107 protein-coding genes, 1 tRNA gene, 1 other RNA gene and 3 pseudogenes (1 of these 112 running past the window's edge) are annotated in these 115,343 nt (G+C 45.8%); 96 read left to right on the plus strand and 16 right to left on the minus strand.

Translation table 11 applies throughout. The features are described from left to right. The 3 genes from ACSNJE_RS09690 to ACSNJE_RS09700 all read left to right on the plus strand — a co-directional run. On the plus strand, positions 1–390 hold a 390-nt coding region (locus ACSNJE_RS09690), incomplete at its 5' end, for a hypothetical protein (protein WP_495252566.1). Between the two features lie 159 nt (positions 391–549). After that, positions 550–1,041: a hypothetical protein gene (locus ACSNJE_RS09695; RefSeq protein WP_495252567.1), complete on the plus strand. Its 492-nt coding sequence runs from the start codon at positions 550–552 to the stop codon at positions 1,039–1,041. A 174-nt stretch (positions 1,042–1,215) separates the two neighbouring features. Beyond that, positions 1,216–1,425: an N-acetylmuramoyl-L-alanine amidase gene (locus tag ACSNJE_RS09700; RefSeq protein WP_495252618.1), complete on the plus strand. Its 210-nt coding sequence runs from the start codon at positions 1,216–1,218 to the stop codon at positions 1,423–1,425. Positions 1,426–1,794: 369 nt separating this feature from the next. On the opposite strand, the gene ACSNJE_RS09705 is transcribed toward ACSNJE_RS09700, so the two are convergent. The 9 genes from ACSNJE_RS09705 to ACSNJE_RS09745 all read right to left on the minus strand — a co-directional run bounded on the left by ACSNJE_RS09705 (position 1,795) and on the right by ACSNJE_RS09745 (position 8,149). Further along, positions 1,795–2,169, minus strand: a complete 375-nt coding sequence (locus ACSNJE_RS09705; RefSeq protein ID WP_495252568.1) for a hypothetical protein — start codon at positions 2,167–2,169, stop codon at positions 1,795–1,797. 121 nt (positions 2,170–2,290) lie between these two features. Next, positions 2,291–2,677 (minus strand): hypothetical protein, encoded by a 387-nt coding sequence (locus tag ACSNJE_RS09710; RefSeq protein WP_474773592.1) that lies wholly within the window; start codon positions 2,675–2,677, stop codon positions 2,291–2,293. Between the two features lie 108 nt (positions 2,678–2,785). Next, a complete protein-coding gene (locus ACSNJE_RS09715) occupies positions 2,786–3,247 on the minus strand; it encodes a hypothetical protein (protein ID WP_495252619.1) in 462 nt (153 codons plus the stop codon). 162 nt (positions 3,248–3,409) lie between these two features. Beyond that, positions 3,410–4,057, minus strand: coding sequence for a hypothetical protein (locus ACSNJE_RS09720; protein WP_495252569.1), 648 nt, complete (start codon positions 4,055–4,057; stop codon positions 3,410–3,412). Further along, positions 4,054–4,470, minus strand: a complete 417-nt coding sequence (locus tag ACSNJE_RS09725; protein ID WP_495252570.1) for a winged helix-turn-helix domain-containing protein — start codon at positions 4,468–4,470, stop codon at positions 4,054–4,056. The genes ACSNJE_RS09720 and ACSNJE_RS09725 overlap by 4 nt, the downstream gene beginning before the upstream one ends. A 4-nt stretch (positions 4,471–4,474) precedes the next feature. Continuing rightward, the gene (locus ACSNJE_RS09730) at positions 4,475–4,807 is read right to left on the minus strand and encodes a hypothetical protein (protein ID WP_495252571.1); all 333 of its coding nucleotides are present in this window, start codon (positions 4,805–4,807) and stop codon (positions 4,475–4,477) included. Beyond that, the gene (locus ACSNJE_RS09735; protein ID WP_495252572.1) at positions 4,800–5,159 is read right to left on the minus strand and encodes a hypothetical protein; all 360 of its coding nucleotides are present in this window, start codon (positions 5,157–5,159) and stop codon (positions 4,800–4,802) included. Before ACSNJE_RS09735 ends, ACSNJE_RS09730 begins: the two co-directional genes overlap by 8 nt. A 423-nt stretch (positions 5,160–5,582) precedes the next feature. Further along, the gene (locus ACSNJE_RS09740) at positions 5,583–5,861 is read right to left on the minus strand and encodes a hypothetical protein (RefSeq protein ID WP_495252573.1); all 279 of its coding nucleotides are present in this window, start codon (positions 5,859–5,861) and stop codon (positions 5,583–5,585) included. 260 nt (positions 5,862–6,121) lie between these two features. Beyond that, the gene (locus ACSNJE_RS09745) at positions 6,122–8,149 is read right to left on the minus strand and encodes an AAA family ATPase (RefSeq protein WP_495252574.1); all 2,028 of its coding nucleotides are present in this window, start codon (positions 8,147–8,149) and stop codon (positions 6,122–6,124) included. A gap of 215 nt (positions 8,150–8,364) precedes the next feature. On the opposite strand from ACSNJE_RS09745, the gene ACSNJE_RS09750 reads away from it, so the two are divergent. From ACSNJE_RS09750 to ACSNJE_RS10040, 59 genes and pseudogenes are all read left to right on the plus strand, one after another. After that, positions 8,365–8,631, plus strand: coding sequence for a LuxR family transcriptional regulator (locus ACSNJE_RS09750; protein WP_495252575.1), 267 nt, complete (start codon positions 8,365–8,367; stop codon positions 8,629–8,631). Position 8,632: 1 nt separating this feature from the next. After that, complete coding sequence (locus tag ACSNJE_RS09755) at positions 8,633–9,016, plus strand: hypothetical protein (protein WP_495252576.1); 384 nt, start codon at positions 8,633–8,635, stop codon at positions 9,014–9,016. A gap of 200 nt (positions 9,017–9,216) precedes the next feature. Then, positions 9,217–9,432: a hypothetical protein gene (locus tag ACSNJE_RS09760; RefSeq protein WP_495252577.1), complete on the plus strand. Its 216-nt coding sequence runs from the start codon at positions 9,217–9,219 to the stop codon at positions 9,430–9,432. Between the two features lie 22 nt (positions 9,433–9,454). Then, positions 9,455–10,570 carry a LysM peptidoglycan-binding domain-containing protein gene (locus tag ACSNJE_RS09765; protein ID WP_495252578.1) on the plus strand — a complete coding sequence of 372 codons (1,116 nt, stop codon included), beginning with the start codon at positions 9,455–9,457 and terminating at the stop codon, positions 10,568–10,570. An 8-nt stretch (positions 10,571–10,578) separates the two neighbouring features. Continuing rightward, positions 10,579–12,285 carry a recombinase family protein gene (locus ACSNJE_RS09770; protein ID WP_495252579.1) on the plus strand — a complete coding sequence of 569 codons (1,707 nt, stop codon included), beginning with the start codon at positions 10,579–10,581 and terminating at the stop codon, positions 12,283–12,285. 405 nt (positions 12,286–12,690) lie between these two features. Beyond that, the gene (locus tag ACSNJE_RS09775) at positions 12,691–13,383 is read left to right on the plus strand and encodes a hypothetical protein (RefSeq protein ID WP_495252580.1); all 693 of its coding nucleotides are present in this window, start codon (positions 12,691–12,693) and stop codon (positions 13,381–13,383) included. 505 nt (positions 13,384–13,888) lie between these two features. Beyond that, complete coding sequence (ftsE, locus tag ACSNJE_RS09780) at positions 13,889–14,575, plus strand: cell division ATP-binding protein FtsE (RefSeq protein ID WP_052218960.1); 687 nt, start codon at positions 13,889–13,891, stop codon at positions 14,573–14,575. Next, positions 14,565–15,452, plus strand: coding sequence for a permease-like cell division protein FtsX (gene ftsX, locus ACSNJE_RS09785; RefSeq protein ID WP_474773589.1), 888 nt, complete (start codon positions 14,565–14,567; stop codon positions 15,450–15,452). Before ftsE ends, ftsX begins: the two co-directional genes overlap by 11 nt. 17 nt (positions 15,453–15,469) lie before the next feature. Then, positions 15,470–16,606, plus strand: coding sequence for a murein hydrolase activator EnvC family protein (locus ACSNJE_RS09790; protein ID WP_052218962.1), 1,137 nt, complete (start codon positions 15,470–15,472; stop codon positions 16,604–16,606). A 124-nt stretch (positions 16,607–16,730) separates the two neighbouring features. Next, positions 16,731–17,879, plus strand: a complete 1,149-nt coding sequence (locus tag ACSNJE_RS09795) for a S41 family peptidase (RefSeq protein ID WP_052218963.1) — start codon at positions 16,731–16,733, stop codon at positions 17,877–17,879. Between the two features lie 80 nt (positions 17,880–17,959). Continuing rightward, complete coding sequence (locus tag ACSNJE_RS09800) at positions 17,960–19,204, plus strand: PDZ domain-containing protein (protein ID WP_495252581.1); 1,245 nt, start codon at positions 17,960–17,962, stop codon at positions 19,202–19,204. Positions 19,205–19,310: 106 nt separating this feature from the next. Next, positions 19,311–20,435 (plus strand): PRK06851 family protein, encoded by a 1,125-nt coding sequence (locus ACSNJE_RS09805; RefSeq protein WP_474773587.1) that lies wholly within the window; start codon positions 19,311–19,313, stop codon positions 20,433–20,435. A 259-nt stretch (positions 20,436–20,694) separates the two neighbouring features. After that, complete coding sequence (locus ACSNJE_RS09810; protein WP_474659833.1) at positions 20,695–21,288, plus strand: uracil-DNA glycosylase; 594 nt, start codon at positions 20,695–20,697, stop codon at positions 21,286–21,288. A gap of 141 nt (positions 21,289–21,429) precedes the next feature. Continuing rightward, positions 21,430–21,675: a hypothetical protein gene (locus ACSNJE_RS09815; RefSeq protein WP_013121558.1), complete on the plus strand. Its 246-nt coding sequence runs from the start codon at positions 21,430–21,432 to the stop codon at positions 21,673–21,675. A 119-nt stretch (positions 21,676–21,794) separates the two neighbouring features. Next, the gene (uvrB, locus tag ACSNJE_RS09820; RefSeq protein ID WP_495252582.1) at positions 21,795–23,825 is read left to right on the plus strand and encodes an excinuclease ABC subunit UvrB; all 2,031 of its coding nucleotides are present in this window, start codon (positions 21,795–21,797) and stop codon (positions 23,823–23,825) included. After that, a complete protein-coding gene (uvrA, locus tag ACSNJE_RS09825; RefSeq protein WP_495252583.1) occupies positions 23,818–26,679 on the plus strand; it encodes an excinuclease ABC subunit UvrA in 2,862 nt (953 codons plus the stop codon). Before uvrB ends, uvrA begins: the two co-directional genes overlap by 8 nt. Next, positions 26,642–28,501 (plus strand): excinuclease ABC subunit UvrC, encoded by a 1,860-nt coding sequence (gene uvrC, locus ACSNJE_RS09830; protein WP_052218969.1) that lies wholly within the window; start codon positions 26,642–26,644, stop codon positions 28,499–28,501. The genes uvrA and uvrC overlap by 38 nt, the downstream gene beginning before the upstream one ends. A 16-nt stretch (positions 28,502–28,517) precedes the next feature. Then, positions 28,518–30,155, plus strand: a complete 1,638-nt coding sequence (locus ACSNJE_RS09835; RefSeq protein ID WP_495252584.1) for a putative manganese-dependent inorganic diphosphatase — start codon at positions 28,518–28,520, stop codon at positions 30,153–30,155. A 276-nt stretch (positions 30,156–30,431) separates the two neighbouring features. Continuing rightward, the gene (locus ACSNJE_RS09840) at positions 30,432–31,085 is read left to right on the plus strand and encodes a TMEM165/GDT1 family protein (protein WP_052218971.1); all 654 of its coding nucleotides are present in this window, start codon (positions 30,432–30,434) and stop codon (positions 31,083–31,085) included. A gap of 123 nt (positions 31,086–31,208) precedes the next feature. Beyond that, positions 31,209–31,553 (plus strand): phage holin family protein, encoded by a 345-nt coding sequence (locus tag ACSNJE_RS09845; RefSeq protein ID WP_495252585.1) that lies wholly within the window; start codon positions 31,209–31,211, stop codon positions 31,551–31,553. Positions 31,554–31,574: 21 nt separating this feature from the next. After that, the gene (locus ACSNJE_RS09850) at positions 31,575–32,378 is read left to right on the plus strand and encodes a Cof-type HAD-IIB family hydrolase (RefSeq protein ID WP_474659822.1); all 804 of its coding nucleotides are present in this window, start codon (positions 31,575–31,577) and stop codon (positions 32,376–32,378) included. Positions 32,379–32,454: 76 nt separating this feature from the next. Continuing rightward, positions 32,455–33,357, plus strand: coding sequence for a glucodextranase DOMON-like domain-containing protein (locus ACSNJE_RS09855; protein ID WP_474773581.1), 903 nt, complete (start codon positions 32,455–32,457; stop codon positions 33,355–33,357). A 50-nt stretch (positions 33,358–33,407) separates the two neighbouring features. Further along, a complete protein-coding gene (locus tag ACSNJE_RS09860) occupies positions 33,408–35,354 on the plus strand; it encodes a glycoside hydrolase family 15 protein (RefSeq protein ID WP_013121549.1) in 1,947 nt (648 codons plus the stop codon). Continuing rightward, positions 35,351–37,330 carry an amylo-alpha-1,6-glucosidase gene (locus ACSNJE_RS09865; protein ID WP_474773580.1) on the plus strand — a complete coding sequence of 660 codons (1,980 nt, stop codon included), beginning with the start codon at positions 35,351–35,353 and terminating at the stop codon, positions 37,328–37,330. The genes ACSNJE_RS09860 and ACSNJE_RS09865 overlap by 4 nt, the downstream gene beginning before the upstream one ends. 73 nt (positions 37,331–37,403) lie before the next feature. Then, positions 37,404–38,477: a bifunctional phosphoglucose/phosphomannose isomerase gene (locus ACSNJE_RS09870; RefSeq protein WP_495252586.1), complete on the plus strand. Its 1,074-nt coding sequence runs from the start codon at positions 37,404–37,406 to the stop codon at positions 38,475–38,477. Between the two features lie 64 nt (positions 38,478–38,541). Beyond that, a complete protein-coding gene (locus ACSNJE_RS09875) occupies positions 38,542–39,300 on the plus strand; it encodes a phosphatase (protein WP_495252587.1) in 759 nt (252 codons plus the stop codon). Beyond that, positions 39,290–40,264 carry an ROK family protein gene (locus tag ACSNJE_RS09880; RefSeq protein WP_461569392.1) on the plus strand — a complete coding sequence of 325 codons (975 nt, stop codon included), beginning with the start codon at positions 39,290–39,292 and terminating at the stop codon, positions 40,262–40,264. Before ACSNJE_RS09875 ends, ACSNJE_RS09880 begins: the two co-directional genes overlap by 11 nt. Positions 40,265–40,324: 60 nt before the next feature. Further along, on the plus strand, positions 40,325–41,056 hold the full coding sequence (locus ACSNJE_RS09885) for a PHP domain-containing protein (RefSeq protein WP_052218980.1): 732 nt from the start codon (positions 40,325–40,327) through the stop codon (positions 41,054–41,056). 64 nt (positions 41,057–41,120) lie between these two features. Beyond that, positions 41,121–42,011 (plus strand): RNase adapter RapZ, encoded by an 891-nt coding sequence (rapZ, locus tag ACSNJE_RS09890; RefSeq protein WP_052218981.1) that lies wholly within the window; start codon positions 41,121–41,123, stop codon positions 42,009–42,011. Next, positions 42,004–43,356 (plus strand): gluconeogenesis factor YvcK family protein, encoded by a 1,353-nt coding sequence (locus ACSNJE_RS09895; protein WP_495252588.1) that lies wholly within the window; start codon positions 42,004–42,006, stop codon positions 43,354–43,356. Before rapZ ends, ACSNJE_RS09895 begins: the two co-directional genes overlap by 8 nt. Before the next feature lie 255 nt (positions 43,357–43,611). Further along, the gene (locus ACSNJE_RS09900; RefSeq protein WP_013121541.1) at positions 43,612–44,133 is read left to right on the plus strand and encodes a YhcN/YlaJ family sporulation lipoprotein; all 522 of its coding nucleotides are present in this window, start codon (positions 43,612–43,614) and stop codon (positions 44,131–44,133) included. Between the two features lie 116 nt (positions 44,134–44,249). Continuing rightward, positions 44,250–45,203 carry a DNA-binding protein WhiA gene (gene whiA, locus ACSNJE_RS09905; RefSeq protein WP_013121540.1) on the plus strand — a complete coding sequence of 318 codons (954 nt, stop codon included), beginning with the start codon at positions 44,250–44,252 and terminating at the stop codon, positions 45,201–45,203. Positions 45,204–45,222: 19 nt separating this feature from the next. Then, a complete protein-coding gene (locus tag ACSNJE_RS09910; protein WP_495252589.1) occupies positions 45,223–46,194 on the plus strand; it encodes an MBL fold metallo-hydrolase in 972 nt (323 codons plus the stop codon). 193 nt (positions 46,195–46,387) lie between these two features. Beyond that, complete coding sequence (gene rpoN, locus ACSNJE_RS09915) at positions 46,388–47,764, plus strand: RNA polymerase factor sigma-54 (RefSeq protein WP_495252590.1); 1,377 nt, start codon at positions 46,388–46,390, stop codon at positions 47,762–47,764. A 185-nt stretch (positions 47,765–47,949) separates the two neighbouring features. Further along, entirely contained in the window at positions 47,950–48,978 is a 1,029-nt protein-coding gene (locus tag ACSNJE_RS09920; protein ID WP_052217485.1) for a sugar-binding transcriptional regulator, read from the plus strand. Positions 48,979–49,043: 65 nt separating this feature from the next. Continuing rightward, on the plus strand, positions 49,044–50,051 hold the full coding sequence (gene gap, locus ACSNJE_RS09925) for a type I glyceraldehyde-3-phosphate dehydrogenase (RefSeq protein ID WP_013121536.1): 1,008 nt from the start codon (positions 49,044–49,046) through the stop codon (positions 50,049–50,051). 35 nt (positions 50,052–50,086) lie between these two features. Continuing rightward, positions 50,087–51,286, plus strand: coding sequence for a phosphoglycerate kinase (locus tag ACSNJE_RS09930; protein ID WP_052217479.1), 1,200 nt, complete (start codon positions 50,087–50,089; stop codon positions 51,284–51,286). Between the two features lie 37 nt (positions 51,287–51,323). Continuing rightward, a complete protein-coding gene (gene tpiA / locus ACSNJE_RS09935; protein WP_013121534.1) occupies positions 51,324–52,082 on the plus strand; it encodes a triose-phosphate isomerase in 759 nt (252 codons plus the stop codon). A gap of 5 nt (positions 52,083–52,087) precedes the next feature. Next, positions 52,088–53,653 (plus strand): 2,3-bisphosphoglycerate-independent phosphoglycerate mutase, encoded by a 1,566-nt coding sequence (gpmI, locus tag ACSNJE_RS09940; protein WP_495252591.1) that lies wholly within the window; start codon positions 52,088–52,090, stop codon positions 53,651–53,653. A 22-nt stretch (positions 53,654–53,675) separates the two neighbouring features. Continuing rightward, on the plus strand, positions 53,676–54,962 hold the full coding sequence (gene eno / locus ACSNJE_RS09945) for a phosphopyruvate hydratase (RefSeq protein ID WP_052217475.1): 1,287 nt from the start codon (positions 53,676–53,678) through the stop codon (positions 54,960–54,962). A gap of 291 nt (positions 54,963–55,253) precedes the next feature. After that, entirely contained in the window at positions 55,254–57,341 is a 2,088-nt protein-coding gene (locus ACSNJE_RS09950; RefSeq protein ID WP_198360481.1) for a sodium-translocating pyrophosphatase, read from the plus strand. A 191-nt stretch (positions 57,342–57,532) separates the two neighbouring features. Next, the gene (locus ACSNJE_RS09955; protein WP_495252592.1) at positions 57,533–57,913 is read left to right on the plus strand and encodes a GntR family transcriptional regulator; all 381 of its coding nucleotides are present in this window, start codon (positions 57,533–57,535) and stop codon (positions 57,911–57,913) included. A 45-nt stretch (positions 57,914–57,958) separates the two neighbouring features. Next, a pseudogene (locus ACSNJE_RS09960) lies at positions 57,959–58,120 on the plus strand (ATP-binding cassette domain-containing protein); the annotation flags it as partial. Next, positions 58,119–58,703, plus strand: a complete 585-nt coding sequence (locus ACSNJE_RS09965; RefSeq protein ID WP_495252593.1) for a DUF2705 family protein — start codon at positions 58,119–58,121, stop codon at positions 58,701–58,703. The pseudogene ACSNJE_RS09960 and the gene ACSNJE_RS09965, both read left to right, overlap by 2 nt. Positions 58,704–58,753: 50 nt before the next feature. After that, positions 58,754–59,647 (plus strand): PH domain-containing protein, encoded by an 894-nt coding sequence (locus tag ACSNJE_RS09970; protein ID WP_495252594.1) that lies wholly within the window; start codon positions 58,754–58,756, stop codon positions 59,645–59,647. 57 nt (positions 59,648–59,704) lie between these two features. Continuing rightward, positions 59,705–60,409 carry a YIP1 family protein gene (locus tag ACSNJE_RS09975; protein WP_474773557.1) on the plus strand — a complete coding sequence of 235 codons (705 nt, stop codon included), beginning with the start codon at positions 59,705–59,707 and terminating at the stop codon, positions 60,407–60,409. A gap of 2 nt (positions 60,410–60,411) precedes the next feature. After that, positions 60,412–61,698, plus strand: a complete 1,287-nt coding sequence (locus ACSNJE_RS09980) for an efflux RND transporter periplasmic adaptor subunit (protein ID WP_052217457.1) — start codon at positions 60,412–60,414, stop codon at positions 61,696–61,698. Beyond that, the gene (locus tag ACSNJE_RS09985) at positions 61,691–62,428 is read left to right on the plus strand and encodes an ABC transporter ATP-binding protein (RefSeq protein WP_474660637.1); all 738 of its coding nucleotides are present in this window, start codon (positions 61,691–61,693) and stop codon (positions 62,426–62,428) included. Before ACSNJE_RS09980 ends, ACSNJE_RS09985 begins: the two co-directional genes overlap by 8 nt. Then, positions 62,425–63,612 carry an ABC transporter permease gene (locus tag ACSNJE_RS09990; RefSeq protein ID WP_052217453.1) on the plus strand — a complete coding sequence of 396 codons (1,188 nt, stop codon included), beginning with the start codon at positions 62,425–62,427 and terminating at the stop codon, positions 63,610–63,612. The genes ACSNJE_RS09985 and ACSNJE_RS09990 overlap by 4 nt, the downstream gene beginning before the upstream one ends. A 232-nt stretch (positions 63,613–63,844) precedes the next feature. Further along, positions 63,845–64,327, plus strand: coding sequence for an RNA polymerase sigma factor (locus tag ACSNJE_RS09995; RefSeq protein ID WP_052217451.1), 483 nt, complete (start codon positions 63,845–63,847; stop codon positions 64,325–64,327). 3 nt (positions 64,328–64,330) lie between these two features. Next, a complete protein-coding gene (locus ACSNJE_RS10000) occupies positions 64,331–66,316 on the plus strand; it encodes a hypothetical protein (RefSeq protein ID WP_495252595.1) in 1,986 nt (661 codons plus the stop codon). A 119-nt stretch (positions 66,317–66,435) separates the two neighbouring features. Then, positions 66,436–66,660, plus strand: a complete 225-nt coding sequence (secG, locus tag ACSNJE_RS10005) for a preprotein translocase subunit SecG (RefSeq protein WP_052217448.1) — start codon at positions 66,436–66,438, stop codon at positions 66,658–66,660. A gap of 165 nt (positions 66,661–66,825) precedes the next feature. Continuing rightward, positions 66,826–67,167 (plus strand): annotated as a pseudogene (locus tag ACSNJE_RS10010) (AMP-binding protein); the annotation flags it as partial. A gap of 36 nt (positions 67,168–67,203) precedes the next feature. Next, positions 67,204–67,443 (plus strand): annotated as a pseudogene (locus ACSNJE_RS10015) (AMP-binding enzyme); the annotation flags it as partial. 158 nt (positions 67,444–67,601) lie between these two features. After that, positions 67,602–69,113: a long-chain-fatty-acid--CoA ligase gene (locus tag ACSNJE_RS10020; RefSeq protein ID WP_052217444.1), complete on the plus strand. Its 1,512-nt coding sequence runs from the start codon at positions 67,602–67,604 to the stop codon at positions 69,111–69,113. Positions 69,114–69,144: 31 nt separating this feature from the next. After that, positions 69,145–69,696 carry an HDIG domain-containing metalloprotein gene (locus ACSNJE_RS10025; RefSeq protein WP_474773553.1) on the plus strand — a complete coding sequence of 184 codons (552 nt, stop codon included), beginning with the start codon at positions 69,145–69,147 and terminating at the stop codon, positions 69,694–69,696. A gap of 119 nt (positions 69,697–69,815) precedes the next feature. Beyond that, positions 69,816–71,963, plus strand: coding sequence for a ribonuclease R (rnr, locus tag ACSNJE_RS10030; RefSeq protein WP_495252596.1), 2,148 nt, complete (start codon positions 69,816–69,818; stop codon positions 71,961–71,963). A gap of 33 nt (positions 71,964–71,996) precedes the next feature. Then, positions 71,997–72,545, plus strand: a complete 549-nt coding sequence (locus tag ACSNJE_RS10035; protein ID WP_013121518.1) for a helix-turn-helix domain-containing protein — start codon at positions 71,997–71,999, stop codon at positions 72,543–72,545. A 56-nt stretch (positions 72,546–72,601) separates the two neighbouring features. After that, positions 72,602–74,275 carry an AMP-binding protein gene (locus ACSNJE_RS10040; RefSeq protein WP_474773551.1) on the plus strand — a complete coding sequence of 558 codons (1,674 nt, stop codon included), beginning with the start codon at positions 72,602–72,604 and terminating at the stop codon, positions 74,273–74,275. Between the two features lie 222 nt (positions 74,276–74,497). Here the strand turns inward: ACSNJE_RS10040 and ACSNJE_RS10045 are convergent, their stop codons facing one another. Continuing rightward, on the minus strand, positions 74,498–74,590 hold the full coding sequence (locus tag ACSNJE_RS10045) for a putative holin-like toxin (protein WP_495252597.1): 93 nt from the start codon (positions 74,588–74,590) through the stop codon (positions 74,498–74,500). 188 nt (positions 74,591–74,778) lie between these two features. Between ACSNJE_RS10045 and smpB the strand changes: the two genes are divergently transcribed. From smpB to ACSNJE_RS10100, 11 genes are all read left to right on the plus strand, one after another. Next, positions 74,779–75,240, plus strand: a complete 462-nt coding sequence (gene smpB, locus ACSNJE_RS10050; RefSeq protein WP_495252598.1) for an SsrA-binding protein SmpB — start codon at positions 74,779–74,781, stop codon at positions 75,238–75,240. 78 nt (positions 75,241–75,318) lie between these two features. Further along, positions 75,319–75,696, plus strand: coding sequence for a four helix bundle protein (locus tag ACSNJE_RS10055; protein WP_013121515.1), 378 nt, complete (start codon positions 75,319–75,321; stop codon positions 75,694–75,696). A 147-nt stretch (positions 75,697–75,843) separates the two neighbouring features. After that, positions 75,844–76,191, plus strand: a transfer-messenger RNA (tmRNA) gene (gene ssrA / locus ACSNJE_RS10060). A gap of 307 nt (positions 76,192–76,498) precedes the next feature. After that, entirely contained in the window at positions 76,499–77,494 is a 996-nt protein-coding gene (locus ACSNJE_RS10065; protein ID WP_200901015.1) for an ABC transporter substrate-binding protein, read from the plus strand. Between the two features lie 23 nt (positions 77,495–77,517). After that, a complete protein-coding gene (locus ACSNJE_RS10070; RefSeq protein ID WP_052217431.1) occupies positions 77,518–78,423 on the plus strand; it encodes an ABC transporter permease in 906 nt (301 codons plus the stop codon). Further along, the gene (locus tag ACSNJE_RS10075) at positions 78,393–79,214 is read left to right on the plus strand and encodes an ABC transporter ATP-binding protein (protein WP_495252599.1); all 822 of its coding nucleotides are present in this window, start codon (positions 78,393–78,395) and stop codon (positions 79,212–79,214) included. The genes ACSNJE_RS10070 and ACSNJE_RS10075 overlap by 31 nt, the downstream gene beginning before the upstream one ends. A 125-nt stretch (positions 79,215–79,339) precedes the next feature. Further along, positions 79,340–79,825, plus strand: a complete 486-nt coding sequence (locus ACSNJE_RS10080) for a DUF4342 domain-containing protein (protein ID WP_474773548.1) — start codon at positions 79,340–79,342, stop codon at positions 79,823–79,825. A gap of 186 nt (positions 79,826–80,011) precedes the next feature. Beyond that, on the plus strand, positions 80,012–80,695 hold the full coding sequence (locus ACSNJE_RS10085; RefSeq protein WP_052217428.1) for a response regulator transcription factor: 684 nt from the start codon (positions 80,012–80,014) through the stop codon (positions 80,693–80,695). Continuing rightward, a complete protein-coding gene (locus tag ACSNJE_RS10090; RefSeq protein WP_474773547.1) occupies positions 80,688–82,154 on the plus strand; it encodes a sensor histidine kinase in 1,467 nt (488 codons plus the stop codon). The genes ACSNJE_RS10085 and ACSNJE_RS10090 overlap by 8 nt, the downstream gene beginning before the upstream one ends. 127 nt (positions 82,155–82,281) lie before the next feature. After that, a complete protein-coding gene (locus ACSNJE_RS10095) occupies positions 82,282–82,740 on the plus strand; it encodes a MarR family winged helix-turn-helix transcriptional regulator (protein WP_052217424.1) in 459 nt (152 codons plus the stop codon). Next, positions 82,730–84,343, plus strand: a complete 1,614-nt coding sequence (locus ACSNJE_RS10100; protein WP_052217422.1) for an MDR family MFS transporter — start codon at positions 82,730–82,732, stop codon at positions 84,341–84,343. Before ACSNJE_RS10095 ends, ACSNJE_RS10100 begins: the two co-directional genes overlap by 11 nt. On the opposite strand, the gene cdaS is transcribed toward ACSNJE_RS10100, so the two are convergent. Further along, positions 84,340–85,020 carry a sporulation-specific diadenylate cyclase CdaS gene (gene cdaS / locus ACSNJE_RS10105; protein ID WP_495252600.1) on the minus strand — a complete coding sequence of 227 codons (681 nt, stop codon included), beginning with the start codon at positions 85,018–85,020 and terminating at the stop codon, positions 84,340–84,342. The genes ACSNJE_RS10100 and cdaS overlap by 4 nt on opposite strands. A 281-nt stretch (positions 85,021–85,301) precedes the next feature. Here cdaS and ACSNJE_RS10110 point away from each other — a divergent pair, with 281 nt between their 5' ends. Continuing rightward, positions 85,302–86,324: a sensor domain-containing diguanylate cyclase gene (locus ACSNJE_RS10110; protein ID WP_052217417.1), complete on the plus strand. Its 1,023-nt coding sequence runs from the start codon at positions 85,302–85,304 to the stop codon at positions 86,322–86,324. Positions 86,325–86,403: 79 nt separating this feature from the next. Here ACSNJE_RS10110 and ACSNJE_RS10115 read toward each other — a convergent pair whose 3' ends face one another. Both ACSNJE_RS10115 and ACSNJE_RS10120 read right to left on the minus strand, forming a co-directional pair. Then, positions 86,404–86,598, minus strand: coding sequence for a hypothetical protein (locus ACSNJE_RS10115; protein WP_013121505.1), 195 nt, complete (start codon positions 86,596–86,598; stop codon positions 86,404–86,406). 7 nt (positions 86,599–86,605) lie between these two features. Then, entirely contained in the window at positions 86,606–86,869 is a 264-nt protein-coding gene (locus ACSNJE_RS10120) for a hypothetical protein (RefSeq protein WP_052217415.1), read from the minus strand. Positions 86,870–87,113: 244 nt separating this feature from the next. On the opposite strand from ACSNJE_RS10120, the gene ACSNJE_RS10125 reads away from it, so the two are divergent. From ACSNJE_RS10125 to ACSNJE_RS10180, 12 genes are all read left to right on the plus strand, one after another. Further along, positions 87,114–87,395: a MerR family transcriptional regulator gene (locus ACSNJE_RS10125; protein WP_052217413.1), complete on the plus strand. Its 282-nt coding sequence runs from the start codon at positions 87,114–87,116 to the stop codon at positions 87,393–87,395. Between the two features lie 220 nt (positions 87,396–87,615). Further along, positions 87,616–88,836 (plus strand): glycosyltransferase family 4 protein, encoded by a 1,221-nt coding sequence (locus ACSNJE_RS10130; RefSeq protein ID WP_052217409.1) that lies wholly within the window; start codon positions 87,616–87,618, stop codon positions 88,834–88,836. Positions 88,837–88,851: 15 nt separating this feature from the next. Beyond that, positions 88,852–91,017, plus strand: a complete 2,166-nt coding sequence (locus ACSNJE_RS10135) for an amylo-alpha-1,6-glucosidase (RefSeq protein ID WP_495252601.1) — start codon at positions 88,852–88,854, stop codon at positions 91,015–91,017. Between the two features lie 11 nt (positions 91,018–91,028). Then, positions 91,029–92,588, plus strand: coding sequence for an alpha,alpha-trehalose-phosphate synthase (UDP-forming) (locus ACSNJE_RS10140; RefSeq protein ID WP_495252602.1), 1,560 nt, complete (start codon positions 91,029–91,031; stop codon positions 92,586–92,588). Then, the gene (otsB, locus tag ACSNJE_RS10145; protein WP_474773542.1) at positions 92,518–93,309 is read left to right on the plus strand and encodes a trehalose-phosphatase; all 792 of its coding nucleotides are present in this window, start codon (positions 92,518–92,520) and stop codon (positions 93,307–93,309) included. Before ACSNJE_RS10140 ends, otsB begins: the two co-directional genes overlap by 71 nt. Before the next feature lie 134 nt (positions 93,310–93,443). Continuing rightward, positions 93,444–94,328 (plus strand): UTP--glucose-1-phosphate uridylyltransferase GalU, encoded by an 885-nt coding sequence (gene galU / locus ACSNJE_RS10150; RefSeq protein ID WP_052217400.1) that lies wholly within the window; start codon positions 93,444–93,446, stop codon positions 94,326–94,328. Between the two features lie 245 nt (positions 94,329–94,573). After that, entirely contained in the window at positions 94,574–95,236 is a 663-nt protein-coding gene (gene deoC / locus ACSNJE_RS10155) for a deoxyribose-phosphate aldolase (protein WP_200901014.1), read from the plus strand. Positions 95,237–95,381: 145 nt separating this feature from the next. Further along, positions 95,382–96,554 (plus strand): ABC transporter substrate-binding protein, encoded by a 1,173-nt coding sequence (locus tag ACSNJE_RS10160; RefSeq protein ID WP_052217399.1) that lies wholly within the window; start codon positions 95,382–95,384, stop codon positions 96,552–96,554. A gap of 128 nt (positions 96,555–96,682) precedes the next feature. Next, a complete protein-coding gene (locus tag ACSNJE_RS10165; RefSeq protein WP_474773541.1) occupies positions 96,683–97,576 on the plus strand; it encodes a branched-chain amino acid ABC transporter permease in 894 nt (297 codons plus the stop codon). Between the two features lie 4 nt (positions 97,577–97,580). Further along, positions 97,581–98,633, plus strand: a complete 1,053-nt coding sequence (locus tag ACSNJE_RS10170; protein ID WP_474773540.1) for a branched-chain amino acid ABC transporter permease — start codon at positions 97,581–97,583, stop codon at positions 98,631–98,633. Further along, positions 98,634–99,404, plus strand: a complete 771-nt coding sequence (locus ACSNJE_RS10175; RefSeq protein ID WP_052217397.1) for an ABC transporter ATP-binding protein — start codon at positions 98,634–98,636, stop codon at positions 99,402–99,404. It abuts the gene before it with no gap. Next, positions 99,397–100,113, plus strand: coding sequence for an ABC transporter ATP-binding protein (locus tag ACSNJE_RS10180; RefSeq protein WP_052217396.1), 717 nt, complete (start codon positions 99,397–99,399; stop codon positions 100,111–100,113). The genes ACSNJE_RS10175 and ACSNJE_RS10180 overlap by 8 nt, the downstream gene beginning before the upstream one ends. Before the next feature lie 10 nt (positions 100,114–100,123). Here the strand turns inward: ACSNJE_RS10180 and ACSNJE_RS10185 are convergent, their stop codons facing one another. Together ACSNJE_RS10185 and ACSNJE_RS10190 are read right to left on the minus strand one after the other, a co-directional pair. Further along, complete coding sequence (locus ACSNJE_RS10185; protein ID WP_474773539.1) at positions 100,124–100,606, minus strand: metal-dependent transcriptional regulator; 483 nt, start codon at positions 100,604–100,606, stop codon at positions 100,124–100,126. Positions 100,607–100,710: 104 nt separating this feature from the next. Then, a complete protein-coding gene (locus tag ACSNJE_RS10190) occupies positions 100,711–102,033 on the minus strand; it encodes an Nramp family divalent metal transporter (RefSeq protein WP_495252603.1) in 1,323 nt (440 codons plus the stop codon). 227 nt (positions 102,034–102,260) lie between these two features. Between ACSNJE_RS10190 and ACSNJE_RS10195 the strand changes: the two genes are divergently transcribed. From ACSNJE_RS10195 to ACSNJE_RS10230, 8 genes are all read left to right on the plus strand, one after another. Beyond that, positions 102,261–104,414, plus strand: a complete 2,154-nt coding sequence (locus tag ACSNJE_RS10195; RefSeq protein ID WP_495252604.1) for an S-layer homology domain-containing protein — start codon at positions 102,261–102,263, stop codon at positions 104,412–104,414. Positions 104,415–105,041: 627 nt separating this feature from the next. Beyond that, the gene (locus ACSNJE_RS10200; protein ID WP_052217392.1) at positions 105,042–106,598 is read left to right on the plus strand and encodes a methylenetetrahydrofolate reductase C-terminal domain-containing protein; all 1,557 of its coding nucleotides are present in this window, start codon (positions 105,042–105,044) and stop codon (positions 106,596–106,598) included. A gap of 280 nt (positions 106,599–106,878) precedes the next feature. Continuing rightward, complete coding sequence (locus ACSNJE_RS10205) at positions 106,879–108,957, plus strand: putative bifunctional diguanylate cyclase/phosphodiesterase (RefSeq protein WP_495252605.1); 2,079 nt, start codon at positions 106,879–106,881, stop codon at positions 108,955–108,957. A gap of 146 nt (positions 108,958–109,103) precedes the next feature. Continuing rightward, positions 109,104–110,519, plus strand: a complete 1,416-nt coding sequence (locus tag ACSNJE_RS10210; RefSeq protein WP_495252606.1) for a PIG-L deacetylase family protein — start codon at positions 109,104–109,106, stop codon at positions 110,517–110,519. 86 nt (positions 110,520–110,605) lie between these two features. Beyond that, positions 110,606–110,971 (plus strand): hypothetical protein, encoded by a 366-nt coding sequence (locus ACSNJE_RS10215; RefSeq protein ID WP_495252607.1) that lies wholly within the window; start codon positions 110,606–110,608, stop codon positions 110,969–110,971. A gap of 320 nt (positions 110,972–111,291) precedes the next feature. Beyond that, positions 111,292–111,819, plus strand: coding sequence for a nuclear transport factor 2 family protein (locus tag ACSNJE_RS10220; RefSeq protein WP_052217388.1), 528 nt, complete (start codon positions 111,292–111,294; stop codon positions 111,817–111,819). A gap of 61 nt (positions 111,820–111,880) precedes the next feature. Next, positions 111,881–111,956: transfer RNA gene (locus tag ACSNJE_RS10225), tRNA-Ala, on the plus strand. Between the two features lie 540 nt (positions 111,957–112,496). After that, complete coding sequence (locus ACSNJE_RS10230) at positions 112,497–113,042, plus strand: DUF3794 domain-containing protein (protein ID WP_495252608.1); 546 nt, start codon at positions 112,497–112,499, stop codon at positions 113,040–113,042. A 231-nt stretch (positions 113,043–113,273) separates the two neighbouring features. Here ACSNJE_RS10230 and ACSNJE_RS10235 read toward each other — a convergent pair whose 3' ends face one another. Then, positions 113,274–113,507: a hypothetical protein gene (locus tag ACSNJE_RS10235; RefSeq protein ID WP_495252609.1), complete on the minus strand. Its 234-nt coding sequence runs from the start codon at positions 113,505–113,507 to the stop codon at positions 113,274–113,276. A gap of 347 nt (positions 113,508–113,854) precedes the next feature. Between ACSNJE_RS10235 and yedE the strand changes: the two genes are divergently transcribed. Together yedE and yedF are read left to right on the plus strand one after the other, a co-directional pair. After that, on the plus strand, positions 113,855–115,105 hold the full coding sequence (gene yedE / locus ACSNJE_RS10240) for a selenium metabolism membrane protein YedE/FdhT (protein ID WP_495252610.1): 1,251 nt from the start codon (positions 113,855–113,857) through the stop codon (positions 115,103–115,105). A gap of 14 nt (positions 115,106–115,119) precedes the next feature. Further along, positions 115,120–115,343, plus strand: the 5' portion of a protein-coding gene (gene yedF, locus ACSNJE_RS10245) for a sulfurtransferase-like selenium metabolism protein YedF (protein ID WP_495252611.1). Its footprint extends 31 nt past the window's final position; 224 of the gene's 255 nt are visible here — the first part of the coding sequence; the start codon lies at positions 115,120–115,122; its stop codon lies beyond the right edge, outside the window.

The following is a 115,343-nucleotide window of genomic DNA, read 5'->3' on the forward strand; positions in this document are numbered from 1 at the left end:
TTAAGTACTGACATTATTGGGGCAGGCTGGGCACCTACAATGACTTTACTTACAGCAGAATCTTATAATGTTGTAACGTATAAACCAACAACAACACCGAGTCCACCGGCATATACGAAACAATATAACTTTGCTTTAGCGGGGACTAACACTGCTCAGGCTAAATTTCCTTTATGGGATTCTTATAACAAAATGTGGGCAGCAGAAGGCTGGGGTTTTGTAAAGGTAACTGTAGGATATAAACTTAGGGATATGCAGATGAAAATTGCTTATGGACACACCCAAATGGCAGTTTCTAATCCTTCTGTATCTTATCCATGGGGTATATCTTTTTCTTGGACAACTGGTGTTAATGAAGAAGCAAGTGAAACGTTTCAATATTATTATTAAAATTAGTGATGGGCAGAGATTTTTCTGCCCATTACCAATTGTGCAAGTTTTTAGTAAAAAAGTAGTTCGGTAAAAAAGACAAATATATTATTTAGCTAAAAGCTCTTTGAATTGATATTATAAAATACAAAGATAAATTAAAATTTGCGGGAGGATAGAATGAGTAATAAAGCATTACCAAAATTTACAATATTATTTCTGTGCGTAATTTCATTATTGTTATTAGCACTTGGTTACGGTATGTGGAAAAAACGGGAGCAATCGGCAGTTTATGATTATAAAATGTATATGTCCAGCCAGTGTCAAATACTTAACTTATTGCAGGCTGCTCTTGATATGAAAGACAAACATTCAGATTTTGTAGGTAGGCTGATGTTAGCTAAAGGAGAGTTTACGTATTTGGACCCAATAATCAATCATGTCTCCATGCCCAAATCGATAATAGAATTTCATGAATTGGGTAAAAATTTAGTTGATGAAATCTTGACCAAGGCTTCAAAGGGTAAATTAGTTCAAAACGACATTTCAAAACTTGAAGATTACACAAAAAAACTTCGTCGAATGGTGCGCACTTTGGGCCTATTTACTGCCGAAAATGAATCGGCTTCCGATATATATAAACGTCTTGATGAGTTTGGCAGAAATCTTTAATTACTAAGATATTTTTAGCTATGTTTTCTTTAATTCCAAGCTATTCGGCGTTAACTGCGCAGGATACTTACAGCGGGTCAATCCCAAGCAGATTGAGCTTGATAAAACGTTATCCAGGCTTAATATGAAAAAATGAAGATCCATGATTAAGCGAGCAAGAAAGAGATCTTAAGTATTCACAATAATACCAGTTCTAACACATCTGTCCGTGGGTGTACTGCGATATATCCGCAAAATCACGATACTACTAACAGTTATTGGTTGGGTAAAAGAATAGTATCATCCATTTTCAGCATAACTTCATTGCCCCTCCACAGAGAACCTTATCAGGGTGATTTCCAAGTACTCAGGGATACACAGATGCCGGCAAAGCTTTATGCCTAAGAATTAATCAAAAGCCTCCGCTACTTAAACTCCAACTGTGGCGGAGGTTCATCTTCTTTTCAATACGGAAGGATTAAATGAAGAAAGCTGTTGTCTTACTAATTTTAATGGTCGTATTGGGTATTACTGGGTGCCAGTATGAGGGTACAACTGTAAAAAAGAATGTCTGGGGACGTTCCAGTTTTCTCGCCGTTAGAGATGGCCAACTTGGTTTGTTGACATTGCCCGAAGGGAAATTTACCCTATTTAATATAAAGGTGTGGGTTAAAGAAATAATAGGGGTTGAGTGTCGCTTCCAGAGCTATTTGACAGTGTGATTCCAGCCGTCATGTCAGTTAGAAGTGAACATTCCCCGAATTGCATGACGTTTTAGAAATGTTTAGTTTCAACTGCCATTGGCAGTAGAAAGGGTGAAAAACAGCCCTCTTTGTCAGAGTAAATATTACTGCCGTTCAGCAAAACCCTGGCGATGGTTGTGGTATCAATAGTGTGCTGCTCACGGGTGACGGCGTCAGATAAGCCATTCAAGCGAAACCGGACATTAATGCGCAGGTCAATGGCCCTGAGCGCCCTGAGTTTGAGGCGGTCCCGGAGTTCAGGCTGACCTGTAAGGATTAAGGCCAGGGGAGAACGGGAATCCACATTAAAATTAATGTCAAAGGTTTCCTCTTTATTTATTTCCGTAATTGAGCATATTGAGTAACGGTTTAACGCCGGCAGGGCCAGCGCTTTGCCGGTGCTCAACTGCGGAAACACGACTATATGTTAGGTGATGTTGCCAGTTTTATTCATTCAGTTTCTAAAATGATAGACAACATAAAACGCTAGGTTTCCCCAGCGTTATGATTAACATTTAACTTACTTGTTATTTCATGTTTTCAATTTTGGTTCTTTTCTTTAAAAAAAAGACAATAAGTACTATTTCTAATAATAGATTTACTGCTAAAATAATACCTTTATAGAAAAACGGCTGAGTACTAATGTAAAATAATATTGCCTGAATGAACATTAGTGCTATCAAAAAGATAATGACCCATTTAATTAATGCGATTCTATGGTCGTAGAAACTGTTCCAAGATCTAACCTGAATCAAACCGATTATAATCCAGAAAACTCCAAATGCAACAAGTGGAAAACCAACATCATTGTTAATGGCCTCCGAAGTAGAAGCTAAACCCAACGCAATAAAACCTGCATATTCAATATCTTTTATTTTCTGCCATTGTTTTTTATCATCGGTCTCCTTCCCCACAAAAGAACCTCCACTTTTTCATCTAATAATCTTAGCTGGTCAATAAGACCAGCTAAGATTTGATTCCATTTATACTATATCATATGATAAATTTCTAATAAAGAGTGATTAACTACAAGCACCTATACTCCAGAAATAACCACATGCCCATCTACATGCTAACAATACAGGAGGTAGTTCTATAAAGATTACGCAAGCCATGCTGCAAGCCAAAGCTCCCGCAAACTTACAAACCCAGTACTCCCAATTGGTAGGAATACTTACTAATGCAGTTACTGCATCGGGGTCATTGGTATGATTCATACTTATTTCACCAGAATTATACTTTTCAATAAAATCAAGCAATTCTTGTTTACTTTTCTCTGACTGTTGAATAATCTCATCTTCCGTAGTGGTAACTTCTTCTTTGAAACCGTTATTATCGAATGTTTGAATATTTACTTGACCATCTTCAGCAAATGTTGAAATGGTAATCATTGCTATCTTATTTGCATCTCCATTGATAACCGCATATAAAGTTTTGTTATCATTATTCTTAAATGTGCCAGCAATATAAATGATATTCAGTATTTAGGAATCGCTTAAGTTTAGAATTACTACCTTTCATTATAGTTATTGAACTCGGTTGAGTAAACCAGACAATTGTAAATCGTTAACACAGTAAAGATGACTGGATGAAGCCTTTTTTTCGTATTATTCGGTAACGGTAACCGAAAGCGGGTGTACACCTATTTAATTCTGCGATACTAGACTAAGTAAAAGAGTTATTACAACGCCTGCTCCACTGAGAGAAAATAAGATATTTATATGGGGAAAAGGGATAGGAACAAATTGTTTACAATCATATATTGTCTCCCAACATCTTTTTAATAAGAATTGACCTAAATCAAGCGGGGGTCTATTCATTTCGGAGTATTGTCTAATAAACAAATTTAGCAAGTGTTTTATACCGTAATCGTTCAAAATGTTTTCATGTTCATTAATATAACTTTGCAACTGCTCCCTAACATTTTGTGTGCTAAATATTGAAATTTCTACTAATTGTTGTAGTTTCTCCAAATATTCTATATCACGGTTATTTATTTTTATTAACTGCAATGAAGACACAATAAAAAGAACACCTAAGCAAATGATTAGTCCAGAGATAACTATTAAAATAGTAGTTAAATTCACGCCTATTAACATGTACGTTATATTTTGTTTGTTAGCCATAAATAAAATAAGAATTAATAAAATTGTAACCAGCAAAAAGCAATATTGGGTTTTTCTAACATCTCCTTTCATTTTTGAACGCGCAAAAGTTAACGGATATACTAATAATAGCGCATTACAAATTGCAAAAGATAGCAATGTAATAATTGTAATAATATGCCAGTTCATTGTTCTTGCTCACAGCCTTTAGCCCGCCATTTATCGAGTAATACTTTTATTTCCTCAATGTTGTCATATCCGACTAAATCTACTTTTTCTTCCCGCTTGTAAAAAATTTGTTTTCCTTCTCGATATGGAACTATATAACTTTTATCTCGTAGAGGTTTTATTGTCCTACTCAAGTGTTTTGGGTCTATACCAATTTTTGATGATAGTTCAGCGGCTGTGATTAGTTCTTTTGTTAAATGGAGGGCAGCTGCACGAAGAGGAGAATTGCCAATTGCCTCAAGTATATCTGTAACGATTATATTACGATTATTTAATACCATTATTCTATTCATGCTTTGCGTAGAAGCTCTTACATGTTTTATATCATTAACAACCTGCTCCCATTCTTCACGTGTGATAGAATTTTTACTCATTAAATCACTCCTTTTCAGGGTCATATGAATCCAATCCATATTCCTTTAAATCTACTGTATGCTTGTAGCGCCCTACGCGCTGTGCGGGTGTCATTAACCCTTTTTGTGCCCATTGTTTCCAGTAAACCGTAATTGTACTATAGCTTACGTCACCGACAATTTTAGCAATTTCCCTAGAACTTCTTTCTCCATTAGATAATTCATAGATTTGTTTTCGTTTTGGGTCAGCTAATTCTTCTTCCAAACGTTGTACTATGGTTGGTTTATTGACCAGCTTGTACAAATTTATTAATTCGGATAATAAGTTAACAATTTGTTCATTAGAATTATTACTCACTGATGATACCTCCTTCATTATTTAAGTCCTGTAAAGCATAATAGAGAGCAATTTTGTGTACTGCTCTCATTGGAATTTTTGTCCTGCCTTCACGTCTTATTTCGATTAAATCTTTATCTTCTAATTCTTTAATAAACATTTGAACATTTCGCAAAGAACAATCAGCTATTTTCGCAATCTCTGCAGCATCTCTTTCACCATTAAAAGAATTATAAATTGCTTTCCTTTGGTCTGTAGTTAAAAAATCCTTAAAAAACCTATTCTGGGCTTCTGATTTTAATTGGACAGTTAGTAATGAAATTTCATCTCGGATTTGTTGAAGAATATTAATAATAATCTGATTATCTTCCATATATTACTACACCTCCTAAAGGAATAATATACCATGTAAACAATTTTGTCAAGTATAAAACGTAATTGATATTAATAACGAAATATCAGGATAGAATGCGAATCATCTCAAATGCCGTGTAATATCACATTTTATGGTTATTGTTTAAGCAAAAGTCAAACAAATAATCATCTAGCGTTTTCGTTCGTTATTGCATAATTATTTCAAACAAAAAAATACCCCCACATTGCAAAACGTTAGGGTTAATAAGGTTTAACTCATCTTCCTGTTCTTCTCACCGGGGTAAGGTAACAACGCTAAATACCGAAGATACTTAATTGTTTCCCACTACACCGGCAATATTTCTGCTGTTTGGTTAGCTGTTTTTTCAATACTGGTGTATTCTTCAGTAGTGTCCGTGGCATAAGTAATGCTTACATTAAATTAACTGCTCTCCAACCCCAAAAACTGCTGGATGTCCTTCATTTCCATCAGTTCCTCAACTGTCCAATAACGGTGGAAGCGGTTTTTGTAGCGCAGTTCCCACCACCTGCGGAAAAGCGGCTCAAGTTCATCAAACATAGGCCAGCGGCTCCACTTCATTTTTTCTCTCAGTTCTTCCAGCGTCCAGACGCTACCGTCTTCCTTTTTGGGTATGTTAATGCGCCCGTCAGATTGAATAACCACCTGCGGCTGTGCAATCTCTTTTTGGAGAACAGTCAACTGCGCCAACCCCCTTTAGATATTTATCGGAAAGAGTTATCAAACAATCAAGCTCAAAGCTCAAAGTTTGGTAATAATTATTATTTGGGCTTACTGCCTGAAACCGCCGGGTAAGGTTTGCTGAAGCCCTGCGAGCGTGGAACCGTCGTCTACAACGCGGTCCCGCTTCAGCGGCTTCAGACGAACCCGCCTTTGACCAAGGTCAAAGCTCAAAAATATATATAGCGGTTTTGACATTTTGACCTTCGGCGGTAACTGATTCATTCACCGCTGTCTTCGTCGTCCGCTTTCCACCCATCGGGTGTTTTTGTAAGTGTGTACGTTTTTGGAGACCCTTGATGTCCCCCTTCTTCCTCAATGGTGAACCCGCCTGCCCGCAGTTTGCTGATGTCGTTTCTCACAGTCTGGTCGCTCACCTTCAGCAAGTCGGTTAGCTCTTTCTGCGTATAGCTCCGCTGAGTCAACAGCTTTGCCAGCTTCTGGAGGCGCACTTCGCTGTCTTTCAGCTTAATGTTAATACGGAAACCGTCATCGTAAACCAAACTCCCGTCCTCGAATTTTAAGCTCAAATTCTCTACAGTCTCAGCATCCCGGAACTCTCCGGTAACGACGACACCCACTTCTTCATCTTTCTGGAACTTGCGGATGTCTATTACGCCGTCCATCTCTGCTCCTTTAACAGAAGACCCCCTGCTGGCATATACCAGAACGTCCGACGGTTTTTTGGCGGTATGGTCAACGACGACGACTGCCATCTGGGGGTATTTGCGGAGGAGCATATTTAACGGCGCAAATACCTGCTGCATAACGGAAGAGTCGTTTTCGTCTCCGTCAAAGAAGCTTCTCAGTGGGTCAAGCACGAGCAGGTCAGGCCGGAACTCGTCAATAAAATTAAGCAGGTCTTCAAATTCTGGGTTTTTCGGGAACAGTTTTACGCCTGTCCTGTGCGGGATGACGATATTGCTTGTACCGGCAAGGCTCTGCTGTACTCTCTGTATTAAAGCGTTGGTGGAGTGCTCTTCCTCCACCATAACGGCTTTGACTCCAGAGACGGTAGTTTTCCAGAACGGAACCCCGCAGACGTTCTCCCCGCGGTTGAGCGCTTTCAGCAGGCTTAGGACAAACCACGTTTTCATCTGCTTCGGCGGCCCTTGGACAAGGATTTTTTGTCCTCTTGCTATCATCCCTTTTACCAGCCAATCAGGCTCCGCAGGCTCTCTCTTCAGCAGTTCTTCCACCCTGTAGTAGCGGGAAAACCGGTCTTGGTGTTCTTCAAGCGGGATTAGCTCTACCAGTTCCTGGTCAGTATGGTTGTTGCGGGTCAACCACTCGCAGATGTCTTTGCCGACATCTCCCCGCTTCCACGGCAGTTCAACGACTTTACAGCGTTCTTCTCCGAGCACCGCTAAAGCAGACCTTACGAAGTTCGCGCTGGCATCGTCGTCCTGTGGGATAAGGTAGACAGTGCGTATGCCTTCAAATTCCCTCTTCCATTCTTTGCGGAAATTGTTGCCCGGCACGCTCACCACAGGAATATAAACACCGCAGGCTTCAAGCGCCTGAATAGTCCTTAAAGCGTCGCTTTCTCCCTCGACTATGATTGCTTGACTTTTTCCCTCAAGGCTGTCGAGGTTCCACAGCGAAAAGCGGGAGTTTTTGACCGCTCCTTTCCTGCCGTCATAAGCTCTGCCTCTGATAGCCCTGATTTTGCCTCTGACGCGGAAGGGTACTACCAAGCACTCAACCTGTCCTGTCTCTTCGTCGTGGGGGACATAACCCCACTCGAAACGCTCCAGCATCTCGTATTTGATTCCTCTGGCAGTAACATACTCTTGGACAATCGGTAATTCCGGACGCAGGCGCGCTTTTGCTTCTTTGATAAACTCTTCAAATTCCTCTTCCTGTCCGGGTGTAGGGATATAGGTGTGGCTGGGGTCGTAGTGGGGGAACGCATGTATGTATCTTCCTGTCCGTTCGTCTTTTACGTAAAGCTCGCGGAGGTAGTCGTTTATGAAGTAGCTCGCGTCTTCCGGCGCTATGCCTGCAATTTCAACTAAAAAACGGTACGGTGAAAAGCTCCCGCAAACGTGGCAGACGTAAAAGCCCGATTTGACATTGACCGTCGCGGAAGGCTTCCTGTCGTCGTGATATAGGCACTTTAGAGACTGGATGGTAAAGCCGTCTTCCTTTATGTCCATCCTGTCCAATTCCGGGAAATAGCGGGCATAAAAATCCCGCCAAGGTTCGGGATGAAGAGACTCGTTAAAATCAACCCTCCACTTCTTCATACTTAAAACCTCCTCTGCCTATGGTAATATTATACATTTGACCTCAGCAACTTTCAAGTAAGAAGCTCAAAATTTTTGACCTTTGCCTGAGGAGTTTAACGCAGCCAAAGAAAAACGACAAATATTGACAAAAATTTGGTTCCCTCTTTAAATTTACATGAAAGTCCATTATAATATAATTAATCAGATGGTAATATTTTACAGTTAAGGAGTTGGTGCCGTTGAACAAGAGAGAAGTTAAAAAGAAGGTACGGGAAATCATTCGCTGTTTGAAACAAAGCGGAGACTTCCCGGAAAAAGGCAACTGTATAAAGGTCGCGGAACGGAAGCTGGAGATGCTCGTAAAAGAGGCTCCAGCTTCTCTGGTTTATGAGTTGGGTTGCGTCTACAGCCACTTTAAGAATTCCGGCGGGGATGTGGATTCTGCTCTATCTCGACTGAAGAAAATTTTGAAACGGGAGGTAAAAAAGGAGGATGAGTAAAATGGCGGGTAACAATCAAACAGTTCAAAAATCCAAGAAGGAGGAGACGGAAAAAATGAAGGTTGAGTTTACTATTTCCACAGAGGGTAAGAAACAAGACCCTAAACTGCAGGAGTTGCAAAAGAGACGGGCGACTTACCGTGCTAACCTTTCTTATGCGGTGCAGATGCAGGATAAGTACGCCGTAGAGTACACTGACGCAATGCAGGCTGGAGCCGACCAGTTAACAATTGATAAGCTGGAACTGAAGCTGGCTGAACAGAAACTGCGGATAGAGTTTTACAGGGAGAAAATCTCTAAGGTAGAAGAAGAAATTGCCCGTTACAGAGTAGGAAGAAAAAAGGAAGAGACTTCGGGAAAGGAAGGAAATGAGAGTGCCGCATAGGAAAACAGCGGCACTCTCGCTTTACTCTTGCTTTTTCACAAATTACAACCAATTATACGACTCCATGCCCTACGGAACTTTTTTCGTCAATATATTTATACTCCGGAGGGCATAAGCAACTTTTTTGGAGCTTAACCTGCCTCAATATTGATTTGATTTGATATAATATCTATGAAATTACATCAGTTGAGGTGGGTTAAATGGCAGCAAGGAAACCAGAGCCGCGGACAAAGCTGGTAAGCGTTACTTTTACTACAGAAGAGTATGAAGCAGTAAAGAGAGCGGCCGCTATGACCGACCGCAGCCTAGCTGCACTTGTCCGCTGGGCCGCTATCAAGTATCTGAGGGAATTATCACTGCTTCCAAGCGGGGACGAATTAGGAAGGGAAGGAATCGAAGATGAGACTTTGGCATAAGGCTGTAATACCGTTACTGATTTTGGCTGTTGCATCCGGCTGTTACCTGGCTTTTTCCAAGCCTGAGACAAAACCAGCAACAAATAATCAAGTTCAGGATACTGCATATAAGAAAGCTTCTGAAGATACTCTTACTGCTCAAGAAACTTCGTCTGCAAAAACGCCGCACGTTGTTATCAGCAAAGAAAACCTTCACAAGTCTGATGTTCCTTTGCCTGATGAGACTCTAGTTAAGAAAGCACAGGCTGAACTGTTTAAAGATGTTAAAAAGGAAGACTTAGAGAAAGCGAAAAAGACCGTTCACGAGTTGCATATGTATTTCGAGTCCGGCTTTGTTTATGAAGCTCAAAATTGGATTAAAAAGTACAGCGACCCTAACAGTCCGGGCTGGGCCTTCTGGGAGAAAACCGGCACAATTGAAATCCCCGGCTATACGGAAAAGGTATATAATGAAAAGGACGGCAATTGGTATATACAACGACTTGAAGAAGTTAAAGCGGCTTTCGCTGATAAAACAGCCTTCACTGACGATATTACTAAAGCTCAAGAAATGATAAGCGAAGCTGTAAAGAACCACGACATCAAAAATTTGTGGTATGCTCATCAGGTGTTACACGACCTCGACTATTGGGTGCTGAGCTACCCTATCCAATATCCCAAAGGTACTGCTGCCCCACCTGATTGGAAGGGTGTGGAGACGTATTTTGGTGTTACAAAAACACTTAAAGGTTTTTATCCGACGGCACTTGAAGGATATATTTATGATGAACAAACAGGAAGGTATATTAACAAAACTACTGGTGTTTGGTATGTCGTTAAGGACGGATATAAGGTAATACCACCCGAAGAATATATTGACCGCGCCAAAGTAGAGACAATTGACGGTATCAATATTACAGACCGCCCTGATGATGTGTGGGAGCTAAAAGAGGTACGGAAGATAACTATTCAGTCAGGAGATGCGCTGGTTGACATTATCAACCCGTACTTTATGAATGAATATTTCAGAATGAATTATGAATGGTATGTTAAACAGGTTTTGGAACTTAACAACATTACCGACCCTCACTATATCAAAGTTGGAGATACGTTGAAAATACCGCTTTATATTGACAAAGGCGCAAAAGAGAACCAGTAGGTGGCAGTATGAAGCAGTTAATAAAACGTGCCGCTGTCCTCTGTCGGGTTTCCACAGAAGACCAAGCAGAGGGAACTTCTCTCGATACCCAAGCGGAAATCTGTATGGAGGAAGCAAAAAGACGCGGTTACCACGTTACAGAAGAAGACGTATTCAAAGAAGACGGATACAGCGGAGCACTGGGGATTGATGCGAGGCCAGTGCTCCATCAGCTTTGGGAGAAATACCAAGCGGGAGAATACGACGCTATCTTCGTCTACCGCCAAGACAGGCTTTCCCGCTCTTTAGCCCTTTTTGCCGCCCTGCGGGACGAAGCCCGAAAAGTAAGGCGGTGCGGCCTTAAAGGAGACGGCTTTATTTTCGTGCAGGGGTCTAACGACGACACTCCCGAAGGCAAACTTCAGTCAAACATTCTTGCCACCTTTGCGGAGTATGAAAGGGAAGTTATCAAATTAAGGACGGTGACCGGTAAGAAAAAGCTGGCAAAAGCAGGCAAGTATTCAGGCGGTTCTCAGCCTTTCGGCTACAGGTGGGACGACGAAAAAGAGGAATGGGTAATTCGAGAAGATGAAGCTAAGATAGTTAAGCTCATTTTCCAATGGTACGTCTATGGAGACGAATCAGGACAGCCTTTGGGTATGGTTCGGATTGCTGAAAAGCTTACTGAACTCGGCATACCTACGCCTAACCAATTCCGCAAAACCCGAAAAGGGCGCGCTGGTAAGATGCAGGCTCATTGGGGTGACGCTACCGTCCAACGCATTCTTACTCACACTGTTTACGCCGGGACAAATTATCTCTGGAGGGGTGATAAAATGCAGGTCAGTCCAGAACAGGTCGAAAAAATAAAGAAGGAAAAAACTGATGGGTGGTTTGAAGTAAACTTCCCGCCGATTATTGACAAGATGCTCTGGGAGAAAGCGCAAGAGAAGAGAGTACAGTCCAGAGGAGGCTTTAACCGCAAGAGGCCCAAACCTATACTTGCCGGTCGTATCTTCTGCGGTATCTGCCAGCGCCCGTTTCACGATGCTATGTATAACAAAGGCACAAAGCTGGTTTTCAAGTGCAACGGGAAATTGAAACAGTACCACCTTGACGGCAGTCCGAAATGTGACAGCCCTGTGCTTGACGGCGAAGCAGTTACTGCAGAAGTCAAAAAACGGATTATTGATATGCTTCAAGACAAAGACCAGATGCGGAAAGCCATCGAAGAGTACGTCGGTTCGTTGGAACGCCGGAAGGAAGAACTTGAAACCCTACTCTCTCCTATAACGGAACAGATTTCACAGCTGCAGGAGAAGCAGAAAAGACTTGCTACTGTCTATGTTGATGGAGCTTTATCTCATGAGGACTACAAGCGGCAAATCAATGAATTGAAAGAACAGGAACTCGCTGTTCGTAAGCGCTATGAATATTACTGGCCGGAGATGGAAAACCTCACAAAGCTGGAACAAAATATCGCAGTAGTGAAAGAAGCGATTGAAGAGGAACTGTTTGATGTCCGCTACCAGCCGGATGACAACACCGTCACGGAGAATATTGCTTTTGTGAAGGTTCACGATGAAAAACATTTAACGGTCGGATTCCCACAGAGAGTGATAACTTGGGAAGAACTGCTTGACAGGTTACAAGTTAAGCTGTGGGTGTATCCAGACCGTTTAGAGGTTCGGGGAATTGTCCCGATTGAAGATATAGCGAATCCTAAATGCTGTTAAGTAATTCGTTTGGTTCTCGCCAAGCTCTTGAAGGTATCAAAAAGACATCAGGTAACTTGCCGGCATAAAAAATCCAGCATTAAATAAAGATTGTCATTGTTTATATCAAAGTTAATTTTACTCGTCTGACCCACCTAAATCATACCACAAAAATCCAATTAAACCTTCCTTGATATAACAGACATGGCAATAAATTTATGATATAATGACAGAAAGTGGCAGTGAAAATGGGGGTTATAGTCATGGCTGACATAGGTGAATATCCTGCTGTTAGCGGTATAATAAAATACAGCAAAAACGGCCACTTAAAATACAGCAATTTCGGCCGCTGAATACAGCGCCTCGACTGGAAACAATGGGATATGCTACCATTAAAGCACGTCTTAATTCAAGGGGGTGAAGAAATTGAAACTAAAAACTAATTTAGGCATAGCATTTCTTTGTTTTGTATTAGCAGTGGGTGCAATCTTTGTATTTAAAATTAACGACATTAATGCTGTAGCAAGTAAACCGGTTACCAAGGAAGAAATAAAACAAAATCTTAAGCAATTAGGCCAAATAAGGAAAGAAACCAGGAAAAATATCAAAGTTGTAGCAAAAATTGATAAAATGGGGGTAACTAATGAAGAATTTTTAGCCAGGAAAGTATGGTTACAAATTCTAGCTGCACAAAACGGAGATAAAAGCCCGACTAACAAAGATGTTATGAATTCGATTTTAAGAGATAAAGTACTTGAAGCAGAAGCTGCTAGGAGAAACTTAACTGCCAGCGTTGACGAGACCAAGGTTTATTTGAACGAACTTAGGAAATATCAAGATCAAAGTAACGGTACTATAACTGGAAGGGAAATGATACAAAACTTTGCTGAAGGTCTGGGAATAACAGAAGACCAATATTGGAATGAATGGGCCGTACCTTATTATCAAAAAGAATTATCCAGAGCAAAAGTTGCTAAAGCTATTGCCCAAGAGGTTCAACCACTTCCAAATGAAGACAGCGAAGCATATTCGAAACGCCAAAAGGAATATTTTGAAAAAGTTGTAAAAGATTTAATTGATAAAGCGAAAGTTGAAATCCTTGATGATTCTGTAAACTAGTTATGCTTTTTGCAAGAGGGAATTCCCCATTTATGCAAAGATTTTTCCCCAGGCACGGTGGGGAATTTTTTTATGTTCACCTACCACAAGAGTGATTGAAGGGTGGGTGGAGTTCCCAAGCTACCATTAAGGAGCGACTGCGCCCGTAACCTCGGAGCAACGATTGTTTTACCTCCACAGCGGCTTTCATTTCTGGCAAGGTTTTGCAGCAGCATAAAGCTCTGAGGTAGCGGAGAACCCCACCCACCCCTCCAATGGACGTACTTGAAAATATTGAAAAAACATCGACCGCACCTGGCTTTAAATGCAAAGTAAGCAAAACGGGGTATCCGTTACTTGAAGGAGCCATAGTTACCCGGTAAACGGAAATTTACCGCACCAAGCCAGAAAACCGCCTGAAAAAAAGAGGAATTTGCTACAAGGTGTCGAAAAATCAAGATAGGCTTGTGTAAAGACGCACTAATTATCGCATTACCGAAAATGCTTGTTGGGGTGGAAGAAAAATATGATTCACTTTCTCAACGTCTCCAAATTTTATCCGAACGGTGCGAGGGCGCTGACAGACGTCACAACGAGGATAGAAAAAGGAGAATTTGTTTTTTTAGTAGGGCCGAGCGGGGCAGGTAAATCGACTTTTATTAAACTTATCATAAAAGAAGAGGCTCCTTCCAGGGGACAGATTATGTTCAATAACAAAAACATCAGCCGTATTCGTCCTAGGGAGATACCCTATTTAAGGCGTTCTATCGGGGTGATTTTTCAGGATTTCAAGCTGCTGCCCAACAAAACTGTATATGAAAATGTGGCTTTTGCCATGGAGGTTATAGAAGCTTCCAAAAGGGAAATACGAAAAGCCGTGCCAAGCGCGTTGAGCATGGTCGGTCTTGAAAAAAAGGCGGACGTGATGCCTTCGGAATTGTCCGGCGGCGAACAGCAAAGAGTGGCTATAGCAAGGGCTATAGTAAATAACCCGCCTTTGATTATAGCTGATGAGCCTACAGGCAACCTTGACCCTGATACTTCATGGGAAATAATGAGGCTGTTGGACGATATAAACAAATGTGGTACGACTGTTATCATGGCCACCCACGCCAAGGAAATTGTCGATAACATGAAAAAACGGGTTATAGCATTGGAAAAAGGACGTATTGCCAGAGACGAACAAAGAGGGGTATACGGTTATGAGAATTAGGACCCTTGGATATTTCCTGACGGAGGCTTTTAAATCCCTGCGCCGCAATAGCTGGATAGGACTGGCTTCCGTGGGGACAATGGCCGTGTCATTGATTATAGTCGGCGTTTCGCTGCTTTTGGTGATTAATACCAACAACCTGGCTTCTAAACTTGAGTCAAATGTGCAAATTTCAGCCTTTATAAAGGACGATGTTGACCTGGAACAGGCGCGTGCCCTGGAAAGCAAAATTTTATCCATCAACGGTATAGCCAATATCGAGTTTATTTCAAAAGACAGGGCTCTTGAAGAGTTCCGCCGACAGTTAGGTGATCAGTCCAGGATGGTCAGGGCTCTGGGAGGTAATAACCCCCTTCCTCATTCCTATCGAATTACAGTTAAGGACCCTAAACAGGTAAAACCTATAGCTTTGAAAATTGCCAAAATACCCGGCATTGAGAAAGTCAATTACGGCCAGGGAGTAATTGAACGCCTTTTCGCTGTTACCAAATGGGTAAGGGCCATCGGCGTAGCGGTTATTGTCCTGCTGGCCTTGGCGGCTATTTTCCTGATTGCTACCACCATTCGGCTAACGGTTTTTGCCCGCCGGAAAGAAATTCAGATCATGAAAATGATTGGGGCCACTAACTGGTTTATTCGCTGGCCTTTTCTGCTGGAAGGTATGATCCTGGGGTTTGTTGGCGCCCTGCTGGCCGTTATTGTGGTGTGTTTTGCCTATTTAACCCTGGCTGATTACCTGCAGAGAGATCTGGCTTTTATGGGCTTGCGTACCGATATGCGGTTTTTAATAAATATAAGCGCTTCGCTGCTGGGTGTAGGCACCTTCCTTGGCGCAGTCGGCAGCGGGATTTCCATGCACAAGTTTCTCAGAGTTTGAAAGGGGAGGGTTTGGCGATGTCCCTATGCAAGTGGCGGTCTTTAGTTGCTGCGCTGGTAATAGGCGTTTTTATGACAGGCAGTGTGATACCGGGGTATGCCTCTTCTTTGAATGACCTTATTCGCCGGCAGCAACAGACACAAAATGAAATGCAGAGCGCCCAGAAAAAAATAAAAGAAGAAAAGGCTAACGAAAAAATGGTCCTGCAGGAACTGGACAAGTTGGACAAGGACATAGATGCCGTACAGACGGAAATTGGAAAAATTAAGGAGCAACTGGCTGCTGCGGAAAAACAGTATAATGTAGTGAAGGTCGAACTGGCCGAAGCTGAGGATAGGCTGGCGGAAAGGTCAGCAGTTTTAAATGTCAGGGTTAAAGACATCTACATGAACGGACAAATCGGTTACCTGGAAGTACTTTTGAGTTCGCGCGATTTCACGGAATTCATTACCCGCTTTGAGTTTTTAAAACGAATTGTGGAACAGGATTCCAAACTGGTGGAAGACATCGAGGCGGAAAAGAAAGACATTGAAAATAAAAAAGCCGATCTGGAAGTAAAATTAAATGAAATCAGATCTATTAAAAACCGTTACGAATCAAGGCAAAGTTTTTTACAAACAAAGCTGGCCAGCCGTAATGAAATGCTGAAGGATATTCGTACCCGGAAAGCCCAATACCAAGAGGCTTATGAAGAATTAGAAGAAGAAACGGAAAAGCTGAACCAGTTAATCAGGGAGTTAACGCGAAAAAGAAATACCACTGTAAAAGGTACCGGGAAGTTTATATGGCCTGTGGACGGCCGGATTACATCGGAATTTGGCTGGCGTGTACACCCCATTTTAGGTACGAAAAGAATGCACTACGGTATTGATATAGCAGCCCCCACCGGCACGTCGGTGCAGGCTGCCGATGACGGAACGGTAACCTTTGTAGGCTGGATGAGCGGATACGGCAAGGTTGTGGTAATCGACCACGGTGACGGATTGACTACTACATATGCTCACCTATCTTCTCAACTGGTCAGCGAGGGTCAGGAAGTTAAAAAGGGCGATAAAATTGCTGAGGTGGGCAGTACCGGTTTAAGTACCGGCCCCCATTTGGACTTTTCGGTGAGGGAAAACGGCACCCCTGTCAATCCAAGAAAATATTTGTAGACATAGCAGGAGAAGGTAACTCGTTGTTGTATTTTTACTAATATTATTGTAGTATAATACATATATTTAATTGTGTTAGAAACAGGCAATTAATTGTGTTAGAAACCAGGGCAGGTGAATCAGGTTGCGCGAAGGCAAACGAGTCCTTCTCGGAGTACTGGCTGTATTTATTATCCTATCGGTAGTTGCCAGCGGATTGGTAACAGGGGCATTGATTACTAATTATAACAATGTCGGCACCTTGGCCAGAGTCATATCCTTGATTGAGAGGAATTATCTTGAGAAGGTAAAAACAGAAACTCTGGTGGAAGGGGCCGTTAAAGGCATAGTGGATTCATTGGGAGACCCTTACTCCGTTTATATGCCCCCCAAAATGTTTAAAGAGCTCCAGGAAAAGATGCAGGGCAGTTTCGGCGGGGTTGGCATTATTGTCTCCATGAAAGGCGAACATATAGCCGTTATCGAACCCATTAAGGGCACTCCGGCGGAAAAGGCCGGAATTAAGGCCGGTGACATTATAACCAAGGTAAACGATAAAGATACAAAAGACATGGACCTTGATACCGCTGTTGGTTTAATGCGGGGACCGGTGGGTACGGAAGTGGTTCTCCAGGTATTCAGGAAACAAACCAACAAGTTCCTGAATTTCAAAATAGTAAGGGAAATGATTGAAGTACCCACGGTGGAAGGTAAAATTTTGCCTAATACCAAGATAGGGTATATTGCTATCAGCATGTTTGCTTCCAATACGGACGAAGAACTGGATAAAGTTTTGCAGGAGGTCCTGGCCCATAAGCCAAAAGGACTGATCCTGGATTTGCGGGACAATCCGGGAGGGGATCTGGAATCTGCGGTGAGGATAGCAGATAAATTTATTCCCAAAGGGCCTATTGTATACGTTGAATACCGGACAGGCAGTGATGAGTACTATGAGGCGGATGATAAAAGGATCGAACTTCCGCTTGTCGTATTGATCAATGAAAATAGCGCCAGCGCTTCCGAAATTGTGGCGGGCGCCATCAAAGATACCGGGAGTGGTACTTTGGTTGGCACCAAGACTTTTGGCAAAGGTGTTGTCCAATCAATTTATACCCTCCAAAACAAGGCCGGGTTAAAACTGACTACTGCCAAGTATTTAACTCCCAAGAAGAGGGATATTCATAAAAAAGGAATTCAGCCCGATGTAAAAGTTGAGCTTCCCGAAAACAGCGAAAAGGATTTGCAGTTGGAAAAGGCAATTTCTATTCTGGAAGAAAAATCTGTAAGAGATTAACCCATACAGAAGCCACGGTAATTTATAAACCCGTGGCTTCTTGTGGTTGAGGTAAATTAAACCGGATGGGAGTGGCCCTTATGTTGCTGTGGTTCGATGTGGCGCTGCGGATTTTGGAAGGGATTGTCCAATCCATTTTCAATCCGCTGTTCCTGGTGATAGTTGGCCTGGTGGGCATACAGCACCGAAGAATTGCCAAAAACAGGGAAGCCTTTTTTGGGCTGCGTGGCGGGAGTGTTATTCTGGATACCTTCTATTCCACGGTTTTTGGCATCCTGGGCGGTATAATAGGGAGTTTTCTTTTAGTGCTTACAGGTGTCTCCCTTGATAACATTGGTGTAGGTTATATTTGGCCTTTAGCATTGTTCCTCATGCTTATCAATCCCAGATTTTTATGTTTCTCCTATGCCGGTGGAATAATTGGTTTAACCGGTGTCCTGGTTGGCTATCCGCCGGGTGTAAAGGTACCTCAACTTATGGCCTTGATAGCAATTTTGCATATGGTGGAAAGTTTTTTGATTTTGGTCAGCGGGCACAGGGGGGCCATCCCTATTTATACCCGCACCAAAAAATCAACTGCCGTGGTGGGCGGGTTTACTTTGCAGAAGTTCTGGCCTATCCCCTTAATGGCCCTGACGCTTGTTACCACAGATATGATAGATGGTCAGAATGTGTTGCAACTGCCTTATTTGCCCGATTGGGGACCTCTGATAAAGCCCTATTTGGGCAAGCATCTCTTTGTTGTCCCGGCGTTGATGCCTGTTTTGGCCGCCCTTGGCTACGGCGATATGGCCATAGCCCGGACACCCAGGCAGAAAAGCAGGATTTCTGCCCGTAATTTAAGTATTTACAGCCTTATTTTGCTGGGCCTGGCCTTAATTTCAGCCGAGCACAGGTTTGTTCAGATGCTAGCGGCCCTGTTTGCGCCGTTGGGTCATGAACTGGTGATTTACCTGGGGCAGCGCATGGAATTGCGGGAAGAACCCATTTTCACCCATACCGGCGACGGCGTGATGGTGCTGGAAGCGGTATCCCACACCCTGGCAGACGACATGGGGATCATGCCGGGGGATGTGATATATTCCATCAATGGGATTCCGGTTAACTCGAAGGCCGATATAGAGGCAGTTTTGATACTGCGTCCCAAATACCTGCAGGTAGAATTTTTATCCCGGGCCAAACAGCGGTGGCAGAGAAAAACAGCGCCCTTTAAACCCAACCAGGTGCTGGGTGTTATTCCTGTTCCGCAAGGGTATGAAAATACATATATGGAAATGAAGTCCGCCGGCCTCCTGCCAAAAATCTGGCATAAGTTTACCCACTGAAACCTCCCGATTCTGTGTCACCTTTCGTCTCGTCCCTGTATATGATGAGAGTAGTGAAAAACTATGGCCCAGTCCGGCCAAAAATAATTTAAAGGAGGCCAGTTTGATGTCGCGAGGAGGAAGCATCAAACGTGTTTTTCCAGGCGGGAACACAGCCCAGGGGTTCTACTCGTTCTATGATTCGGTCCTGCAGGATATGGATCGCATATTCATCATTAAAGGAGGTCCGGGAACAGGTAAATCGTCTCTCATGAGACGTATCGGGTTGGCCCTGGCAGACCGGGGATACAATGTGGAGCTTTTGTGCTGCTCTTCTGATAACGATTCTCTTGACGGAATAGTCGTTTCAGATTTAAAACTGGCCATGGTTGACGGGACAGCACCCCATATAGTTGACCCCAAAAATCCCGGCGCCGTGGACCAGATTATCAACCTGGGCGAATTCTGGGATGAAGAAATGCTGCGGCAAAACAAAGAAGCCATTATAAAGTGCGGTCAGGAGGTATGGGAATGTTTCCGGGAAGCATATAAGTGTCTCAAAGAAGCCAAAACAATACATGACGAATGGGAAGATTATTATGCAGAAGGCATGGATTATACCAAAGCCAATCAGGTGGCGAATTCAATTATCAACGAAATATTCAGCAGACAGCCGGTGACCAGGCATATGTTTGCCAGCGCCATCACCCCGGAAGGATTGGTCAACTATATTGACAACATTACTGAAGGGATCAGTACAAGGTATATAATTAAAGGTCAGCCGGGGACGGGCAAGTCCACCCTGCTTAAGAAAATTGCCCAGGCGGCTGCGGACCGGGGTTATAACGTGGATATTTATCATTGTTCACTTGACCCCGAGAGCCTGGATATGGTGGTGATTCCGGAGATAAACATAGCTGTGATTAACGGTATGCCGCCGCATACTGTTGAGCCTACGCGGGACGGCGACCGTATTATCGATATGCTGGAATGTGTTTCGCCCCAGGTAGTGGAGAAAAATCGCGCCGCTGTTAACGACGCGGAAAAAAGGTTCAATCAAAAGGTAGAGGAAGCCATTAGGTTTATAAGTAAAGCCAAAAAGCTGCATGATGAACTGGAAACCTATTATATAGATGCCATGGATTTTGCTGCCGTTGACGAAACGCGGGATAAAATATTGACCAAAATATTGGCTTTATCATCGGGCAAATCCGATTTCAGAAAGGCCAAATTTGTGTTGCAGACAGGTTAATCAGCAAAAGTAGGTATGGGTATTCCCTAAGATTTTTGTGGAATGCCCAGTTTTTATTGCCGAATTCGAGGAAATACCCCGCGGGAGATTTGGCAGGAGCGTCATTCTGGTTCAAGAAAATTCCAGAAAAAAGAGGAAGTAATGGAAATTAAGTAGAATATTTTGTACTGTCCCGGCACTCGCCGGCCGGAATACCGGGGGAATATGTCTCTTACCGGGAAATCAACGTTGCCAATAGGGTTAAGCGGAGATGGTGGAAATGAACGATTTTGAACTTTTGGCTGCAATAGAGAACTGTAGTGATCTGGAGCAGCTCTCCCTTTTGGCCAGGGATTGCTGCCGGTGCGGTCTGCGAGCCGGCTGTAGGGGGGTTGTGTTTGGCAAAGGAAATCCCGATGCGGACCTTATGTTTATAGGTGAAGGCCCGGGCGCTGAGGAGGACAGGCAGGGTTTGCCCTTTGTCGGGGCAGCAGGTCAGCTTTTGGATAAAATTATACTGGCCGGCGGGTGGCAGTTGAATGAAGTATACATAGCCAATATTGTAAAGTGCCGGCCGCCCGGCAACCGGACGCCGGCGCCGCAGGAAGCCGATGCCTGCAAACCCTGGCTGGAAAAACAAATTGCGCTTATTAAACCAAAAATTATAGTGCTGTTGGGCTCGGTAGCCATTCAGAATATCATTGACCGCGGAGCCAGAATTACCCGTGACAGAGGCCGGTGGTACGAGAAAAACGGTATTCGGATAATGCCTACTTTCCACCCGGCTGCTTTATTACGGGACCCGGCCAAGAAACGGCCGGTCTGGGAAGATATTAAAAAGGTACGGGCTTTATATGACTCTCTGATAAAGTGACCCGGCTCCGACCGTATCTGGTTTTAGATTGAGGTGATTGGAGTTAGGGCGGTGTTAAGTCGAATGTACTTTTTACCCTTTTCCTGGTGATGGAATTGTGCTATATTATATTTGTATCTTTCGTTGAGTGGGTGAAATTGGATGTATGAAACCATGGCAATAGGATTGGTTTCTTTCGCTGCCTGGTTGTTGAATATTCCTATGGGCTATTGGCGTTCCGGCGCCCGTAAATTCTCATTGCGATGGTTTTTGGCCGTCCATCTGACGGTACCGCTGATTTTTGTGCTTAGGGTTAAGGCCGGTCTCGGTTATGGGTACATTCCCGAACTGGTCCTCTTTGCTGTTTCCGGTCAACTGCTGGGTGGTAAACTAAACGAATTGGCTTAAATGTTTTTCATATGGTGTTATTGGCGCCATCCTTCAGCGGGGTGGCCTTTGTATTGTTGGAAACCGGTGTGATATAATGATTAGGCAGGTATGGTTTAATGGTTTGGGAGGAAGAAAAAATGGAGTTTAAGCTGGTTTCGGAATACAAACCGAAAGGGGATCAGCCAAAGGCCATCAGAGAAATTGTGGAAGGGATTAACGCCGGCCTCCGGCACCAGACGCTGCTGGGGGTCACCGGTTCAGGCAAGACCTTCACCATGGCCAATGTGATTGCCCAGGTTAATAAACCTACTCTGGTGATTGCCCATAACAAGACTTTGGCTGCCCAATTGTGCAGTGAGTTTAAAGAGTTTTTTCCGGAAAACGCCGTTGAATATTTTGTGAGCTACTATGATTATTACCAGCCTGAGGCTTATATACCGCAAACGGATACCTATATTGAAAAAGATGCCTCCATCAACGAAGAAATAGATAAACTGCGCCATTCGGCAACAGCAGCCCTTTTTGAACGGCGCGATGTCATTATAGTGGCCAGCGTGTCCTGCATTTACGGTCTGGGTTCGCCGGAGGATTACAAAAACCTGGTTGTTTCCATCCGCCGGGGGAGCGCCATGGACAGGGACAGGTTGCTACGCAGGCTGGTTGACATCCAATACGAGAGGAACGACATCAATTTCATCCGCGGGAAATTCCGGGTCCGCGGTGACGTGGTGGAGATATTTCCTGCTTCTTATACGGAAAGAGCAGTAAGAATAGAGTTTTTTGGTGATGAAATCGACCGTATAGTGGAAGTTGATACCCTGACCGGTGAAATCCTGGGGGAACGCAACCATATTTCCATTTATCCTGCCAGTCACTTCGCTACTTCCCAGGAAAACCTGGAGCGGGCTATTCGGGATATCGAGGCGGAACTGGAACAGCGGTTAAATGAGCTCCGCAGTCAGGGCAAACTTTTGGAAGCTCAGCGGTTGGAGCAGAGAACCAATTTTGACATTGAAATGATGCGGGAAATGGGGTACTGTTCCGGGATAGAGAACTACTCCCGGCATATAACAGGCCGGGCCCCGGGGGAACCCCCCTATACCCTGTTGGATTATTTCCCCAATGATTTCCTGATGATTATAGATGAAAGCCATGTTACCGTACCCCAGATCGGGGGTATGTACGAAGGCGACCGGTCCAGGAAAAGCGCTTTAATAGAACATGGTTTCCGCCTGCCTTCTGCTTATGACAACCGGCCGTTAACATTTGGGGAATTTGAAAAACATATCAACCAGGTAGTCTATGTTTCGGCGACTCCCGGCCCCTATGAACAGGAACACAGCGCGCGGGTGGTCGAACAGATTATCCGGCCTACGGGCCTCGTTGACCCGGAAATTCAGGTGCGGCCCACAAAGGGACAGATAGACGACCTGTTGACGGAAATCCATGCCCGGTTGGAGAAAAACGAACGGGTGTTAATCACCACCCTGACTAAGAAAATGGCGGAAGACCTCACGGACTACCTGAAAGAGGTAGGCATAAAAGTAAGGTACCTGCACTCTGACATCAAGACCCTGGAAAGGATGGAAATCCTCAGAGACCTGCGGCTCGGTGTTTTTGATGTTTTGGTTGGCATCAACCTCCTGCGGGAAGGCCTTGATTTGCCCGAAGTCAGCCTGGTCGCCATTCTTGATGCTGATAAAGAGGGTTACCTGCGTTCGGAACGTTCCCTCATTCAGACCATCGGACGGGCTGCCCGCAACGCGGAAGGCAAGGTCATTATGTATGCTGATACCATTACTCAGTCAATGAAAAAAGCCATCGACGAGACAAACCGCCGGCGCAAAATCCAGATGGATTATAACAAAGCGCACAACATTACGCCGCAAACTGTCAAGAAAGCCGTGCGGGATGTGATCGAAGCTACCCTAAAGGTGGCTGAGCCGACGGAAAAATACGTAGCCGGTAGAAATATGGCCAAGATGTCCAAGAAGGATTTGCGCAAATTGATTACCCAGATAGAAAAAGAGATGCAGACTGCCGCCAGACGCCTGGAATTTGAGAAAGCTGCCGAACTGCGAGACCTGCTTATTGAACTCAGGGGCGAACTGCGCGGCATAGCCAAACCGAAAAACGATCTTGCACTGGAGGCGCTAAAAAATGGCTAAAGACAAGATAATTGTAAAAGGCGCCCGGGTACACAACCTGAAGAATATAGATGTAGAAATTCCCAGGGATAAGTTTGTTGTTGTTACCGGGCTTTCCGGTTCGGGGAAATCCTCCCTGGCTTTTGATACCATTTATGCCGAGGGGCAGAGGAGGTATGTGGAATCACTGTCGGCATATGCCCGCCAGTTTTTGGGGCAGATGGACAAACCTGATGTGGATTATATTGAAGGTCTTTCCCCGGCCATTTCCATAGACCAGAAGACAACCGGCCGGAACCCGCGTTCAACGGTCGGCACTGTCACTGAAATATACGATTACCTGCGTCTTCTCTTTGCCCGGGTCGGGCATCCGCATTGTCCGGAATGTGGACAGCCCATCGCCCAACAGACGGTGGACCAAATGGTGGATCGTTTGATGCAGTTTCCGGAACGGACCAAGGTGCAAATTCTGGCTCCCCTGGTGCGGGGGCGTAAAGGCGAATATGTAAAGGTGTTTGAGGACATCCGGAAACAGGGTTACGTACGGGTGCGGGTTGACGGGGAAATCAGGGACCTTTCCGAAGAGATAAAGCTGGATAAAAATAAGAAACATACCATTGAGGTGGTAGTGGACAGGGTCATTATCAAGCCGGAAATCGAAAGGCGTCTGGCCGATTCTCTGGAATTGGCGTTAGGCCTGTCCGGCGGGATTGTTGTAGTGGATGTAATTGATCAGCAGGAAATTACCTTCAGCCAGAATTTTGCCTGTGTGGACTGCGGCATAAGCCTGGCGGAAATTGCTCCGCGGATGTTTTCTTTTAACAACCCTTACGGGGCTTGCCCTGCCTGCAGTGGGTTGGGTTTCAAAATGGAGATTGATCCGGACCTGGTCGTGCCCGACAAATCCAAATCACTGGCAGAGGGGGCTATAGTGCCCTGGAGCCGTACACCTAACGGGTACTATACCCAGGCCCTGGCGGCTGTAGCCCGGGCCTACGGGTTTTCCATGGATACCCCTTTTGACAGGTTGACCCCGGAGCAGGTTCATATCGTTTTATACGGTACCGGTGGACGCCCCATAGAAATGAGGTTTGCCAAAGAGGGGCGTGACCACAGGTTCAACACGTCTTTTGAAGGTGTTATTAACAACCTGGCCCGGCGTTACCGCGAGACTACTTCTGATTGGGCCAGGGAAGAAATTGAAGAATACATGAGTACTTCCCCCTGTCCGGAATGTGGAGGGGCCAGGCTCAAGAAAGAGTCGCTGGCCGTCAAGATTGCCGGCAGGTCAATCTACGACGTGACCAGGCTTTCCGTGGCGGAAGCCCTTGAATTTTTTAACAGGCTGCAGATGACCGAAAGGGAACAGGTCATTGCCCGGCAGGTCCTGAAAGAAATACGTGAGAGACTGAAGTTCCTGGTCAATGTGGGGTTAGACTACCTTACCCTGGACCGCTCTGCCGGTACTCTATCGGGTGGGGAGTCCCAGAGAATCCGGCTGGCCACGCAAATAGGTTCTGGATTGGTAGGAGTTCTCTATATCCTGGATGAACCCAGTATCGGTTTACATCAGCGGGATAACGAACGTCTCATTAATACCCTGAAGAGGCTCAGGGACCTGGGCAATACCCTTATTGTGGTTGAGCATGACGAAGATACTATGTATGCCGCTGATTATATAATTGACATAGGTCCCGGCGCCGGAGCCAACGGTGGGGAGGTTGTTGCTGCCGGTCCCATTGACGAGATCAAAAAGTCAGACAAGTCCATAACCGGCCAGTACCTAAGCGGCCGCAAAAAGATTCCTGTGCCTTTGTTCAGGCGTAAACCCAACGGCAAATGGCTGGAGATCAGGGGAGCTTCGGAGCATAACCTGAAAAATATAGATGTCCGTATTCCGCTGGGTGTCTTTAACTGTGTCACCGGCGTGTCAGGGTCCGGCAAAAGTACACTGGTCAATGAAATATTATACAAACGTCTGGCCCTGGAACTCCACGGCAGCAAAACGAAACCGGGGGCGCACCGGGACATCAAGGGTTTGGAACACCTTGACAAGGTGATTGATATTGACCAGTCCCCCATTGGCCGGACGCCGCGTTCCAACCCGGCTACTTATACAGGGGTCTTTGATGGTATCAGGGAACTGTTTTCCCAGACACCTGAGGCCAAAACCAGGGGGTACAAGCCCGGCCGGTTCAGTTTTAACGTGCGCGGTGGCCGGTGTGAAGCCTGCAAAGGGGACGGTATTATCAAGATTGAAATGCATTTCCTGCCTGACGTATATGTGCCCTGCGAAGTCTGCAAGGGTAAGAGGTACAACCGGGAAACGCTGGAAGTGCGCTACAAAGGAAAAAACATTGCTGATGTTTTGGATATGATAGTGGATGAAGCAGCGGAATTCTTCAAAAATATCCCCAGGATTTACCGGAAGCTGAAAACTTTACAGGATGTGGGGCTTGGTTATATTCGCCTCGGCCAGCCGGCAACGACCCTGTCAGGCGGTGAAGCGCAGAGGGTCAAGCTGGCTACGGAACTGAGCCGCCGGAGTAACGGGAAAACCCTGTATATTTTAGACGAGCCAACCACCGGTTTGCATATTGCCGATATTGACAGACTGCTGCGTGTTTTGGAATGCCTTGTGGAAGCCGGGGATACGGTGCTGGTTATTGAACATAACCTGGATGTTATCAAGACAGCCGACTATATCATAGACCTGGGGCCGGAAGGCGGCGACCGGGGCGGGAGGGTAGTGGCGCAGGGAACGCCGGAAGAGGTGGCGGCTGTATCCGAATCCTATACCGGACATTTCCTCAAGAAAGTGCTGGAGCGTGAAGGGAATGGATATTCAGGACAAGTTGAGACTGTTACCGGATAAACCCGGCGTATACCTGATGAAGAATGCCGACGGAGATATCATCTACGTCGGCAAAGCTGTTTCCTTAAAAAACAGGGTCAGGTCTTACTTCCAGTCCAGCCGGGCCCATTCTCCCAAAGTACGCAGTATGGTAGCGCAGGTGGAGGATTTCGAATATATTCTCACCGATTCGGAGATCGAGGCGCTGATTCTGGAATGTAATCTGATCAAAAAGCACCGGCCCAGGTACAACGTCCGCCTGAAGGATGACAAAAGCTATCCCTATCTGAAACTAACCGTTGATGAGGAATTTCCGCGGCTTTTCATGACTCGGCGGGTGGTGCGCGACGGCGCCAGGTATTACGGCCCTTACACAAATGCCGGAGCCGTGCACGAGACTTTAAGGGTCCTTAAGCAGGTTTTCCCCCTGCGGTCCTGCAAAAAAAAGAATGTGGACCGGAATGCGCGGCCATGCCTGAATTACCATATTAAAAAATGCCTGGGACCCTGTAATAATCAAATCAGCGTCAAGGACTACCGGGATATGGTCAACGAGATAGTTCTTTTCCTGGAAGGGCGCCAGGAAGAACTGATTAAGCAAATTGAGGCCAAAATGACGAAAGCCGCGGAGCAGATGGAGTATGAAAGGGCGGCTCTATACAGGGATCAGGCCAAGGCCTTGCGGGCAATTGTGGAAAAACAGAAGGTTGTAGTGGCTGATCTGACAGACCAGGATTTTATCGGTCTGGCCAGGGAAGGCGAGGACTGCTGCGCCAGCGTCTTTTTTGTCCGGAGCGGCAAACTGCTTGGCCGGGAACATTATATTCTCGAAGGAGTGGGTGACGACCCTTCTGCCGAGATTTTGGGAGATTTTATTAAACAGTATTACCTGCAGGTAGAGTACGTCCCGAAAGAAATCCTTTGTTCTGTCAGGCCTGCGGAGATTTCTTTAATTGAAAAGTGGTTGACCGAGCGAAGGGGAAATAAGGTTCAGGTCAAGGTGCCGCAGCGGGGAGATAAGGCTAAACTGGTGGAACTGGTGGAGAAAAATGCCCGTGAAGAACTGGCCCGGCACAGGCTGGAAATGGAGAAATCCAGAGCGCGAACGGAGGGTGCTCTCCTGGGCCTGGAGGAATACCTTGATTTACCCCGGGTCCCCAGGCGAATCGAGTGTTATGATATATCCAATACCCAGGGACGCGAATCTGTGGGTTCCATGGTCGTTTTTCAGGATGGCGAGCCTAAGAACAGCGAGTACCGTCGGTTTAAAATAAAAACTGTGGAAGGCCCCAATGACTTTGCCAGTATGCAGGAAGTAATCGGGCGCAGGTTTGGCAAAGCCAGGGAAGAATTTGAGGCGATAGAGGAGGGCATGCTTGAACCGGCCAAGGCCAAGTTTGCCAAAATACCAGACCTGGTAATAATCGACGGGGGTAAAGGGCAGTTGAATGCGGCCCGGGAAGTTATGATTAACCTGGGTTACGGTTTTATACCAACTTTTGGTCTCGCCAAGGAGGAGGAACTGCTTTTTGCCGAGGACAGGGCAGACCCCATTGTCCTGCCCCGCAATTCGGAGTCCCTTTATTTGCTGCAGCGGATCAGGGATGAAGCTCACCGCTTTGCCATTACCTACCACCGCCATCTGCGGGGTAAACACAGCCTGAAATCAATACTTGACGATATACCGGGAATTGGCGTGAAAAGGAGAAAAGCGATTATTCAGCATTTCAGGTCTTTTGAAAAGCTGCTCAAGGCCAGCGCAGCGGAAATCGCGGAAGTTGAAGGCATTAGTGAAGCGTTGGCGGAGCAGGTTTGGGAGTACCTGCATCATCACGATAAATAGGGAGAGGAGAACTGGAATGACAAAGGCTATTTATGTTGTTGGCCATAAAAACCCGGATACCGATTCTATTTGTGCTGCCATTGCTTATGCCAAACTGAAGCAGCGGCTGGGGTATCCGGCTATTCCCTGCCGTGCAGGGGCAATAAATGAGGAAACCAGATTTGTGCTTGATTATTTCAAGGTGGAGGTTCCGAGGCTGTTGCCTGATTTATATACCCGGGCCAGAGACCTGGTGAACGGTAACGGGGGTTGTACCGTTGTCCGGCCTGATATTCCCGTATGGGAAGCATGGAAGTTGATGCGTGCACGGAAAATAAAAACGTTGCCTGTTGTAGATGAAGGCAACCATTTGTTGGGACTGGTTACAGTTGGCGATTTTGCCGACAAATACCTGGCTGACCTGGGAGAAAAAGACCTGGGCCATATTTGCGCTACGGTCAGTAACGTAGTGCAAACTCTGTCAGGGACCCTGTTGGTTGGCAATCCGGCTCAGGAATTGAACGGAACAGGGCTTATCGGTGCCATGGAAACGGAGACTATGGAAAAGTACCTTTGTCCTGACTGCATACTGATTGTGGGTGACCGCGAAAAAATCCAACTGGCTGCGCTGAAAAAAGGGGCCGCATGCCTCATTTTGACGGGGGGAGCTGCATTAAGCCCTGCCGTCAGAGAAGAAGCCGTGCAAAGGGGCGCTACGGTAATAGGTGTGCCCATGGATACTTTCACAACTGCCCGGATGCTGTTGATGAGCATTCCCGTGGGCGCTATTATGCATACTACAGACTTGGTGGTTTTTCAGGAAGATGACCTGTTGGATGAAGTGAGGAAAGTGATGCTCAATACCCGGTTCAGGAATTACCCTGTCGTGGACGAACAGAACAGGGTAGTAGGCGAAATTGCCCGTTATCACCTGCTTGGGTTTAGCAAAAAGCCGGTGATTCTGGTGGACCATAACGAGCTGAGTCAGGCTGTGGAAGGGGCCGAAGAGGCCCAAATTCTAGAAGTAGTGGACCACCACCGGGTTGGCGGCATACAGACGGGAGAACCCATTCTTTTCAGAAATGAGCCTGTGGGCTCTACCTGTACGCTTATTGCCAAGGCCTACCTGGAACACGGTATGGAACCCAGCCTCGAAATTGCCGGTATTCTTTGCGCCGGTATATTGTCGGATACGGTGGTCTTCAAATCGCCCACCTGTACACAGGTGGATCGCGATATGGCGGCTATGCTTGGCAAACTGGCCGGTATTGACCCTGTGCAGTTCGGCATAACCATGTTTAAAAAGACTTCATCTCTTATCGGCCGCAGTCCGCGGGAAATTGTGGCCAGTGACTATAAAAAATTTCTGGTGGGCGACCTGCAGTTCGGTATTGGCCAGGTAAGTGTGCTGGGACTTGAAGGTATGGACGAATTAAAAGAGAGCCTCCTACAGGAAATGGAGGGGGTCCGCAAATCCGAGGGAGCTGATTATGTGTTGCTGATGGTTACAGATTTGATAGAAGAAGCCACCTACCTTTTAATCAGCGGACCCAACCCGGAACTGGTTGGGGAAGCTTACCAGGCAGAGGTTAGGGAAAGGGTGGCTTATCTTCCCGGCGTGTTATCAAGAAAAAAGCAGGTGGTTCCTCCCCTGATAAAACATTTTCAACAATAAAATTCTGTTGCGCAAAGGACAGAAATAAAGTATTATATAAATAAATGGCAAAGGGATATACTCAAGCCTCTGGGGAGTAGTTTCGCGTAGTTTCGCAGGGTAATGTCAACAGACTGGCCGGCGGGGCCTGGCATTACCGGCAGATTTCTGTTAAACGAGACCTTTGGCGCGCTTTTGGCGTGCGCAAAGGTCTTTTGTTTTATGTAATCCAGCTATAAAGCGTAATTTTTCAAACCACTGCCCTGATTAATTTAAATTAACGGAGGGATAGCTGAAATGGATGCCATGTGGGCTTCAGTGATTTTCGTAGTGCTGGCAGAGATGGGCGATAAAACCCAACTGCTGGGGATGGCCTTTGCCACCAGGTTTAAAGCCGGTACAGTCCTGTTAGGTGTTTTCGTGGCTACTCTGGCCAATCATTTTTTGGCGGTGGCGCTGGGCAACTATTTGACCACCGTTATTCCATTAAATTACATACAGGTTGCCGCCGCCGTGTCCTTTGTCTTTTTCGGTTTATGGACTATCAGGGGGGACAAGCTGGAAGGAGAAGATGAAAAGCACTACTTTAACCCCTTTTGGACCGTAACCATTGCCTTCTTTCTGGCCGAGATGGGGGATAAAACCCAGTTGGCCAGCATTGCGCTGGCGGCCAAGTACCATTCGCTTTGGTGGGTTCTGGCGGGGACAACAATGGGGATGATGATTTCCAATGTCATAGGTATACTGGTGGGTGTAGTTTTAGGCAAACGTATTCCTGAAAAAGCGGTCAAGGCTTTTTCGGCAGGAGTTTTTGTCCTGTTTGGGTATGTCGGCATTTACCGGTATATTATCCAACCGGGTTTGAGAATAGGCCTGCTGGCAGCGGTATCAATAATTGTAATAGTTTATCTGGCATATATAAACAAAAGGCCGGAGACAGGGGAAAATTAGCAAGAAAATTTTACATAAAAACTTTGTAAAAAAAAGTCTAAACTTTTTGGGTAAAAATGTTTCTTTGTAGTATAATGGAATTGCAAGCCAATACCTTAATTACCTTGAAAAGGGGGTGGGGTTATGAAAGGTTTGGCTCTGCGTTGGTTCTTTAATGCGCTGGCTTTGTTTATTACTGCATACCTGCTTGACGGCGTTATGATCTCCGGTTTTGGGTCTGCGCTGGTGGCGGCGCTGGTTTTGGGTATCGTAAACGCCGTCATCAGACCGATAATTTTGTTCTTTACACTGCCTTTGAATTTCCTTACCTTAGGTCTGTTTACCTTTGTAGTGAACGCTCTTATGTTCAAGCTGGTTTCCGTCGTGGTAGACGGTTTCGTGGTAGAAGGGTTTTTCGCCGCTTTGGTCGGCTCTCTGTTGTTAACCATTATCAGCGGATTTCTCTCAGCCCTGGTCCGTGACCATTAACCGTAAACGGAGGTAATTACATTGGGTTATCAATTAATTGCAATAGACTTGGATGATACGTTGCTAAGGGACGACCTGACGATATCCCGGGCCAATAAAAGGGCCATTACTGAGGCGGTAAAAAGAAACAAGCTGGTGATTATTTCTACGGGGCGGATGTTTAAATCCGCTTTACCTTTTGCCCAGGAATTAGGTCTTCATCATCCGATTATATCTTACCAGGGGGCCCTGGTGAAAACTGCCGATACGGGGCAGGTGCTGGTGGAAAGACCTGTTCCGTTGGAACTGGCCCAGGAAGTTTTGCATATCGGCTATGCCCGCGGAATACATATAAATGTCTACCTGAACGATACCCTTTTTGTCGATGGCATAACTGAAGAAGGTATCGGGTATGCTAATCTGGCACGGGTAGAGCTGAATCCTGTCGGTGACTTGCGTAGATTTTTAACCGCTGATCCGACCAAACTGTTATTTATCGGAGAGCCGGCTCATCTGGATAAACTTCTTACAGAATGTCGGGAGAAGTTTGCCGGTAGGCTATATGTTACCAAATCGAAACCCCATTTCCTCGAGTTCATGCATCCGCAAGCCAATAAAGGCGGCGCCCTGGAAGAACTGGGGCGGATTTTCGGCATTGCCAGGGAAGAAATGATTGCTGTGGGCGACAGTTACAATGACCTGGACATGATCGAATATGCCGGTCTGGGTGTCGTGATGGGTAATGCCAGGGATGAAGTCAAGAAGGTAGCTGACTATGTTACCCTGGATAACGAAGCCGATGGCGTTGCCCATGTTATCGAAAAGTTTTTACTGCAGGATAATTAAAAGGGAAATATTTTTTGGGGGAGAACAACTGACTGACATAATTTAGGGAGCGGGACTTAAGGAGCGGAGGGCTGTCATGGCTAAAAAATCTAAAGTTATTTTTACGGCGTCTCTTTTTCTTGTTATTGCCGGCATATTAACGGGAGCGGGGTACATACTGCACGGCCTCACCGCAAAAAGGTATCATGCCCAGCGCGTGATTTTCGAAATGGCGGATCCGGCGCGTGATGATTATGGTCCAGGTTCTTATAAATACCCTACAGATTCTATCTTTGACCCTAAATCAGGGCACTTTGACCTGTTAAAATTTACCGTGTCTGCCAAAGAAGATAAATATTTTTTCGATATAAAATTAGGCAGGATAACAAATCCCTGGGGAGCTGCCGAAGGGTTCAGCCACCAGATAATCCAGATATACATTGCCGACGGGTCAGAAAACGGTAGGATTGAAACTTTTAAACAGGGCGCAAATGTACAGTTCAGCCCTCAATATCCCTGGACTTCGCTGATTAAGGTCGTCAGCTTTGGCAAGACAGCAGTATATTCTTCAACGGATTACGAAACGTCAGATGGGAAATCAGTAGGGGTTACGGCTAAATTGCAGCCCGATAAGCAGACCATCCGGGTTACGGTGCCCAAAAAATACATTGCCGGCCAACCGGAAAAATGGGCCTATTATGTTCTGGTAGGTTCTCAGGATGGTTCCGGACCTGATAATTACAGACAGGTGATGGCGCAGGTAACCCAGTGGAATTTCGGAGGAGGCCAAAACAGTCCCCTGAATCCGAATGTAATCGATATCCTGGCGCCGAAAAAAGGGCTCCATACACAGGAGAAAATGCTCAAAAGCTTTGATCCCGGCAGGGGCAGGCTGGCTATGCTTTACCCGGTAGGGCCTCCGCAGGTCCGGCCCTCCTGGTGGGAAAATTTCCTCGAATACATGGAAGGCCTTTTTGTTAAATATGACGTCAGTTTATGATTTCAAGCGAACAAATGCTTAAACGCGTTGCTGGTAGGTGGTAACCTTTGATGGAAAAGCCGTATCTGATCAGTTCGGTCATCGGCAATGGCAGGATGCTGGCCACCCTGGGCAGAAATACGGAACTTTACCGGATTTTCTGGCCCCATATTGATAATTACCAACATCTGCAGAACAGTTTTGCGGGTATTTTCATGCACGGTGCAATGCGGTGGTTGACTGACCCCGGATTGTGGCGGCATGAACAATCATATTGTGAAGATACCAATGTTGTGGAAACTTTATTGCAAAGCCATGACGGGCTGGTTCAGGTCAGGGTAGTAGATTTTGTGGAGCCTGAACGCGATGTGCTGGTACGGCATTTTGAGATAGGCAACCTTTCTGATGGGGCGCTACCTGCCAGGTTTGTCTGTTTTGCCGCCTTCAATTTTCAAAACAACCCTTACGGAAACGGGGTCCTGTACGCAGCCGAGTATGATGCCCTGCTTTATTACGGGCGCGGTTACTATTTCCTAGTCGGCGGAGACAGGGCCAATAACGGATTTCAGGCCGGCGCCGGCGCGCTGGACGATGCCCATGACGGATATTTGCACGGGGCTGTGCTGAATATGAGCCCAGAAGGGTGCCAGGTATGGGATTTGGGCAGTCTGGAAAAAGGCCAGAAAACCGAATTGACCCTGTTTTTCTGCCCGGGAAAAACATGGGCGGAGACGGGGCATAAATTGCAGTGGGCACGGCAGCAGGGTTACCGTCAATTGTTTGCGGCTACCAAGCACTATTGGACCGCTTTTTTGGCCAGGGGCAGGCAGGTTCATACTGATGATGCCGATTTGAATGCTTTATATAAAAGGTCTTTGTTGGTCGGTGGGCTCCTGTGTGACAGGGAGAACGGCGGTATAATCGCAGCCCCTGAAATGGATGAAAAGTACATAAAATCGGGCGGGTACGGGTACTGCTGGCCGCGGGATTGTGTCTTTGTGGCTGATGCGATGGCCAGGGCCGGTTACGGGGACATTGCCGCCAGGTTTTACCGTTGGGCGGCCCGGACCCAACTGCCCGAGGGAGACTGGTACCAGCGCTATGACACAGAGGGGAATCTGGCTCCTGGCTGGGGAAAACAGGTTGACCAGACGGGCGCCGTGCTGTGGGGTATATGGCAGTATGTTCTGGTTTATGAAGACATGGATTTTCTCAGGGAGTTGTGGCCAACGGTTTTTAAGGGCGCGGTCTTTTTATCTTCGTTCGTTGACCGGGAAACGGCCCTGCCGTTGCCCAGTTTTGATTTATGGGAAGAACGGCTCGGTGAACATGCCTACTCCGCTGCCGCTGTTTACGGGGGGCTTATGGGAGCGGCTGATATGGCCAGAAAGTTGGGCTATGACCAGGAAGCTGATAATTGGCACAAAACCGCTCTCAATATAGCCCATGGAATAGTAAAGTATTTATGGGACCAGGAAAAAAAATCCTTTATACGTACCGTCAAAAAAACTGTTGACCGTGGAGAATACGAGTACCACCGGCAGCAGGGTAACTGGGTTGCCACTTTCAAAAGGGAGAAAGGTTACGAAGTTTTCCAGATCTGGAAAGATGATTTGACAGATGCCAGCCTGTTAGGTCTGGTTTACCCCTTTGAGGTTTTCTCCCCTGTAGACGAAAAGATAAAACATACGGTGGACTGGATTGAACGGGTACTGACCTGTCCGCGGACCGGCGGCATCAAAAGGTACGAAAACGATCATTACATTGGCGGCAACCCGTGGGTAAACACTACGCTGTGGCTGGCTATTTATATGATCCGCGCGCAGCGCCGGGAACAGGCCAAACTGTTTTTGCGCTGGGCAATTAACCACCGGACGGAAACAGGGTTACTGCCTGAACAGGTAGACCGCAATTCCGGCCGGCCGGCCTGGATAATTCCTTTAAGCTGGTCCCATGCCATGTTTATATTGGCGGTTTTAGAATTTCTGGATAGCGGGAACAGGGAGGAAAAGCCATGATTTTTGGCAGGATTGAAGCGGGAAATGTAGAAAGAGGTATTTACAAGAACTGGATTGTAACCAATGGCCTTGGCGGGTTTGCTGCCGGCACAATTATCGGCGCCAATAACAGTAAATACCATGGCCTGCTTTTTGCGGCCTTACGCCCGCCAGGGGAAAGAACGCTGCTCCTGGCCAAACTGGAAGAAGAAGTGTTGCTGCGCGGGAAATCCTATCAGTTGGGGGCCAATGAGACGGCAACAGGGGTTTACCCTACGGGGTTCAAATATATCCAAACCTTTGAACTGAACCCGTTTCCGCACTTTACTTATGTGGTAGAGGATGTAATGCTGGAAAAGTATATTTTTATGGTTTATGGGTCCAATACAACGGTGGTAAGGTACTCTGTTTTCTGCCCTGACGATACAGACTTTACCCTGAAAATTACCCCCTTTGTGAATTGCCGGCATTATCACCACACGGTGCGCAAAAATGATTGGCCCTTTCATCAGGTCACCAGGCAAAACGGCACATTCATCGAGGCTTATCCGGGGGCACCCCGGCTGCACCTGTATTCGGACCGCGCTTTTTATGCAAAGGGCCCTGGTTACTGGTTTGAGAATATTTTTTACCGTACTGAAAGCCGGCGGGGATTGGATCCCTGGGAAGACCATTATATGCCCGGCAGTTTTCTTGTCAACCTGAAGAACGGAGACAGTGTAAGCATTATTGCTTCCACGGAGGAGAAAGAAATATCGAATCCCCTGCTAAAACAGGTAGAGGCTGAGAAAAGGCTGGCCCAATTGGTGGAGAAGGCGGGCTATCATGACGAATTTGCCGCCCGGCTGGTCCTTGCTGCCGATTCTTTTATTGTACACAGGCAATCGACACAGGCCAAGACTATTATTGCGGGTTACCCGTGGTTTACGGACTGGGGCCGGGATGCTATGATCGCCCTGCCCGGCCTGACGCTGGTCACGCGCCGTTTTGAGGAAGCAAAGGAAATCCTGCGTACCTTCGCCAAATATTGCAAAGATGGGCTGATACCTAATATGTTTCCCGATGAAGGGATGGAACCTTTGTATAATACGGTGGATGCCCCGCTATGGTTTTTTTTCGCCGTTTATAAATACTTGCAATATACGGGGGACGATGAGTTTGTCAGGGATACGATCTTCCCTGTTTTAAAAGAGATAATAGATCATTATCAGAAAGGTACTCATTTTAATATTCACATGGATGACGACGGACTTATTGCCGCAGGTACGGAAGGAACGCAGTTGACCTGGATGGACGCAAAAGTGGGAGACTGGGTAGTTACCCCGCGGGAAGGCAAACCGGTGGAGATAAATGCCCTCTGGTTTAACGCCCTGCAGGTTACAGCTTTATTAGCCAGGAAATACGGGGAAGAGGCCAGGGATTACTCATCGCTATCGAATAAAGTCCGTAAAAACTTTGTGCAGGTCTTTTGGAACGAGGAGGGTAAATACCTGTATGACGTGGTAAAAGGAGATTATAAAGACGCGGCCATACGGCCCAACCAAATTTTTGCCGTTTCACTGCCCTTTTCTCTACTGGACCATTCCAGGGAAGCAGCGGTGGTAAAAACGGTTTGGAGGCGGCTGTATTGCTCCTATGGTCTGCGCAGCCTGGCGCCCGGCTTTCCAGGTTATAAGGGGGTTTATGAGGGAGACGTGGTAGCCAGGGATGCCGCCTACCACCAGGGTACCGGGTGGAGCTGGCTCATCGGGCATTTTATTACCGCCTACCGGAAAGTCAATGATTATTCGGCTCAGAGCAGGGAAGTGGCCCAGCAGTTTATCCTTCCCTTCAAAGCTCACTTGCGGGAACATGGACTCGGTTCAATATCAGAAATTTTTGACGGTGATCCGCCGTTCCGGCCGAAAGGCTGCTTTTCCCAGGCGTGGGGAGTGGCTGAGGTACTGCGAGCCTATGTAGAAGACGTGCTGGAAGCCGGTCAGAAAGGTCAATCATGAGCAACGGTTATTTCACCGTTACAGGGCACTGTAACGAGAAAAAAAGATGTCGGTTACCAAAGGAGGAATCCAGATGACAAATGGGGTGGATTTAAACCAGGAGGCATTGATTGCGGGCAACGATCCCGGCGGTATGCTCAAAGCCTTGTGGAACCTCCCGGAACAATGTGAGGAAGCAGAAAGAATTGCCCAGGCCATAGACGTAAATTTTACCGCGACGGAAATAAAAAACGTCATGGTTACCGGGCTTGGCGGATCAGCCATTGGCGGCGATTTATTAAGAGTATATGCCGGTGACAAAGCCGCTGTCCCGGTCATCGTGAACAGGGATTATACCCTGCCTGCTTTTGTTGACGCAAGTACCCTTTTGTTTGCCGTCAGTTATTCCGGTAATACGGAAGAAACCCTGAGCGCTTATGCCCAGGCCAAGGAAAAAGGGGCTAAAATCATTGTCCTGACGACCGGGGGGAAACTGGGCCAATTGGCCGAGGCCGACGGGTATCCTGTAATCAAGGTGCCGGGGGGCATATCTCCGCGGGCTGCCACCGGGTACCTGCTTATACCAACTATTGTGATCATGGCAAAGATAGGTCTACTTCCCGATGCCGGCGATGAGATCAAAGATTTGACCGGGCACCTGCGGGTGTTACGGGAACACTTAAAACCTGCTGTTCCCGTCGAGCAGAACCTGGCCAAACAACTGGCCACGAGGTTTTATAACAGGCTGCCGGTTATATGGGGTGTTAGCGGTACTACCGAAGTGGTGGCGCAGCGCTGGAAGGGCCAGATTAACGAAAATGCCAAGGCCCCGGCATACTGGGCGGTATTGCCTGAATTAAACCACAACGAAATTGTTGGTTTTGAAAAACCGGAGAACGTTTTAAAACAGTTGGAAGTGGTTATTCTTCGCGACCGGGCAGACCACCCCAGGGTGCAGAAACGGATAGAAATCAGCAAGACTATTATCAAAGATGCCGTAAGTGGCGTTACAGAGGTCTATTCCTCGGGAAATTCAAGCCTGGCCAGGACTTTTTCCCTGACCTATACCGGCGATTACATGAGTGTATACCTGGCCACCTTGTATGGTATTGACCCGACGCCGGTAAAGATGATTGATTTCCTGAAGCAAAAACTGGCTGAGGAATAAAATTTTCCGGTTGTACAGACAGAACAAATAAATTTTCCGGTTATATTGTCTGGGGGTTTTACAAATGCGGTTAGTGGGTGATTTGCATATCCATTCCGTAGGAAGCGGTCATGCTTACAGCACCGTTGCTGAAATCATTGAGGCTGCCCGCGCGAAACAACTGCAGTTGATAGCAATTACGGACCACGGGCCCGCTATGCCAGGCGGGCCCCATCCTTACCATTTCGGCAACCTGCGTGTCCTGCCTGAAGAAGTAAAGGGAGTACGCCTGTTAAAAGGAGTAGAAGCCAATATTATGGACCGTCAGGGGAACCTGGATTTAGGACAAAATTATCTGGAAAAGCTGGATGTGGTTTTGGCCGGCTTTCACCCGGACTGTTTCCCGGCGGCAAGCAAAGAGGCATATACGGAAGCGCTCATAAATACAATTAGGAATCCCTTGGCGGACATAATTGTCCATCCTGGCAATCCCCAGTTTACCGTTGTATACGAGAAGATAGTCAAAGAAGCAGCCAGGGCAGGGGTGGCCCTGGAAATAAATAACAGTTCCCTGTGCGGCAGCAGGCAGGGCAGCGCTCCCAACTGCAGTTATATCGCCGAACTACTGGCTTCTTCCGGCGGACCTGTTTTCGTGGGCAGCGATGCCCACTGGGCAGCCGACGTGGGCAGATTCGACCGGGCCGTGGAATTGCTCTTGAAAGCGGGTATAAAAGAAGAACAGGTTATAAATACATCGGTAGACAAGATTACCCAATATCTGGCCGGCAGAAGGCGGGTCAGAAAGCAGGTTAAGGAGCGGGGGGGCATTTCATATGGCCGGTAACAAAGAGCAGTACGTTATTGGCATTGACCTTGGCGGAACATTTATCAAGGGGGCTCTTTTCAACAGGCGTGGCAAAATGCTGGCCAAAAAAGAAATCCCCACCCTGGCGGCGGAAGGCGCCGAGGCCGTAGCGACAAGAATGGCGGGCCTGGCCCGGGATCTGCAGAAACAGGCAGGTGTGTCTATGGATATGGTCATCGGTATGGGCATAGGTTCGCCGGGGCAGATTGATGGCCGTACCGGCTGTGTAATCAGGTCAGGTAACCTCGGGTGGCATAATGTGTACATACTGGAAATGGTAAAGAAGCACATACCCTTGCCTCTTTTCCTGGAGAACGATGCAACGGCTGCGGCCCTTGGCGAAAAATGGTGCGGTGCAGGCCAACAGGCCGAGAATATGATCATGATGACCATTGGCACAGGAATAGGAGGCGGCATAATCATCAACGGCCGGCTTTACAGAGGGGCTTCTTCCGGTGCCGGAGAAATAGGCCATATGGTTATTCAGCCCGGGGGGCCGCTCTGCAGTTGCGGGAATAAAGGATGTCTGGAAGCTTTAGCCGCTGCACCGGCCATAATTAAAAGGGCTAAAGCTGCGCTGGCCGGGGGAACAGCATCTTTGCTGGCGGAAACTGTTGATTTTACTGTCAGGAATGTATTTGATGCGGTAGCGAAAGGCGACCCTGTAGCGACCAGGGTGGTGGATGAGACTGCTTATTATCTGGGAATAGGCGTGGGTAGCCTAATAAACATTTTTAACCCCGAACTGGTGATAATAGGCGGAGGTGTTTCCAAGGCGGGAGACCTTTTATTTATACCTCTTTGCAAATATGCTGAGCAAAATGCTTTACCGGCTCTCTGGCCCTCTGTTAGGATTGTTCCTGCCGCTTTGGGCAATGATGCCGGTAGCGTAGGGGCTGCTGCCGTTGCCTTACAAAGGCAGGGGTACGGTTTATATGTGTAAATTTTATTGGCTTATGCATTAACGAACCTCGCTATTCACATAATAAAGCGGGGTGTTTTTATGGAATTTTTTGCCGATTACCACACACATACAGTGTACAGCGACGGCGGCGGCACCATAGAGGAAAATGCCCGGGCCGCTAAGGAAAAAGGGCTTGAAGTATTAGGCATAACTGACCATGGACCTGCCAATATCGGTGTAGGCGTAAAAAATGCCGACACTTACCTGGAAATAAAGGAAGAAATTGAAGCAGTCCGTTTAAAAATCCCGGAACTGAAAATCTTATGCGGGGCAGAAGCTAATATTACAGGTCTGGACGGGGCAATAGACATCCCCGATAATATTGTCAGGAAACTGGATTTCCTGATTGTCGGCCTGCATCCTTTTGTTTGGGGAAAGTCCCCGGCCGATTTCCTGAGCATTGTGGCGGGCAATCAACTGGCGCCGGTGAGCCAAAGTATCCGCGAAAAGGTAAAAGTCAACAATACCAAGGCTTTAATCGAATGCATCCACAAACATAAAGTTTTTTGCATAAGCCATCCCGGTTTAAAGATGCCCGTAGACATAGAGGAGCTGAGCAGACATTGCGCGGCACGGGATACTGCCCTGGAAATCAACACCGGCCATAAATATAACAAACATGAGTTGGTGGTAAAGGCCCTGCCGGCAGGGGTTAATTTTGTTGTTAACAGTGACGCCCACTTTCCGGATACCGTGGGGCGGTTGTTGGATGGTAGACTGGTTCTGGACAGGTTTAATGTGCCCGTTGACCGGGTAACTAACGCCAGGTAATAACAGAAGGAGAACCGCACATTTTGGCGAACTTTAGAATATTGAAAGAAAGGGTGACAGTGAGATGAAGGATACTAAACTGGTGATAGTTACCGGCCTGTCCGGAGCGGGAAAAACTCAGGCTATCTGGTGCCTGGAGGATCTGGGTTATTTTTGTGTAGACAACCTACCCCCCACCTTGATTGCTAAGTTTGCGGAGCTTTGTGCACAATCGGAAGGCAAGATAAATAAAATAGCATTGGTAGTGGATATCCGGGGTGGCGGATTTTTTGACAGCATCAATGAGAGCCTGGAGAACCTCGACAGGATCGGTATTAAATACGAAATCCTGTTTCTGGAAGCCTCTGATGAAACACTGGTCAGGCGGTTTAAGGAATCAAGGCGCCCTCACCCGCTGCGGCCCCACGGCCGGGTTTTGGAAGGGATACATGAGGAAAGAAAACGGTTGGAAGAATTAAGGGGCCGGGCCCATAAAATAATTGATACTTCCAACTTAAGCAATAAACAGTTAAAAGAAGAAATCATTGCTCTGTTTTCCACGGCCCGGGAAGAAGCAGCGTTAAAAATTACGGTTCTTTCATTCGGCTTCAAATACGGTCTTCCCATGGATGCCGATTTGGTTATGGATGTACGATTTCTGCCAAACCCTTACTACGTGGACAGTTTGCGGCCGCTAACCGGCGATGATAAGGAAGTTCAGGACTATGTTATGGATTCCCCTATCAGCCGAACGTTTTTAAGAAAGTATTACGGGCTGATTAAGTTTTTGATTCCGCACTATATCAAGGAAGGCAAGACCAGTTTGGTAATTGCCATAGGCTGCACCGGCGGCCAGCACCGGTCCGTCACTTTGGCCAACAAACTTGGCGCCATGTTACAGAGTGACCGGAATTATGTTGTTGTCCGACACCGGGATATAGACAAAAATTCTTCGGGAGTCAGGGAAAATGTATAGGCTTAAATGGCTTTATCCGGGCATGTACGTTAAAAGGTGGCTCTTTCTGGCCTGCACAGGGTTGGCTATACTGGGGCTGGGACTGACACTGATTTTTTACCGGGAATTCAGCTACTTTACCCGTTACGTTTATGACATCCTGGCAGGCCTTTTCCAGGGCAAGGTTGATATAAAATACGCGGGTCTCTGGATATGTGCAGCAGGGTTTTTCATTCTGGCGCTGGGTTTCCGCAAAACAATCAAGTCAATTGCCAGGGTTCTGGCGCCCGATAAAGAAAACCGGCTGGTTGATATCATTTATGAAACTCATCAATTGGAACGCGGGCCGCGCATTGTAGTCATCGGGGGCGGTACAGGCCTCTCTGTTTTGCTGCGGGGCCTGAAAAAATATACCAGGAATATCACGGCGATAGTAACGGTAGCTGACGACGGGGGAAGCTCCGGGCAGCTCAGGGGCGAGCTGGGAATCCTACCGCCGGGAGATATCCGTAACTGCCTGGTGGCCCTGGCAGACAGAGAAAGCCTGATGGAAGACCTGTTCCAGCACCGTTTTAAAAATGCTAATGGGCTAAGCGGCCACAGCCTTGGCAATTTGCTTATAGCAGGGATGACCCAAATAGCTGGTAATTTTGAGACGGCAATTCAGGAAATGGGTAAGGTTTTGGCTATCAGGGGCCGGGTTTTGCCTGTTACCTTGAAACATGTGGCTTTATGCGCGGAATTTATGGATGGGACTGTGGTTGAAGGCGAGTCCCGGATACCGCGCACGGGCAAGAAAATTAAACGGGTGTTTTTACGTCCCGCCGATTGCGAACCACTGCCGGGAGCGCTGGAAGCAATTGCCGAAGCTGACATAATCGTTCTTGGCCCGGGAAGTCTTTATACCAGCATTATACCGAACCTTTTGGTGCGCGGGGTAGCAGATGCTATTGCGGCATCTCCGGCCGTAACAGTATATGCATGTAATATTATGACGCAACCCGGTGAAACCGATGGTTTTTCAGCTTCCGAGCATGTCAGGGCGATACAGGAGCATGCCGGTTCCAACCTGATTCAGTATGCCATCATCAATGTACAGGATGTACCCAGAAAGCTTCTTAAAAAATACAGGGAAGACGGCGCTGTGCCTGTACGGCCTGATATTAAAGAAATAGAAAAACTGGGGGTAAAAGTTATCCCTGAAAACCTGGTTTTTGAATCGGATTTAGTCAGGCATGACCCCGAGAAATTAGCCAGGGTAGTTATTAAACTGGCCGAGAAAATTCAACCGGCCAGGAAGCATGAAATAGTTCAGGCGGCTGTCTCAAGGTCTGAACCAGGTAAAGGTGTATCTACTGACCAGTGACCGTCCATACCGGAAGGGTATGCCTGAAAAAGCCATTAACATTTTGGAAGGCATCAAAGGAACCCAATTGAACCAGGAATTATTAGTAGAAATATTTATTAAAATAATTCAAGGAAGAACAGACCCTCCAAAACGACAGGTAACGGGTTTGCCACCGGAAAGTTGAATACGTAAAAAACAGGTCAGCGGTGTGGAATAAATTTTACCTCCTGTGGAAAAATAGGATTGACAAACCACAGGAGGTGTAATTTTGGTATGCAAGATACAAGAAAGAAAATCATAGCTTTTGTACTTTCCGGGATTTTGGCTTTCTCTGTTTTAGGCGGTTGTACCGCTCAAAGGAAGCCCTTGCCTCCCGACGCCAACAGGGCTCCTTCGCCCACGCCGGCCCCTGGTCCCACTGCGCCGAGGACGCCGGAAGAAACCAGGGATGCTGTCAATGACCTGGAGACCAAGGCAGATACAGTGCCGGGCGTGAAAAAGGCTTATGTGGTCGTTGTCGGTAATGTCGCCCTGGTAGGGTTGAATATTCAGGGGGCCAAACAGGAAAAAGGGACCGATACCATTAAAGCGAAAGTCACCCGGGTAGTTGAGGCTGATCGCCGGATTGTGAAAGCCTATGTTACGGCCGACCCGGACATGTTAGCCAGAATCAGGGAAATTTCTGCCGGGGTCAGACAGGGCAAGCCGATTACGGAATTTTTGGATGAGATATCGGAAATGATTAACAGGCTGGCTCCATCGGGGCAAAGAACCCCTAACCGGCCAGCTTTATAGACGGTGAACAAAGGCCAGGTGTATATACATACATTTGGCCTTTATTGATGTGCAGGTTTAGCATCGAAAGAAATTATGTTATAATAAAGGCAGAATGTCCCAAGGGAGTGCGGCATATGTCCTTTTCTACCACTACCAAAAACGAACTGGCCCGCATAAAGGCTGTGAAAAGGTGCTGCCAGTTGGCAGAACTTGCCGCTATTATAAAACTTGACGGGTTAATCCAAATAAGCGGCAACCATAAAATGTCCCTGCATATCCTATCGGAAAATGCCGCGGTGGCCAGGAAGGTTTTTGCCTACCTGAAATCGGTATTTGGTGTGCAGACGGAGATACTGGTGCGCAAAAAGCAGCGCCTGAAAAAGAATAATGTTTATACGGTGCGGGTATTGTCCCAGCAGGGGGTCAGGGAGGTGCTCCGGGAAATTGGTATTATCGACAGCCAGGGGCACTTTGCCGATAAAGTTAAAGCATCACTTCTGACCAAGGATTGCTGCCGGCGGGCCTTTTTACGGGGAGTATTTCTGGGCGGTGGTTCCGTTAACAATCCCGAAGGAACTTATCACCTGGAGATATTAATCAGCGATGCCGATTTTTGCGACTTTGTCTGTGCGGTTTTGCACAGCTATCATCTGCCGGCCAAGGTCAGCCGGCGCAAAAATTGGTTTGTCATTTACCTCAAGGGCAGTGACGAAATTGTTAAACTGCTCAATTTAATGGGGGCCCATTCGGCTTTGTTGAATTTCGAAAACGTGCGTATTTATAAGGACATGCGCAACCAGGTAAACCGGCTGGTTAACTGCGAGACAGCCAACCTGAACAAGACTGTTGATGCGGCTTTACACCAATTGGAAAACATAAAAGTGATTGATGAATACCTGGGTCTTGGTAACTTGCCCCCCAACCTGAAGCAAATAGCTGAACTACGGCTGAAGTACCCGGATAGCAGCTTAAAAGAGCTGGGAGAAATGCTAGACCCCAAAGTTTCAAAGTCGGGGGTAAATCATCGTTTTCGTCGATTGCAGCGTATCGCCGAGGATTTAAAAGCCGGCAAGAAAGTAAATTTTTAAAGGCTGGGGAAGGAAAGGCATGATCAGTTTGCTTGACCGGGAATTAAGAAATTTAACTTTGGATGCCATGATGCAGGCCAGGACCAGGTGGAAACACAGGTCAGAACAGCCTGCCGCGGATTGGGGTAAGTTTATCTGGTTTATGGGAACCGGAGGCAATCCGGAGGCAACTATCGGCCAATGCCCCGCTACGGCAGGTTTTGTTTTGGGACTGGGCAAGTCTTTAATTTATGTGGATCCCGGTCCGGGGGCGCCCAGTAAAGCAGCGGAAGCAGGCGTAGACCCCGGTTACCTGGATGCCATATACATTTCTCATGGTCATACTGACCATTACGCCGGGGTGGAATCTCTCATCGAGGGTATGTGTTGGGCCATGTCCCGGGAAAGAGGACTGCTGTTGGTGCCGCAGAAAGTTTTGACAGAGGGGCTTATTTCCCGTTTTCACCAGGGTTTGGGTGACAAGGATTACTATAAAGGCGGTCCGCAGGTGCAAATTCTCAAGGCTTACGAAAAAGTTAACATAAATGAATTAATACTTACTCCTATCCCCGTACACCATGGGGGAGAAAATTACGGGTTTGTTTTGGATGCCGGTGGGCTGCGAATTGGATATACGAGTGATACGAATTATATTACTTCATTCGTTACACCTGAGGGTATCAAAGAATACGGTCGCTGGGGGCCGGTAATGGACCTTTTAGAGATAGAGGATTACAGGGAAGATTTAAAAAAGGTATTTACGGAAGTAGATGTATTAATTGCTAATGTGACATCACACAATGCGTTAATGCATAGACATTTAACAGCGATTGGCTTAGCGCACTTATTAAAGAACTCTTCGGTTCGCATGTGCATCATAACCCATTTTGGCTACTCCTGTGTACATCCGGTGGATTTGCGGGATAAGATTGCTCAATATGTTACAACTGAATCGGGTGTCCTGACTATAGCGGCAAGGGACCTGCAAAAGTTTGAATTGGATAATTTTTAAAAGTAGGAATTCTGTAAAAAAAACAGAAAATATAAAAAATATAAAATAAAACAAAGTATTTAATTTTTAACGGATACGAATAAACGGCAACACAGGTGGGGAATAGCCGAACTATTTGAAGCTAATAAAAATGCAAAAAAGGCTGTTGATTAAGGGTAAGGTATAACGATTGTCAGACGGGGAGTGCAGCGGAATGCGTATAGGATATGGGATTTTTCAGGAACAAACCCAAAAGTTAATGATGACTCCCGAATTGCGGTTAGCTATCAAAATCCTCCAGTATTCCGCCACTGAGCTGGCTGAATATATTCAACAGGAATTGGCCGAGAATCCTGTTTTGGACATAAAAGAAGAGGAGAATGTGCTGGAGGAACCTGCCGCTGAGGATAAATATGATATTGACTGGCATGAATATTTTGCCGATACAAGTGACCTTGGCTTACCGACCACCGGTCGGGAAGAAAAGGAAGAATTTTATTATGAACATATATTAAGTAAAGCTCCTACACTACAGGAACACCTAAACTTTCAGCTCTGTCTGACTGAACTTACAGATTTGCAGAGAAAAATATGTGAGTACCTGATCGGTAACATTGATGAAGCAGGTTATTTGCAGATCGGGCTGGAAGAGGCGGCCTTTAAGTTTGGCCTTTCCTGCGGTGAAGTTGAAAAGGCATTACGTATCATACAAACCTTTGAGCCTTATGGGGTGGGAGCCAGGAACCTGTCTGAGTGCCTGCTGATCCAGGCGGAAAACCTGCAATTGCTCAATCCCGTACTCAGCCAGGTCATCGAACAGTATCTTCCGGAACTGGCCAGGGGCAAACTGGCAAAAATTGCCCAGGAAATGAATGTAAGTGTACAGGATATTCAAAAGGCCTTTGATATTATTAAAACCCTTGACCCCAAACCGGGACGCCGATTTTCCGGCACCAATGATGTGCGTTACATTGTTCCCGATCTAATAATTGAGCGGGTTGACGGGGAATACGTAGTCATTATCAATGATACTGCTGTTCCCAGGTTGGTTATAAACGGCTCTTACCGCGATATTCTAAAAAATGAAACAGGGGAAGCAGCCAGAAAATTTATTGAGGAAAAACTTAATTCGGCAGCCTGGTTAATCAGGAGTATAGAACAGAGAAGGCTTACTCTTTACAAAATTGCCAGGTGTCTGGTGGAGTTGCAGAAGGATTTCCTTGATTACGGCGTCAGGCGGCTGAAACCTTTAACTTTGAAGCAGGTTGCCGAGCGGGTAGGGGTGCATGAATCTACCGTAAGCAGGGCCACAGCCAACAAATTTGCGCAAACTCCCCAGGGTTTGGTTGAATTGAAATTCTTTTTTGCGCATGGTGTTGAAAACAGTACCGGTGGCATGGTCTCTGCAGAAAGTATAAAAAAACAGATTACAGAGATGATTGCCCATGAAGATGAGGCAAATCCCTTAAGTGACCAAAAGATTTGCGACCGTTTGAATTTGCAAGGTATCAAAATTTCTCGCCGGACAGTGGCCAAATACAGGGATGAGCTGGGAATACCCCAGGCGTCAGTCCGTAAGAGATATGAATAAAATAGAACAAAATCCGACAAAATTTATAAATGATTATTTTCACAAAACAGGAATTTTCGGTTGCTTTGGAGAATAAATCTCTTCAGGTGCGGCAAAAATCTCCATTTCTTTTGCCTGGCGCGGGACGCCATTGTAGGCCGTGGGACAAAAAATGACCACCCTCAGTGAATAAAAGGGGAAATTACATGAAGGATATCATCGCACTCCAGCAGAAGATTGCTCCCGAACTGATAGAACTGCTTGAAAGACGATATACTATTATTCGAACCATTTCACTGACGCAGCCTGTTGGCAGGCGTTTTCTGGCTCATCATTTGAAGCTGGGGGAAAGACAGGTGCGAAGTGAAACGGAGTTTTTGAAAAACCAGGGATTGTTGGAAAGTGACAGTACAGGTATGAAAGTAACCGCAGAAGGCGAACGCCTGCTGGTCCAACTGGCCGAATTTATAAAAAACCTGCACGGCTTAGTGGAAACAGAAGAATTCATCGCCCAATCCCTTGGTTTAAAAAAGGTTATCATCGTTCCCGGGAACAGCGATAAGGATGGCACAGTAAAAAAGGAAATGGGACGGGCAGCGGCCAGGTTTATCCGAGAGATCCTTTTTCCCGGAGCTGTTATGGCCGTTACCGGAGGTACTACTTTAAGGGAAGTTGCGGCTACCATGCCGGTGGGTAATGCCCCTCACGAGATTACTGTAGTACCTGCGCGGGGCGGCCTCGGAGAGGATGTGGAAGTTCAGGCCAATACAATAGCCGCCATCATTGCCAAAAAGTTACGGGGCACATACCGGTTGCTGCATGTACCGGATAACTTAAAGGAAGAAGCCATTCGGCTGTTGGTAACCGATCAGCATATAAAGGAACTGGTTGCCGAAATTAAGAGTGCCGATATCCTGGTACATGGTATTGGCAATGCCCGGGAGCTTTCAGAAAGCCGAGGCGATTCTCCCGAGGAAACAGAGGAATTAATCAGCCAGGGGGCTGTGGGAGAAGCTTTCGGACATTATTTTGCTGCTGACGGCAGCATAGTTAAAAACATTCACAGCCTGGGAATCCGGCTGCGAGACCTAAGGAATATATCAACTGTGATTGCTGTTGCCGGCGGGGAAAAAAAAGCAGCAGCAATTTTATCTGTGCTGAAGAACAACCACGAAGATGTGCTCATTACTGACCAGGGGGCTGCAAATAAGATTACCGCTTTAATTAGGGGGTGATTTTTGAGTAATTTGTTTGACTTTGACAAAGAATATAGTTACCACACTTTAAGGAGGAGATCGCAATGACTGTTAAAATTGGCATTAATGGCTTTGGACGTATTGGCCGTTTAGCGTTTAGAGCAGCAGTTAACACGCCGGGTATTGAAGTGGTTGGCATCAACGATTTGACCGATGCCAAGACTTTGGCCCACTTATTAAAATATGATTCGGTGCATGGTATTTTCAATGCCGATGTGCAGGCGGCCGATGATGCTATAGTTGTGAATGGGAAATCCGTTCGGGTAACTTCTGAAAAGGACCCGGCTGCCCTGCCATGGAAAGAGTTGGGGGCACAAGTTGTCGTCGAGTCTACCGGTCGTTTCAGGAATCGGGCGGAAGCTGCCAAACACCTGGAAGCCGGCGCCAAAAAAGTTATCATTTCGGCTCCTGCCAAAGAAGAAGATATTACCATAGTCATGGGTGTTAACCATGAGAAATATGATCCTGCAAACCATCATGTCATATCCAACGCATCCTGTACTACGAACTGCCTGGCTCCTTTCGCCAAGGTAATCCACGAGAAGTTTGGCATTGTCAAAGGTTTAATGACCACGGTCCACGCCTATACCAATGACCAGAACATTCTGGACCTGCCCCATAAAGACCTGAGAAGGGCCAGAGCCGCAGGCATGTCCATTATTCCCACTACCACCGGAGCGGCTAAAGCTGTTGCGTTAGTACTTCCGGAACTGAAAGGAAAACTTAACGGATTTGCTATGCGGGTACCTACTCCTAACGTTTCCGTGGTTGATTTGGTGGCACAACTGGAGAAATCCACCACTGCAGAAGAAATAAATGCAGCCCTTAAAGCAGCTGCAGAAAATGAGCTCAAGGGAATAATGGCTTATACCGATGAACCGCTGGTATCCAAAGACTTTAACGGCAACCCGCACTCTTCGATAATAGACGGGTTATCCACTATGGTAATTGAGGGCAATCTGGCCAAAATCGTTTCCTGGTATGACAATGAGTGGGGTTATTCCTGCAGGATAATTGATTTGATTAAGTACATGGACAGCAAAGGAATCTAAACTATAGAATAACTAAGGAAGGTGGCAGTAAATCAATGGAAGTTAGCTCTGTAAAGGACATCGACGTCCGGGGCAAACGGGTTTTTTTAAGGGTAGACTTTAATACGCCGTTGGATGAACAGAATAATGTGTCTGATGATACGAAAATCAGAGCTTCATTACCCACAATCAATTATCTCCTTGAACAGGGAGCCAAAGTAATCATTGCATCTCACCTGGGGAGGCCCAAAGGACAGTTTAAGCCGGAATTCAGTTTGAAACCTGTGGCAGAAAGACTTATGCAACTCCTGAACCGTCCGGTCAAGCTGGCCGAAGACTGCATCGGGGAAAAAGCGCTGAAAGCCGTGGAAGGGATGCAGCCTGGAGATATTGTTATGCTGGAAAACGTCCGCTTCCACGAAGAAGAGACGAAGAACGATCCCTCTTTTGCCAGACAACTGGCCCAATTGGCCGACGTTTATGTGAATGATGCCTTTGGTACCGCCCACAGGGCTCATGCCTCTACGGCCGGAATTACCGAGTACCTGCCTGGCGCCGCCGGGTTTTTGATGGAAAAAGAAATCAATTACATGTCAAAAGCGCTGGAATCGCCCGAACGCCCACTGCTAGCTATTATAGGGGGTTCCAAGGTTTCCGATAAAATTCTGGTATTGGAAAACCTGATCGGCAAAGTTGATACTATTCTTATCGGTGGCGGTATGGCCAATACCTTCTTCAGGGCCATGGGCTATAGCATGGGAAATTCGCTGGTAGAAGAAGATAAGCTTGATGTGGCAAAGAATACAATGGATAAAGCCAGGGCCGCAGGTGTCAAATTCATGCTGCCTGTTGACCTGATGATGGCGGACAAAATAGAAAAGAACGCACGCCACCAACTGGTGCCTGTTGATAAGGTGCCTGATGGTTGGGCCGCCGTAGATATCGGACCAAAAACTGCCGAGTTATACGGCCGCGAAATAGCCAGGGCCAAGACAATTATCTGGAACGGTCCCATGGGCGTGTTTGAAATAGATGATTTTGCCAAAGGCACTAACTATATTGCTCATGCTGTTGCAGAAGCTGATGCCCTTACAATAGTCGGCGGAGGACAATCCGTTCAGGCTATCCGTAAGTTAGGGTTAACAGACAGGATATCCCATGTTTCTACCGGCGGCGGAGCATCTTTGGAGTTCCTGGAAGGAAAGGAACTTCCGGGAATTAAGGCGCTGGAAAAAAAACCGGTGGCGGTAAAATAGCTTTTCGGTTGAGTTCCGAAATTTATGAGGTGTAGATATGAGAGTTCCGATTATTGCCGGTAACTGGAAGATGTTTAAAACCGTTGAAGAGGCTATAGCGCTTGTCAGTGAGCTAAGCAAAAAAGTTCAGGATGTGGAGGGCGTGGAGATAGTTGTATGCCCGCCCTTCACCGCCCTCGATGCAGTAAATGAAGTACTGAATGATTCCCAAATTGTGACAGGAGCGCAGAATATGTTCTGGGCCAAAGAAGGCGCCTATACGGGAGAAGTATCTCCGGTAATGATTAAAAATGTTGGCTGCAAATATGTCATACTGGGTCACTCCGAACGGCGGGAGTATTTTGGGGAGACTGACGAGACCATTAACAAAAAGATAAAATCAGCTTTTGAACATGCCCTGATCCCTATCCTATGTGTGGGCGAAAAGCTTGAGCAAAGGGAAGCCGGATTAACTGAACAGGTTGTCAGAACACAAACGGAAGGAGCTTTAGCTGGGATTCCTGCCGGTCAGGTCTCCCAGTTGGTTATTGCTTATGAACCCGTTTGGGCTATTGGAACGGGGAAAACGGCATCAGATGAGGACGCGCAGAAGGTAGTCGCTTATATCAGAAAAGTCATAGCCGAACTTTACGAGGCAGATACAGCTCAGCAGGTCAGAATCCTTTATGGCGGTAGCGTTAAACCTGAAAACATTGCCGGCTTAATGAAACAACCGGATATTGACGGGGCTTTAGTCGGAGGAGCCAGCCTTGATGCAGAAAGTTTTGCCAGGATTGTCCGGTTTAAATGGAGGTAGATAGCTTGACCGTAAGAAACAGGCCCGTTGTACTGACAATTTTAGACGGCTGGGGAATCGGCGACGCATCCGAAGGGGATGCCATAGCCAAAGCCAAAAAGCCTAATTGGGATGCATTGCTGGCTGAATATCCCAAAACCCAGTTAGGGGCCTCCGGAGAAGATGTTGGCCTGCCGGAAGGACAGATGGGTAATTCCGAGGTTGGCCACCTGAATATAGGGGCCGGTAGGATTGTTTACCAGGAATTTACGCGCATTACCAAAGCCATAAAAGATGGTTCATTTTTCGATAATGAAGAATTGCTGAAGGCAGTCAACCATACCAAACAAAACGGTTCAGCGCTGCACCTGATGGGGCTTTTGTCTGATGGTGGCGTACATAGTCATATATCTCATCTGTATGCTTTGCTGGACATGGCTAAGAGGAATAACCTGCGAAAGGTTTTTGTCCACGCATTTCTCGATGGCCGTGATGTACCCCCTGCTAATGCCAGGGAATACATTGATGCACTGGAAGCAAAATTTGACGAGCTGGGAATCGGGGCCATTGCCACTGTAATGGGCCGGTACTATGCCATGGACCGGGACAAGAGATGGGAGCGGGTACAAAAGGCATATAATGCCATGGTCTACGGGGAAGGCCTTAAATCTACCCTGGCTTCAGGCGCGGTGGCCCAATCCTATGAAAAAGGGGATACAGATGAGTTTGTCATACCGACCGTTATCATTGACAAAAACGGGGACCCTGTAGCCAGGGTAAAAACAGGCGATGCGGTAGTATTTTATAACTTCAGGCCCGACCGGGCCAGGGAAATAACCCGGGCTTTTGTTGATGAAAATTTTGACGGATTTAACCGGGGGCCTAACCCGCCCAAGGTTTACTATCTATGCATGACCCAGTATGATAAGACGATTAACGCCCCTGTGGCTTTTAAACCGCAGGTGCTGGTGAATACCTTTGGTGAATACATTAGCAAGCACGGATTAAAGCAGTTGAGAATAGCTGAAACAGAAAAATATGCGCATGTTACCTTTTTCTTTAACGGCGGTGTGGAGCCTCCCAATGAAGGTGAAGAGCGCATTCTAATTCCTTCGCCCAAGGTTGCTACTTATGACCTTAAGCCGGAGATGAGTGCATACGAAGTAACCGATGCCGTCGTCAAGGAAATTGAAAAGGATAAATTTGATGTAATAATATTAAACTACGCCAACCCTGATATGGTAGGACATACCGGGGTAATGGAAGCGGCTGTTAAGGCCATAGAAGCGGTGGATGAATGTATAGGACGGGTTGTACAGGCCGTAATGACCAAGGGCGGAACGGTATTATTAACGGCCGACCACGGCAATGCCGACCAAATGGTTGACCCGGCTACCGGTCAGCCGCAAACAGCTCATACCGTCCACCGGGTGCCTTTGATTTTGGTAAGTAAGGAAATGAAGAACGTCAGGCTGCTGCCTGGCAGGTTAGAGGATATTGCTCCTACCATGCTCTACATCCTTGGTTTGGAAAAGCCGCCTGAAATGACCGGGCAGTGCTTGATAGCCAAGGAAAAGGACATAGAAAAATAAAAATTTTGAGGGGGTCCCGAAAATGACAATTATAGCAGATGTTGTAGCCCGCGAAATACTGGATTCCAGGGGAAATCCCACCATCGAGGTGGATGTTATTCTGGAAGACGGTACTCTTGGCAGGGCTGCCGTTCCTTCCGGCGCTTCCACTGGTGCCCATGAAGCGGTAGAGCTGCGGGACGGGGACAAAGACAGGTATTTGGGTAAAGGGGTGCAAAATGCCGTTAAGAATGTAAACGACATCATTGCGCCGGAAATCATCGGATTTAATGCCCTGGATCAGGTGGGTATCGACCAAATGCTCATTGGGCTCGATGGCACACCCAACAAGGGCAAGCTGGGAGCCAACGCAATTTTAGGCGTTTCCATGGCTGTGGCAAAGGCCAGCGCGGAATTTCTTGGTTTGCCGCTGTATCAGTACCTGGGCGGATTTAATGCCAAAGAGCTGCCCGTACCGATGATGAACATCCTAAACGGTGGTAAACATGCTGATAACAATGTGGATATCCAGGAATTTATGGTTATGCCTGTTGGGGCGCAAAGTTTTGCCGAGGCCCTCAGGATGTGTGCTGAGGTTTTCCATAACCTGAAAGCTGTGCTAAAAGGCAAAGGGCTTAACACTGCTGTCGGTGATGAAGGCGGTTTTGCCCCAAATTTGAAGTCCAACGAGGAAGCCTTGGCGGTAATTATTGAAGCCATAAACAAAGCCGGGTACAAGCCAGGACAAGATATTATGCTGGCATTAGATGTTGCCGCTACGGAGCTTTATAAAGAAGGTAAATACGTGCTGGAAGGGGAAGGCAAAGCCAGGTCCTCTGACGAGATGATTGATTTCTATGAAGAACTGGTCGGCAAGTACCCCATTATTTCCATCGAGGACGGATTGTCTGAGGATGACTGGGAAGGCTGGCAGAAACTAACCGCCCGTTTGGGCAAGAAGATTCAGTTGGTTGGTGACGACCTCTTTGTAACCAATACGGAGCGACTGAAAAAGGGCATCGACAATGCTACTGCCAACGCTATCCTGATTAAGGTTAACCAGATTGGTACGCTGACGGAAACCTTCGATGCTATTGAAATGGCCAAGCGGGCCGGCTATACGGCTGTAGTCTCCCATCGTTCGGGAGAAACAGAAGATACCACGATAGCTGATATCGCTGTGGCCACCAATGCCGGCCAGATTAAAACAGGCGCCCCATCCCGTACCGACAGGGTAGCCAAATACAACCAACTGCTGAGAATTGAGGAAGAGTTAGCTGAAATTGCTCAGTACAAGGGTATGAAAGCTTTTTATAATCTGAAAAAATAAGGAATAATTCCCTTGTCTCTATTATAAAGTAATAGGGACAAGGGACATTTGCTAAGTTTTTTTAATCTTCATTATATTACAACAAATGCAGTTGTAATTTCGTCCATACTATGCTATAATTGTGCATCATGGATTATCCTGGTTAACGGAGGTGATATGAACTTAAAAACAGTTTCTGGATATACCGGAAACCTTTGTTTATAAGCATGGGGGAGTTTTTAGGTTCGTTACCAAAGGGGTTTATTAAAATCCCGAATATTAAAAAAATTAAAGAGGAGAGTGAGAGGGTTAATGGAGCAGACTATGACATTGGCTTATGTTTCTCTGGGAGCAGGTATATTGTCCGTTATCGTGGCATTACTGTTCCTGAGCAGCGTCCTCAAGGAGGACATGGGTACCCCCAGAATGAAGGAATTATCCGAAGCTATTTTTGAAGGGGCCATGGCCTACCTGAATCGTCAGTACAAGACGCTTGCTCCGATTGTAATCGTTATTTTTGTGGCTTTATTTTTTGTTCCTGTAGAATTGTTTACTCATGGAGACCCAACTGCAGCTGAGAAAGTTCAGGGTCTTTCCGGAAAACTTGCGCTTCCTATATCCTTCCTGGTTGGTGCAGTAGCCTCCGCCATTGCAGGTTACATGGGTATGGTCAGTACCACCAAGTCCAACGCCCGTACAACCAACGCTGCCCGTTCCGGACTGCAAAAAGCTCTTACTATTGCCTTCAAAGGCGGCGCTGTTATGGGTCTGTCCGTAGCCGGTCTTGGATTGGGTTGTGTATCCGCACTTTATATTATCTTTAAAGTTCCTGCAGTCATTAACAGTTTTGCTTTTGGCGCCAGCGCCGTTGCTCTCTTTGCTCGGGTTGGCGGCGGTATCTATACCAAGGCTGCTGACGTAGGCGCTGACCTGGTTGGTAAGGTAGAAGCAGGTATTCCTGAAGATGACCCGCGGAACCCGGCAGTTATTGCCGACAACGTGGGTGATAACGTTGGTGACACTGCCGGTATGGGCGCTGACCTGTTTGAGTCCTATGCCGCTACTTCCATTGCTGCCATGGTTATCGGTGGCAGCGTGCTTGGGATAAACGGAGTTCTTTTCCCGTTACTGATCGGTGCTATCGGCATCGTTGCTTCTATAATCAGTACGAGTTTTGTCCGTATGAGCGGTGAGGACGGCAACCCGCAGGCCGCTCTGAACAAAGGTCTGTACGGCACAAACATTATTACGGCTGTCGCCGGATTCTTCCTGGCCCAGTGGTTATTTGCCGATAAGGCCATTGGTATTTTTGTAGGTATTGTTGCCGGCTTGGTTACTAACGTAGCAGTTGGTTACATAACCGAGCTTTATACTTCATATCATAAGAGACCTGCTCAGGAAATTGCCGAAGCCTCAGAAACCGGTCCTGCTACCAATATTATTAAAGGTTTGGCAGTCGGTCTGAAGAGTACTGTTTATCCGATTCTCGTTATTGTAATTGCCATCTATGCTTCTTATATTGCGGCTGAATCCGCAGGTGCCGGTCTCGGTATCTACGGTATCGCCATGGCTGCTATGGGTATGCTTTCCACTGCCGGTATGGTTGTTGCTATCGATTCCTTCGGCCCGGTTGCTGATAACGCCGGCGGTATTGCCGAAATGGCTGAGCTTGGTCCGGAAGTGCGTAAGAACACCGACAAGCTGGACGCTGTCGGTAACACTACAGCTGCAGTGGCCAAAGGTTTTGCTATCGGATCTGCTGCTCTGACTGCATTGGCCCTTTTCACTGCCTTTAGTGAATCTGCAGGTTTGGAGGAAATCAACATTCTGAACCCGATCGTTATTATCGGTCTTTTCATCGGCGCAACTGTTCCCTTCCTGGTAGCATCTTTTGCTATGGAAGCTGTTGGTCGTGCCGCTTTCGATATGATTGCTGAAGTTCGCCGTCAGTTCAGGGAAATTCCCGGCCTGATGGAAGGCAAAGCAAAGCCCGATTATGCCAAGTGTGTTGACATCAGTACCAGGGCTGCTATCCGCGAGATGATCGCTCCCGGTATTGTGGCTATCGGAACCCCTGTTGTTGTAGGTTTCCTGCTTGGACCCCTGGCATTGGGCGCTACCCTGGCCGGCGGCACCGCTTCCGGTGTACTTCTGGCCCTCTTCATGGCTAACTCCGGCGGCGCCTGGGACAACGCCAAGAAATACATTGAAACAGGTAAACTGGGCGGCAAAGGTTCTGATGCCCACAAGGCTGCCGTTGTAGGTGATACCGTAGGTGACCCCTTCAAGGATACGGCAGGTCCTGCCATGAATCCGCTGATCAAGGTTATGGGTACCATTTCCCTGATTATTGCGCCTATCGTTGCCAAGTTCTATGTGTTCCAGAGCATAATTAAATAAATTGTGTTTTAAGAGGGCTGCCTCAAAATTGAGGCAGCCTTCAATATTTTGGTTTTCTAAAAATCATTGCATTTTTCGGGCAGGTGGAATACAATAATAGTGTATTAGTCAATTAGTACACCAGTACAATAATACAATTCTCCGTTTATGGGCAATATACACCGTGACAGAGGAAGTAGGAGGAGAACAGTATGTGGCTGCATATTGACCCGTCCGGGGGACCGCCGATTTACATACAAATCAGGGAACAGATAAAAAGAGCGGTGGCAACAGGGTTTTTCAAGCCGGGTGACCAATTGCCTTCGGTAAGGGACCTGGCTGTTCAGCTTACGGTCAATCCCAATACGGTTTCCCGGGCTTACCTGGAATTGGAAAGGGACGGTGTGATAAAAACGGTCCGTGGAGTGGGAACCTTTGTTTCTAAAAAGGAAATAAAGATTGAGTACGCAGAGCGTGTAAAACTGGTAAAATCAGCTCTTGGTAAAGCATTAGTGGAGGCTTATCACCTGGGGTTTACCGAAGCGGAGCTCAGGGAGCTTTTTGAAGAAACCCTGAAGGAATGGGGGTGGTAAAAAATGACAATGGAACTGGCTATAGAAACCAGAGGCCTTACAAAGATGTTTGAAGATAAATTGGCTGTAAACGCCCTTGATCTGAAAGTGGTCAAAGGAAGTATTTATGGATTTCTGGGTTTAAACGGGGCTGGGAAAACGACAACCATAAAAATGCTGTTGAACCTGGTTTACCCTACTTCCGGCGAAGCCTTTGTCCTCGGTCATGACGTTGTTAAGCAGGCTTTATATTTGGTCCCAATGGTTTGGCAAGAACCTCTACCAGTTCGGAAGTGTAATGGCCATCATATTTGGGGCCGGCATAATTTCATCGGAAGTATCGCGAAAAACTATACAGTTCCTCTTGGCCAGACCTATACTCAGGGAGGACGTTTTTACCGTCAAATTTATTGTAAATTTTGCTGCGTTAGCTTTGGTGGTGGTGGCATCAACTGTAGTGTTATATATTACTGTAGTTGCTACCGGACATAAAATTCCCGTTGTGGATATGGTGCAAAACATCATTATGGCTCTGGCCGGAATGGCAGTTATCTATTCAATGGCCGTTTATTTTTCAACGGTATTTGACCGGACCTTAAAATCTGCCGTAATCACGGGAATTATTGCCATGGTTCTTTTCGTGCCGGGGTTTTTCCCGGGATTGCATTATTACTCTATATATTACCACATGGCCGGCTCTAATATAGCATTAGGGAAGGGGTTTCCCTTTATCCCGCTGATAGTTTTGATAATAATTACGGCAGCCTTTTATATGCTGGCCAGAAACCGGTTTAAAAAACGGGATTTTTAGCTTACGCAATCTGGAGGATTAATAAAATTGAAAAAGGAGACGCAAGTATAATGAAAGTTTATAAGCCGGCACAAGGGAAAGGGTTTATCTGGGGGGTTGGCCTGCTGATATTTTCGATTGTGATATTGGCCGTGCCCACGGTTATAATCAGCCCGACAGGGGGACCTGGATGGACCTTTACGGCTGTCATGGGCCTGACGGGAATCCTGGTGGTTGGTATGATGGGGTATTTTACCTGGGCGGCCAAAAACCTGGAGTACAGAATTGAGGGAGAGGACCTGGTCATAAGATGGGCTTTTAATCAGAAACGGATACCTTTGCAAAGCATCAGGGAAGTCAGAAAGGTTGTTGGTACCAGCAGTATGAAAGTGGCCGGCGCCAGTTGGCCAGGGTTTCACTGGGGTACCTTTACAGACCCGCGGGGTAAAGGCTCAGCCAACCTTTATGCTACCCGGCTCTGGGGTGACATTATCCTCCTGCAAACCAAATGGGAAACCATAGGGATAACTCCCGAAAACCCTGATGAGTTCCTGGATGACCTGAACCGCCTCTTACCCGACCTGGCGCAGAAGCGGGAAACAATGGAAGACGGGAAAGGAAGGAAACGGGTTTCACCCTGGAAGGATAGGTTTTTTCTCAGCATGGTATTTCTGTCCCTCCTGATCCTGGCGGGAACAGGTATTTTCCTGGCCATGAAAATTCCCGGCCTGCCGGAACGGGTGCCTATGCACTATAACCTGGCAGGGGAAGTGGACCGTTACGGTTCGCCAACTGAAATTTGGGTCCCTTTTGGTATTGGCGCAGTAACAAATGCCCTGCTGCTGGGCATCGGTTTGACTGTAGCCAGGAACAATAAGATGTCGGCCTACATGGTGGGGATTACCAGTGTTTTCCTGTCTCTTATCTTTTGTCTTATTGCAGTAGGTATGGTATTGTCCGCTTGATTTTAAATTGCCGGAATTTCCGGGGTTATTAAAATTTTATGAAGGGGAGAGGTAAAAATGGAGATGGAACAAAAAGAAAAGCGGGGTTTATTAAAGTTTTTTATTGACGCCATTGTCAGCCCCAAGGCTGCCGTAGAAGAATTTGTAGAACAGGCATCCTTCTGGCCCATGGGCTTTTTGCTGATGTTGGTTAACCTGCTCTTGTTCTTACCTATTATTCCCAAAATGAGGGAATTTACCCTTTGGACACTTGAACATTCACCAAAACCCATGCCGCCGGAACAACTGGCCATGACCAAACAAATGCTGCCGGCAATTACCGGCGCCCAGGCAGCTCTGGCCTTTGTTTCGCCACTGATTATGTGGGTTATCCTGGCCCTTTTGTTGAAGTTCTTGAACCTGGTTGTCGCCGGTGACGGGACTTTCAAGAAATTGATGTCGGCTGCCGTGATTGCTTCCGTACCCAATATGCTTGGCGGTATCGTCAAGACAATACTGGTACTGCTTACACCCGCTTCTAATATGAAAAACGTTACCACAAGCCTGGCCCTTTTCCTGCCTAAAAACCAAACCGGGTTTTTGTTTGGCTTCCTGTCAGTCTTTGACCCCTTTATCATTTGGAGTATTATTCTGCTGGCCATGGGCGCAGCAGTTGCTATCAGGACAACGACCAGGAAGGTGGGAGTATTTTTAGGCATTATCCTGGCGGTTTACGGGGTAATTATGGGCGCAGCGGCTCATTTTGGCGGAGGTGCGGTATAACTTTGGAACGCAAAAAGAAAATTATTATCGGTGCAGCCATGGCGGCACTGGTTTTGCTTATCATAGGGGTAAATATTTACAAAAACTCCGGCGAAAAGGGAATTCCGGTAGAAGCCTTTCAGGTAAAAAAGAAAAACCTGGAACAGGTAGTCCTGGCCAGTGGCAAGGTAGAAGTTCAGGATAAACAGGAGTATACTGCCCAGGTTGCCGCCACTGTGACCAAGATATACGTGTCAACAGGTGACAGGGTTAAAGCGGGCCAGTTGTTGATGCAACTGGATACTGCCCAGTTGGAACGGCAACTGAAACAGGACCAGGCTAACCTGCGGGTTCAGGAAGCCAACCTGGCCAAGGCCAGGTCAGGCGCCAGGTCCCAGGTGATAGAACAGGACAGGGCCAATTTAAAAAAGGCAGAAACGGCTTTTCAAAATGCCAGGGCCGCTTTTGAGCGGACCAACCAACTTTTTCAGGCGGGCGCTGTCTCCCAAGAAAGCCTGGAAAATGCCAAATTGAATTATGTGACGGCCGAGGCGGAATACCGTTCCGCCCAGAAACGCCTGGAAATGGATTTGGCCGGGGAAAGCGGTCCGGAATTGGCGGCGTTGGAAGCCCAGGTCCAGCAGGCCAAAGTAGCTGTTGAGCTGACCGAAGATTTGATTGCCAAAGCCAGTGTCAGGGCCGGGATGGATGGTATTGTACTTTCCGTGGACGTGGAAGAAGGGAGCTATGCCGCAATCGGCGCTCCGTTAATAAGTATCGGCAACCCGCAGCGGTTAATAGTAAAATCAGAAGTAAGTGAATCGGACAGCGGCAACCTGCGAGTGGGACAGCCGGTGACCATAACAGCTGCCGCTGCGGAAGGGGCGGTATACAAAGGTAAAGTTGCCATGGTGTCCCCGGTAGCCGTTACCAAACTTAAAGACCAGGCAGAACAGACCAATGTGGAAATTACGGTAGAGATTACCGAGTTTGACAGCAAACTTAAACCCGGTTACAGTGTTGACCTGAATATAACTACGGCCAGTCTGAAAGGAGTAACCGTAATACCTTACGAAGCGATTATAGAAAAAGGGCACAACAGGTTTGTTTTCGTCATCAATGATAATCACCGCGTAAGCCTGAGGAAGGTGGAAACAGGCGTGGGGAACGAGCTTTACCTCCATGTTAAAAAGGGTTTGCGTCCGGGAGACAGTATAGTGGTTAACCCGCCGGAAAACTTAAAGGATAAAGATGTCGTAGATGTCCGGGAAAATACGGCTTCGGCAGCAAAGGAGAAGACCAATGATTAAAATAGAGGCGTTAAACAAAGTTTACCGGACGGGGCAGATTTCCGTACACGCGCTGCGGGATGTTTCCATGGAAGTTAAACCCGGCGAATTTGTAGCTATTATGGGACCTTCGGGTTCCGGGAAGTCCACGTTGATGAATATTCTCGGCTGCCTTGACAAGCCCAGCAGCGGCTCCTACCTCCTCGACGGGCAGGAAATAGCCGGGATGGAAGACGGCGCACTGTCGGCCATCCGCAACCGAAAGATAGGTTTTGTTTTTCAGAATTTTAACCTTTTGCCCCGGTTAACGGCTTTTCGCAACGTGGAACTGCCTATGTTGTACGCCGGAGTTCCGGCGGCGCAGAGAAAGGAACGGGCCGAATGGGCATTAAAAAGGGTTGGGCTGCAGGATAGGGGGCATCACCGGCCCAACGAACTTTCCGGTGGACAGAAACAAAGGGTTGCCATAGCGCGGGCTTTGGTTAACAAACCGGCCATTATTCTTGCCGATGAACCGACCGGCAACCTGGATACCCGGTCCAGTGAGGAAATTATGGCTATCTTCCAGGAACTCAACCGGGAAGGAGCTACCATTCTTATAGTTACCCACGAGCGGGAAATAGCCGAGCATACGAACAGGGTCCTGTATTTCCGGGACGGCAGGATAATTAAAGATGAATCCATCAGTGACCCTATCAGCGCTGTCGAATATCTCTGGAGGTTGGGCCCGCCGGAGGTGAACGGCCTTTGAATTTACTGGAAGCTGTTAAAATTGCTCTCGAAGGGCTTTGGACTAACAAACTCCGGTCTTCTCTAACCATGCTCGGTATTGTCATAGGCATTGCGGCAGTTATCGCAGTAGTGGCCATTGGCCGCGGGGGTCAGGCCTTGCTGATGAGTGAAATATCCAAGGTCGGTTCCAACCTTTTTGCTATATATATCGATTTTTCAGATGACGACCCGGCCACACCCAGGGATTTTTCCCTGGATGACATCGATTTAATCAAGAAACTGGTGCCGGGCATAAAAGGCATGTCTACCATGCAGAGCGGAGCGGCCCAGGTTAAGGGAACGAAAGGGAAAAAAATGGCCAGTGTTCAGGGGGTAACCGGAGATTTCAAGTTCATGCGCAATATCGAACTTGTGGCCGGAACCTTTTTCTCCAATCACGATGCCAAGAGCAACAGGGCCGTCATAGTAATTGAAGAGAAGTTGGCTGATGAGATTTTTGGCCGGGAGAACCCTATAGGGAAAAAGGTCCTTGTGAAAAGTAAACCTTTTACCGTAATTGGGGTTTCCAAATCTGCAGAAAGCGTGCTGGCCGGGCTTGGTGGCTTGAAGACAGCTTTTATTCCCGCTTCCACCTGGCAGAACCTTTTTAACGAAAAGGCTTTAATGGGCTTTGAAGCTCAGGCTGCTTCCCGGGACCGGTTGGAGGAGTCCATGCAGCAGGCGGTAAAAATTCTGGAACGGCGCCATAATAACAAAGACCGGTATAGGACTATGACCATGGAACAGGAGATGCAGATGATAAACAAAGTAACCGGCATCATGACCCTGATTGTAGGGGCCATAGCGGGCATTTCTCTCTTTGTGGGGGGGATAGGGGTTATGAACATCATGCTGGTTTCTGTTACCGAACGGACCAGAGAAATTGGCATCAGGAAAGCTCTGGGCGCCCGGCGTAAAGATATCATGGTACAGTTCCTCATTGAAGCCGTGGTCATCTGTCTGATTGGAGGAGTATTCGGCGCCGCGATTGGTGTTGGTGGGGCCTATATGATTGCCCGGTTTGCTAAATGGCCGCCCCTGGTGTCCTGGGGAACTATTGCCATTGCCTTTATTTTCTCAAGCGCGGTAGGCATTTTCTTTGGGCTTTATCCGGCCAGCAAGGCAGCCAGATTAGACCCAATCGAGGCATTAAGGCATGAATAAAACAGTAGTGGTCAGTGAACAGTAAAAAAATTAAAATTGCGGCATGCCCTGATATACATACATTTAGTACAATTGAATTGTACCGGTTTTTAAAATGTGTATTGGGGCATTGCCGTGTTTTTTTATGTTTTTCTGACTACGGACCACTATTGGACAATGGTCACTTGAAAAAATCTGAAACCTTTGGCAGACATATTCGTCTTAACAGGTGAAAGGAGGCTTCCCGGGAGCCATGGATTTTCTAAGTTTTTACGACTTGTATTTTGACGATGTTTACAGGTATATTTATTTCAAAACAGGTAATCAATGGGATACCGATGATTTGGTAAGCGCAGTGTTCCTGAAAGCTTTCGAAAAGTTCCCTTCCGTCACGGGAAGCCACAAAGCCTGGTTATTCACCATTGCACGTAACACAGTGATTGACCACTACCGTAAGAAGAAAGACATCACAGTGGGCGAGGATATGGAACGGTATACCTATCTTTACTGTTTTGAAGAAGAACTGGAAAAGCAAGATGAAGTTAACTGCCTGAAAAAGTCTCTTGGTGCCCTGACAAAAGAAGAGCTGGAATTGATTAACCTGAGGTATTTTGCCGAGTTAAAATATTGGGAAATCGGGCAATTGACAGGCAAAACAGAGAACGCCGTCAAACTGAAATTTATGAGGGTAAAAGAAAAATTAAAGGCGTTAGTTAAGGTTTGTATGGAGGGATAATTTATGGATGATCAGAGGTTAGACAAAGCCTTGCGGGAACTGAAGAAAGAATTGCCCGTTAACGAAACCCTAAAGCGGCGGCTGCGTGGCTCCTTCGTCAATAAACAGATGTTTTCTTGGCTAAAAAGGTTGCCTTTTGTTGCGGCAGTTGCGGCTGCCTGCATCGCCTTTTTCGTTTATATGACCTCACCGGAAAACATTATGGAACAGGCCAATGCCGCATCATTAAAAATTTTAAACCAAATATCTTTTGTTGAGATGGGCCGGGGGTCTATAATAGGACTAACGGAATACCGGGGAACTGTTTATCTCGCTCTGGCGGAGAAGGGGATATTTGCCTATAACAAAAAAGGCTTTCACCGGGTTATTGATAATAAAACAGGGTTTATCAGAGTTTCACCCGATGGAAAAAAAATTCTTTTATCTGACGGGAATGTAATGATTTACGACTTAGTCAGTAAAAAAAAGGAAATGTTGCTTAAAGGTGATCAGATGACTGTTTTCTACGAGGAGCCTTCCTGGTCCCCTGACGGCCGACGGGTGATTTATACAAAAAAGGTTTTGGCTTGGAACGGACCTGATTCACACGGGTTTACCGTTCAGGAATCCGGAATATATGAGTTAGATTTGGAAACGCATAAATCCAGAAAACTCACTGAAGGCGCACATGCGTCCTGGGTAAAAGACAGCAGCCGTATTGTTATAGAAAAAAAGAACAAAGTAATATTGAAGGACTTGCAGGACGGTTCAGAGAGAGTTATCGATGAAGGCCGGTTTCCTTCTGTTTCCCCTGACGGCAATTATGTGGCTTATGTCAAGGCTGAGAAAAAAGTCCAAAGGTTTAACAACAATGCTGAAATTAACCGGAGCATGGAGAATATATGGATTGCCGATACGGGAGGAATGCACACAAAAAGGAGGGTCACGGCAAACTTTCCTAACCGGGATGTTGAAGAACGGTGGCTAGATAGTCTAAAACCCTCCGATACTATCCGGAGCCTGACTGTAAGCGGAATGTATAGCTACTATGCTCCAGTTTGGAGCAGTGATTCGAAAAGTCTTTATGCTCTGAAAAATGCTAACCTTGAGTCCGGAGACGGATTAAAACTGATGAAAATTGATTTTACCACTGAGAAAATGACAGCGGAAGATACGGTGAAGAGGTTTGTTCAGGCGTTAATTGTAAGGGATGATGATTATGCCAAAAGTATCATGAAGAATCCTCCACCGTTCTTAACCATATCCAATCCTCACCAGGTAGGTTATAAGATAATATCTGGCGGCAAAGAAAAGGGCAAGGAATACGTTGACGCAGAGATATATTGGGCATATACTGCCAACCCCTATTACAGTATTGTTCAAGCAAGGTTTTATTTGATACCCGGGGACAATGGGTTTATTATTGACGGTATTAAAGAACTGAAAAATATAGATATTATGGCTATGGACCACACCGGGGAAGTTAAAATGAGCAGAGATGAAAAGAGCGAGGTTTTATTCAGGGCCAGTGATATACCCCATGAATTTGTACCCCAAGGCCGTTACAGGTTTGGGCCAATGGCCTATAACCAGGCAAAGGACACTTTATTATTTACCATGCAGGTTTTGCAGGACAAGGGTCAGTATGCTGCAGTGCAACTGCTAAGTTATAATTTAAAAGATAAAAAATTTAAACTGGTAGATAAAATCACCGGGATAAACAACAAAAAGAATATTGGCATTGAACAAATTATAATTGATCCCCAAGGTGAATATGCCGCTCTGGACCTGTTTTCCGATAATGACACACCTTATAAGAGTTATGTTTTCGTATATTGCTTGGAGGACTATTCCAAAACGATGGTGGCTGGACTATTTGAAAACTCCGTGGCTGATTCGGTACACACAAGATTCTGGGATTCCGAAAAATTAGTGTTTAGTCTTTTCGGCAACGGCCAATCCATGAATTATATTTACACCCCTGAAGACCAAGAAAATCATACGTTTTAAAAGAAGAGGGGGCAAAATAGAAACTGGAGCAGTACGTAAACCGAATGTCAGGTGGGTATCTTTACAGAAAGTAAATTATCTGTTAAAATCTATATGTTAAGCTTCGGGAGGTGAAGGTTTTGAAAATCGCAGTAATTATCGTTCATATTTTATTGGCCTTGGGTGTAATTGTAACTGTATTATTGCAGTCGGGAAAAAGCGCCGGTTTATCGGGTGCTATTGCCGGTGGAGCTGATGCTATTTTCGGTAAGAAAAAAGGGATGGATGAATTTTTGAGCAAATTATCCACTGCTTTTGCGATAGGATTTTTGATTACTTCTTTGGCATTGAGCATAATTAAATAAATGTGTATGTATTACATATGCCGGATTTTGCCGGCATTTTTCTATTTGTGGACTTCTTTATTTTGCCATGTTATAATACTTGCATTAATGTGGAAAACGGAGAAATTGAAAGAAATTATAAGCAAGCGGAAGGAATAGAGTTCACATACGGTCAGAGGATTATTGATGAAAGAAATAGGAGGTAAAGCAGTGCTTTTGGGAGAGGTTATCAGCAGAGCGAAAGATAGATTTCCGGATAAAACGGCTCTTATCTACAAAGACCGGCAATGGACTTACCGGGAATTGGACGAGCAGATTAACCAGGTGGCCAATGGGCTGAGAAAACTGGGTATTCGAAAGGGTGACCGGGTAGGTTTACTGATGCTGAACAGCCCTTATTTTGTAATCGGTTATTTTGCTGTAGCTCGCCTGGGCGCTATCGTGGTGCCCATTAATGTAGCTTTTAAAGGGGAAGAAGTCAAATACCTGATGAATGATTCCCAGGCTTCCGCCATGATTGTGGCGCCGGTTTTTCTTCCTTTGGTTAAACAGATCAGGAAAGAGCTGAAAAACGGTTGGCTGCACACAGGTGATGTTGCGTACATGGATGAAGAAGGTTACCTTTTCATCGTGGACCGGAAAAAGGACCTGATTATTGTCGGGGGTTTAAACGTTTACCCCCGGGAAATTGAAGAGGTCATCTATTCCCATCCCAAAGTGGCGGAAGCTGCTGTTGTCGGAGTGGCCGATGCCCTGCGAGGGGAAGCGGTTAAAGCCTTCATTGCTCAAAATCTTAAAGAGGGCATTGAAGGAATAGTTCAAGAGAGATTTTGAAGAAATAGTCCCTGGGAAAGTGGCCGTCAATGCCACTTTCTTTGCTATAGGGACTTTAATTGCAGGACAAGTTAGACAAGAAATGCTATAATATAACCATGTGAAAAAAATTTTGGGAGGGGTAGACGATGACCCTTGGTGAAATGATAACCGCCGGCGCAAAGGAATTTGCCGACCGACCGGCCTTGAAGTTCAAAGGCAGGACCTGGCCATACAAGGAACTTGACGAGCAGGCCAACAAGGTCGCCAATGGTTTGAAAAGGCTGGGCATCGGCAAAGGAGACCGCGTTGGGTTACTGATGCTGAACAGTTCATATTTTGTAATCAGTTATTTTGCCATTGTTAAACTGGGCGCGATAGTTGTACCTGTTAACGTGATGTTTAAAGCAGAAGAGTTAATCTACCAACTAAACGATGCCGGGGTCTCTGCCCTTATTACCGCACCATTGTTTATGCCGCTTGTTACGCTGGCGCAGCCGCAGATCGTGTCCCTGAAGTATATAGTGGTGCAGGATCTGGAGCAGGATTATTCCGCTGTGGGAACGGTTTCCATGCAATCAATGCTGAAGAATGAAAGTGGCAGCCTAGACCTGGATTATGCCGTTTCCTCCGATGACGTGGCTGTGCTTCTGTATACGTCAGGTACGACGGGAAACCCCAAAGGAGCTATGATTACCCATCATAATATGCTTGCTAATGCGGCAGCGACCAAGGAGGCTACTGCTTCCGGTTATCCCGATTCAACGGTCTGTGTGCTGCCTATGTTTCATTCCTTTGCCTGGACAGCCTGTGTACTGCTTCCGTTAACGTACGGCGGGCTGGTGATAATATTAGAGAGCTTTTCTCCGCAAACCAGCTTGAGAACCATAGTGGAGGAAAAAGCAACAATTTTTGCCGGGGTACCGACGATGTATAGTGTACTGCTGCAGGTGCCAAACGTAAACCCGGCGGATTTCGCCCATTTGCGGTTGGCATATTCCGGTGGGGCGGCATGTCCGGTAGAGTTGAGCAGGAAGTTTAAAGAGAAATTTGGTATTCAAATCTTTGAAGGATATGGCCTGTCCGAATGTTCACCGGTCTGTACTACCAACCCTTACTACGGAGAACGGAAACCCGGCTCGATAGGTGTCCCTATACCTGGCGTGGAGGTTAAAATTGTTGACGAAAAGGGGAACGAAGTGCCCAGGAATACACCGGGCGAACTGTGTTTTAAGGGACCCAACGTAATGAAGGGTTACTGGAACAGGCCGGAAGCCACGGCCGAAGCTTTAAAAGACGGCTGGATGCATAGCGGGGACATTGGCTATATGGATGAGGAAGGCTATATATTTATCATGGACCGGAAAAAGGACCTGGTAATTGTAGGCGGTTTAAACGTTTACCCCCGGGAAATTGAAGAGGTCCTTTATACTAACCCGAAAGTGGCTGAGGCTGCCGTGGTCGGTGTGGCTGACGATTTACGGGGTGAAATTGTCAAGGCCTTTGTTGTCTTAAAAGAGGGGGAGACAGCCACTGAAAGGGAGCTGATAAAATACTGCCAGGAGCGGTTGGCTAATTATAAATTGCCTAAAGTTGTTGAATTCAGAGATGCTTTACCCAAAAACAGCACCGGAAAAATCCTTAAGCGGGAACTGGTATAGTGGTTTAGAATGTTATCAAGGAGTGGAGGCAATGACCAGGGAAGAAGCTTTAACTGAATTAAAAAAACATGTAAAAAATAATAATTTGCTGAAGCATATGTACGCTTGTGAGGCAGTTATGCAAAGGCTGGCCAGACATTTCGGCCAGGATGAGGAAAAATGGGGGCTGGCGGGCCTGTTGCATGATATTGACTACGACCAAACCAAGGACGACCCCGTACGCCACAGCCTAGTTGGCGCGGAGATACTTGAGCAAATGGGACTGCCGGAAGATGTGGTTTATTCCGTGAAGGTGCATAATGACGCCCATGGCTTACCCAGGAACAGTTTGCTGGACAAAGCACTTTATGCCACCGACCCTGTAACGGGTCTCATCGTAGCCGGAGCGCTAATCAAGCCCGAGAAGAAACTGGATGCTATTGATGTGCCATTCCTGATCAATAGGTTTAATGAAAAATCTTTTGCCCGGGGAGCCAATCGGGAGCAGATAGCCAGTTGCTCAGAACTGGGCCTTACTTTAGAGGAATTTTTTGGACTGGCTCTGGAGGCCATGCTTGCAATAAGGGATGAGCTGGGGTTATAAGGTTTGGCTTTGGCGCTTTTAGGGTAGATTAGAGTTAGTCTACCCTTTCTGTTATTTTCAGAATAAGGGTATTTGACATTAGTAACATATATACCAGGCATAATTAAGGTGGGTGAAATATGTTGGATAGAATTGAAACAGACCTGGAGGAATTAATATTAAGCCATATGCGGAGGGCTGCTTATAAGCCTCTAACGGCAGAAGAACTGCTCAAAGCTTTAAACCTTGAGCCCAATCCTGAGTTTTTTGAAAAGATGGCGGAACTGGAAAAACAGGGTAAGATCGTGCAAACCCGTAAACTACGTTACGGGGTGCCGGAGAAACTTAATCTGGTGGTTGGGCGGATACAGGGGCATCCTAATGGGTTCGCTTTTATCATCCCTGACCGTGCCGGAGAAGAGGATGTTTTTGTAAGTCCGGCCAATTTAAACGGGGCCATGCATAACGATCGGGTTATCGCCCGTATTACAAGTAAAGGCGATTTAGGGGTTCGCCGGGAAGGTGAGGTTATCCGGATACTGGAACGGGCCAATACCCTTGTGGTGGGGACATATTCCAGTTCGAAGCACTTTGGTTTTGTTATTCCCGATGAAACACGGATCAGCCAGGATTTTTTCATTGCCAGGGGCAATGAACACGGGGCCCGTTCAGGCGACAAAGTGGTTATTCGCGTAACCCAATGGCCGCAGTATAGGATGAACCCGGAAGGGGAAGTTGTACAGATCATAGGCCGCAAGGGCGCGCCGGGCATAGACATGGAATCAATAATCTGGAAACATAAACTGCCCAGGGAGTTTCCACCCGATGTGGAGCGGCAATTAAAAGATATACCCGATGAAGTACGGCCGGAAGACATGCAGGGCCGGGAAGATTTCCGGAACCTGCTGATGGTAACTATTGACGGTGAAGATGCCAAAGACCTTGATGATGCCGTCAGCCTGGAAATGCTACCTGACGGATTGTTCAGACTGGGAGTGCATATTGCTGATGTGGGACATTATGTTCCTTTGCGCACCCCTCTGGATAAGGAGGCTTACAAGAGAGCTACCAGTGTGTACCTGGTGGACAGGGTAATACCCATGCTGCCCCCAAAGCTTTCCAACGGTATCTGCAGCCTGAATCCCCGGGTAGACCGGCTGGCCTTGTCTGTTATGATGGATATAGATGAAGAAGGAAATGTGAGAAGACATCAAATTTATGAATCCGTTATTAATTCCAACGAACGGATGACTTATACCGATGTGAAAAGGATGCTTGTCGATAAAGATGAAGAATTATTAAGGCGGTACCATTACCTGGTGCAAATGCTTCAGAACATGGAGCGTCTTTGCCGGATATTGCGGGCGCGCCGGTTGAAAAGAGGGGCTATAGACTTTGATATTCCTGAAGCCAAAGTCATCCTTGACGACCGTGGGAGACCGTTGGAAATAAAGAAGGCGGAAAGGTCTATAGCTGACCGGATTATTGAGGAATTTATGCTGGTGGCCAATGAAACTGTGGCCGAGGCCATGTTTTGGATGGAAATCCCTTTTGTGTACAGGGTTCACGAGGAGCCGGCAGAAGAAAAGCTGGTGCAGCTTCAAAAATTTCTGGCTACCTTCGGTTACGGTCTAAAAGGCATTAATAAAATTCACCCCAAGGCCTTACAAAAAATTGTTGAACAGGTAAAAGGCCGGCCGGAGGAAAGGGTCATCAATACGGTAATGCTTAGAACTATGAAACAGGCCCGTTACAGCGAAGAGAACCTGGGCCATTTCGGATTGGCGGCAAAGTATTACTGCCATTTCACTTCGCCTATCCGCCGGTACCCGGATTTGGTGATTCACCGGATTATTAAAAGTATTCTCAAAAGTGGCAGTTTACCTCAAAAGGAACTGGACCGGTTGAAGAAGTTTGTGCCTGCTGCCGCTGTTCAGTCTTCTGAACGGGAACGGGCCGCCATGGAAGCGGAGCGGGAAAGTGCGGACCTGAAAAAGGTAGAATTCATGCTGGATAAGGTGGGGCAGGTTTTTGAGGGTATTATTTCCAGTGTCACTTCTTTCGGCCTGTTCGTAGAACTGGATAACCTGGTGGAAGGGTTGGTACATATAACCACCCTGACGGACGATTTCTATGAGTACGATGAGGAAAATTACCGATTGGTGGGGCAACATACCCGCAAGATATACCGGATCGGCGATCAGGTCAGGGTCAGGGTTGAACGGGTTAACCCTGATGAGCGGCAGGTGGATTTTGAATTGGTGGACGGCGGAGGGCCCAATTTTTAGAAACAAAATATAAATGCAAGGGAGTGGAGAGTAATGCGTGACAAAGTGAAAGATGTTGCCAACAGAATCAAAGGGTTAAGGCTGTTGGCCGGCTTTTCCGAGGAACAAATGGCTGCATGGTTGAATATTTCCAAAGACAGTTATATCAGGTACGAAAATGGGGAAGACGATATCCCTATAAGTATCATTTATGAAATTGCCAACATACATGGGGTAGATTTAACTGATATCCTTACGGGTGTTTCGCCTAAACTCCATGAAGTTTGCTATGTCAAGAAAGGAGAGGGGCTGAGTGTTGAACGGCTGGATGAGTATGAATTTGAAGACCTGGCCTATAAATATGCCAACAGAAAAATTGAGCCCCTCCTTGTGACATTGGACCCGAAAAACAACCCGGAGCTTGTAATACATCAGGGGCAAGAGTTTAATTATTGTCTGGAAGGGAAGATGAAGGTTATTATCGGAGATAAAGAATATGAGTTAAATCCGGGTGACGCTTTGTATTTCAATCCGGCTAAACCTCATAAAATGGTTGCGCTTGACGGCAAACCGGCCAAGTTTTTAACTGTGATAATACTATAAAAAAGTTTAACCGGATTTTATTTTACAATATGATGAATTAGTGGGAGAGAGTTAATATGTCACTGCTTGAAAAATATGTGAGCCAGAAGGAGTTTTCGTCATACGAAGATTTTTGCGCAAATTTTAAAATTAATGTACCGGAGAATTTTAATTTTGCCTACGACATAATTGATGAATACGCGAAAACCGAACCTTCGCGAATGGCGCTGGTGTGGTGTGATGATAAGGGCAATGAACGTTTCTTTACTTTTGCGGATTTAAAATACTGGTCTGATAAGACGGCCAATTTTTTTGCTTCGGAGGGTATTGAAAAAGGCGATAAAGTCATGTTTATTCTGCGCCGCCGTTATGAATTTTATTTTTGCGCTCTGGCTCTGGCCAAGATTGGAGCGGTTTACATTCCGGCCACATTCCAGCTTACTGCCAAGGACATTGCTTACCGTAACAATGCTGCCAACATAAAAATGATTGTGGCCTACAATCAACGGGATATAATTGAGCATGTAGAAGGAGCCATGGAACAGTCACCGACACTAGAGAAACTGGTATTGGTAGATGGCCGCCGGGAAGGATGGCTTAATTTCGAGGAAGAGGTTGCGCGGGCTTCCGAGAAATGGGAAAGGCCCACGGGGGAAAATGACACACAAAATGACGACCTTATGATAATATACTTCACGTCAGGGACAACCAGTCTGCCGAAAATGGCAGCCCATACGTTTACCTATCCGCTGGGGCATATTGTAACGGCCAAATACTGGCAGCGGGTAGAAGACGGTGGCCTCCACCTGACAGTGGCTGATTCCGGCTGGGCCAAGTTTGGCTGGGGTAAGATGTACGGACAGTGGATTTGCGGGGCAGTTCAGTTTGTTTATGATATGAACAAGTTTGTGCCCAAAACCCTGCTGGAGAAGATGGAAAAGTACCGGCTGACCACTTTTTGTGCCCCGCCGACCGTTTACCGGTTCTTGCTCCAGGAAAACCTAAAAAACTACGACCTTACATCAATAAAACACTGTTCCACGGCCGGCGAACCACTGAATCCGGAGGTTTATGAACGTTTTTACAGAGAAACGGGGCTCAGGATTTTCGATGGTTTCGGCCAGTCAGAAACCACTGTTTTGGTGGCTAATTTTGAATGGTTTGAGACCCGCCCCGGGTCTATGGGTAAGCCTAACCCGGCCTATGACATTGACATAGTGGATGAAGAAGGCAATTCCTGCCCCGCCGGTGTGGAAGGAGAACTTGTTATAAAGTGTGATTCCGGCAGGCCCGTTGGCCTTTTCAAGGGTTATTACGGAGATGAAGAAGCCAATGCCAAAGCCTGGCGCCACAATATGTACCATACCGGCGACGTGGTCTATAAGGATGAGGACGGGTATTTCTGGTTTGTGGGGAGAAACGACGACGTTATCAAGGCATCGGGCTACCGCATCAGTCCCTTTGAGGTGGAAAGTGCCCTGATTGAGCACCCCGCAGTTGTGGAATGTGCCGTGACGGGCGCGCCTGACAGTATCCGCGGCATCGTCGTCAAAGCTACGGTGGTCCTGGCCAAAGGGTGCGAACCGTCCGATGAACTGAAGAAAGAGCTGCAGGAGCATGTAAAAAAAGTAACTGCACCGTATAAATACCCCCGAATAATAGAATTTGTTGAAGAACTGCCCAAGACCATAAGCGGCAAAATCCGCCGGGCGCAAATTAGGAAAGAGGACCAGGAGAAATATAATGGGTAGTGGCCAGTGGTCAGTCATCATTGGAAAATATTTATTAGCTTATGATTTATGAGTGGGTGATGGGTACTTCCTTGCCTTTTTGCTTTTTTTGTGTATAATAGAGAGTAGATACTTGATAAAATGATCAGAACCGGGTGTGGGGACACCCGGTTGGTACAACCACCGCCGAAGTGGGCGGTCATAGTGTAAGCATGAAAAAAGTAGCTTACTTGTCAGGGCAGGCTACTTTTTTCGTTGTGAAGCAGCGATTATAGAAACAACTAATGTCGCGAAAGATATCATCAAGGTTAATGCTTCGAATACTCGCATAATCATCACCCCCTTTCGTAGGGGTAATGACCGCCCACCCTGCGCCTATTTGGTTGTACCTTGGAACATTATACCATGTTTTTGCGCATTTGCAAACACATGTTCGCGATTGGCTGCCCCTTGACAGGGGGCTTTAATGTGCTATAATGTTTATACGTCTCTTAAAGGGGTTATTATTTGAACAGGTGATTCTCATGGCTGGTGTAAAAGAGATAGAGAACCGCAAAGCCCGGCATGATTACCATATTGAAGAGATATATGAGGCCGGCATTGAATTAAAGGGCACGGAAGTGAAGTCCCTGCGGGCCGGTAAGGCCAATCTCAAGGACAGCTTTGCCCTGGTTAGAAACGGCGAGGTTTTTGTGCATAATATGCATATAAGTCCCTATGAACAGGGCAACCGTTTTAACCACGAACCTACCAGGGTGCGGAAGCTTCTTTTACACAGGCATGAGATCAACAAACTTATTGGCGCCACCAAACAGAAAGGGCTTACTCTGGTGCCGCTGAAAATTTACTTTAAAAACGGCAGGGCAAAAATGGCCCTGGCCCTGGCAAGGGGCAAGAAGCTCTACGACAAACGCGATGACATGGCCGCTCGCGACGCTAAACGCGAGATTGAAAAAGCCTTCCGGGAGAGGCAAAAGGGCAGTTGACAGTTAAGAGTTGATAGTTGACAGTTAGCAAGGGATGATGATTCTAACTTAGTAGTATCCTTTTATTTGGAGAAGAATATGGGTAGTAATTTTCGTGAGTTAGCCGTATGGCAAAAGGCTCACCAATTAGTTTTGGATATATACAAAATTAGCGCCCAATTTCCTATAACAGAGCAGTTTTGTATGACGCAACAACTAAGGAGGGCTGCTTACTCTATCCCGGCGAACATTGCGGAAGGGTGCTCCAGGGGGTACGCTGCAGAACTTAAAAGGTTTACTGGTATAGCTCGGGGTTCGCTTGGGGAAGTGGAGTATTTTCTATTGCTGGGGAAGGATTTAGGTTACTTGAGTGAGGAAGAATACTTGGCCCTGGAGGCTCAATGTGACGAGATTGGCCGGATGCTAAACGGCCTGATTAAATCGCTTAAAGGCCGGTTAACAATTGACAGTAAATAGTTGACAGGTATAGAACTTTAAAAATAGACTGCCATTTAAAAACTGTTCACTGTCAACTGTCAACTGTTCACTGTTCACTGTTCACTGTCAACTGTCAACTGTTAACTGTTCACTGTTCACTGTTCACTGTCAACTGTTAACTAATATGGGGGTGTAATGGTTTCGACGGGGGATGAATAGGCACAAGTAGCGAGCCGGGGTTCCATCAGCCCGTAATACGGTGGACTTAAAATTAAACGCAGAAGAAAATTACGCTTTAGCTGCCTAATGCAGCTAACCTCTAACCCTCTGTGCTCTGGGTGAGGGATTAGGGGTCAACCTACAGAGCTGGCTTAACTCCAATTCTCGGAGGAGTTAGGCGAGATTTATCGAGATAGTTTCACAGGAGCCTGCCGGTGGGCGCCTGGGGAGCGAAATTAAATCACCAGGCTGCGCTCGGAGAAGCTTGTGTGGGTTCTCTTCCGGACAGGGGTTCGACTCCCCTCACCTCCACCAAATGTGACAGTAATCCCTGGTTCTAATGAAATAAGACCAGGGTTTGTTGTTTCATCAGAGGTTGATTCAAATTGTCAGAAAACGTTAATATTGACAGGTAAGCTAATTAATTTTAAAATGAAAATAAAAAATGCGTAGGACGGTAGCACTGTAGGGAAGGTTGGGGCACTCTACAAGAGTGTTTTTTAGTTTCATGAGTATGTATTATATAAACCATACCTACATATGCAGTGTTCCCGGGGAAAAGCGGAACCTGTGTTTTGGCAGGCTGAGCTTTTCTATAGCAAAGAATCGGAGGGAATAAAAGGTGAAGAAATTAATTACTCTGAGTATGGTTTTGTTGCTTTTGGCGGGACTTGTTGGTTGTGGCAGCAATCAACCTGCCGCCACAAAGGACAAGGGCAGTGGCAAGGCTCTTCAAGTGGGGATTATCCAGATTGTAGAACATCCCGCGCTGGATGCTGCCAGGGAAGGCTTTTTGGAGACCCTTAAGAAAAACGGTTATGAGGAAGGCAAGAATCTGGTTGTCAACTACCAAAATGCTCAGGGCGACGCGAATAATTTACAGCCTATCGCTCAAAAACTGGCTTCGGAAAAACCTGATTTAATTTTGGCCATTGCTACTCCTTCAGCTCAGGCGGTGGCTGGCGCTACCAAGGACATTCCAATTTTGATTACCGCAGTGACTGACCCCGTGGGCGCTAAGCTTGTAAACAGTTTGCAAAAACCGGGTACTAACGTTACCGGCACTACCGACATGAACCCGATTAAAGAACAGCTTGAATTACTTAAACAACTTGTGCCCGGAGCAAAGAATATTGGAGTAATTTACAATGCCGGAGAACAAAACTCACAGACCCAGGTGAAAAAGGTTAAAGAGCTTGCTTCCGGTTTGGGACTTGAAGTTACTGAGGCTACAGTGACAAGTACAGCGGAAGTTATGCAGGCGACACAGTCCTTGGTTGGTAAGGTACAGGCTATCTATGTACCGACTGACAATATGGTTGTTTCTGCCGCGAATTCGGTGGTTCAGGTTGCTGATCAGAACAAAATACCGATAATTTCAGGAGAAAGTAGTGTGGTGGAAAAAGGTGCTTTGGCGACAATAGGTATTGACTACAAAAAGCTTGGCGAACAGACCGGTGAAATGGCCATAAGAATAATTAACGGAGAAAAACCGCAAGATATGCCTGTGGAAAGCCAGAAGGAATTCAGCATTGTTATCAACAAAAAAAATGCGGATAAAATTGGGGTGACAATTCCCGAAGAGGTGCTCGGCAAAGCCGCAAAGGTAATTAAGTAGTATAATGTAAATGAGGTGTTTTTATGTCCTGGCAGGTTGTGTCAGGTACCCTGGAACTGGGCTTAATGTATGCGATTATGGTTGTCGGGGTTTACTTGACTTTTCGTGTTCTTAATTATGCTGATTTATCTGTTGATGGCAGCTTCACTTTAGGGGCTGCCATTGCAGCTACTTTAATATTTCGTGGGTATAACCCCTGGTTATCGGTTATTATTGCTTTTTTCGGGGGATGTCTGGCCGGAATATTTACCGGGGTGCTGCATACTAAATTTAACATTACTCCACTATTATCAGGTATCCTTACCATGACTGCTCTGTACTCTGTAAACTTAAGGGTTATGGGTCAGCCCAATATTTCTCTCCTGGGCACCAGAACCATTATTACCGATTTTGCAAAAATACCATATGTTGAAAACTATTCAACACTGATTTTATGTTTGGTAACCCTTATTATAATCGGTTTGATCATTTACCGTTTTCTCCTCACCGAGTTTGGCCTGGCCCTGAGAGCTACCGGTGATAATGAATTGATGATTAAGAGTCAGGGAGTAAACACAGACCTGATGAAAATTATCGGACTTGCCTTGTCGAATGGCCTGGTTGCTTTTGCGGGCAGCTATGTGGCCCAGTATCAACAATTTGCGGATGCCAGTATGGGGATAGGGATAATTATTGCCGGCCTGGCTTCCGTTATTATTGGTGAAGTACTGATAGGAACATCTTCAGTGGGCCGTACAATTGTTGCTGTTGTGTGTGGTGGCGTTATTTACAGAATTATAATAGCAATTGTTCTGCAGTTGGGTTTAGCCCCTACTGACCTTAAACTGATAACAGCTTTTATTGTAATAGTTGCTCTGGTTACACCTAGCATGAAGAACAAGTTTTTGGCTAATGGCTTATGGTCTCCGCGGAAAGGAGGAGCACCGTGATAACCATTCATAATGTGACCAAGGTATTCAATAAGGGTACAGTTAATGAAAAGATAGCGCTGAATCAGGTCAATCTGGAACTTTCCCCCGGGGACTTTGTGACTTTGATTGGAAGTAATGGCGCCGGTAAATCTACTCTGCTTAACGCTGTGGCCGGTAATTTTGAGATAGACAGTGGAGAAATCTATATTGAAGACAAAAACATAACAAACCTTCCCCAATATAAAAGGGCCCAATTCATAAGCCGTGTTTTTCAGGACCCTATGCTTGGGACAGCCGGATCAATGAATATCGAAGAAAATATGGTTATGGCCCTTCGAAGAGGCAGTAGGCTGCGTTTGCGCAAAGCCATTTCTTATAAAGAACGCACTTTCTTTCGCGAAGAATTAAGGAAACTGGGGTTAGGTTTAGAAGACAGGTTAACGACTCGGGTCAGTCTTCTTTCCGGGGGCCAAAGACAGGCGCTTACCCTACTAATGGCTACTTTACAGAATCCCAAGTTACTCCTGCTGGATGAACATACTGCCGCTTTGGATCCCAAAACAGCTGAAAAGGTTTTGGATTTAACTTGCCGTGTTGCCGATAACCCACGTTTGACGACCCTCATGATTACCCATAATTTACATCATGCTTTAAGTGTAGGTAACAGAACCATAATGATGCATGAGGGACGTGTTATTCTTGACATTAAGGGTGAAAAACGGGCTAATATCACCATTGAACACTTATTGGGGATGTTTGAAGAAGCGAGCGGAGCTAAAATTGAAAACGATAGAATGCTCCTGGCCTGAAAAAGGCTCGCCATTTCCTTCCGGGTATTTTCTAATCAAATTTTAATCTTCCTCTAAACCTTCTATAATTGTTCGCATCTATACTTAAACCGTAGTAGATGATTTATTTTTGGAGGGGATAAAAAATGTCAGTCAGTCTGGAACAAATCGATATGTTAAAAGAAAGGGCCAATATTAGCTATGCAGAGGCCAAGGAAGCATTGGAAAAATGCAATAACGATATTGTGGAGGCTCTGATTGCTCTCGAAAAAGAAAACAAGGTAAAGGCTTATAAGGTAGAGACAATGGAAAGCGAATCCAAATACTGGACTGCGGCGAAAAAGCTTTTGAAGGCAACGGGTAAACTCATTAAAAAGGGCAATGAAACTAAGTTTGTGGTTAAAAAAGCCGAAAAAACAGTGGTTGACCTGCCTGTGAACGCTGTTGTTTTGACCACGGTGATTGCGCCGCCTATTGCGGTTCTCGGCGTTGCAGGCGCATTAGTCACTAATCACAAGATTAAGTTTATTAAACCTGATGGAGAAGATGCGAGCATCAATAAGACCATTGACAAAATTTCAAAAGCCGTAACCAATGTGGGTAATCAGGTGGCTGAAACCATTAACAGTTAATTTACAATAGGAACAGAAAAATAGTTTTTTAAAAGGGTTATTAATTAAATCTGAATATGTTGTCTATCAATGAGGGCAAGATGTTGTTTTGCTCTCATTTTAATTTACATTGCTACCTGACCCTTTGCAATGTAAAATATAATTGAACAAGGAAGTTACCTTGATTTAAAGGAGTTACTGAAGGACATGGCCGGTGAAAAAATATTAATAATTGAGGACGAAGTAAAGATAGCCCGTTTTTTGGAATTGGAACTGAAATACGAAGGGTATATGGTTGAACAGGAGAATGACGGCAGAAGCGGCCTGGAAAGAGCTACTGGGGGTAAATTTGATTTAATAATTCTGGATGTAATGCTTCCCTCTCTCAATGGTATGGAGGTGTTGAGACGTTTACGGCAGGTTTCCGAAACGCCGGTCATAATGCTCACTGCTAAGGACGAGGTAACGGATAAGGTCATGGGGCTTGACATCGGCGCCGATGACTATATGACCAAACCTTTTGCTATTGAAGAGTTGCTGGCCCGGATCAGGGCGGTCCTTAAAAGAAGGAAACCGGCCAATCACAAAAGAGATATAATTACCGCGGGAGACTTAAAAGTAAACCTGGAACAGCATTCAGTGTGTTTTAATAAAGAACCGGTGGACCTTACGAAAAAAGAATACGACCTGTTATGTTATCTGGTTCAAAATAAAAATATGGTCCTCACAAGGGATAAAATTCTGGAAACGGTATGGGGTTACGATTATTACGGTGATACCAATGTGGTGGATGTGTATATAAGGTACTTACGAAGCAAAATAGATGACAGGTTTAATACTAAGCTTATCCATACTGTAAGGGGAGTAGGTTATATAATTAAAGATGAATAATAGAAGACGCTTTGGAAAGCTCATTAAATTAATAACCTCCCTAGTTGTCCACAGCCTGAAAATAACTACCACCTTTGGTTTTTACTTGTTAGGCAAAATTTTTAAGGGTATTGGAAAACGGCTGAAGTTCTCTATCACATTTAAAACTGCTACTATCTACACCTTAATATTTTCTACAGTACTTTTCGTTTTCAGTTTAATAATTGTCTCTGCATTTACCGGATTTCTTTTTCACGAGTCCAAGAGCTCCCTTGATAAAAGCGCCAGGTTCACAGAGGCTTCTATTAATGATAACCTGGATATACCTGAAGAACAGATTAAACGGTACGCTGATGTTGAAGGCGTAAGTATTACTATTTTTAACAGTCAACGGGATGTTATTTATACCACTGAGCAGGACCCTGATAATGTGACTTTTAATGAAGCCAGGGATCTTTCCGGAATAACGGTTAACTTTGATCAAATCAGCTTAAACAAAGAGGTTAAAATAGGGGGTAACCCCTATTTTCTTCAGGTTTCGCGCTCTATAGCCAGGGAAGTATTTTATATGACCATACTACTGGCTTGTATATTGGCGAGTTTTATGTTGGCTATCCTGTTGACAGTAATCGTAGGGTCAAGGACCCTTCGAAGAATGCTAAGGCCTATTGATAATATGATAAACACCGCCAGATCTATTTCTGCCCAGGACCTGGACACCCGCCTAAATGTGGTAAACTCCCATGACGAACTTAAGGAACTGGCCGAAACCTTTAATGAAATGCTGGACAGGATTCAGGCTTCTTATGAGCAGCAAAACCGGTTTGTTTCTGACGCTTCCCATGAATTGCGGACCCCTATTTCAGTTATACAAGGCTATGCAAACCTGTTAAACCGTTGGGGCAAAGACGATAAAGCAGTACTGGAAGAATCTATAAGCGCCATCAAAAATGAAGCGGATAATATGAAGGACTTGGTGGAAAAACTACTGTTTTTGGCCCGGGCTGATAAAAATACGCAAAACGTTGTCAAGACATCTTTCTTTTTAAACGAATTGGTGGAAGAAGTGCTTAAGGAAACCAGATTAATTGATACCGAACACACAATTACCTGTGCTACCAATGAAGTTGTCAATGTTATTGCCGACAGGGGTCTTATTAAACAGGCCTTGAGAATATTTTTGGACAACAGCCTTAAATTTACCCCGCCTAACGGAACAATCAGTGTCAATAGTTATTTAAAAGATAAAAGAGTAAAACTTGTTATAGAAGATAACGGTATAGGTATTCCAGAAGAGGATTTACCTTATATATTTGACCGTTTTTATAAATGTGACAAATCAAGAACCAGGGAAAGCGGAGGCGCCGGTTTAGGATTATCCATAGCTAAATGGATCATAGAAAAGCATAATGGTGCCATTGATGTGGAAAGTGCCGTTGGTAAGGGAACCAAAGTCATTATTACCATGCCGCTTCAATAAAACTGCCCGGTTTTACGTTGCCCAAAACCATAATGCATATTTTAACAGTTGACATTTTATTTTATTTAATAAATAATTTAGTATATAAAACATTTAGTTAGTAAAAAATGAGGTGGCAAAAAATATAATGGATGAAAAAAACTATCTCGCCCAGGAATTGGCCCGTACCATTGCCCAATTTAAGCGGCTGGGCCGCCCGCCTGGTTCTTCGCATGGAATCAGGCCAAGTGAGTTCATGTTACTGGTTACTCTGACACAGTGCCCGGGCGCTGATTCCGAAGGGCTCAAGGTATCTGATCTAAGTGCACGGATGCAGATTACTCCGGCCGGTGTTACGCACATGATTAATGCTTTGGAGGATGGTGGATATGTGGAGCGCCTGGCGGACCCCACCGATAGGCGGGTTGTTTTGGTGAAACCGACAGCCAGGGCAAAACAGTTTATCGAAGATATGAACGCGAAATTTCTTGAGGATTTAAAAGGCCTGGTCGGTTTTTTGGGCGAGCAGGACAGCAAGGAACTGATCAGGCTTCTGTCTTTGGCGCTAACTTATTTTAAAGAAAGGCGAGAACGAAATGCAGAATAATTCTAAACGCAAGATTTTACTTATCGGATTGTTTTTGGGTATGTTTTTTTCTTCCCTGGACCAAACCATTGTCGGAACGGCTATGCCCAGGATTATCGGTGAATTGGGCGGCTTGAGCATTATGACCTGGGTGACTACCGCATATATGTTAAGTTCTACAACTATTGTGCCCATTGCCGGCAAGCTGGCTGACCTCTTTGGCCGCCGGTGGGTGTATGTTTCCGGGCTCTCCATATTTATGCTGGGTTCCGCCCTATGCGGAACCAGCCAGAACATGACCCAGCTTATAATTTTCCGGGGACTGCAGGGTATCGGCGGGGGTATTATGATGCCCATGGCCATGACTATTGTCGGGGACGTCTTCCCGCCTGACAAGCGTGGCAAATGGCAGGGTGTCATGGGAGCTATATTTGGGCTTTCATCTATAGTGGGGCCGACAATCGGCGGCTGGATAGTTGATAACAGTTCCTGGCAGTGGGTATTTTACATCAACCTGCCCGTGGGTATACTTGCCGCCATTACTATATTTATTGGACTGGTTGGCGAAAAACGCCTGAAAGACAATGTGGTTATCGATTACGCGGGGGCAGCAACCCTTGTAATAGGTGTTGTCAGTCTTCTACTGGCTTTAAGCCTTGGCGGAAAAGACTTTCCCTGGGGTTCATGGCAGATTATCGGTTTGTTCGGTATCTCCTTTGTGTTTTTGCTGGCCTTTATACGGGTGGAAAGAAAAGCGGAAGAACCTATTCTGAGTTTGGATTTGTTCAGAAACAGGGTTTTTACGGTAACCAATATTATTGGCTTTTTAATGGGGTTAGGAATGTTCGGGTCGATTATGTTCCTGCCGTTGTTCCTGCAGGGGGTAATCGGGGTTAGCGCCACAAGTTCCGGTAACACAATGATTCCCATGATGTTTTCCATGATGTTGACCAGTATTCTGGGCGGGCAACTGATAACTAAAGTACCTTTTCGTTCCATGTTTGTCGCCGGGATGTGTTTCATGGCTGCTGCTTTTTACCTGCTAAGCACGATGACAGTGCACACAACTCAACTGGTGGCAATTTCATATATTGTTGTGCTGGGTGTTGGGATTGGCCTGATTATGCCGACTCTGACCATTGCGGTACAAAATGCCTTTCCACCGGAGCAGCGTGGTGTAGTTACTTCTTCAAGCCAGTTTTTCCGCAGCATTGGCGGTACCCTTGGGGTGACAATATTGGGAGTTGTTATGAATAACCGATCCATCGCTCTGCTCCAAAAAGATTTCTTTCCTATAATTCGGAGCATTCCGGGATTACAGGCGGGACCTGTGGGAAGCATATTGGCCAGGGCCCGGTCTAATCCTCAGGGCTTATTTAATGTACTATTGAGTCCGGAGACCCTGCAAAGGATTCCCGGGCAACTGCAGCAGGTTTTGCTCCCAACTCTTAAAACTGCGTTGGCCCAATCTCTCCATACGGTTTTCCTGGTGGCTATGGGTATAGCCCTTGCGGGAATAGTGATGAGCCTGTTGGTGGGTAATGAAAAAATAGAGAAAAAAGAGACCGGCGAGGCCATGGGAAGAGGAACGGAAAATAAAACCGCTGATGGACGAGTTTATTAACCTTGCTTTGAATCAGCATGGTTTACTTCCGATTGCTGTAATTTGGTACACAATTGAACATCAATCGGATGAAGAATGCCGTCTTTGGCAAAGGAAATTTGCCCTGTTTCTTCGGAAACAACTATTACCAGGGCATCGGTTCGCTCGCTGAGGCCCAGAGCAGCACGGTGGCGGGTTCCAATTTTATGCCTTTCACTGGTATATTTTTGGGCAGATAACGGCAGGACACATCCCGCCGCAACAATCTGCCCTTTTCTAATGATTACCGCGCCGTCGTGTAAAGGGTTGCCGGGATAGAAAATTGACTGCAGCAGGGGTGCGGAAATCTTGGCCCCGATGAGAATTCCGGTCATGCTGCAGGTACCGATCAGGGAATCGAGCATGTCATTTTTTTCCACTACTATTAATGCTCCGTGGCCCTTCTCAGATAAGGAGGCCACGGCTTTGGCTATCTCGTCCAGTTCTTCCACGTAGGGCATTAACGATGACTGAAAGTGGTAATAAGAAATCAGGCCTTCCAGTTTACCGGCTGACTCCCTAATACTCTTTATTTCACAAAGCATACAGCCCTGCTGTCCATTCATTATTTTCATAACCTCTTCAACCCGCTGCCGGATTTCCTCTAATTTTTTCCGGAGATCTTTCCGTAAATTGGTTTGTAATTGGCATTGTTCCATTTAAAATCCCCACTCAGATTTAAATCTATGCTCTTATAGTATTACACCAATTATTTGGCGATATTTACGCCATTTTAAAAATAATCTTTAGGGAAGAAGAGCAGAGCAATTTATACCCGCCTGGGGTAATTTGACTTAGTTATGGTTTAGGTGAATTTAAAACAAAAAAATTTCCTTTTGAAGCAAAAACTGATTCAGAGTTATTTGTTCTTGTTATACTAAACTAAAAGTCAAGTGAAAGACCTTTTTACGGAAATTTCTTTTTAATGGAGATGTCTACAATGTTCACATTAGCGCCTTCGAATGACGGAAAGGAAATTAAGTCTGACCCTAAATTGTTTTACTTACATGAATTTGCGTTACTGCTCTACTCCAACCATGACATCAGGCGGCTGCTGCGTTACGGCGCGGAGAAGATTCAGGAGATTATGGGTTCTGACGGCTGTCATATCCTTTTGACAAAGCAGGACGGGGAAAAATTTAAATTGGAGACAGCAATACATTGTGATAAAAAACCTTTTCCTGTCGGAGTAGATGAGACCAAGGGTATCAGCGGATTAACATTTAAAACAAAGCAAATAATTATAGTAACCAATGCCGAGCAGGACTCCAGGGTTACTAAAAAAATGCAGCAGCATTTCGGTCCCAAATCCCTGATTTCGGTGCCTATATTGGTAAGGGAACGGGTCATAGGGGTATTGTTGGTATACAGCCAGTATCCAAGCCAGTATACTTACCGTGATGGAGAATTTTTAATGATGCTGGGCAATCATCTGGGTTTGGCGGTAGAGAAAGCAAGTTTGATTAGGAGTTTGGAGGAAGCAGCGATTTTAGATCCTTTAACAGGCGCTTATAATTACCGCTTTTTCAGGAGCGAATTGGAATGCCTCGTTAAAGACCAGGCGGACAAGCCTCTTTCATTGATAATGCTTGACCTGAATTGTTTTAAACAAGTGAATGATACTTATGGTCATCTTGCCGGAGATTACATATTAAAGGAAATTGCCTCTCTTTTTAAAAGAAATGTTCGCAACAATGATATTGTCTTCCGTAACGGCGGCGATGAGTTTGCCATTATTCTGCCTGGAGCTGATGAGGAAGAAACAAAAAGAATCGCGGCAAGAATTGAACAGGCGGTGGCCCAACATACCTTTGTTTATGGTAGGCGCCATATCAAAATTTCCGTATCCTGGGGTGCCATAACAACCCGCTGCCGCAGCCAAAATCATATCAACAAAATTATATCTATTGTAGATAAAAGGTTATACGAAATGAAAAGAAAGACCCACTGCCGTATCAGTTAAATTATAAACAGCCAAATTACCGGTTTGGTGGAACCCCGCTGGCCTTTTGGTTCTTCCGGTAATTTAGCTGTTTTTTCCACTATGGGCGATCACCTCTGGCCATGATCAGATGAGCCGCTTTTTCCTGCGATTTGGCAGCGGATTCCGCGGCTTGGTGTATCAGTTTGCGTAAGGTGGAATCCATGATCTCCGTTTCCATTAAAGAATAAGCTAGCACTGCCATTCTGGTATCCTTTTCGTAATCCTGCAGCATATCCATATCGGAAAAATTCATGGTTCAATCACTCCTCGGTCATACTTTCATAATATTTTTGCAGGGTGTGTTTTGCTTTGTATAACATATCTGCTTCATCCTGGAAAAATTGCGCTATTTGCTGATCAGAGCAATTTCCTGCATAAAATTCACATTTGCGGGCAGCAACCTCAGTTTCACTGATTATTTTGGTAAGATAGGCGCCTTCTTTTATTCTTTGCGTGGTGGTCGGGTCAAGTTCCCTGACTTTGGGCTGCATGTTGTTGATTGCTTTAAACAGGTTCAGCAGCATAAAGTAGCCTCCTTTTTTTATATTTTTTAATTAATTTGTTCTTTTTTCTGCAAAATTATGAATTTATTTACCTAAAAATCTACATGCATTAATGCAGATAATATGTCAAAACTATATAATAAATATTGCATAATTAAGGTAATAAAAAATGCCGTGATTGTGTAATAATATTGACATAATATATGTTATATAATATAATTTTGAAATGACAGAAAATATACGCGATATAAAGGAGGTGTGCTAATTGGTTGCTCACGTTTCTTCGAACGAAGGGGTATACCAGATCAGTATTGCGGCTCACCTCGCCGGTGTCAACATGAGAACGTTAAGGCAGTGGGAAGAAGCCGGTCTCATTAAGCCAAGCAGAACACAGGGTAACACGAGGCTTTATTCATCTGATGATATTGATATAATTAAAAGAATCAAATTCTTGGTGGAAGAAAAGGGTGTTAACTTACCGGGAGTTAAATTAATTATCCAGTTGGAGGATAAATACGGCAGAGATATCACCGGTTCAGTGAAATAACAGAAGGCGAGTACAGGGCAATAAATAAATAAAGAATAAATTGGCTATGATAAAAAAGTACTTTGCGTGTTTTGGAAAAGTCTCCCTAAATTAATTTCTGAGCAGGAAATTATTTTGGGTACTTTTGCAAAAACTTCAGCAGATGACTTTTTTAACGGGAGACAATGTCTCCCGTTTTTCTTTTTTAGGCCATTATGTTTTCATATAAGGAGGGGTTTTAATGCGTATTGCTCAACTGCACTGGGCCTTTCCGCCCATCATAGGCGGGGTTGAAAGCCATTTGGCCATGTTGGGACCGGCGTTGATAAACAGCAGCTGCCAGGTCTGTTTATTGACCGGCTCGGTCCCAGGGGGCAAGGATGAAGAATGGTACGAGGGAATGTACATAAAAAGAACTCCTTTAATGGACCTTAATAGTTTGTCGCCGGAAAAAATAAGCAGGCAAAGACACGAGATCAGGCAGGAAATAGAGGGGTTTATTGACCGGGTTCAACCTGATATTATTCATGCTCACAACATGCACTATTTTAGCCCCGAACACGCCGATATCCTCTATGAAATAAAGCAGGAACGGGGCATACCTCTGGTTTTGACAGCGCATAACGTCTGGGCTGACGAAGACAAAACCTGGCAGGAAATGAATAAAAGAGCCCATTACTGGGATACCGTTATTGCGGTAAGCGACTACATAAAACGTGAGTTGACTCGCGTGGGTTACGACAGCAGTAAAATTACAACTGTTCATCATGGTATAGATTTAGCAAGGTTTAAGCCGGTTACAGAAGAAGACCTGGAGAAAATAAAAGAGATCTATCCCGAGTTTGAAGGACGGCGGGTAATTTTTCACCCGGCGCGGATGAGTCTGGATAAGGGGTGCCATATAAGCGTAGAAGCCCTGAATATTATAAGAAAAGAATTCCCCAATGTATTGCTTGTATTGGCGGGAACCGGAAAAACCGTGGACTGGGGAGCACACCAGCAAAGACATGTGCAGAAAATAATGAATCAAGTAGAAGAACTTGGTCTTGGTAACAATGTTTTCATCAGGTTCTTTGCCTGGGATGACATGCCCCTGGTCTATAAGGCGGCCGAGTTTTGTGTTTATCCATCCTGTTTTGAAGAACCTTTTGGCCTGGTGATGCTCGAAAGTATGGCCAGTGAAAAACCAATTGTTGTTAGCCGGGCAGGGGGAATGCCCGAGGTAATCCAAAGCCGGGTTAACGGCTTTGTGGTAGAAATGGCCAATGCAAAGGAACTGGCGGACAGGTGCTGTGAACTTCTCCGCAACCCCGGCTTGTGCCGGCAGATGGGCAAGCAGGGCAGGAGGATGGTCGAGGAACGCTGGACTAAAGAGATTATGACCAGAGCTACTTTAGAAATTTACAAAAAGGCGGTCCGGACATATACAGGTGAATCTGTCAAAAATACTAGAACTGCGTAGGGAGACAATTTGTCGATGCAGATTAATAATGCGCAAGATGAATTCAGGATAGTGCCGGGTGATATCCGGGGTAGTGTGGAAGTTCTGAAGGAAGGCCGCATGTTTATAAATACCTTGCCCGGTGGAGAAATACCCTTCCGGGACATGGGGGGATTAGGGTTTTATTATGTGGACACCCGATTTTTAAATTGTCTCGAATTAACGGTCAACGGGACAAAACCTGTTTTTTTATCAAGGACTTTAAGGGACAGCCATTTTGCCCAGGTAGAGATGACCAATAAAGAATTTACCAGTTGTGGCCGGGTCGTCCCCTTGCAGACTATTCATATCCGGCTTTTGCGGCTGGTTAAAGACGGGTTCTACCAGCGTCTGCGGGTAATAAACTTTAATCAATACCCGGTGGAGCTGACGCTGCAGTTTAAACTGGGCGCCGATTTTGCGGATATTTTCGAAGTGAGGGGAATGCCCCGTTCTTCCAGGGGCATTATCGCCAAACCGGTAATTTTCAAAAAAAGTGTTTTAATTGGCTATCTTGGTCAGGACAATCTACGGCGTACGACAAGAATAAGTTTTTCTCCTCAACCCACGGTTATAACCGGGGAAAATAACCTTGTTCATGTCAGTTACCACCTCGTCCTGGAGCCGAAGAAAAAATATTACATTTATTTGAAAGTTACACCGATCATAGGCTCCAGCGCTGCAGGTTTAACAACCCAGAGTGATTTGGGTTTTGCCAGGGCTGCCGAATACCTGGCCGATGCATACCGGACCTGGAAAGATGAATGTATTAAGGTCATGTCAGACAATGAAAGGTTTGACCATATGCTGCGGGTAGCCATTACAGACCTGCGGGCTTTAAGCGCCAAATATCCGGAAGGAACTGTTCTTGAGGCGGGTATTCCCTGGTATGCTGCGCCTTTCGGCCGGGATGCGCTGATTACCGGCTGGCAAACCCTGCTGGTGAATCCTGTATTAGCCAGAGAAACACTCTGCTTTATGGCCAGGTTCCAGGGGCAAGAGGTGAACAGTTGGAGAGATGAGCAACCGGGCAAGATTATGCACGAAATGCGCTTTGGGGAAATGGCCCGGGCAGGAGAGGTACCCCATACCCCTTATTACGGTTCCGTTGATTCTACCCTGTGGTTTATCATTTTACTGGCAGAGTATGTTAAATGGGCCGGGGATACAGAATTTTTCGTTAAAATGTCCGGGTCATTGGCTAAAGCGCTGGAGTGGTGTGAGAAGTTTGGTGATCTGGACGGCGATGGCTATATAGAATACCGGTGCAGGTCGGACAAAGGTCTTGTCAATCAGGGATGGAAGGATTCCTGGGATGGCGTCATTGACCCCCAAGGGGAGATACCCGACGGCCCCATAGCCCTGGTAGAGGTGCAGGGGTATTACTATAAAGCATTGCAAGATGCGGCTGAATTATATGAACTGACGGGAAATCAGGCAAAGGCGCGGGAATTGAAAGACAAAGCCAGGGCATTGAGAAGTAATTTTTTGCGTGACTTCTGGTTAGAGAGTAAAGGATTTTTGGCTTATGCTCTTGACGGTCAAAAAAGGACTGTGGAAACAATAGTTTCTAATCCCGGCCAATGCCTTTTTACGGGAATATTGCCAGCGGACAAAGCTCGCCTGGTTGTGAGCAGGTTGATGGGTCCGGACCTTTTTTCCGGCTGGGGCATCCGTACTATGAGCAATCAGGAAACCGCTTACAACCCGATGAGTTACCACAACGGATCTATTTGGCCCCATGATAATGCCATTATTGGTTTGGGAATGAAATTAGCCGGAGAGGTGGCGCCGCTGTTGCGCCTGGTAGAAACCCTTTTTGAAGCGGCTCAGTATTTTGACCACATGCGGCTGCCTGAACTTTTCTGCGGGTTTACCCGCGAAAAGAACCTTAGCCCGGTTAAATACCCCATCGCCTGCGATCCACAGGCGTGGTCAATCGGTAGTATATTTCTACTGCTGCGGGCCCTGTTGGGTATAGAATGTCGCGGCAACTATATATACGTGCGCAATCCTCAGCTCCCGGGCTTCTTACATACCCTCCGCATGGAAAATATCAGGGCGGGAGACGGTAATGCGGCATTGGAATTTACAAAAAGGCAGGATAAGACATACTGTAGTGTTCTTGGCACGAAGGGAGATGTGAAGGTAGTTTTTGAGTAGGAGGTGAAGAAATGGGTTTTATAAAACCTCTTGCTGTGAAATTCAATGGGCAACTGGTGGTTGTCTCTAATCGGGGAGCCTGTACCTTTAGGGAAACTTCCCAGGGAGTTAAAGGCATACCTTCGGTCAGTGGTCTGGTCTCCGCTTTGGAACCTGTTGTGGCCAGGGAAGGCGGCGTCTGGGTAGCCTGGGGCGGCAGGTTCGGCAATGAGGGCGACGAAACAGGTATTTCCTGCCCGCTGCCTGAAGGTGATCCAAAATATGTGTTTCAGGAAGTAATGCTGGCACCCCGGGAAGTGGATTTGTATTATAACGGATTTGCCAACAGTTGTTTGTGGCCCTTGTGCCATAACTTTATTGAAAAATCCGTGTTTGAAGAACAATACTGGCAAGCATATTGCCAGGTCAACGAAAAATATGCCCGGGTTATTTTAAAGACCACCAAGCCCCAGGATTTTATATGGATTCATGATTACCACCTGGCCAAGGTCCCGAGTTATATCCGCCGGTTCCGGACCCGGGCCAGAATATCCCTATTTTGGCATATTCCTTTTCCACCTGCGGAGATATTTGCTGTTATGCCCTGGGCGAAGGAATACATCAGCGATATGCTGGATGCTGAATTAGTCGGTTTTCATACCCAAAATTACGCGCAGAACTTCCTCCAGGCCGCCGAAGAAATTGCCGGAGCAAAAGTCGATTATGTATCGGGAACAATTTACCGCGAAAGGAAAAGGACAAAAGTAGTTGCTTTGCCTATCGGTATCAACTGGCGGGAATTTGAAAGTCTGGCGGGTTCGGCGGAAGTAATGCAAAGGGCTGCCCAAATCAGGCGGTTGGTTGGCGGGGACTACATGCTGGTCGGCGTTGACCGTCTGGATTATACCAAGGGCATCCTGGAGCGGCTGCAGGCCCTGGCCTGGCTTTATAAAAATTATCCCCAATATCGGGATAAACTAACCTTTGTCCAGATTGCTGTACCCAGCAGAACCGATACATACGCCTACCAGGAACTGAGACGGAAAATAGAAGAAACCGTGGGCCGGATTAACGGTGATTTTACCGAAAATTATCATGTGCCGGTCAGGTATCTTTTTAAATCTTTGAGCAAAGAAGAGTTGGTTGCCCATTATCTGGCGGCGGACATGGCCCTGGTTACACCGGTTAAAGATGGCCTTAACCTGGTAGCTAAAGAATATGTTGTAACCAATGCGAATAATACGGGTGTGCTGCTGTTAAGCCCTTTCGCCGGGGCGGCCCAACAGTTGAAGGAGGCCCTACAGGCGAACCCCTTCAGCCCGCGGGAAACAGCAGAGCAAATAATAGCCGGGCTGGAGATGCCCGATGCCGAGAAAAAACGGAGGTTAAAGGCCCTAAACAATGTTGTCAGGAACCAGGATATTGATTGGTGGTGGGAACAGTTACGGTTAAATTGGTTGGGCGATGTTTTGCAGAGCCGATATGTTTCCCCGTCGGATAAGGTTCCGGAGGTGTTGCGGCATGAATCAGTTATCGGCTTGGCGGGAAGGGACACCGGAGTTTTTGGCAGCTCTGGTTTTATCTCATCCTAAGTTATTACTTATGACGGATTACGACGGTACTTTGGTACCCATCAGAGAAAGGCCGGAAATTGCGCTGCCCGGACCGGGTCTGTTGAAGGTACTAAAACGATTGGCCCAAAAATCAAGGGTAAAAGTTGCGATTATTAGCGGTCGGGATTTGGAAGAGTTGAACATGATGCTGCCTGTTGCCGGGATTTATTTGGCCGGTTGCCACGGAGCGGAAATAGTGGGACCAGGCGATGAAAAAATAAAAACCTTCGATGATACGGAACTGGACGGGGTTTTAGATGAGATTTATAGCCGGTTATTAAGTTTTACCGCGGGCAAACAAGGTTTTTTGGCAGAAAGGAAAAAAACAGCCGTGGCTTTGCATTATCGACTGGCCGACCCGGCAATAGCCTTAAAGGTAGTTGGAGACTTTGTGGCGGCGGTCAGGCCGTTGGTTAATGAAAAGGAACTGGAATTTCTGGCCGGTAAAAAGGTAATAGAGGTCAGGCCAAAAGCAGTCAATAAAGGGGAGGCGGTAAGTTGCCTGATGAACCTTTACCCTGACTTCTACCCCGTGTACCTTGGGGATGACACTACTGACGAGGATGCATTTAAAGCCGTCAGGAACAACGGTTTAGGAATATTGGTTGCCGGAGAAAAGAAATTTACTGCTGCCGAACAATGGTTGCGGGGATCGCAGGATGTACTCAGGTTCATGCAAATAATCGCAGCGAGGTGTTAAAAGTGGTTTCTTTGCTTTATTACTCCTGTATACCTGTATGATTGGTTTGTCGTGTTGAATGAGTTATCATAAATAACTTTCTGTGTTATTTTTGGCAGTTTAAATTCTTTGTGGGAAAGGAGCTGATGGATAGAATGAAAAAGATCCGGAAAGCGGTTATTCCTGCAGGGGGGTGGGGTACCAGGTGCCTTCCGGCTTCCAAGGCCATCCCGAAAGAAATGCTGCCCATTGTGGATAAACCGGCTATTCATTACGTTGTTGAAGAAGCCGTTGCGGCTGGCATAACCGATATCCTGATTATAACGGGACGGAATAAAGATTGTATTGCGGATTATTTTGACCGCAATTTGGAATTGGAAACCTTCCTGGAAATTAAGGGGAAAAACGAATTGCTACAGAAAGTCCGGCACCCCGCTGGCCTGGTAAATATTTATTATACCCGGCAGAAGGAACCAAAGGGTCTGGGCCATGCGGTGTCTTTAGCCAGGGAATTTGTGGGACGCGAACCCTTTGCCGTCCTGCTACCCGATGATTTAATTGATACCAAGGTGCCCTGTTTGAAGCAGATGGTTGATATGTATGAAAGGCGGCCCGGCACAACCGTTGCAGTAATGGAAGTTCCCCGTGAAGAAGTAAAAAATTACGGTATTATCAAACCGGTACGCCTGACGGCCAATGTCTTTGTCATTAGGGACCTGGTGGAAAAGCCGGCTGTAAACAAAGCACCGTCAAACTTGGCTATTGTAGGGCGGTACATAATTGAGCCAGAGGTTTTTGCATGCCTTGATAAAGTCGAACCGGGGGCCGGCGGTGAGATACAGTTGACCGATGCCTTGAGAATGCTGTTAGAAAAAGATGAATTGTATGCCTATAAATTTTTCGGGAACCGGTATGATGTTGGCAATATTGCCGGCTTTGTCCGGGCCAACATCCAACTGGGGTTAAATCACCCTGAATTTGGTTCCGTTATTGAAAAAGAAATCATGGGTATTCTGGATAACAGATTAAAGGTAGGCTAAATTAAGTCCAAATTACCGGTTAACGGCTCAGGCCCGGAACGATTGATATGACTGTCTGCGTTGTTTCAATCGTTCCGGGCCTTATCGCCTAGCGGTAATTTGGACTTTATATTATATCTGGACTTGCGCCCTTAGTTTGCCTGTTTACTTTTCCCTCTGTGGTCCTTCTGTGCTCTCTGCGCCCTCTGTGGTAAAATGTTTTTAAGCCTTATGCATAAATTCAAAAATGAAGGGAGATTTGGGCCATGCAAATTGATCTGGCTAAAATGATTGACCATACCATATTAAAACCAAATATTACTGATGACCGGGTGAGGCAGGTTTGCGACGAAGCTAAAAAATTTGGTTTTGCTTCTGTATGTGTAAACCCGTGTTATCTCCCTATGGTCAGTGAGCTTTTGCGGGGCAGTGGGATAAAAGCATGTACAGTAATTGGTTTCCCGTTGGGAGCCAACACAACCGAAACAAAAATATATGAGGCTGAAAAGGCGGTAGGTCTTGGCGCCAATGAGCTTGATTATGTTTTAAATATCAGTGATGTTTTGAATGGAAGATACACTTCGGTAAGGGAGGAAATGGAACGGTTTGTGGAGCTACGTTCCAGGCATGAAGGGCAAATCGTTATTAAAGTTATCCTGGAAACCTGTTACTTGACTAATGAGCAGATTATCCGGGTTTGTCAACTGGCCCGTCTGACAGGTCTGGATTTTGTAAAAACATCCACAGGTTTTGGTGCTGGAGGCGCAACGGTTGAGCATGTCAGGCTGATGCGGGAAATAGTGGGTCCGGAGTTGGGAGTAAAAGCTTCCGGCGGGATAAAAACTTACGAAGATGCCGCAGCCATGGTCAAAGCCGGGGCCAACCGCATAGGCGCAAGCAATAGCGTGGCTATAGTGTCCAAAACTTAACAATAAAGTAAAAAGTCGAAAAACGTCGATATAGGGCAGATTTTTGTTGACAAGCCCGCGCAGCCTAAAATATACTTAGATTATACATATACAGTGGGGTGAACCAACATTTTACCAACAAATCACAGTAAGGGGGAAGCAAAAATTGAAGAAAAAACTTGCGACCGTATTATCTTTAATCCTATTGGTTTCTTTCGTTTTTACCGGTTGCAGCGGCAATAAGGCTAGCAGTGGGAATGGCTCCAATGATTCTAGTGTTATCAAAATCGGTGTTCTGGAACCGATGACCGGGGCTAATGCTGCCGGCGGAGCGTTAGAGGTAGAGGGTATCAAACTGGCTAACAAGCTGTATCCCACTGTCTTGGGCAAAAAAGTGGAACTGGTAATTGTAGACAACAAGTCGGACAAAGTAGAGTCTGCCAGCGCTGCTTCCAGGTTGGTGGAAAATGAAAAAGTATCAGCAATCATCGGTAGTTGGGGAAGTTCGTTAAGTATGGCTGCCGGGGACGTAGTAAAGAATGCTCAGGTTCCCGCTGTGGCTGCTACTGCTACCAACCCGCTGGTTACGCAGGGTAATGATTATTACTTCCGGGTTTGTTTTATCGACCCGTTCCAGGGTAAAGTTATGGCTAACTATGCTTATAATAAGCTAAAGGCCAAAAAAGTGGCCATCATTCAGGAGGTTTCCAACGATTACTCCGTGGGCCTGGCTAAATTTTTCACAGATGCCTTCAAGGAACTGACCGGTGACGAAAATGCCATTGTTGCTGTGTCCAATTATAACACAGGGGACCAGGATTTTACCGCTCAACTGACCAATATCAAGGCAAAGAACCCCGATGTAATTTTTGCGCCCGGTAACTTTACCGAGTCTGCCCTGATTATCAAGCAGGCCAGGCAATTGGGTATCAAAGCTCCGTTTATCGGTGGCGATACCTGGGAAACTCCAGAGTTTATTGATATTGGTAAGGAAGCGGTAGAAGGCGCTACCTTCTCAACCTTCTTCACTTCCGAAAAACCAATTACCAAGGAATCTGAAAAATTCCTGGCCGAATACAAAAAAGAATATGGGGATAAAGAACCGTCTGCTGCTGCCGCCCTGGGTTACGATGCTTACATCCTGATTCTAGATGCTATTAAGAAGGCAGGGTCACCTGATCCTGTAAAGATCAGGGATGAACTGGCCAAGACAAAAGATTTCCCTGGCGCTGCAGGAGTAATTACCCTGGACGAAAACAGGAACGCAATTAAGGATGCGGTTATCAAAGAAGTCAAAGGCGGTAAATTTACTTACCTCAATGTTGTTGGAGCAAATTAAATAAAGCAAAAAATGATACGCTTCGTTGGGAAGCGTATCTTAATGTTCAGGGAATATATCAACAAAAGTTTCCTTGTGGCTTTGATAAAGACCTTTGTTTTTAATGAATACTTTGAGGTGGTTATTAAATGAGCTTGGGCACATTCTTGCAGCACCTGGCCAACGGAATTTCCCTTGGCAGTTTATATGCTCTGGTAGCAATTGGTTATACAATGGTTTACGGTATCTTAAGGCTAATAAATTTTGCCCATGGCGATATTTTTATGATGGGGACTTATTTTGCCTTTTACGGAATTGCCGTATTTACTCTTCCCTGGTACCTTTCGTTCCTCCTGGCCATTGTCCTGACAGGGATTCTGGGCATGATGCTGGAGGCAGGGGCATACAGGCCCCTGCGGGATGCCCCTAAGATATCAATACTTATATCGGCTATCGGTGCCTCCTTCTTGCTTGAGAACCTGGCCGTGGTGATTTTTGGCGGTAGGCCAAAGGCTTTTCCAACTCCCCGGGTTCTTACTGATGTTGTCCACATAGGAAGCATTTCAATACAAAACCTGACTTTTGTTATCCCTGTTGTCACTATTGGGCTCTTGCTTGCTCTTCTGTATTTGGTTCACAACACTAAAGCCGGTATGGCCATGAGGGCTGTGGCAAAGGATTATGAGACCGCAGCCATTATGGGGGTCAACGTGAACAAGGTAATATCTCTTACTTTCTGTATTGGTTCCATGTTGGCTGCTGTCGGCGGTATCATGTGGGGGTTGAAGTTTCCCCAAATTATTCCCCTTTTAGGAGTAATGCCCGGCCTAAAGGCCTTTATTGCAGCGGTTATAGGGGGCATAGGGGACATAAAGGGAGCTGTGATAGGCGGCTTTGTATTAGGAATTGGTGAAATCATGCTGGTAGCTTTTCTTCCCGAACTTACCGGGTACAGGGATGCCTTTGCCTTTGTTTTGCTTATTCTAATACTTCTGTTCAGGCCTACCGGTATTCTGGGCGAAAAAATAGCGGAGAAGGTGTAGAACTTTGAAGAAGCGGGATTTGATTTTGACCCTTGTATCGTTAATATTGTTATTTGTCTTTGTTTATTTTGCTGATGCTTACCTCGACTCCTATAAAGTTCGTATCCTGAATCTCTGTGCCATTTATGTCATTCTTGCCCTGAGCATGAACTTGGTTAACGGGTTTACCGGCTTGTTTTCTCTGGGTCACGCCGGCTTCATGGCTGTGGGTGCATATACTACTGCCCTTTTGACTATGCCGCCATTGGTAAAAGCGCAGAATTTTTTTATGGCGCCTTTAATTAAGCCTTTGGATTCCATTACCTTACCGTTTTTACCGGCGCTTTTGATTGCCGGCGTTTTATCGGCACTGGTCGGTTTTTTAATTGGCGCTCCGGCGCTGAGGCTGAAAGGGGATTATTTGGCTATAGCTACGCTTGGATTTGCTGAAATAATCAGGGTTATATTTACCAATACCCAAAGCCTCACTAACGGTGCGTTGGGCTTAAAAGGCATTCCGGTAACCACTAACCTTTGGTGGAGTTTCGGTATTGCCGTTATCACCGTTATCCTTATCGGCTCCCTGATTAACAGCAGTTTCGGAAGAGCGTTGAAAGCCATCAGAGAAGATGAAATTGCCGCGGAAAGTATGGGTATTAACATCTTCAGGCATAAAGTTTTATCTTTTACCATAGGAGCTTTCTTTGCCGGCATTGGCGGCGGTTTGTTAGGCAATTTGCTGGGAACGGTTGACCCGCTGATGTTCAGGTTTCTTCTCACCTTTAACATACTCCTGATTATCATTCTTGGAGGTATGGGCAGTATAACCGGTAGCATAATTTCCGCTTTTATTATTACCATTGCCGGTGAAGCTTTGCGGTTTCTCGATGAATCGATTACTATAGGCAGCCTTTACATCCCGGGAATTCCTGGTCTACGGATGGTAGTTTTTTCAGCCCTGTTAATGGTCGTAGTGTTGTTCTTCCGGCAGGGAATTATGGGCACCAATGAGTTTACCTGGGATAAACTTTTCGACAGGCTGCAAAAGAAACCGGCGGCCGGGGGAGGGAGCAATTAGATGGAAGTGCTGCGGACAGAACATGCGACTATGCAGTTTGGCGGTTTGACGGCCGTGAATGATTTCAACCTGTGCCTGAACCAGGGTGAAATAGTTGCTCTCATTGGCCCCAACGGCGCCGGAAAAACAACTGCCTTCAACATGATTACGGGTGTCTATAAACCCACGCAGGGCGCTATATTTTTTAAAGATGAAAACATTACAGGTATGCGGCCCGACCAGATAACAAAACTGGGCATTGCCCGGACTTTTCAGAACATAAGACTTTTTAAAGATCTGAGTGTAATGGACAATGTCCTTATAGCCAATCACCTGCATATCAGGTCGAACTTTTTAGAGGCTGTTTTTAGATTTCCGCGGTATAGACGGGAAGAGAAAGAAATGCGGAAAAAATCTATTGCCTTACTGGAAAAGACCGGACTTGTAAATGTGCAAAATGAAAAAGCCAGTTCCCTTCCTTACGGCATGCAAAGAAAGCTGGAGATAGCGCGGGCTCTGGCCACTGATCCGGAGATACTTTTGTTGGATGAACCGGCGGCCGGTATGAACCCCAGGGAAACTGAGGATTTAACCCATTTCATCAGGGAAATTCAGAAGGAATTTGGCTTAACCATATTTATGATTGAGCATCACATGGAAGTAGTGATGGGAATTTCGGACCGCATTTACGTTTTAGATTATGGTGTTACCATAGCTGAGGGGGCGCCAAGCGAAATTCAGAATAACCGGAAAGTTATAGAAGCATACCTGGGGGTGGCTGAGAATGCTTAAAATAGAGAACCTGGTTGTTGCGTACGGTGGAATTGAAGCATTAAAAGGAGTCACCCTGGAGGTTGAGGAAGGCAGAATTGTTACCCTGGTAGGGGCTAATGGCGCCGGAAAAAGCACGCTGCTCAGGACTATAATAGGGCATGTAAAACCGAAGAGCGGAACTATTACCTATAACGGAGTAGACCTTCTTGCTAAGAAACCCTATGAAATGGTTAATTACGGCATAACGTTGGTGCCGGAAGGACGGCGGGTATTTCCGAACCTGTCTGTTTTGGAAAACTTAAAGTTGGGCGCTTACTCAAGAAAAGATCACAGGGAAATTGAAAAAGACCTGGATTGGATATATAGTCTGTTCCCCAGGCTTAAGGAACGACTGTGGCAGTCAGCCGGCACTTTGTCCGGTGGGGAACAGCAAATGTTAGCCGTGGGGCGGGCCCTTATGTCCCGGCCCAAGGTCCTGATGATGGACGAACCGTCCTTAGGGCTTGCGCCTCTGGTGGTTAAAGACATCTTTAACATAATCAGGGAAATTCACAGGCAGGGAGTTACCATTTTGTTAATTGAACAAAATGCCAACGCGGCCCTGCATATTGCAGACGTCGGATATGTTATTGAGACGGGACGAATAACCATGCAAGGAACGGGTAAAGAACTGCTGGCCAATGACGAGATTAAGAAAGCTTATCTGGGCCAGAGCGTGAAAAAGTGATAATTTGCTGTTATTCATTTTCTCTGTTTATTTTTAGGCGTTTTTGGAATGTATTGTAATTTTCTATTATTTCCGGCCTGGTTTTTAGAAAGTTAACAAAAGTAGCCAGGTGTTCCAATGTCTGTGAGCTAACAGTGTGTTCAATCTTTTCGGTTTCTTCAAGGACGCCCTTTTTTAGGCCCAGCAGCCTTAGAAAATTTTCTATCGTCTTGTGGCGTTCCAATAACGTATTGCCGATTTGCTGCCCTTGTTTGGTAGGGGTAATGATACCGTATTTTTCGTAATTTATCAGTCCTATGTCGGCCAGTTTTTGTACCATCTTGGTAGCGGAAGGGGGCTGGACGTTAAGGGCCGTTGCCAAGGCGTTAACCCGTGTATATCCTTTGTCCCGGGACAGTCGGCAGATCATCTCCAGGTAGTCTTCCATGGAAGCCGTTAATTGGGAGTCTGCCTGTTTCATATACTCCCGGAAGGTATAAAACTCGTTGTCCAACTAAACCACCTACTTAAAGAATAAAAGGTTTTTACCATTATATGCAGTGGAGTGGAAAATAGCAGTCATCCCAAAAAGCTCCTTTAACAGGAAGGAGCTTTTTTTTATACGTTGCCGGAGAAAGTAAGGTAAAGCAGGATGACGTTAAGGACTACAATTATGGCCGTTATAATCCACCCGACAATATTGGTCAGCGGTTTATTGACCAAAGCGCCCATAATATCCCGGCGACTTGTCATCAACATGAGGGGTATGATTGCGGCCGGTAAGGCAAAGCTTAATATAACCTGACTGATCACCAGCGCTTTCATGGGGTTAATACCCAGTCCGATAATGACCATGGCCGGGAACATAGTTATAAACCGGCGAATAAACAGTGGTATACGCAGCCCGACAAAGCCGTTCATAATAGTCTGGCCGGCCATAGTTCCTACTGCCGATGATGAAAGGCCTGACGCCAACAGGGCAATGCCAAAAGCTCCCGCGGATAACGACCCAAGCAATGGCGCCAGTGACCGGTGAGCTTGCTGAATCGTGACCACTTGTATGCCCTTGGTATGAAAAACGGCGGCAGAGACTACCACCATAGCCGCATTCACAAGAAAAACGATATTCATGGCCAGCATGATGTCGGTGCATTCCAATCTGAAGTGCTCAAGCTTTTGCTCGTCAGTATCGGGGGTTCTGCGGCACTGGACCAGTTGGGAATGGAGATAAATAACATGCGGCATTACCGTTGCGCCCAGCATACCTGTGGCTACCAGCACTGCCTCACTGTTCGGCAGTGAAGGCAAAATCATATGTACTCCTACGGCCGGCCAATTAGGTTTGGCCAAAAAAAGTTCTATGCCGTAAGCAGTGCAGATAACTGCTACAAGGCTTGCAATAACAGCTTCAATTACGCGCTGGCCGTATTTTTCAAGACTTATGATAATAAAGGTAAATACACCGGTCAGCATGCCCGCATACACGAGAGGTATTTTAAGTAACAGAAATAATCCCAAAGCTCCACCCAGGAATTCCGCTAAATCGGTGGCCATCGCCGCCAATTCTGCAACTACCCAGAGAAACCAGTTAGTTTTCCTGGAAAATACCCGGGCACACATTGCAGGAAGGTTTTTTCCTGTAGCGATCCCTAATTTTGCCGAGATGGTTTGCAGGAAGATAGCCATAAGGTTGCTCCAAAGGATGACCCATAAAAGGTTGTAATTAAATTTGGAGCCACCGCTTATATTAGTGGCAAAGTTTCCCGGGTCGATATAAGCAACACTGACGACAAAAGCCGGTCCCAGGAACTTAAGCAGTTGTTTAATGCGGTTGATAATTTGATAAGACTCATGAGGCGTGGTATGTTCTGTCAGTTGACCTGAACGGGAAGTCAGGTCATGTGTAACCGCCGTTTCTACGTTTGCTTGCCCGGACGACAATAATTTTACACCCCCTTTGGGCTTGCAGGCAGTATTCAGGTTTTAATTTTTAGCTGCCCCTAAGTTTTTTAACTAATCTAAACTATGATGCGTAAGGGTAAATGGTTACACCCGGGTCAAATTTCCGGACCGAAGAGGATTTACGCAGTAAAAAATATAATTTATAGTGGAACATTTTTCCGTTAATTACGTCATAAATTAGGGAAGAATTTGAAAGGGGGATTGTGATGAAAAGGAGTTTAGCGTTTAGTATGATGCTTGTAATGTTGGTGACCTTATTGTTTCCTCTGCAGGCGGGAGCGGCCTACGACAAGGAACTGGAACAGGCAATCAGTACTGCCAAATCTGTTTTTAACATTGCCAAGGGATATGATACCTTCAATTACAACATTAACAAGCAAAATGACAGGACTGTATTTAACCTCAACTGGCGCGACAGTAAAAACAGGTTGGGCGAAATCGGCGTAACCATTGATTCCCACGGAAAAATTACCAGCTACTATTCCTTTAAGCCATTCACGGACAGAAACAGGCAAAAACTGCCCAAGATCAGTAAGAGCAACGCTCTGCGGATTGCCGGCGACTTTATCCGCAAGGTGGCTCCTTTTGCGGGGAACAAGGTCATATATGTGGATAATAATGAGCCCATGAACATTAACGAAGGAAGTTACCGGTTTTTGTACCAGAGGGTGGAAAACGGCGTGCCTTTTCCCGAAGATAATATAAATATTCAAGTGGACGGCATGACGGGGGAAATACAGAATTATTACTGTAACTGGCATGATGATTTGGCGTTCCCGGATGCCGGGGACGTTATACCTTTGCAAAAAGCCCAGGAGGAGTTTGCCAACAGGCTGGGTTTGAAATTGGTTTATAAGTTAACTTTTGGCCCCGGGGAAAGAAAACCTTATCTGGTGTACACCACTGTATATAACGACCGGTTTATTGACGCCAAAACAGGGGGCATAACGACGGGGAATAACTATTATGGCTATTATTGGGGCATGGAAAAAGAAAAAATGGTCGGAGGGATGGCCAGCTACGCGGAGGGGAAACCCGTATCCCTTACCCCTCAGGAACAGGAAGCTGTGCAAGGTGCTGCCAACCTGATGGACCAGAGTAAAGCCGAGGAGACGGCAAGAAGGCTTTTACAGATTGACGGTTCGTTCAAGCTGAATCACATCAGCCTGTACAATGATTGGCAGAATAAAGAAGAATACATATGGACGATGGATTTTGGTAGAGAGGCCAATGGAGCCGGACAATACACGGGCATCAGTGTTTCTGTTGATGCTAAAACCGGTGATATAACCCAGTTTTATAAGTTTTCACCTGAGACAGATAAGCCTGTGAGGTACACCGGAGAACAGGCGCTTAAAATTGCGGAAGATTTCATTAAGTCCATGCAGCCGGCAAAGGCGAAAGGAGTTGAACGGACTACCTGGGGTGAACCTTTTGTTGAGCCGGTAAGTGGAAGTGAACCGCCGAGGCAGTATGATTTTTCCTTCACCAGGAAGGTACAGGAGGCATTTTTTATCGGAAACGGTTTTAACGTGACGGTAGATGTCACCACGGGAGAAGTGATCAATTACAGCTTTAACTGGTATAAAAAAGAACTTTCCGTTGGTGAAGATGTACTTTCTGCCGAAAAGGCCCATGAGCTCCTGTTCAACAGCGTCGGCCTTCAACTGCAGTACATTTCTGTTTACTCACCGGAGAATAGAGAAAAACTGTGGCCCACGCCTATTGAAAACAGAAAGCCGGACATCAAACTTGTATATGCTCTCAAACCCGGTAAACCGGTAAATATTGATGCGTATACAGGGAAACTGCTTAATTACGACGGCCAGCCCTATACCGGGGACAAAATAGCACAGTACACCGATATTAAGGGACATTGGGCTGAAAACCAGATTAAGGTCCTGGCCGAATACGGAATTTCTTTACCGGGTAATCAATTAAAGCCGGCGCAAAGGATAAAACAAAGGGAGTTTCTCTATCTTCTGCTGAAAGCGACAAACCCGTACCTGTCTGTGGATCTTAATGACTCCAAAAACGATGATAATCTTTATAATGCGCTTATTAGCGGAGGAATTGTAAAAGACGGTGAAAGACTGCCTGATTCCTTTGTGACTAGACAGGATGCTGTGAAATTCGTTGTACGGGCCCTGAATTTTGACAGGGTGGCTGAGGTGAAGAAAAAAATATTTGCCTTGCCTTTTAAAGATGCGCAGCAAATAAAACCTGAACTGTACGGTTACATGGCAGTTGCTTACGGGCTTGATATAATTGGCGGGAACGGCGGGAATTGTTATCCTACGGCTGCCTTGACCCGGGCCCAGGCGTTTAGCCTGGTTTACAATTACCTCAATGTAGATTAATAATCTTTATCTCAAATAGGAATTAGTAATCTCCCGGGTCAAATGTGCATTAATTACCTTCTGATTTTTCCGAAGAATAAACAATGGGGAACGGTTGCCACCGTTCCCTGTTTGCTGTTTGTCCATTCTGTTCATATTTGTCTGAAAGACAAAAATACTGTCAGAAATAAAGGGAACTGATTTATCTGTATCGAATAATATGCTTAATAATTGAGCCGGCTGTTCCATTTAAAGGCAATTATACCATAGCTTGTGAAAAAAAGGCCTAAATGTTGGTCAGCACCAATATAATATAAAAAAAGTATTTTACGGGCAAGGTTGGGCTTATTCGATAAACTTGTACAATTTTCAGATAATTTCGAGCTTTACCTTTTATTAAATTTTTAATATAATTTATATTAGATTGCTGCATTGTCCATGTGTCAAAATAGCTGTTAACAAAGACTTACACAGGTCATTGCATGTTTTTCTCACAACTTTTCATTCCACATAGCTTTTTATCTCCGGTTTGTGATAGATCATCTTACTATTGGCCTGAATACCACCCATGCTGTTTTTGCCCCTCGGCAGGCTACCCGGTATATTCAAAAGTGTCTATATAAAAATTTCAAAGGAGTTGGTATACAAATGCAAAACCGTTTTAAGGAGTCCTTGTTGGACAAAAATACCATGTCCGTGACCTGGGAATTGGTACCGGGCAGGGGGGCCAGGGAGAAATCCCAGGAGGAAGCCATCGCGGCTGCTGAACAAGCTGCCAAAGGCGGACGGATTCATGCTCTTACCCTTACTGATAACCCCGGTGGAAACCCGGCTATTTTGGCTGACGCCCTGGCGAAAGAAGTTTTGGCCAAAGGTATTGAGCCGCTTGTCCATTTTACCTGTAAAGATAAAAACCGGAACCAAATCGAGAGCCAATTATATGCTTTGGACCGTGCCGGTATACGTAACTTGTTGGTTATGACCGGTGATTATACCGTTACCGGATATAAAGGTAGACCGAAACCGGTATTTGACTTGGACCCCATTCATGTTCTTGGTTTAATCGGTGAAATGAACAAAGGCTTGGAATATCAGGGTTTCAAGGGCACAATAAAGCATCAACCCAGTGATTTCTTTGCCGGCGCTGCCGCATCCCAGTTCAAGGCCACCGAAGCAGAGCAAATGCTCCAATATTATAAGCTGAAAAAGAAGATTGAAGCAGGAGCCCAGTTTATTGTTACTCAGTTGGGCTATGATGCCCGGAAGTTCCATGAAATAATTCAGTTTATCAGGCTGAACGGCTGGGATATTCCTGTAGTGGGCAATATTTACATCTTGCCTCTCGGTACTGCTAAAGTGATGAATAAGAACAGGATACCGGGTTGTGTTGTAACGGATAAGTTGGTGGCAGACCTCGAAAGAGAAGCTCAGGCGCCCGATAAAGGCAAAGAGGCAAGGCTCCTGCGCGCGGCCAAGATGTATGCCTTTATGAAAGGTATGGGTTACAACGGCGTCCACATCGGCGGCCACGGTATGAAATATGAGGATGTGGAATTCATTATTGACAAGGGTGAAGAACTCAGCAAGAACTGGATGGACTTTATACATGAGTTTGATTATCCGCAACCCAACGGGTTTTATTACTACGAAAAGGACGAGAAAACCGGCTTAAATACTACCACACCCACTAACAGGAAGGGGCGTCCCCTCGATGCACCGGTGGAATTTACTTACCGCTTATCCAAGTTCATGCATAATCTTATGCTTGAGCCGGGCACACCGCTCTGGGGACCGATGACTGCTGTAGCCAAAGCTGTGGACGGTACTTCTATGGAGAAGAAATATCATAAATTTGAGCACATGATTAAAGTAGGGCTGTTTGACTGCAAAGACTGCGGTGACTGTGCTTTAATGGACGTAGCATATGTCTGCCCCATGTCTCAGTGTCCCAAGAACCAGCGGAACGGCGCCTGCGGCGGAAGTTTTGAAGGCTGGTGTGAAGTATACCCCGGTAAGAAGAAGTGTGCTTGGGTAAGGGCTTACTCCAGGCTGAAAAATTCCGGGAAAGAAGAGCAGTTAAGCAAAGAAATTATTCCGCCGGCTAACTGGGATTTCCACCAGACTTCTTCCTGGTTGAACTTCTACCTTGGCCGGGATCATACCGCCAAGAAGTTTGGTATCGAGCCCTATGTTAAGAAGAAGTAAAACACGATGATACTGCAATTATTTATAAAGATAAATGTGATAACTCGAGCGGAGAAGCCAAGACAGGCGTCTCCGTCTTTATTTTTGACCGCTCTTTTTAGGACAAATTTGTAGGTGTTATTGCAGTATAACCATAGTATAAACGTAACTATGTTCTTTATGGATAAAAGAAACGTTGATGTGGCTATAAAAAATATAAATGGCGTAAAAATAAGGAAAATGTCGTTTTGTGTAGTATTAATTAATTTAAAGATTGCTGAGAGACAGGGGAAGAATTGTTGTGCATAAATTTTTTACGTGGAATAACCTGGACCAATTGTATAATATGATTCCCAGCGCCATATTTACCGTAAATACTAACCGGATTATTACCAGTATAAATGATAAGGCGGCAAACTTATTTGGGTATTCGGCGGAAGAAATAGTGGGAAGGAGTTGCACGGAATTTTGCTATGGCCCTTGTTGTTCGCATTGCAGATTATTTGATGACAGCGTACCGAAACCTGCCTCAGGCGAGGGGATTATAAAGACCAGGAGCGGCTTGGTGCGCATAATTTTGAAAAATATAGACCTGCTCCGGGATAATGACGGAGCAATTATTGGCGGTATAGAAACCTTCGAGGATATTACTGAACGTAAGAAGACGGAAGAGGCTCTGGCAGAGAGCGAGGAAAGATACAGAACCCTTTTTGAACGGACGGCCAGTCCTATCCTGGTTACCGATACAAAGGGAAATTATATTGACTGCAATGAGGCAGCCTGTCAGTTTTTGGAAATCAGCCGGGCAGAACTGCTGACTCTTAACGTGCGGGACCTTTTACCCAAAGGGTGGGAAAAAAGGCCCCAAGCCCACAAGATATTATGGAAAACAGAAGGTGTTATCGAAGCCGAGTATTTGATAAAGAACAGAATCAAGATTATGGAGCTCACGGTTACTCCTGCTATCTGGCAAGGGAAAGCAGTGGTTTTTGGCGTGGGTAAAGACATAACGGAACGCAAACAGGCCGAAGAGAAGATGCGGCGTATGGCATATTATGACAGTCTTACAGGACTGCCCAACAGGGCTTTTTTCAAAGAAAAATTAACGGCAGCTATTATAAAGTCCCGCAGTAAGAAGCAGAAACTGGCTATATTGTTTTTAGACCTGGACCGTTTTAAAACCGTTAATGATATAATGGGCCATGATGTAGGCGACCAACTGTTGAAGGATGTTGCCAAAAGGCTTAAGAAACGGGTCGGTAAAGGCAGGGTAGTGGCCCGGTTATCCGGTGACGAATTCATTATTTTACTGCCCAATGTGGGCCGTATAGAAGATGTTCGGAAATTTGCGGAAGACGTTTGTGAAAACCTAAGAAAACCCTTTACTATAGCCGGTCGCAATTTTCATGTTACCACAAGTATTGGCATAACGGTTTTCCCGGATAACGGAGAAGATACCAAGACTTTGCTGAAAAATGCCGACATAGCAATGTATAAGGCCAAGGAACAAGGCGGCAACAGTTATGAAGTTTATACCTTTACCATGAATGAAATGGCCATGGCAAAACTGGAGCTGGAAAACAGCCTACGGGCGGCTTTGGAAAGGCACGAGTTTACCCTTTTTTACCAGCCCCAGGTCCACGGTATGACCGGTGAAATTGTTGGCATGGAAGCCCTTATCCGCTGGAAGCACCCCGAAAAAGGCTTGATATCACCGGCGGAATTTATACCTGTTGCTGAGGAAACGGGTTTAATTGTGCCTATAGGCGAGTGGGTTCTCTATACTGCCTGTATGCAAAATAAATACTGGCAGCAGAAAGGGTATGCCCCCATTAGAGTGGCCGTTAACCTTTCCGCACGCCAGTTTCAGCAAAGGAATCTGGTATCAATGATTGCCCGGGTATTAAAGCAAACCGGCTTAGACCCTAATTGCCTTGAGTTGGAAATTACTGAGAGCGTTGCTATGCAAAACCTTGAAAATACCATAAAATTGGTGAAACAGTTAAAAGACCTGGGAGTGCATATATCTATAGATGACTTTGGTACGGGTTATGCTTCCCTTAGTTATCTAAAGCTTTTTCCGCCTATTGATACCCTGAAAATTGACAGGTCATTTGTCAGGGATATTTCTCAAAATCCCCGGAATGCTTCCGATGCTTTGGTGGCAACCATGATTGTCCTCGCCAAGAACCTGAAACTGAAAGTGGTTGCGGAAGGAGTGGAAAACGAGAAACAGTTAAAATTCATGCTGGAACGGCAGTGTGATGAATTTCAGGGTTTTTTCTTCGGTAAACCGGTGCCTGCCAAGGAGTTCGAACAATTTTTGACCAGGCAGCCGTTTAAAATGGAGTTTATTGACGACCGGGCCGGTGAGTTCTAATTACCAAATCCGGCCAGGAATGTTGCATAATCAAGAGGATATTCGTAAGAAAAATGTAAGCGGAAACCAATCAAATTTCAGGTTAAGAAACTAGATTTTAAGACAACCTAAGTTAATAAAGTTCTTTTCTTTAAGGAGCAGTATCTATGGGAGCAAAAAAGCATATAAAATGGTTTATTGCCATCACGACCATTATATTAGGTCTGGGTGCTTATTTTAACAGATTTATTATAGCTGATTGGTTTACCCCGTTGCAGAAACCCAACAAACAGCCTGTTAGCATGGGTGAACGTATACTTATTATCGCACCTCACCCTGATGACGAAACCCTTGGTGGAGCATGGGTGATAGAACAAGCTCTGCGGGAAGGGAAAAAAATAAAAATAATCGTTATGACCTGTGGCGATGGATACAAGGTTGCTGTAGAAAAAAATTTCGGAGTATCCGAACCTAAACCTGCCGACTTCAGAAAACTTGGCAGAATAAGGCATTTGGAATCTTTAAAAGCCACCGGGGTTTTGGGCGTGAAACAGGAAGATGTAATCTTTTTTGGATATCCTGACGGTGGTATTAACGGCCTTTGGGAATATAACTGGGATTATACCAATCTTCACAAGGGTCTTAATGGCTTCCGGCATTCTCCTTATAGCTTTAGTTATGAGAAGGGAGCCCCATATTGCGGGGCGAACGTCGTCAAGAATTTAACCAGTGTTATTAATGAATTTAAACCAACAGATATTCTTTATCCGGATCCATACGACCAGCATCACGACCACTGGGCCACTAATGCATTTGTCAAATATGTTTTGGCCAAAAATAATTTTAGGACTCAGGAGTGGACTTATTTGGTCCATCGCGGTGATTATCCATGGCCATGGGAATATGCTCCCAATAAACAATTGCATCCTCCTTATGTATTAAAAAACCTGGATACCCGGTGGCATTATCTGGCCTTAACTTCAAAGGAACAACATCTGAAATCAGAAGCGGTGAAGAAATATGTTACCCAGACAAAAGTAATGGACCCGTTTCTTGAGGCGTTTATCCGGAAAAATGACCTGATTGGGTCTTATCCTCAACACTACCTGCCTTTTATAAAGGGAGGGGTGGACAACGGAAACTTTGATAAACTTTTTGAAACGTATTTTTCCGAGCCTTCGGCAGATACTATTTTGACAGAGTTGGAAGGTGGCGGGGATATTGCTCGATTAAGCGCTGCTCAAGGCAATAATGGATTTTATGTCGGATTGCAAACAAGAAAGCCTTTGCGCAAAGATATCAGGTATAATCTCCGGATACGCCTTTTCCGGCGTAATAATGATGTGAAAAGAATGGACTTGAGTATATATGATTTTAGAATTACCGCCCTGCGTTTAGCGAAAAACAGCCTTGCATTGCCTACTAAAACAAGCGTCAAAGTTAAGGGTAACCGTTTAATCGTAAGCCTACCGGTTGATTTTTTGGATGGGGTTGACCAGGTATTTTTCAGTGGAGACACCATACTGAAGCATAAACGCATCGATAAAGCTGCCTGGCGAGTAATCACGGTCAAAAAGAAATAAGAGGTTATATTATGCGCTTATGGTATAAAAAAACCAATTTCAATAAATAATAGATTACGAAAATTAACTAGGAGGTGTATTTTTTTATGATGAACCAAATTCAAAGTAACCTGAATCAAATTGCCCAGATCTGCAACCAGTTGAGCCAAGCCGAACGCAATACTGCGCAACAACTACAGCATGCGGCTCAACTTTGCCAACAGGTTACTGCCCAGATGAGTCAAATGATGAGCGCTTCAGGAGGTGTTCAATTTACCGGTCCTGGTCAAATTGGTACTGCAATGGGCCCGTCCATGACAGGTATGGGCGGAACCATGGGCAGCAGTTGGTCAAACCGTCCTGTTAACACTAATATCAGCCCAAGTATTACTTCCGGTATTTACGGCGCGTCCGGCGATTACGTAGCAACCGGTACTTCAGCTTTTAACACTAATAACGATCTTAACCGCTAGTAAGGCAAAGGGGGCTGTCGAAAAGGCAGCCCCAAAGCATTGAAGTGCAGGGATAGGTTAAATACCTACCCCTCAGTTTGTAGACAAAATTACCACGATTCAGTGGAGCTTAAATAATTTTTCCGTTCCGATATTTTCAGGCCGGGCTATAGGAGGGGTGGGTGGGGTAGCCCAGTCACCCCACCCACCCCTCCATAAAAACCGGCAGATTAAATTAGTCTCCGGAAAATATTTAAGATCCCTAAATTTATCCGTGAGACCAAAAGGAAATCAACAGATGGAGTAGAATAAAAGACTAATACATGAAAGGAGGGAAGGGATTGAAAAAAGTTACCGCATTATTATTGGGTTTGGTACTTTTATTTGCAGCGGGCTGTAGCGGTTCGAAAGTAACCGCAACTCCTGATTCTGCAGAGGGAGTACTGAAGGCTTATGTGCAGGCCTTGCAAAATAAAGAATATGAACAGGCTTACAGTTACCTAAAGACCAGTAAGTCCAAGGAACAATACGTACAGGAAAAGAAATCCGGTTCCATGAAGTTTAAGGACTTTGAAGTCAAAGATGTAAAAACGGAAGGTGATAAAGGCACCGGTTCCGTAGTCTTTAAAACCGGTAATGCCCAAATGCCCGAAGTAACTTTATACGCGGAACTGGTTAAAGAAGGTAACAAATGGTTTATCTCTAATCTCGGTATGGGTGGCAGTATGGGAGGTATGGGTGCGCCAGCCGGTATGCCGACCGGGGGAATGCCGCCTGCCACGGGCGGCACAGGAGGTGCTGCTTCTCCAGGAACTGCTAACCCGCACGGCCCGGGCGGTTCTATTCCGCTGGATAACAATAGCAAATAAGATAGCTTGACAAAGCTGCAGAAATATATATAATATATAAATGTCACCAGATATAAAAAGTGGGGATATAGCTCAGTTGGGAGAGCGCTTGAATGGCATTCAAGAGGTCAGGGGTTCGAACCCCCTTATCTCCACCAAAAAAGAAACCTTGAAAGCCCTGTGATATCAAGTATCGCAGGGTTTTTTGTTTTTGTTGCGGATGACATTAAAAATCGTTAAAAATTGTTGAAAATTGGGGCGATAACTCACAGGTAACTCACAAATTAATACGTAAAAAAGAGAGGTAATAAGTACTTCTCAAATTTAATTTATAGCCCTTTTCAGTGCGTCTATAGGAAGATAAACAAATTATGCACGGCATGCCTAATGCACACAGCAGAGCAGCAAGCAAAATTAATCGACGACCACATGGTATGATTTATTATTGAAGAAGAGCTTGACTGGTAATTAAAACCCTGTCCGGGTTATGGCCGGACAGGGTTTATGAGCAAAACTAATGGCCACAGAACATGAGCATATTGCGGTCAAATAAGCCGAGCAGCGACACTTCCTTACCTAATTTTCCCCAACCTGCGAATGACCAAGATACTCAAGTAAGTTAAAAAAAAAGTGTCAAGAATCATAGACATTACATAAGATGTAATACACCACAACCACGTGGTGAATTAACAAAAGGAGTGATTATTTTGGCTGGAAGTGTTTTGAGAGATTTTGTACAGATAATTGGGATTACTGATCCGACGGAGTTTCCTGTTATTGGTCCATTGAATCCGCATAATCAAGCAGCTATACAGGAAAATTTAACTATTCCTGCCACGAAACCGGATATTGAACAGATTAATACTTTATTAGTGGAAGCACAAGTGACTGATAGTAGGACAATATTAACTCCAACAGGGATTAAAATTGTTGTAGAAGGATTATTAAAACAAAAGATAATTTATACTGCATTGGTTCCAGAACAATCTGTTCATTCAGCTTATTACGAAAAACCGTTTTGTACGTATATCGATGTCCCGTTGATTATTCCAGCAGGAGGAACAGTTGAAACTTTATTGGCTTCTTTAGGTTTATCTCTAACAGATTTATTAGCTGGGCCAGTTAATGTGATTATCGAAGATGTTGAAGTAAATTTGCTGGACCCAAGGACAATTGACAAGTGTGTAGTCCTGTTTGTATACACAACTTTGGTTGCCGCATTGGGTCCAGTATTGGCACCTTAGTTATTCTTCTTCCTCTTCTTCTTCGTCTCCGGTATACTCGATGATTGCGCATAATACTTTACATTCAAAAAGACTACGAAGGTCGTGGTGAATTATGTTTATATCTTCTATCACGACTTTCGTAGTTATATTTTCTAGCTCAAAATTTCCTTCAATAATTTCACAGAAATAACTACTTGATTCAAAACTGTGTACTGATTGTTTTGGTGTAGCAGCTGTGTAAATAAAGCGTTAAGATACTTTTCCTTCAATTATATATTTTTTATTGTAAGGAGTTTCTATTTGCCTGGTATTAATTATTTTAGCACTTGATATTACTTTAATAATTGATTCAATATCAGGCTTTGCATCCGGCACAACAATTTTTTTTAAGAGAGTAAATTGTTTGAAGTGTAATGGCTTCGCAGGGTATTCCTGTGGAGAAACGATTCCAATATAATTAATCAAATTTCGCAAAACGTACATGGTATTCACAATCCTTTAATTAAAGATTAGTAATAGGTATGCAGTCTTAGTACAAAATATTAATGGAATATAATGGCATGATTTGTATTTATATTAGTGGTTTTGGGACTGTTGCCGTTTTTGTTTTTAGAGTAAGGGGTTTTTTATTTCGCCCAGAGCGGAGGAATTATTTAACCTCCCCTTTTCCTACCATGTAACTTTCACAATAGCCCGATAAAAAACCATTATTTTATAGCTGGTGGTAATAAAAATAATTTATTGGACTTATAAGAGTCTATTGTAATAAAATATATCCCGGAAATATTGGCCAAGGATAATCCTAATCTTCAGTCAAAAGGAGATGAATGATGGAAATGTTTCAGGTTAAGGAAACCGGTTGGAGCAGGTTTTACCGGCGTGCCTTCCGGGACCACTGGCACCCGATGACTGCTGTTTTGGTACTGGGCGTCCTGAGCGCCCTATATTTCGGCCTCCTACAGACGGTTTGGGCCGTGACCGGCGAATTTACCCGCTGGGGTGGTCATATCCTACAGTTGCTGGGCTATGATACGGCTAATATGAGTTATTTTAAAATTATTAAATTGAAGGGGCTACCGTGGGACCGGGTGGATGGCTGGGTGGTTTTTGGTATGTTCGGTGGGGCTCTTATTGCCGCTCTTTTGGCCGGTAATTTCAAGCTCCGGGTGCCGGTGCAGCGGCGCCGGCTGGTGCAGGGCCTGCTGGGCGGAATAATTGCCGGCTTTGGTACAAGGCTGGCCATGGGCTGCAATCTGGCAGCCATGTTTACGGGAATTCCGCAGTTTACCCTGCATGCGTGGCTTTTTACATTAGCTACCATTGCCGGGACCTATTTCGGCCTCAAAGTAAGCCTGATGCCTTTTTTCTTAGGTAAACCTGTAATCCTGCCCGGTCGCCGGGTAGTGGCGGCAGAAACGGTAAAGAGCCGGCAGCCTGTCATCGGCTGGTTCCTGGCTGCTGTGGCCCTGGGCTGGGCGGTACTTGCCTGGCAGGCCGGTAATGGCAAGCTGGCCCTGGCCGGGCTGTTCGGGTTAGCCTTTGGAGCGGTAATCGAGCGTGGACAGGTCTGCTTTACCTCTGCTTTCCGCGACCTCTGGCTGGTGGGCCGGGCTACGGTAACCAAGGCAATTGTCGTGGGTATGGCGGTGCAGTCCCTGGGTACATTATATTTCATTATGCAGGGAGTACCGGCCAAGGTGATGTGGGCCGGAGCAGGGGCTGTTATTGGCGGGTTGCTCTTCGGTTTTGGTATCGTTATTGCCGGTGGGTGCGAGACCGGCTGGATGTACCGGGCTATGGAAGGCCAGGTGAATTTCTGGGTCGTTGGCCTGGGCAATATCATCGGCGCCACTATCCTGGCGGTGGCCTGGGACAAGGGCCTTTATACTTTCCTGGTAGCTCCGTATCCCAAAGTGGATCTGATTAAAATCCTTGGCCCCTGGGGGGCATTGGCAGCAACTTTTGTTTTCCTGGGGCTCATCTACACCTGGGCCCGCTGGCGGGAGAAACGCCACAAGTACGCGCTGGAACTGCGCCTGCCGGTAGAAGTCAACACCATTGCGGTTTCGGATAATCAATAGGGGAGGGGAATGATTTGGCCGGAGAGGAATTATCGGTTGATCTGGTACTTGATTTGCGGGGAGAGCCATGCCCGTACCCGCTGATTTACAGCTTGGAGACCCTTGGTAAAATGCAGCCGGGTCAGACCCTGGAAGTGCTGGCTGACTGCCCGCAATCCTTCCGCACAGTGCCGGAAGAAGCGGTAAAACACGGTTATATTGTACTGCGGGAGCCTTTGCGGGAAGGTCCGACCATCAG

The organism is Thermincola sp. GK-1 (assembly GCF_059412445.1).

What these genes read in the sequence shown, in the direction of transcription:
- ACSNJE_RS09695 (WP_495252567.1), top strand. Translation starts at nt 550, where the DNA reads ATGAGTAATAAAGCATTACCAAAATTTACAATATTATTTCTGTGCGTA.
- ACSNJE_RS09720 (WP_495252569.1), bottom strand. Translation starts at nt 4,057, where the DNA reads ATGAACTGGCATATTATTACAATTATTACATTGCTATCTTTTGCAATT.
- ACSNJE_RS09725 (WP_495252570.1), bottom strand. Translation starts at nt 4,470, where the DNA reads ATGAGTAAAAATTCTATCACACGTGAAGAATGGGAGCAGGTTGTTAAT.
- ACSNJE_RS09735 (WP_495252572.1), bottom strand. Translation starts at nt 5,159, where the DNA reads ATGGAAGATAATCAGATTATTATTAATATTCTTCAACAAATCCGAGAT.
- ACSNJE_RS09745 (WP_495252574.1), bottom strand. Translation starts at nt 8,149, where the DNA reads ATGAAGAAGTGGAGGGTTGATTTTAACGAGTCTCTTCATCCCGAACCT.
- ACSNJE_RS09755 (WP_495252576.1), top strand. Translation starts at nt 8,633, where the DNA reads ATGGCGGGTAACAATCAAACAGTTCAAAAATCCAAGAAGGAGGAGACG.
- ACSNJE_RS09760 (WP_495252577.1), top strand. Translation starts at nt 9,217, where the DNA reads ATGGCAGCAAGGAAACCAGAGCCGCGGACAAAGCTGGTAAGCGTTACT.
- ACSNJE_RS09770 (WP_495252579.1), top strand. Translation starts at nt 10,579, where the DNA reads ATGAAGCAGTTAATAAAACGTGCCGCTGTCCTCTGTCGGGTTTCCACA.
- ftsE (WP_052218960.1), top strand. Translation starts at nt 13,889, where the DNA reads ATGATTCACTTTCTCAACGTCTCCAAATTTTATCCGAACGGTGCGAGG.
- ftsX (WP_474773589.1), top strand. Translation starts at nt 14,565, where the DNA reads ATGAGAATTAGGACCCTTGGATATTTCCTGACGGAGGCTTTTAAATCC.
- ACSNJE_RS09790 (WP_052218962.1), top strand. Translation starts at nt 15,470, where the DNA reads ATGTCCCTATGCAAGTGGCGGTCTTTAGTTGCTGCGCTGGTAATAGGC.
- ACSNJE_RS09800 (WP_495252581.1), top strand. Translation starts at nt 17,960, where the DNA reads ATGTTGCTGTGGTTCGATGTGGCGCTGCGGATTTTGGAAGGGATTGTC.
- ACSNJE_RS09805 (WP_474773587.1), top strand. Translation starts at nt 19,311, where the DNA reads ATGTCGCGAGGAGGAAGCATCAAACGTGTTTTTCCAGGCGGGAACACA.
- ACSNJE_RS09810 (WP_474659833.1), top strand. Translation starts at nt 20,695, where the DNA reads ATGAACGATTTTGAACTTTTGGCTGCAATAGAGAACTGTAGTGATCTG.
- ACSNJE_RS09815 (WP_013121558.1), top strand. Translation starts at nt 21,430, where the DNA reads ATGTATGAAACCATGGCAATAGGATTGGTTTCTTTCGCTGCCTGGTTG.
- uvrB (WP_495252582.1), top strand. Translation starts at nt 21,795, where the DNA reads ATGGAGTTTAAGCTGGTTTCGGAATACAAACCGAAAGGGGATCAGCCA.
- uvrA (WP_495252583.1), top strand. Translation starts at nt 23,818, where the DNA reads ATGGCTAAAGACAAGATAATTGTAAAAGGCGCCCGGGTACACAACCTG.
- uvrC (WP_052218969.1), top strand. Translation starts at nt 26,642, where the DNA reads ATGGATATTCAGGACAAGTTGAGACTGTTACCGGATAAACCCGGCGTA.
- ACSNJE_RS09835 (WP_495252584.1), top strand. Translation starts at nt 28,518, where the DNA reads ATGACAAAGGCTATTTATGTTGTTGGCCATAAAAACCCGGATACCGAT.
- ACSNJE_RS09840 (WP_052218971.1), top strand. Translation starts at nt 30,432, where the DNA reads ATGGATGCCATGTGGGCTTCAGTGATTTTCGTAGTGCTGGCAGAGATG.
- ACSNJE_RS09845 (WP_495252585.1), top strand. Translation starts at nt 31,209, where the DNA reads ATGAAAGGTTTGGCTCTGCGTTGGTTCTTTAATGCGCTGGCTTTGTTT.
- ACSNJE_RS09855 (WP_474773581.1), top strand. Translation starts at nt 32,455, where the DNA reads ATGGCTAAAAAATCTAAAGTTATTTTTACGGCGTCTCTTTTTCTTGTT.
- ACSNJE_RS09860 (WP_013121549.1), top strand. Translation starts at nt 33,408, where the DNA reads ATGGAAAAGCCGTATCTGATCAGTTCGGTCATCGGCAATGGCAGGATG.
- ACSNJE_RS09865 (WP_474773580.1), top strand. Translation starts at nt 35,351, where the DNA reads ATGATTTTTGGCAGGATTGAAGCGGGAAATGTAGAAAGAGGTATTTAC.
- ACSNJE_RS09870 (WP_495252586.1), top strand. Translation starts at nt 37,404, where the DNA reads ATGACAAATGGGGTGGATTTAAACCAGGAGGCATTGATTGCGGGCAAC.
- ACSNJE_RS09875 (WP_495252587.1), top strand. Translation starts at nt 38,542, where the DNA reads ATGCGGTTAGTGGGTGATTTGCATATCCATTCCGTAGGAAGCGGTCAT.
- ACSNJE_RS09880 (WP_461569392.1), top strand. Translation starts at nt 39,290, where the DNA reads ATGGCCGGTAACAAAGAGCAGTACGTTATTGGCATTGACCTTGGCGGA.
- ACSNJE_RS09885 (WP_052218980.1), top strand. Translation starts at nt 40,325, where the DNA reads ATGGAATTTTTTGCCGATTACCACACACATACAGTGTACAGCGACGGC.
- rapZ (WP_052218981.1), top strand. Translation starts at nt 41,121, where the DNA reads ATGAAGGATACTAAACTGGTGATAGTTACCGGCCTGTCCGGAGCGGGA.
- ACSNJE_RS09895 (WP_495252588.1), top strand. Translation starts at nt 42,004, where the DNA reads ATGTATAGGCTTAAATGGCTTTATCCGGGCATGTACGTTAAAAGGTGG.
- ACSNJE_RS09900 (WP_013121541.1), top strand. Translation starts at nt 43,612, where the DNA reads ATGCAAGATACAAGAAAGAAAATCATAGCTTTTGTACTTTCCGGGATT.
- whiA (WP_013121540.1), top strand. Translation starts at nt 44,250, where the DNA reads ATGTCCTTTTCTACCACTACCAAAAACGAACTGGCCCGCATAAAGGCT.
- ACSNJE_RS09910 (WP_495252589.1), top strand. Translation starts at nt 45,223, where the DNA reads ATGATCAGTTTGCTTGACCGGGAATTAAGAAATTTAACTTTGGATGCC.
- rpoN (WP_495252590.1), top strand. Translation starts at nt 46,388, where the DNA reads ATGCGTATAGGATATGGGATTTTTCAGGAACAAACCCAAAAGTTAATG.
- ACSNJE_RS09920 (WP_052217485.1), top strand. Translation starts at nt 47,950, where the DNA reads ATGAAGGATATCATCGCACTCCAGCAGAAGATTGCTCCCGAACTGATA.
- gap (WP_013121536.1), top strand. Translation starts at nt 49,044, where the DNA reads ATGACTGTTAAAATTGGCATTAATGGCTTTGGACGTATTGGCCGTTTA.
- ACSNJE_RS09930 (WP_052217479.1), top strand. Translation starts at nt 50,087, where the DNA reads ATGGAAGTTAGCTCTGTAAAGGACATCGACGTCCGGGGCAAACGGGTT.
- tpiA (WP_013121534.1), top strand. Translation starts at nt 51,324, where the DNA reads ATGAGAGTTCCGATTATTGCCGGTAACTGGAAGATGTTTAAAACCGTT.
- eno (WP_052217475.1), top strand. Translation starts at nt 53,676, where the DNA reads ATGACAATTATAGCAGATGTTGTAGCCCGCGAAATACTGGATTCCAGG.
- ACSNJE_RS09950 (WP_198360481.1), top strand. Translation starts at nt 55,254, where the DNA reads ATGGAGCAGACTATGACATTGGCTTATGTTTCTCTGGGAGCAGGTATA.
- ACSNJE_RS09955 (WP_495252592.1), top strand. Translation starts at nt 57,533, where the DNA reads ATGTGGCTGCATATTGACCCGTCCGGGGGACCGCCGATTTACATACAA.
- ACSNJE_RS09965 (WP_495252593.1), top strand. Translation starts at nt 58,119, where the DNA reads ATGACGTTGTTAAGCAGGCTTTATATTTGGTCCCAATGGTTTGGCAAG.
- ACSNJE_RS09970 (WP_495252594.1), top strand. Translation starts at nt 58,754, where the DNA reads ATGAAAGTTTATAAGCCGGCACAAGGGAAAGGGTTTATCTGGGGGGTT.
- ACSNJE_RS09975 (WP_474773557.1), top strand. Translation starts at nt 59,705, where the DNA reads ATGGAGATGGAACAAAAAGAAAAGCGGGGTTTATTAAAGTTTTTTATT.
- ACSNJE_RS09985 (WP_474660637.1), top strand. Translation starts at nt 61,691, where the DNA reads ATGATTAAAATAGAGGCGTTAAACAAAGTTTACCGGACGGGGCAGATT.
- ACSNJE_RS09995 (WP_052217451.1), top strand. Translation starts at nt 63,845, where the DNA reads ATGGATTTTCTAAGTTTTTACGACTTGTATTTTGACGATGTTTACAGG.
- ACSNJE_RS10000 (WP_495252595.1), top strand. Translation starts at nt 64,331, where the DNA reads ATGGATGATCAGAGGTTAGACAAAGCCTTGCGGGAACTGAAGAAAGAA.
- ACSNJE_RS10020 (WP_052217444.1), top strand. Translation starts at nt 67,602, where the DNA reads ATGACCCTTGGTGAAATGATAACCGCCGGCGCAAAGGAATTTGCCGAC.
- ACSNJE_RS10025 (WP_474773553.1), top strand. Translation starts at nt 69,145, where the DNA reads ATGACCAGGGAAGAAGCTTTAACTGAATTAAAAAAACATGTAAAAAAT.
- rnr (WP_495252596.1), top strand. Translation starts at nt 69,816, where the DNA reads ATGTTGGATAGAATTGAAACAGACCTGGAGGAATTAATATTAAGCCAT.
- ACSNJE_RS10035 (WP_013121518.1), top strand. Translation starts at nt 71,997, where the DNA reads ATGCGTGACAAAGTGAAAGATGTTGCCAACAGAATCAAAGGGTTAAGG.
- ACSNJE_RS10040 (WP_474773551.1), top strand. Translation starts at nt 72,602, where the DNA reads ATGTCACTGCTTGAAAAATATGTGAGCCAGAAGGAGTTTTCGTCATAC.
- ACSNJE_RS10045 (WP_495252597.1), bottom strand. Translation starts at nt 74,590, where the DNA reads ATGATTATGCGAGTATTCGAAGCATTAACCTTGATGATATCTTTCGCG.
- smpB (WP_495252598.1), top strand. Translation starts at nt 74,779, where the DNA reads ATGGCTGGTGTAAAAGAGATAGAGAACCGCAAAGCCCGGCATGATTAC.
- ACSNJE_RS10055 (WP_013121515.1), top strand. Translation starts at nt 75,319, where the DNA reads ATGGGTAGTAATTTTCGTGAGTTAGCCGTATGGCAAAAGGCTCACCAA.
- ACSNJE_RS10070 (WP_052217431.1), top strand. Translation starts at nt 77,518, where the DNA reads ATGTCCTGGCAGGTTGTGTCAGGTACCCTGGAACTGGGCTTAATGTAT.
- ACSNJE_RS10075 (WP_495252599.1), top strand. Translation starts at nt 78,393, where the DNA reads ATGGTCTCCGCGGAAAGGAGGAGCACCGTGATAACCATTCATAATGTG.
- ACSNJE_RS10080 (WP_474773548.1), top strand. Translation starts at nt 79,340, where the DNA reads ATGTCAGTCAGTCTGGAACAAATCGATATGTTAAAAGAAAGGGCCAAT.
- ACSNJE_RS10085 (WP_052217428.1), top strand. Translation starts at nt 80,012, where the DNA reads ATGGCCGGTGAAAAAATATTAATAATTGAGGACGAAGTAAAGATAGCC.
- ACSNJE_RS10090 (WP_474773547.1), top strand. Translation starts at nt 80,688, where the DNA reads ATGAATAATAGAAGACGCTTTGGAAAGCTCATTAAATTAATAACCTCC.
- ACSNJE_RS10095 (WP_052217424.1), top strand. Translation starts at nt 82,282, where the DNA reads ATGGATGAAAAAAACTATCTCGCCCAGGAATTGGCCCGTACCATTGCC.
- ACSNJE_RS10100 (WP_052217422.1), top strand. Translation starts at nt 82,730, where the DNA reads ATGCAGAATAATTCTAAACGCAAGATTTTACTTATCGGATTGTTTTTG.
- cdaS (WP_495252600.1), bottom strand. Translation starts at nt 85,020, where the DNA reads ATGGAACAATGCCAATTACAAACCAATTTACGGAAAGATCTCCGGAAA.
- ACSNJE_RS10110 (WP_052217417.1), top strand. Translation starts at nt 85,302, where the DNA reads ATGTTCACATTAGCGCCTTCGAATGACGGAAAGGAAATTAAGTCTGAC.
- ACSNJE_RS10115 (WP_013121505.1), bottom strand. Translation starts at nt 86,598, where the DNA reads ATGAATTTTTCCGATATGGATATGCTGCAGGATTACGAAAAGGATACC.
- ACSNJE_RS10120 (WP_052217415.1), bottom strand. Translation starts at nt 86,869, where the DNA reads ATGCTGCTGAACCTGTTTAAAGCAATCAACAACATGCAGCCCAAAGTC.
- ACSNJE_RS10130 (WP_052217409.1), top strand. Translation starts at nt 87,616, where the DNA reads ATGCGTATTGCTCAACTGCACTGGGCCTTTCCGCCCATCATAGGCGGG.
- ACSNJE_RS10135 (WP_495252601.1), top strand. Translation starts at nt 88,852, where the DNA reads ATGCAGATTAATAATGCGCAAGATGAATTCAGGATAGTGCCGGGTGAT.
- ACSNJE_RS10140 (WP_495252602.1), top strand. Translation starts at nt 91,029, where the DNA reads ATGGGTTTTATAAAACCTCTTGCTGTGAAATTCAATGGGCAACTGGTG.
- otsB (WP_474773542.1), top strand. Translation starts at nt 92,518, where the DNA reads ATGAATCAGTTATCGGCTTGGCGGGAAGGGACACCGGAGTTTTTGGCA.
- galU (WP_052217400.1), top strand. Translation starts at nt 93,444, where the DNA reads ATGAAAAAGATCCGGAAAGCGGTTATTCCTGCAGGGGGGTGGGGTACC.
- deoC (WP_200901014.1), top strand. Translation starts at nt 94,574, where the DNA reads ATGCAAATTGATCTGGCTAAAATGATTGACCATACCATATTAAAACCA.
- ACSNJE_RS10165 (WP_474773541.1), top strand. Translation starts at nt 96,683, where the DNA reads ATGAGCTTGGGCACATTCTTGCAGCACCTGGCCAACGGAATTTCCCTT.
- ACSNJE_RS10175 (WP_052217397.1), top strand. Translation starts at nt 98,634, where the DNA reads ATGGAAGTGCTGCGGACAGAACATGCGACTATGCAGTTTGGCGGTTTG.
- ACSNJE_RS10180 (WP_052217396.1), top strand. Translation starts at nt 99,397, where the DNA reads ATGCTTAAAATAGAGAACCTGGTTGTTGCGTACGGTGGAATTGAAGCA.
- ACSNJE_RS10195 (WP_495252604.1), top strand. Translation starts at nt 102,261, where the DNA reads ATGAAAAGGAGTTTAGCGTTTAGTATGATGCTTGTAATGTTGGTGACC.
- ACSNJE_RS10200 (WP_052217392.1), top strand. Translation starts at nt 105,042, where the DNA reads ATGCAAAACCGTTTTAAGGAGTCCTTGTTGGACAAAAATACCATGTCC.
- ACSNJE_RS10210 (WP_495252606.1), top strand. Translation starts at nt 109,104, where the DNA reads ATGGGAGCAAAAAAGCATATAAAATGGTTTATTGCCATCACGACCATT.
- ACSNJE_RS10215 (WP_495252607.1), top strand. Translation starts at nt 110,606, where the DNA reads ATGATGAACCAAATTCAAAGTAACCTGAATCAAATTGCCCAGATCTGC.
- ACSNJE_RS10235 (WP_495252609.1), bottom strand. Translation starts at nt 113,507, where the DNA reads ATGTACGTTTTGCGAAATTTGATTAATTATATTGGAATCGTTTCTCCA.
- yedE (WP_495252610.1), top strand. Translation starts at nt 113,855, where the DNA reads ATGGAAATGTTTCAGGTTAAGGAAACCGGTTGGAGCAGGTTTTACCGG.